Origin of the sequence: Modestobacter sp. I12A-02662, assembly GCF_041028325.1 — a bacterium.
Classification (GTDB): domain Bacteria; phylum Actinomycetota; class Actinomycetes; order Mycobacteriales; family Geodermatophilaceae; genus Modestobacter.
Genome location: NZ_JABGDE010000005.1, coordinates 224,951 through 340,293 on the forward strand (window position 1 = coordinate 224,951; position 115,343 = coordinate 340,293).

General features: G+C 74.4%; 108 protein-coding genes and 5 tRNA genes (2 of these 113 running past the window's edge). 90 read left to right on the forward strand and 23 right to left on the reverse strand.

The genetic code is table 11. The annotated features are described in order from the left end of the window. From trpC to HL189_RS08645, 8 genes are all read left to right on the forward strand, one after another. Positions 1-522, forward strand: partial view of an indole-3-glycerol phosphate synthase TrpC gene (gene trpC, locus HL189_RS08610; RefSeq protein ID WP_369133281.1) — the 3' portion only. The gene continues 288 nt to the left of window position 1, outside the view; the window shows 522 of its 810 coding nt (coding positions 289-810); the start codon falls outside the window, past its left edge; it ends in the stop codon at positions 520-522. Positions 523-670: 148 nt separating this feature from the next. Further along, positions 671-2,038: a tryptophan synthase subunit beta gene (gene trpB, locus HL189_RS08615; protein ID WP_369133447.1), complete on the forward strand. Its 1,368-nt coding sequence runs from the start codon at positions 671-673 to the stop codon at positions 2,036-2,038. Next, positions 2,035-2,838 carry a tryptophan synthase subunit alpha gene (gene trpA / locus HL189_RS08620; RefSeq protein WP_369133282.1) on the forward strand — a complete coding sequence of 268 codons (804 nt, stop codon included), beginning with the start codon at positions 2,035-2,037 and terminating at the stop codon, positions 2,836-2,838. Before trpB ends, trpA begins: the two co-directional genes overlap by 4 nt. Then, the gene (lgt, locus tag HL189_RS08625) at positions 2,835-3,806 is read left to right on the forward strand and encodes a prolipoprotein diacylglyceryl transferase (protein WP_369133283.1); all 972 of its coding nucleotides are present in this window, start codon (positions 2,835-2,837) and stop codon (positions 3,804-3,806) included. The genes trpA and lgt overlap by 4 nt, the downstream gene beginning before the upstream one ends. A 368-nt stretch (positions 3,807-4,174) precedes the next feature. Continuing rightward, complete coding sequence (gene gltB, locus HL189_RS08630) at positions 4,175-8,845, forward strand: glutamate synthase large subunit (protein WP_369133284.1); 4,671 nt, start codon at positions 4,175-4,177, stop codon at positions 8,843-8,845. Then, entirely contained in the window at positions 8,838-10,325 is a 1,488-nt protein-coding gene (locus tag HL189_RS08635) for a glutamate synthase subunit beta (protein ID WP_369133285.1), read from the forward strand. Before gltB ends, HL189_RS08635 begins: the two co-directional genes overlap by 8 nt. Positions 10,326-10,484: 159 nt before the next feature. Next, a complete protein-coding gene (gene pyk, locus HL189_RS08640; RefSeq protein ID WP_369133286.1) occupies positions 10,485-11,900 on the forward strand; it encodes a pyruvate kinase in 1,416 nt (471 codons plus the stop codon). Beyond that, positions 11,897-12,790 carry an acyl-CoA thioesterase gene (locus tag HL189_RS08645; RefSeq protein ID WP_369133287.1) on the forward strand — a complete coding sequence of 298 codons (894 nt, stop codon included), beginning with the start codon at positions 11,897-11,899 and terminating at the stop codon, positions 12,788-12,790. The genes pyk and HL189_RS08645 overlap by 4 nt, the downstream gene beginning before the upstream one ends. Here HL189_RS08645 and HL189_RS08650 read toward each other — a convergent pair. Both HL189_RS08650 and HL189_RS08655 read right to left on the reverse strand, forming a co-directional pair. Continuing rightward, complete coding sequence (locus HL189_RS08650; RefSeq protein WP_369133288.1) at positions 12,779-14,431, reverse strand: aminotransferase class I/II-fold pyridoxal phosphate-dependent enzyme; 1,653 nt, start codon at positions 14,429-14,431, stop codon at positions 12,779-12,781. The two genes, HL189_RS08645 and HL189_RS08650, sit on opposite strands and share 12 nt — an antisense overlap. A 126-nt stretch (positions 14,432-14,557) precedes the next feature. After that, positions 14,558-14,631, reverse strand: a tRNA-Leu gene (locus HL189_RS08655). 69 nt (positions 14,632-14,700) lie between these two features. On the opposite strand from HL189_RS08655, the gene HL189_RS08660 reads away from it, so the two are divergent. After that, complete coding sequence (locus HL189_RS08660) at positions 14,701-15,318, forward strand: ANTAR domain-containing response regulator (RefSeq protein WP_369133289.1); 618 nt, start codon at positions 14,701-14,703, stop codon at positions 15,316-15,318. Positions 15,319-15,507: 189 nt separating this feature from the next. Beyond that, complete coding sequence (locus HL189_RS08665) at positions 15,508-16,845, forward strand: ABC transporter substrate-binding protein (RefSeq protein ID WP_369133290.1); 1,338 nt, start codon at positions 15,508-15,510, stop codon at positions 16,843-16,845. 189 nt (positions 16,846-17,034) lie between these two features. Here HL189_RS08665 and HL189_RS08670 read toward each other — a convergent pair whose 3' ends face one another. The 5 genes from HL189_RS08670 to HL189_RS08690 form a co-directional block, all read right to left on the reverse strand. Further along, positions 17,035-17,886 carry an ABC transporter ATP-binding protein gene (locus HL189_RS08670; protein WP_369133291.1) on the reverse strand — a complete coding sequence of 284 codons (852 nt, stop codon included), beginning with the start codon at positions 17,884-17,886 and terminating at the stop codon, positions 17,035-17,037. Continuing rightward, positions 17,883-18,917, reverse strand: a complete 1,035-nt coding sequence (locus tag HL189_RS08675) for an ABC transporter ATP-binding protein (protein WP_369133292.1) — start codon at positions 18,915-18,917, stop codon at positions 17,883-17,885. Before HL189_RS08675 ends, HL189_RS08670 begins: the two co-directional genes overlap by 4 nt. Next, a complete protein-coding gene (locus HL189_RS08680) occupies positions 18,907-19,905 on the reverse strand; it encodes a branched-chain amino acid ABC transporter permease (RefSeq protein WP_369133293.1) in 999 nt (332 codons plus the stop codon). Before HL189_RS08680 ends, HL189_RS08675 begins: the two co-directional genes overlap by 11 nt. Positions 19,906-19,910: 5 nt before the next feature. Further along, positions 19,911-21,284: a carboxypeptidase regulatory-like domain-containing protein gene (locus tag HL189_RS08685; protein WP_369133294.1), complete on the reverse strand. Its 1,374-nt coding sequence runs from the start codon at positions 21,282-21,284 to the stop codon at positions 19,911-19,913. Between the two features lie 136 nt (positions 21,285-21,420). Then, positions 21,421-21,834 (reverse strand): PaaI family thioesterase, encoded by a 414-nt coding sequence (locus HL189_RS08690; protein ID WP_369133295.1) that lies wholly within the window; start codon positions 21,832-21,834, stop codon positions 21,421-21,423. Positions 21,835-21,930: 96 nt separating this feature from the next. Here HL189_RS08690 and polA point away from each other — a divergent pair, with 96 nt between their 5' ends. Beyond that, positions 21,931-24,672, forward strand: a complete 2,742-nt coding sequence (polA, locus tag HL189_RS08695) for a DNA polymerase I (RefSeq protein ID WP_369133296.1) — start codon at positions 21,931-21,933, stop codon at positions 24,670-24,672. A gap of 50 nt (positions 24,673-24,722) precedes the next feature. Here the strand turns inward: polA and HL189_RS08700 are convergent, their stop codons facing one another. Both HL189_RS08700 and HL189_RS08705 read right to left on the reverse strand, forming a co-directional pair. After that, entirely contained in the window at positions 24,723-25,283 is a 561-nt protein-coding gene (locus tag HL189_RS08700; protein ID WP_369133297.1) for a 2'-5' RNA ligase family protein, read from the reverse strand. A gap of 11 nt (positions 25,284-25,294) precedes the next feature. Beyond that, positions 25,295-26,152, reverse strand: a complete 858-nt coding sequence (locus HL189_RS08705) for a class I SAM-dependent methyltransferase (RefSeq protein ID WP_369133298.1) — start codon at positions 26,150-26,152, stop codon at positions 25,295-25,297. 220 nt (positions 26,153-26,372) lie between these two features. On the opposite strand from HL189_RS08705, the gene rpsA reads away from it, so the two are divergent. Next, on the forward strand, positions 26,373-27,839 hold the full coding sequence (gene rpsA / locus HL189_RS08710; protein ID WP_369133299.1) for a 30S ribosomal protein S1: 1,467 nt from the start codon (positions 26,373-26,375) through the stop codon (positions 27,837-27,839). A gap of 328 nt (positions 27,840-28,167) precedes the next feature. Here rpsA and HL189_RS08715 read toward each other — a convergent pair whose 3' ends face one another. Further along, positions 28,168-28,425 carry a hypothetical protein gene (locus HL189_RS08715; protein ID WP_369133300.1) on the reverse strand — a complete coding sequence of 86 codons (258 nt, stop codon included), beginning with the start codon at positions 28,423-28,425 and terminating at the stop codon, positions 28,168-28,170. Between the two features lie 150 nt (positions 28,426-28,575). Here HL189_RS08715 and coaE point away from each other — a divergent pair, with 150 nt between their 5' ends. From coaE to HL189_RS08730, 3 genes are all read left to right on the forward strand, one after another. Next, on the forward strand, positions 28,576-29,172 hold the full coding sequence (coaE, locus tag HL189_RS08720) for a dephospho-CoA kinase (RefSeq protein ID WP_369133301.1): 597 nt from the start codon (positions 28,576-28,578) through the stop codon (positions 29,170-29,172). A 65-nt stretch (positions 29,173-29,237) separates the two neighbouring features. After that, positions 29,238-29,729 carry a VOC family protein gene (locus HL189_RS08725; protein ID WP_369133302.1) on the forward strand — a complete coding sequence of 164 codons (492 nt, stop codon included), beginning with the start codon at positions 29,238-29,240 and terminating at the stop codon, positions 29,727-29,729. Positions 29,730-29,843: 114 nt separating this feature from the next. Next, positions 29,844-30,689 carry a CPBP family intramembrane glutamic endopeptidase gene (locus HL189_RS08730; protein ID WP_369133303.1) on the forward strand — a complete coding sequence of 282 codons (846 nt, stop codon included), beginning with the start codon at positions 29,844-29,846 and terminating at the stop codon, positions 30,687-30,689. An 18-nt stretch (positions 30,690-30,707) separates the two neighbouring features. On the opposite strand, the gene HL189_RS08735 is transcribed toward HL189_RS08730, so the two are convergent. The 4 genes from HL189_RS08735 to HL189_RS08750 form a co-directional block, all read right to left on the reverse strand. Then, a tRNA-Val gene (locus HL189_RS08735) sits at positions 30,708-30,779 on the reverse strand. Positions 30,780-30,834: 55 nt separating this feature from the next. Further along, positions 30,835-30,905, reverse strand: a tRNA-Cys gene (locus HL189_RS08740). A 44-nt stretch (positions 30,906-30,949) separates the two neighbouring features. Then, positions 30,950-31,022 (reverse strand) — tRNA-Gly (locus HL189_RS08745). A gap of 146 nt (positions 31,023-31,168) precedes the next feature. Continuing rightward, on the reverse strand, positions 31,169-31,645 hold the full coding sequence (locus HL189_RS08750) for an SsgA family sporulation/cell division regulator (RefSeq protein WP_369133304.1): 477 nt from the start codon (positions 31,643-31,645) through the stop codon (positions 31,169-31,171). Positions 31,646-31,826: 181 nt separating this feature from the next. Between HL189_RS08750 and HL189_RS08755 the strand changes: the two genes are divergently transcribed. From HL189_RS08755 to HL189_RS08870, 24 genes are all read left to right on the forward strand, one after another. Beyond that, positions 31,827-32,450, forward strand: a complete 624-nt coding sequence (locus HL189_RS08755; protein ID WP_369133305.1) for a sigma-70 family RNA polymerase sigma factor — start codon at positions 31,827-31,829, stop codon at positions 32,448-32,450. After that, entirely contained in the window at positions 32,447-33,355 is a 909-nt protein-coding gene (locus HL189_RS08760) for an anti-sigma factor (protein ID WP_369133306.1), read from the forward strand. The genes HL189_RS08755 and HL189_RS08760 overlap by 4 nt, the downstream gene beginning before the upstream one ends. A gap of 14 nt (positions 33,356-33,369) precedes the next feature. Continuing rightward, a complete protein-coding gene (locus HL189_RS08765) occupies positions 33,370-33,861 on the forward strand; it encodes a TIGR02611 family protein (protein ID WP_369133307.1) in 492 nt (163 codons plus the stop codon). A 25-nt stretch (positions 33,862-33,886) separates the two neighbouring features. After that, a tRNA-Val gene (locus HL189_RS08770) sits at positions 33,887-33,958 on the forward strand. Between the two features lie 82 nt (positions 33,959-34,040). Next, positions 34,041-34,451, forward strand: a complete 411-nt coding sequence (locus HL189_RS08775) for an HNH endonuclease (protein WP_369133308.1) — start codon at positions 34,041-34,043, stop codon at positions 34,449-34,451. 10 nt (positions 34,452-34,461) lie between these two features. Then, positions 34,462-35,046: an MOSC N-terminal beta barrel domain-containing protein gene (locus HL189_RS08780; protein ID WP_369133309.1), complete on the forward strand. Its 585-nt coding sequence runs from the start codon at positions 34,462-34,464 to the stop codon at positions 35,044-35,046. A 77-nt stretch (positions 35,047-35,123) separates the two neighbouring features. Beyond that, positions 35,124-37,163, forward strand: a complete 2,040-nt coding sequence (gene thrS, locus HL189_RS08785; protein WP_369133310.1) for a threonine--tRNA ligase — start codon at positions 35,124-35,126, stop codon at positions 37,161-37,163. Continuing rightward, positions 37,160-37,747: an HIT domain-containing protein gene (locus HL189_RS08790; protein WP_369133311.1), complete on the forward strand. Its 588-nt coding sequence runs from the start codon at positions 37,160-37,162 to the stop codon at positions 37,745-37,747. The genes thrS and HL189_RS08790 overlap by 4 nt, the downstream gene beginning before the upstream one ends. Beyond that, the gene (pgsA, locus tag HL189_RS08795) at positions 37,747-38,400 is read left to right on the forward strand and encodes a phosphatidylinositol phosphate synthase (RefSeq protein WP_369133312.1); all 654 of its coding nucleotides are present in this window, start codon (positions 37,747-37,749) and stop codon (positions 38,398-38,400) included. The genes HL189_RS08790 and pgsA overlap by 1 nt, the downstream gene beginning before the upstream one ends. Continuing rightward, positions 38,397-39,347 carry a phosphatidylinositol mannoside acyltransferase gene (locus HL189_RS08800; RefSeq protein WP_369133313.1) on the forward strand — a complete coding sequence of 317 codons (951 nt, stop codon included), beginning with the start codon at positions 38,397-38,399 and terminating at the stop codon, positions 39,345-39,347. The genes pgsA and HL189_RS08800 overlap by 4 nt, the downstream gene beginning before the upstream one ends. Further along, complete coding sequence (locus HL189_RS08805; RefSeq protein WP_369133314.1) at positions 39,348-40,568, forward strand: glycosyltransferase family 4 protein; 1,221 nt, start codon at positions 39,348-39,350, stop codon at positions 40,566-40,568. A 9-nt stretch (positions 40,569-40,577) separates the two neighbouring features. After that, the gene (locus HL189_RS08810; RefSeq protein ID WP_369133315.1) at positions 40,578-41,114 is read left to right on the forward strand and encodes a hypothetical protein; all 537 of its coding nucleotides are present in this window, start codon (positions 40,578-40,580) and stop codon (positions 41,112-41,114) included. A 55-nt stretch (positions 41,115-41,169) separates the two neighbouring features. Beyond that, a complete protein-coding gene (gene pdxS, locus HL189_RS08815) occupies positions 41,170-42,081 on the forward strand; it encodes a pyridoxal 5'-phosphate synthase lyase subunit PdxS (protein ID WP_369133448.1) in 912 nt (303 codons plus the stop codon). After that, the gene (gene pdxT / locus HL189_RS08820; protein WP_369133316.1) at positions 42,078-42,740 is read left to right on the forward strand and encodes a pyridoxal 5'-phosphate synthase glutaminase subunit PdxT; all 663 of its coding nucleotides are present in this window, start codon (positions 42,078-42,080) and stop codon (positions 42,738-42,740) included. The genes pdxS and pdxT overlap by 4 nt, the downstream gene beginning before the upstream one ends. A gap of 227 nt (positions 42,741-42,967) precedes the next feature. Further along, positions 42,968-43,714: a YebC/PmpR family DNA-binding transcriptional regulator gene (locus tag HL189_RS08825; RefSeq protein WP_369133317.1), complete on the forward strand. Its 747-nt coding sequence runs from the start codon at positions 42,968-42,970 to the stop codon at positions 43,712-43,714. Between the two features lie 111 nt (positions 43,715-43,825). Beyond that, complete coding sequence (ruvC, locus tag HL189_RS08830; protein ID WP_369133449.1) at positions 43,826-44,395, forward strand: crossover junction endodeoxyribonuclease RuvC; 570 nt, start codon at positions 43,826-43,828, stop codon at positions 44,393-44,395. After that, on the forward strand, positions 44,392-45,027 hold the full coding sequence (ruvA, locus tag HL189_RS08835; protein WP_369133318.1) for a Holliday junction branch migration protein RuvA: 636 nt from the start codon (positions 44,392-44,394) through the stop codon (positions 45,025-45,027). The genes ruvC and ruvA overlap by 4 nt, the downstream gene beginning before the upstream one ends. Before the next feature lie 34 nt (positions 45,028-45,061). After that, positions 45,062-46,162: a Holliday junction branch migration DNA helicase RuvB gene (gene ruvB, locus HL189_RS08840; RefSeq protein ID WP_369133450.1), complete on the forward strand. Its 1,101-nt coding sequence runs from the start codon at positions 45,062-45,064 to the stop codon at positions 46,160-46,162. 150 nt (positions 46,163-46,312) lie between these two features. Continuing rightward, positions 46,313-46,642 carry a preprotein translocase subunit YajC gene (yajC, locus tag HL189_RS08845; protein WP_369133319.1) on the forward strand — a complete coding sequence of 110 codons (330 nt, stop codon included), beginning with the start codon at positions 46,313-46,315 and terminating at the stop codon, positions 46,640-46,642. Between the two features lie 12 nt (positions 46,643-46,654). After that, positions 46,655-48,331, forward strand: coding sequence for a protein translocase subunit SecD (secD, locus tag HL189_RS08850; protein ID WP_369133320.1), 1,677 nt, complete (start codon positions 46,655-46,657; stop codon positions 48,329-48,331). Beyond that, positions 48,328-49,722, forward strand: coding sequence for a protein translocase subunit SecF (gene secF / locus HL189_RS08855; protein WP_369133321.1), 1,395 nt, complete (start codon positions 48,328-48,330; stop codon positions 49,720-49,722). The genes secD and secF overlap by 4 nt, the downstream gene beginning before the upstream one ends. A 2-nt stretch (positions 49,723-49,724) precedes the next feature. After that, positions 49,725-50,309, forward strand: coding sequence for an adenine phosphoribosyltransferase (locus tag HL189_RS08860; RefSeq protein WP_369133451.1), 585 nt, complete (start codon positions 49,725-49,727; stop codon positions 50,307-50,309). 31 nt (positions 50,310-50,340) lie between these two features. Beyond that, positions 50,341-52,401 carry an NAD(+) synthase gene (locus HL189_RS08865; protein WP_369133322.1) on the forward strand — a complete coding sequence of 687 codons (2,061 nt, stop codon included), beginning with the start codon at positions 50,341-50,343 and terminating at the stop codon, positions 52,399-52,401. Between the two features lie 144 nt (positions 52,402-52,545). Beyond that, a complete protein-coding gene (locus tag HL189_RS08870) occupies positions 52,546-54,948 on the forward strand; it encodes a bifunctional (p)ppGpp synthetase/guanosine-3',5'-bis(diphosphate) 3'-pyrophosphohydrolase (protein ID WP_369133323.1) in 2,403 nt (800 codons plus the stop codon). Between the two features lie 67 nt (positions 54,949-55,015). Here the strand turns inward: HL189_RS08870 and HL189_RS08875 are convergent, their stop codons facing one another. Continuing rightward, positions 55,016-55,876: a peptidylprolyl isomerase gene (locus tag HL189_RS08875; RefSeq protein WP_369133324.1), complete on the reverse strand. Its 861-nt coding sequence runs from the start codon at positions 55,874-55,876 to the stop codon at positions 55,016-55,018. Between the two features lie 149 nt (positions 55,877-56,025). Here HL189_RS08875 and HL189_RS08880 point away from each other — a divergent pair, with 149 nt between their 5' ends. From HL189_RS08880 to aspS, 4 genes are all read left to right on the forward strand, one after another. Next, a complete protein-coding gene (locus HL189_RS08880; RefSeq protein ID WP_369133325.1) occupies positions 56,026-56,724 on the forward strand; it encodes an MBL fold metallo-hydrolase in 699 nt (232 codons plus the stop codon). Positions 56,725-56,794: 70 nt separating this feature from the next. Further along, on the forward strand, positions 56,795-58,057 hold the full coding sequence (gene hisS, locus HL189_RS08885; protein WP_369133326.1) for a histidine--tRNA ligase: 1,263 nt from the start codon (positions 56,795-56,797) through the stop codon (positions 58,055-58,057). Beyond that, complete coding sequence (locus HL189_RS08890; protein WP_369133327.1) at positions 58,054-59,055, forward strand: aldo/keto reductase; 1,002 nt, start codon at positions 58,054-58,056, stop codon at positions 59,053-59,055. The genes hisS and HL189_RS08890 overlap by 4 nt, the downstream gene beginning before the upstream one ends. A 27-nt stretch (positions 59,056-59,082) precedes the next feature. Next, on the forward strand, positions 59,083-60,858 hold the full coding sequence (gene aspS / locus HL189_RS08895; RefSeq protein ID WP_369133328.1) for an aspartate--tRNA ligase: 1,776 nt from the start codon (positions 59,083-59,085) through the stop codon (positions 60,856-60,858). Between the two features lie 71 nt (positions 60,859-60,929). On the opposite strand, the gene HL189_RS08900 is transcribed toward aspS, so the two are convergent. Next, a complete protein-coding gene (locus HL189_RS08900; protein WP_369133329.1) occupies positions 60,930-61,802 on the reverse strand; it encodes a hypothetical protein in 873 nt (290 codons plus the stop codon). 183 nt (positions 61,803-61,985) lie between these two features. Continuing rightward, positions 61,986-62,846: an aldo/keto reductase gene (locus HL189_RS08905; RefSeq protein WP_369133330.1), complete on the reverse strand. Its 861-nt coding sequence runs from the start codon at positions 62,844-62,846 to the stop codon at positions 61,986-61,988. A gap of 35 nt (positions 62,847-62,881) precedes the next feature. Here HL189_RS08905 and HL189_RS08910 point away from each other — a divergent pair, with 35 nt between their 5' ends. The 16 genes from HL189_RS08910 (at position 62,882) to nusB (ending at position 77,296) form a co-directional block, all read left to right on the forward strand. After that, complete coding sequence (locus tag HL189_RS08910; protein ID WP_369133331.1) at positions 62,882-64,216, forward strand: replication-associated recombination protein A; 1,335 nt, start codon at positions 62,882-62,884, stop codon at positions 64,214-64,216. Between the two features lie 116 nt (positions 64,217-64,332). Continuing rightward, positions 64,333-64,758, forward strand: coding sequence for a DUF948 domain-containing protein (locus HL189_RS08915; protein ID WP_369133332.1), 426 nt, complete (start codon positions 64,333-64,335; stop codon positions 64,756-64,758). After that, positions 64,758-65,045, forward strand: a complete 288-nt coding sequence (locus HL189_RS08920; protein WP_369133333.1) for a hypothetical protein — start codon at positions 64,758-64,760, stop codon at positions 65,043-65,045. Before HL189_RS08915 ends, HL189_RS08920 begins: the two co-directional genes overlap by 1 nt. A gap of 64 nt (positions 65,046-65,109) precedes the next feature. Continuing rightward, positions 65,110-67,779 (forward strand): alanine--tRNA ligase, encoded by a 2,670-nt coding sequence (alaS, locus tag HL189_RS08925; protein WP_369133334.1) that lies wholly within the window; start codon positions 65,110-65,112, stop codon positions 67,777-67,779. Beyond that, on the forward strand, positions 67,776-68,102 hold the full coding sequence (locus tag HL189_RS08930; protein ID WP_369133335.1) for a hypothetical protein: 327 nt from the start codon (positions 67,776-67,778) through the stop codon (positions 68,100-68,102). Before alaS ends, HL189_RS08930 begins: the two co-directional genes overlap by 4 nt. Next, positions 68,092-68,574 carry a Holliday junction resolvase RuvX gene (gene ruvX / locus HL189_RS08935; RefSeq protein WP_369133336.1) on the forward strand — a complete coding sequence of 161 codons (483 nt, stop codon included), beginning with the start codon at positions 68,092-68,094 and terminating at the stop codon, positions 68,572-68,574. Before HL189_RS08930 ends, ruvX begins: the two co-directional genes overlap by 11 nt. Continuing rightward, a complete protein-coding gene (mltG, locus tag HL189_RS08940) occupies positions 68,571-70,487 on the forward strand; it encodes an endolytic transglycosylase MltG (protein ID WP_369133337.1) in 1,917 nt (638 codons plus the stop codon). The genes ruvX and mltG overlap by 4 nt, the downstream gene beginning before the upstream one ends. A gap of 31 nt (positions 70,488-70,518) precedes the next feature. Beyond that, positions 70,519-71,310, forward strand: coding sequence for a shikimate dehydrogenase (locus HL189_RS08945; protein ID WP_369133338.1), 792 nt, complete (start codon positions 70,519-70,521; stop codon positions 71,308-71,310). A 7-nt stretch (positions 71,311-71,317) separates the two neighbouring features. Next, positions 71,318-71,965: a prepilin peptidase gene (locus HL189_RS08950; RefSeq protein ID WP_369133339.1), complete on the forward strand. Its 648-nt coding sequence runs from the start codon at positions 71,318-71,320 to the stop codon at positions 71,963-71,965. A 42-nt stretch (positions 71,966-72,007) separates the two neighbouring features. Continuing rightward, positions 72,008-73,201, forward strand: coding sequence for a chorismate synthase (gene aroC, locus HL189_RS08955; protein ID WP_369133340.1), 1,194 nt, complete (start codon positions 72,008-72,010; stop codon positions 73,199-73,201). Then, on the forward strand, positions 73,198-73,734 hold the full coding sequence (locus HL189_RS08960) for a shikimate kinase (RefSeq protein WP_369133341.1): 537 nt from the start codon (positions 73,198-73,200) through the stop codon (positions 73,732-73,734). Before aroC ends, HL189_RS08960 begins: the two co-directional genes overlap by 4 nt. Further along, positions 73,731-74,792 carry a 3-dehydroquinate synthase gene (aroB, locus tag HL189_RS08965; protein WP_369133342.1) on the forward strand — a complete coding sequence of 354 codons (1,062 nt, stop codon included), beginning with the start codon at positions 73,731-73,733 and terminating at the stop codon, positions 74,790-74,792. Before HL189_RS08960 ends, aroB begins: the two co-directional genes overlap by 4 nt. Further along, positions 74,789-75,223 carry a type II 3-dehydroquinate dehydratase gene (aroQ, locus tag HL189_RS08970; protein ID WP_369133343.1) on the forward strand — a complete coding sequence of 145 codons (435 nt, stop codon included), beginning with the start codon at positions 74,789-74,791 and terminating at the stop codon, positions 75,221-75,223. Before aroB ends, aroQ begins: the two co-directional genes overlap by 4 nt. Continuing rightward, positions 75,220-76,323 carry a M24 family metallopeptidase gene (locus tag HL189_RS08975; protein ID WP_369133344.1) on the forward strand — a complete coding sequence of 368 codons (1,104 nt, stop codon included), beginning with the start codon at positions 75,220-75,222 and terminating at the stop codon, positions 76,321-76,323. The genes aroQ and HL189_RS08975 overlap by 4 nt, the downstream gene beginning before the upstream one ends. After that, positions 76,323-76,883 carry an elongation factor P gene (efp, locus tag HL189_RS08980; RefSeq protein ID WP_369133345.1) on the forward strand — a complete coding sequence of 187 codons (561 nt, stop codon included), beginning with the start codon at positions 76,323-76,325 and terminating at the stop codon, positions 76,881-76,883. The genes HL189_RS08975 and efp overlap by 1 nt, the downstream gene beginning before the upstream one ends. Positions 76,884-76,891: 8 nt before the next feature. Further along, positions 76,892-77,296: a transcription antitermination factor NusB gene (nusB, locus tag HL189_RS08985; RefSeq protein WP_369133346.1), complete on the forward strand. Its 405-nt coding sequence runs from the start codon at positions 76,892-76,894 to the stop codon at positions 77,294-77,296. 100 nt (positions 77,297-77,396) lie between these two features. On the opposite strand, the gene HL189_RS08990 is transcribed toward nusB, so the two are convergent. Next, on the reverse strand, positions 77,397-77,939 hold the full coding sequence (locus HL189_RS08990) for a transcriptional regulator (protein ID WP_369133347.1): 543 nt from the start codon (positions 77,937-77,939) through the stop codon (positions 77,397-77,399). Positions 77,940-78,186: 247 nt separating this feature from the next. Here HL189_RS08990 and pyrR point away from each other — a divergent pair, with 247 nt between their 5' ends. The 14 genes from pyrR to HL189_RS09060 all read left to right on the forward strand — a co-directional run bounded on the left by pyrR (position 78,187) and on the right by HL189_RS09060 (position 94,475). Further along, a complete protein-coding gene (pyrR, locus tag HL189_RS08995) occupies positions 78,187-78,786 on the forward strand; it encodes a bifunctional pyr operon transcriptional regulator/uracil phosphoribosyltransferase PyrR (RefSeq protein ID WP_369133348.1) in 600 nt (199 codons plus the stop codon). Further along, complete coding sequence (locus HL189_RS09000; RefSeq protein ID WP_369133349.1) at positions 78,783-79,703, forward strand: aspartate carbamoyltransferase catalytic subunit; 921 nt, start codon at positions 78,783-78,785, stop codon at positions 79,701-79,703. The genes pyrR and HL189_RS09000 overlap by 4 nt, the downstream gene beginning before the upstream one ends. Then, positions 79,700-80,986 (forward strand): dihydroorotase, encoded by a 1,287-nt coding sequence (locus HL189_RS09005; protein WP_369133350.1) that lies wholly within the window; start codon positions 79,700-79,702, stop codon positions 80,984-80,986. The genes HL189_RS09000 and HL189_RS09005 overlap by 4 nt, the downstream gene beginning before the upstream one ends. Beyond that, positions 80,983-82,146, forward strand: a complete 1,164-nt coding sequence (carA, locus tag HL189_RS09010; protein ID WP_369133351.1) for a glutamine-hydrolyzing carbamoyl-phosphate synthase small subunit — start codon at positions 80,983-80,985, stop codon at positions 82,144-82,146. Before HL189_RS09005 ends, carA begins: the two co-directional genes overlap by 4 nt. Then, the gene (carB, locus tag HL189_RS09015) at positions 82,146-85,442 is read left to right on the forward strand and encodes a carbamoyl-phosphate synthase large subunit (protein ID WP_369133352.1); all 3,297 of its coding nucleotides are present in this window, start codon (positions 82,146-82,148) and stop codon (positions 85,440-85,442) included. Before carA ends, carB begins: the two co-directional genes overlap by 1 nt. After that, on the forward strand, positions 85,439-86,344 hold the full coding sequence (locus tag HL189_RS09020; RefSeq protein ID WP_369133353.1) for a dihydroorotate dehydrogenase electron transfer subunit: 906 nt from the start codon (positions 85,439-85,441) through the stop codon (positions 86,342-86,344). Before carB ends, HL189_RS09020 begins: the two co-directional genes overlap by 4 nt. Continuing rightward, positions 86,341-87,303, forward strand: coding sequence for a dihydroorotate dehydrogenase (locus HL189_RS09025; RefSeq protein ID WP_369133354.1), 963 nt, complete (start codon positions 86,341-86,343; stop codon positions 87,301-87,303). The genes HL189_RS09020 and HL189_RS09025 overlap by 4 nt, the downstream gene beginning before the upstream one ends. After that, on the forward strand, positions 87,300-88,178 hold the full coding sequence (gene pyrF, locus HL189_RS09030) for an orotidine-5'-phosphate decarboxylase (RefSeq protein WP_369133355.1): 879 nt from the start codon (positions 87,300-87,302) through the stop codon (positions 88,176-88,178). The genes HL189_RS09025 and pyrF overlap by 4 nt, the downstream gene beginning before the upstream one ends. 287 nt (positions 88,179-88,465) lie before the next feature. Continuing rightward, complete coding sequence (gene mihF, locus HL189_RS09035) at positions 88,466-88,819, forward strand: integration host factor, actinobacterial type (protein ID WP_222263553.1); 354 nt, start codon at positions 88,466-88,468, stop codon at positions 88,817-88,819. A gap of 56 nt (positions 88,820-88,875) precedes the next feature. After that, positions 88,876-89,454: a guanylate kinase gene (gene gmk / locus HL189_RS09040; RefSeq protein WP_369133452.1), complete on the forward strand. Its 579-nt coding sequence runs from the start codon at positions 88,876-88,878 to the stop codon at positions 89,452-89,454. 53 nt (positions 89,455-89,507) lie between these two features. Further along, positions 89,508-89,771: a DNA-directed RNA polymerase subunit omega gene (gene rpoZ, locus HL189_RS09045; protein WP_014741310.1), complete on the forward strand. Its 264-nt coding sequence runs from the start codon at positions 89,508-89,510 to the stop codon at positions 89,769-89,771. 156 nt (positions 89,772-89,927) lie between these two features. After that, positions 89,928-91,139, forward strand: coding sequence for a bifunctional phosphopantothenoylcysteine decarboxylase/phosphopantothenate--cysteine ligase CoaBC (gene coaBC, locus HL189_RS09050; protein WP_369133356.1), 1,212 nt, complete (start codon positions 89,928-89,930; stop codon positions 91,137-91,139). A 125-nt stretch (positions 91,140-91,264) separates the two neighbouring features. Next, the gene (gene metK / locus HL189_RS09055; protein ID WP_369133357.1) at positions 91,265-92,476 is read left to right on the forward strand and encodes a methionine adenosyltransferase; all 1,212 of its coding nucleotides are present in this window, start codon (positions 91,265-91,267) and stop codon (positions 92,474-92,476) included. Between the two features lie 52 nt (positions 92,477-92,528). Next, entirely contained in the window at positions 92,529-94,475 is a 1,947-nt protein-coding gene (locus tag HL189_RS09060; RefSeq protein ID WP_369133453.1) for a primosomal protein N', read from the forward strand. A gap of 8 nt (positions 94,476-94,483) precedes the next feature. On the opposite strand, the gene HL189_RS09065 is transcribed toward HL189_RS09060, so the two are convergent. After that, a complete protein-coding gene (locus HL189_RS09065; RefSeq protein ID WP_369133358.1) occupies positions 94,484-94,978 on the reverse strand; it encodes a hypothetical protein in 495 nt (164 codons plus the stop codon). A gap of 36 nt (positions 94,979-95,014) precedes the next feature. Between HL189_RS09065 and def the strand changes: the two genes are divergently transcribed. Genes def through HL189_RS09080 form a run of 3 tightly spaced genes read left to right on the forward strand, consistent with a single transcriptional unit; the run spans position 95,015 to position 97,883 of the window. Beyond that, positions 95,015-95,572, forward strand: a complete 558-nt coding sequence (gene def, locus HL189_RS09070; protein WP_369133359.1) for a peptide deformylase — start codon at positions 95,015-95,017, stop codon at positions 95,570-95,572. Between the two features lie 5 nt (positions 95,573-95,577). Next, positions 95,578-96,498 (forward strand): methionyl-tRNA formyltransferase, encoded by a 921-nt coding sequence (gene fmt, locus HL189_RS09075; RefSeq protein WP_369133360.1) that lies wholly within the window; start codon positions 95,578-95,580, stop codon positions 96,496-96,498. Further along, positions 96,495-97,883, forward strand: coding sequence for an RsmB/NOP family class I SAM-dependent RNA methyltransferase (locus HL189_RS09080; protein ID WP_369133361.1), 1,389 nt, complete (start codon positions 96,495-96,497; stop codon positions 97,881-97,883). Before fmt ends, HL189_RS09080 begins: the two co-directional genes overlap by 4 nt. A 13-nt stretch (positions 97,884-97,896) precedes the next feature. Here HL189_RS09080 and HL189_RS09085 read toward each other — a convergent pair whose 3' ends face one another. Genes HL189_RS09085 through HL189_RS09095 form a run of 3 tightly spaced genes read right to left on the reverse strand, consistent with a single transcriptional unit; the run spans position 97,897 to position 100,897 of the window. After that, entirely contained in the window at positions 97,897-98,928 is a 1,032-nt protein-coding gene (locus HL189_RS09085) for a hypothetical protein (protein WP_369133362.1), read from the reverse strand. Beyond that, on the reverse strand, positions 98,925-99,563 hold the full coding sequence (locus tag HL189_RS09090; protein WP_369133363.1) for a response regulator: 639 nt from the start codon (positions 99,561-99,563) through the stop codon (positions 98,925-98,927). The genes HL189_RS09085 and HL189_RS09090 overlap by 4 nt, the downstream gene beginning before the upstream one ends. After that, complete coding sequence (locus HL189_RS09095; RefSeq protein ID WP_369133364.1) at positions 99,560-100,897, reverse strand: sensor histidine kinase; 1,338 nt, start codon at positions 100,895-100,897, stop codon at positions 99,560-99,562. Before HL189_RS09095 ends, HL189_RS09090 begins: the two co-directional genes overlap by 4 nt. A 122-nt stretch (positions 100,898-101,019) precedes the next feature. Between HL189_RS09095 and HL189_RS09100 the strand changes: the two genes are divergently transcribed. From HL189_RS09100 to hisG, 11 genes are all read left to right on the forward strand, one after another. Continuing rightward, the gene (locus HL189_RS09100; RefSeq protein ID WP_369133365.1) at positions 101,020-102,876 is read left to right on the forward strand and encodes an ABC transporter ATP-binding protein; all 1,857 of its coding nucleotides are present in this window, start codon (positions 101,020-101,022) and stop codon (positions 102,874-102,876) included. 5 nt (positions 102,877-102,881) lie between these two features. Next, the gene (locus HL189_RS09105; RefSeq protein ID WP_369133366.1) at positions 102,882-103,007 is read left to right on the forward strand and encodes a hypothetical protein; all 126 of its coding nucleotides are present in this window, start codon (positions 102,882-102,884) and stop codon (positions 103,005-103,007) included. An 87-nt stretch (positions 103,008-103,094) separates the two neighbouring features. Beyond that, on the forward strand, positions 103,095-104,018 hold the full coding sequence (locus HL189_RS09110; protein WP_369133367.1) for a hypothetical protein: 924 nt from the start codon (positions 103,095-103,097) through the stop codon (positions 104,016-104,018). A gap of 154 nt (positions 104,019-104,172) precedes the next feature. Continuing rightward, positions 104,173-104,637 (forward strand): hypothetical protein, encoded by a 465-nt coding sequence (locus tag HL189_RS09115; RefSeq protein ID WP_369133368.1) that lies wholly within the window; start codon positions 104,173-104,175, stop codon positions 104,635-104,637. Between the two features lie 58 nt (positions 104,638-104,695). Continuing rightward, positions 104,696-105,367, forward strand: coding sequence for a ribulose-phosphate 3-epimerase (gene rpe / locus HL189_RS09120; RefSeq protein WP_369133369.1), 672 nt, complete (start codon positions 104,696-104,698; stop codon positions 105,365-105,367). Then, positions 105,364-106,422 (forward strand): bifunctional diaminohydroxyphosphoribosylaminopyrimidine deaminase/5-amino-6-(5-phosphoribosylamino)uracil reductase RibD, encoded by a 1,059-nt coding sequence (gene ribD, locus HL189_RS09125; protein WP_369133370.1) that lies wholly within the window; start codon positions 105,364-105,366, stop codon positions 106,420-106,422. The genes rpe and ribD overlap by 4 nt, the downstream gene beginning before the upstream one ends. Before the next feature lies 1 nt (position 106,423). Continuing rightward, complete coding sequence (locus HL189_RS09130; protein ID WP_369133371.1) at positions 106,424-107,041, forward strand: riboflavin synthase; 618 nt, start codon at positions 106,424-106,426, stop codon at positions 107,039-107,041. Beyond that, entirely contained in the window at positions 107,038-108,324 is a 1,287-nt protein-coding gene (locus HL189_RS09135) for a bifunctional 3,4-dihydroxy-2-butanone-4-phosphate synthase/GTP cyclohydrolase II (protein WP_369133372.1), read from the forward strand. The genes HL189_RS09130 and HL189_RS09135 overlap by 4 nt, the downstream gene beginning before the upstream one ends. Before the next feature lie 70 nt (positions 108,325-108,394). Further along, positions 108,395-108,916, forward strand: a complete 522-nt coding sequence (gene ribH / locus HL189_RS09140; RefSeq protein ID WP_369133373.1) for a 6,7-dimethyl-8-ribityllumazine synthase — start codon at positions 108,395-108,397, stop codon at positions 108,914-108,916. Next, a complete protein-coding gene (locus HL189_RS09145; protein WP_369133374.1) occupies positions 108,913-109,176 on the forward strand; it encodes a phosphoribosyl-ATP diphosphatase in 264 nt (87 codons plus the stop codon). The genes ribH and HL189_RS09145 overlap by 4 nt, the downstream gene beginning before the upstream one ends. 90 nt (positions 109,177-109,266) lie before the next feature. Then, positions 109,267-110,133 (forward strand): ATP phosphoribosyltransferase, encoded by an 867-nt coding sequence (gene hisG, locus HL189_RS09150; RefSeq protein ID WP_369133375.1) that lies wholly within the window; start codon positions 109,267-109,269, stop codon positions 110,131-110,133. Positions 110,134-110,263: 130 nt separating this feature from the next. On the opposite strand, the gene HL189_RS09155 is transcribed toward hisG, so the two are convergent. Beyond that, on the reverse strand, positions 110,264-111,061 hold the full coding sequence (locus tag HL189_RS09155) for a DUF2877 domain-containing protein (RefSeq protein ID WP_369133376.1): 798 nt from the start codon (positions 111,059-111,061) through the stop codon (positions 110,264-110,266). Between the two features lie 560 nt (positions 111,062-111,621). On the opposite strand from HL189_RS09155, the gene HL189_RS09160 reads away from it, so the two are divergent. The 3 genes from HL189_RS09160 to HL189_RS09170 all read left to right on the forward strand — a co-directional run. Beyond that, positions 111,622-113,496 carry a PucR family transcriptional regulator gene (locus HL189_RS09160; RefSeq protein WP_369133377.1) on the forward strand — a complete coding sequence of 625 codons (1,875 nt, stop codon included), beginning with the start codon at positions 111,622-111,624 and terminating at the stop codon, positions 113,494-113,496. Between the two features lie 97 nt (positions 113,497-113,593). Next, positions 113,594-115,039: a uracil-xanthine permease family protein gene (locus HL189_RS09165; RefSeq protein ID WP_369133378.1), complete on the forward strand. Its 1,446-nt coding sequence runs from the start codon at positions 113,594-113,596 to the stop codon at positions 115,037-115,039. 80 nt (positions 115,040-115,119) lie between these two features. After that, positions 115,120-115,343: the beginning of an NUDIX domain-containing protein gene (locus HL189_RS09170; protein WP_369133379.1), read on the forward strand. 430 nt of this gene lie beyond the right edge of the window; only the first 224 of its 654 coding nucleotides appear in the window; it begins with the start codon at positions 115,120-115,122; its stop codon lies off the right edge, out of view.

Here is a 115,343-nt window from a genome sequence, read left to right on the forward strand (position 1 = left end):
GGCTCCCACGCCGACCTCGCCGCGGTCCGGGCGGCCGTCGGCGTCCCGGTGCTCAACAAGGACTTCGTGGTCAGCAGCTACCAGGTGCACGAGGCCCGGGCGCACGGCGCGGACCTCGTCCTCCTCATCGTCGCCGCCCTCGACCAGCCGGTGCTCACCGGGCTGCTCGAGCGGGTCGAGTCCCTGGGGATGACCGCCCTGGTCGAGGTGCACAGCGAGGCCGAGGCCGACCGGGCGCTGGCCGCCGGCGCCTCGGTGATCGGGGTCAACGCCCGCGACCTGACCACGCTGACGGTCGACCGGTCCACGTTCGAGCGGATCGCCCCGGGCCTGCCCAGCGAGGTGGTGAAGGTCGCCGAGTCCGGCGTCCGCGGACCGCACGACCTGATCAGCTACGCCGCGGCCGGCGCCGACGCCGTGCTCGTCGGCGAGGGTCTGGTGACCGCCGGCGACCCGCGCCAGGCGGTGGCCGACCTGGTCACGGCCGGGTCCCACCCGGCCACCCCGCGCACCACCCGCTGATCAGGCCGCGTCCCGAGGCTCCCCCCGAGCGTGCGAGGGGTGAGGGGGACGAGGTCCTCCTGCCACCCCCCACCGCGCGCAGGCGCGCCGCGGGCCCCTGCAGGAGGGCCGGGACCCACGAGGTCCCTACGCTGTAGGAGTGACCGCCGTGCACCCCGCTGCCCCCGACGTCAGCGACCTCCCCGCGCCTCCGGAGTGGCCGGACGCGACCGGGCACTTCGGCCCCTACGGCGGCCGGTTCGTCCCGGAGGCGCTGATCGCCGCGCTGGACGACCTCACCGAGGCCTACGCGGCGATGCGCGTCGACCCGGTGTTCCTCGAGGAGTTCGCCGCGCTGCAGCGGGACTACACCGGCCGGCCCAGCCCGATCACCGAGGTGCCCAGGTTCGCCGAGCACTGCGGCGGCGCCCGGGTGTTCCTCAAGCGCGAGGACCTCAACCACACCGGCTCGCACAAGATCAACAACGTGCTCGGCCAGGCGCTGCTCACCCGCCGGATCGGCAAGACCCGGGTGATCGCCGAGACCGGCGCCGGTCAGCACGGTGTGGCGACGGCGACCGCGGCGGCCCTGATGGGCCTGTCCTGCACCGTCTACATGGGTGAGGAGGACACCCGGCGCCAGGCGCTCAACGTCGCGCGCATGCGGCTGCTCGGCGCCGAGGTGATCCCGGTGACCACCGGGTCGCGCACCCTGAAGGACGCGATCAACGAGGCGTTCCGGGACTGGGTCACGAACGTCGAGACGACGAACTACGTCTTCGGCACCGTCGCCGGCCCGCACCCGTTCCCGCAGATGGTCCGCGATTTCCAGCGGGTGATCGGCGACGAGGCCCGGGCCCAGCTGCTGGAGCGCGAGGGCCGGCTGCCCGACGTCGTCCTGGCGTGCGTCGGCGGCGGGTCGAACGCGATCGGGATCTTCACCGCCTTCGTGCCCGACGACGGCGTCCGGCTGATCGGCCTGGAGGCCGGTGGGGACGGCGTCGAGACCGGCCGGCACGCCTCCTCGATCACCGGCGGCGATCCCGGGGTGCTGCACGGCGCGCGGTCCTACCTGCTGCAGGACGCGAACGGCCAGACCATCGAGTCGCACTCGATCTCCGCCGGCCTGGACTACCCGGGCGTCGGCCCCGAGCACGCGTACCTGCACGACATCGGCCGGGCCGAGTACCGGCCGGTCACCGACGCGCAGGCGATGGAGGCCTTCGCGCTGCTGTGCCGCACCGAGGGCATCATCCCGGCGATCGAGTCCGCGCACGCGCTGGCCGGTGCCATGCAGGTCGGGCAGGAGCTGGACTCGCGGGGGGCTGGTGGGCGGGGGGACGAGCCCGCCGTGCTGCTGGTGAACCTCTCCGGTCGCGGCGACAAGGACGTGGAGACCGCGTCCCGGTGGTTCGGGCTCGGCGACCGCGAGGAGGTCGACCCCGGGCCGGGCCTGGACACCGACCAGCAGCCCACCGAGGGGGCCGTGACCTCCGGGGACGCCGTCCCGGGGCAGGAAGCGGGAGAGCAGGCATGAGCAAGCTGGCCACCCGGATCACCGCGGCCCGCGCGGAGGGGCGCTCTGCGCTGATCGCCTACCTGCCGGTCGGCTACCCCGACGTCCCGGGCTCGATCGAGGCCATGGTGGCCGCGGTCGAGGGGGGCGCCGACGTCGTCGAGATCGGGGTGCCGTACTCCGACCCGGGCATGGACGGGCCGGTCATCCAGCAGGCGGTCGACGTCGCCGTGCGGGCCGGGGTCGGCATGGCGGACGTGCTGCAGGCGGTCCGCGCCGTGGCCGAGGCCGGCGCCGTCCCGGTGGTGATGAGCTACTGGAACCCCGTCGAGCGCTACGGGGTCGACCGGTTCGCCGACGACCTGGCCGCCGCCGGGGGAGCCGGGGCGATCACGCCCGACCTCATCCCCGACGAGGCCGCTCCGTGGCTCGCGGCCACCGACCGCACCGGCCTGGACCGGGTGTTCCTGGTCGCGCCGTCGTCCACCGACGCCCGCCTGGCCGTCACCGCCGCCGCCTGCCGCGGGTTCGTCTACGCCGCGTCCACCATGGGCGTCACCGGCACGCGGGCCACGGTCAGCCACACCGCCGAGCGGCTGGTGGCCCGCACCCGCGAGGTCGCCGAGCTGCCGGTCTGCGTGGGGCTGGGCGTCTCCAACGGGGACCAGGCCGCCGAGGTGGCCGCCTTCGCCGACGGCGTCATCGTCGGGTCGGCCTACGTCCGGGAGTTGCTGGAGGGCCGTGGACCCGCCGGTGTGCGGGCGCTGTCGGACGGCCTCGCTCAGGGCGTGCGCCGCCGTCCGGCGGTGTCGACGACATGACGGTGCTGGCCGCGATCCCGAGTCCGACCCAGGGGGTCTGGGAGCTCGGGCCGTTCCCGCTGCGGGCCTACGCGCTGTGCATCATCGCCGGCATCGTGCTGGCCTGCTGGCTGTCCGAGCGCCGCTGGGTGGCCCGGGGTGGCGCGCCGGGCGACGTGCTGGACATCGCCGTGTGGATGGTGCCGTTCGGCATCGTCGGCGGGCGGCTGTACCACGTGATCACCACCCCCGAGCCGTACTTCGGCGAGGGCGGCGACCCGCTGCGGGCCTTCGCCATCTGGGAGGGCGGCCTCGGCATCTGGGGCGCCATCGCGCTCGGCGCGCTCGGCGCGTGGATCGGCTGCCGGCGGCGGGGGATCCCGCTGCCGGCCTTCGGCGACGCGCTGGCTCCGGGGATCGTGCTGGCCCAGGCGGTGGGGCGGTTGGGCAACTGGTTCAACAACGAGCTGTACGGCCGGGCCACCGACCTGCCGTGGGCGCTCACCATCTACCGCTGGGACGCCTCCGCCGGTCGCGCGCTGACCGGCGAGGACGGCGAGCCGCTGGTCCTGGGCACCTTCCACCCCACCTTCCTCTACGAGCTGCTGTGGAACGTCGGCGTCGCCGTCCTGGTGATCTGGGCCGACCGCCGGTTCCAGCTCTCCCACGGTCGCGCGTTCGCGCTGTACGTGGCCGCCTACTGCGCGGGCCGGCTGTGGATCGAGATGCTGCGGATCGACACCGCGGAGCAGTTCTTCGGCGTGCGGCTGAACGTCTTCACCTCGGTCGTCGTCGGCCTGCTCGCCGTCGCCTACCTGGTGTGGCAGCGCGGCCGGCCCCGCGAGGAGATCACCAGGGGCGCCGAGAGCGGCGGTCCCCGCGCGCGGCAGCGGACGGCCGAGCCGGCCAGTGCGCCGACCGCGGAGACACCGGCTCCCGAGTCCGACGAGCGACCCGGCGGAGGGGGCGGTGCACCCCCCGCGCGCTGAGCGGCGGCCCCCGGCCACCGCCGGAAGAGACATGTGCGACACCTCATCGACGTGTCGCGCCGGTGTCGTCGCTGTGTACGCTCATCGCGACCGACCGGTGATCCCGGTCGGTCGGCGACGTCGGAACCGGGCCAGCGCTGCCCCGAGCACGACCGACTCGTGAGGCCGTCCGGCGTCACGGGTATGGAGGCCGGGACGGTCGCACCGAGTCCCCCCGCTCCGCTGCTGCCCCACCGTCGGACCCACCGGTCCTCCTGCACCGACCACCCGCTCTGACCACCCGGCGGGGTCCCTGACCCTCCGCACCAGCGAACGGCCCCGCACCCCGGGCGACCCGGCCGCCGCGGACAGCCGACGACGGGAGAGACATGTCCGACCTCGCCGTGCCCACCCCGGGCCAGCAGGCCGCCCCGGCGGTCCCCGTGCCGTTCTCCGCCCTGCCCGCAGCCCAGGGCCTCTACGACCCGGCCCGAGAGCACGACGCCTGCGGCGTCGCGTTCGTCGCCGACGCCCAGGGCCGCCGTTCGCGGGCCATCGTCGCCGCCGGGCTCACCGCCCTGCACAACCTCGACCACCGCGGTGCCGCGGGCTCCGAGCCGAACTCCGGCGACGGCGCGGGGATCCTCACGCAGGTGCCCGACGCGCTGCTGCGGTCGAGCGTCGGCTTCGACCTGCCGCCGCTGGGCGAGTACGCCGTGGGCATCGCCTTCCTGCCGGCCGACGCGGCCGAGCGGGCCTCCGTCGTCGACCGGGTGGCCCAGCTCGCCGCCGAGGAGGGCCTGACCGTCCTGGGCTGGCGCGAGCTGCCCGTGGACCCCGAGGGCGCCGACCTCGGACCCACCGCACGGGCGGTCATGCCGCACTTCGCCCAGCTGTTCGTCGCGGAGACGATCGGCGGCCGGGCCGACCGGACGGCGTTCGGTGGCGCGGTGGCCCCGAACGGCGTCACCCGCCTGGAGCGCCGCGCGTTCGTGCTGCGCAAGCGGGTCGAGCGGGCCGCCCGGGACGCCGGCTCGAGCTGCTACATCGCCTCGCTGTCGTCCCGCACGATCACCTACAAGGGCATGCTGACCACCGACCAGCTGCCCGCGTTCTTCCCGGACCTGCAGGACGAGCGGTACGAGTCCGCGATCGCCCTGGTGCACAGCCGGTTCTCGACCAACACCTTCCCGAGCTGGCCGCTGGCCCACCCGTTCCGCTTCATCGCGCACAACGGCGAGATCAACACCATCAAGGGCAACCGGAACCGGATGCGGGCCCGCGAGGCGAGGCTCGAGACCGGGCTGTTCGACGGCCCGGCCGGCCCGGCCAGCGAGCTCGGGCTGGAGCGGATCTTCCCGGTCACCGCCGGTGACTTCAGCGACTCGGCGACCTTCGACGAGGTGCTGGAGCTGCTGCACCTGTCGGGCCGGTCGCTGCCGCACTCGGTGCTGATGATGATCCCCGAGGCGTGGGAGAACCACGAGGAGATGGACCCGGCCCGCCGGGCCTTCTACCGGTTCCACGCCTCGATCATGGAGCCGTGGGACGGGCCGGCCTGCGTCGCGTTCACCGACGGCACGCTGATCGGCGCGGTGCTCGACCGCAACGGCCTGCGGCCGGGCCGCTGGTGGCGCACCAAGGACGACCTGGTCGTGCTGGCCAGCGAGGCGGGTGTGCTGGACATCGCGGCCGCCGACGTGGTCGCCAAGGGCCGGCTGCAGCCGGGGCGGATGTTCCTCGTGGACACCGCCGCGGGGCGCATCGTCTCCGACGAGGAGGTCAAGGGGGCGCTGGCGACCGCCGAGCCCTACGGCGACTGGCTGCACGCGGGCCTGGTGCACCTGCCCTCGCTGCCCGAGCGGCGGCGGGCCCGGCCCAGCCACGAGTCCGTCGTCCGCCGGCAGCTGCTGTTCGGCTACACCGAGGAGGAGCTGCGCCTGCTGGTGCAGCCGATGGCGGCCGCCGGTGCCGAGCCGATCGGCTCGATGGGCACCGACACCCCGATCGCGGCGCTGTCGGACCGCTCCCGGCAGCTGTTCGACTACTTCACCCAGCTGTTCGCCCAGGTGACGAACCCGCCGCTGGACGCCATCCGCGAGGAGCTGGTCACCAGCCTGGGGCGCACCTTCGGCCCGGAGCAGAACCTGCTCAGCGCCGTCCCGGCGTCCTGCCGGCAGGTGTTCCTGCCGTTCCCGGTCATCGACAACGACGAGCTGGCCAAGATCCTGCACATCGACGACGACGGTGACCTGCCCGGTTTCGCCGCCGTCCGGATCACCGGCCACTTCGACGTCCACGGCGGCGGCCCGGCGCTGGAGCAGGCGCTCACCGACCTGCGCACCAAGGTCAGCAAGGCGATCAAGGCCGGCGCCCGGGTGATCGTGCTGTCCGACCGGGACTGCGACGAGAAGCGCGCGCCGATCCCGTCGCTGCTGATGACCGCCGCGGTCCACCACCACCTGGTCCGCGAGCGCACCCGGATGGAGGTCGGCCTGGTCGTCGAGTCCGGCGACTGCCGCGAGGTGCACCACGTCGCGCTGCTGCTCGGCTACGGCGCGGCGGCGGTCAACCCGTACCTGGCCTTCGAGAGCGTCGAGGACCTCATCCGCACCGGCACGCTCACCGGCGTGCAGCCCGCCCAGGCCGTCCGCAACGTCGTCAAGGCGCTGGGCAAGGGCGTGCTCAAGGTGATGAGCAAGATGGGCATCAGCACCGTCGGCTCGTACACGATGGCGCAGATCTTCGAGACCGTCGGCCTGTCCAAGGCCCTCGTCGACGAGTACTTCACCGGCACCTCCGCGACCCTCGACGGCGTCGGCCTCGACGTGCTCGCCGAGGAGGTGGTGATGCGGCACCGCCGGGCCTACCCGCAGAACCCCACCGAGCGGGCGCACCGCCGGCTGGAGACCGGCGGGGAGTACCAGTGGCGCCGCGAGGGCGAGGTGCACCTGTTCAACCCGGAGACGGTGTTCCTGCTCCAGCACGCCACCCGCTCCCGGCAGTACGAGGTCTTCCAGCGCTACACCGACACCGTCGACGGCCTGTCCGCCGAGGCGGCGACGCTGCGCGGCATGTTCCGGCTGAAGACCGGCGAGCGTCCCGCCGTCCCGCTCGACGAGGTCGAGCCGATCAGCGAGATCGTCAAGCGGTTCCAGACCGGGGCGATGAGCTACGGGTCGATCTCCGCCGAGGCGCACGAGACGCTGGCGATCGCGATGAACCGGCTCGGTGGCCGGTCCAACACGGGCGAGGGCGGGGAGGACCCCGACCGGTTCAGCCCCGACCCGGGCGGCGACCTGCGGCGGTCCTCGATCAAGCAGGTGGCCAGCGGCCGGTTCGGCGTCACCAGCGAGTACCTGGTCAACGCCGACGACATCCAGATCAAGATGGCGCAGGGCGCCAAGCCCGGCGAGGGCGGCCAGCTGCCCGGCAGCAAGGTGTACCCGTGGGTGGCGCGCACCCGGCACTCGACGCCGGGTGTGGGGCTGATCAGCCCGCCGCCGCACCACGACATCTACTCCATCGAGGACCTCAAGCAGCTCATCCACGACCTGAAGAACGCCAACGACCAGGCGCGGATCCACGTCAAGCTGGTCTCGGAGTCCGGGATCGGCACGGTGGCGGCCGGGGTCAGCAAGGCCAAGGCCGACGTCGTCCTGGTGTCCGGCCACGACGGCGGCACCGGCGCCGCCGCGCTGACCTCGCTGAAGCACGCGGGAACCCCGTGGGAGATCGGGCTGGCCGAGACGCAGCAGACGCTGCTGGCCAACGGGCTGCGCGACCGGATCGTCGTGCAGGTCGACGGGCAGATGAAGACCGGCCGGGACGTGATCGTCGCCGCGCTGCTCGGCGCCGAGGAGTTCGGCTTCGCCACCGCGCCGCTGGTCGTCGAGGGCTGCGTGATGATGCGGGTGTGCCACCTGGACACCTGCCCGGTCGGTGTGGCCACCCAGAACCCGGAGCTGCGCAAGCGGTTCACCGGCAGGCCCGAGTTCGTCGTCACCTTCTTCGAGTTCCTCGCCCAGCAGGTCCGCGAGTTCCTGGCCGAGCTCGGCTTCCGGACCCTCGACGAGGCCGTCGGCCACGCCGAGCTGCTGGACATCGAGCCGGCCGTCGGCCACTGGAAGGCCGCCGGGCTGGACCTGGCGCCGGTCCTGGCCGTGCCGGACCTCCCCGAGGGCGCTTCGCTGCGGCAGGTCAAGGAGCAGGACCACGGCCTGGACGCCGCGTTGGACCAGACGCTGATCCAGCTGTGCGAGGGCGCGCTGCTGGACGCGCGGCCGGTGTCGCTGGAGCTGCCGGTCCGCAACGTCAACCGCACCGTCGGCACGATGCTCGGCTCGATGGTCACCCGGCGCTTCGGCGGCGAGGGGTTGCCCGACGGCACGATCGACCTGACCTTCACCGGGTCGGCCGGCCAGTCCTTCGGCGCCTTCCTGCCCCCGGGCATCACGATGACCCTGCTCGGGGACGCGAACGACTACGTCGGCAAGGGCCTGTCCGGCGGGCGGATCGTCGTCCGGCCCGCGCCGGAGGCCGGCTTCGCGGCCGAGGACAACGTCATCGCCGGCAACGTGATCGCTTACGGCGCCACCCGCGGCGAGGTCTTCCTCCGCGGCCGGGTCGGGGAGCGGTTCTGCGTGCGCAACTCCGGCGCGCTCGCCGTCGTCGAGGGCGTCGGCGACCACGCCCTGGAGTACATGACCGGCGGCCAGGCGGTCATCCTCGGCCCCACCGGCCGCAACATCGCCGCGGGCATGTCCGGTGGCGTGGCGTACGTGCTGGACCTGGCCCGCCACCGGGTCAACGGCGAGCTGGTGGACGTCGAGGCGCTGGACGGCCCGAGCGCCCAGGAGCTGCGCGACGTCCTCGTCCGCTACCGGGAGGCGACCGGTTCCGCCGTGGCGGCCAGCCTGCTCGCCGACTGGGGCCGGTGGTCCGAGCGCTTCAGCGTGATCATGCCGCGTGACTACCGGCGGGCCCTGGAGGCCCGACGGGCCGCCGAGGCCGCCGGCACCGACGTGGACCGAGCAGTGATGGAGGCGGCCCGTGGTTGACCAGACCGGGTTCCTGAAGTTCGACCGCCAGATGCCGCCGCGGCGGCCCGTGGAGCTGCGGCTGCTGGACTGGAAGGAGGTGTACCTCAACCGGGACACCGGTGAGGACGCCGTCTTCCCCGTCTCCGCGCTGCGCGAGCAGGCCGCGCGGTGCATGGACTGCGGCATCCCGTTCTGCCACCACGGCTGCCCGCTGGGCAACCTCATCCCGGAGTGGAACGACCTCGCCCGCCGGGAGGACTGGCAGGAGGCGATCGAGCGGCTGCACGCGACCAACAACTTCCCGGAGTTCACCGGGAAGCTCTGCCCGGCGCCGTGCGAGTCCGCGTGCGTGCTCAACCTGGACGACGCCCCGGTCACGATCAAGCAGATCGAGTGGGAGATCATCGACCAGGCGTTCCTCAACGGCTGGGTGACCCCGCAGCCGCCGGCCGAGCTGACCGGCCGGAAGGTCGCCGTGATCGGCTCCGGGCCGGCCGGGCTGGCCGCCGCGCAGCAGCTCACCCGCGCCGGGCACGAGGTGACCGTCTACGAGCGGGACGACCGGATCGGCGGCCTGCTCCGCTACGGCATCCCCGAGTTCAAGATGGAGAAGCGCCACCTGGACCGGCGGCTGGACCAGATGCGCGCCGAGGGCACCCGGTTCGTGGCCGGGGTGGACGTCGGCGGCAGCGGTCCGGACGACGTCTCGGTGGCGCAGCTGCGCGGCGAGTTCGACGCCGTCGTGCTGGCGATCGGCACACCGGTGGGTCGCGACCTGCCGCTGCCCGGTCGCGACCTCGAGGGCGTGCACTTCGCCATGGAGTACCTGCCCGGGGGCAACCTGCAGGCCCTCGGCGAGATCGACGAGCCGCCGATCGACGCCGCCGGCAAGCACGTGGTGATCATCGGCGGTGGCGACACCGGCGCGGACTGCCTCGGCACCGCCCACCGGCAGGGCGCCGCGTCGGTGGCCCAGCTGGACTACAAGCCGCCGGCGCCCGGCAGCCGCCCTCAGGACAACCCCTGGCCGACGTACGAGATGATCCTGCGGGTCTCCCCGGCCCACGAGGAGGGCGGCGAGCGGCTCTTCGCCGTCAACACCGAGGCGTTCATCGGCGACGAGCACGGCCGGGTGCGGGCCCTCCAGGTGTCCGACGTCCGGATGGTCGACGGCACGCGGGAGCCGGTGCCGGGCACCACCCGGGAGCTGCCCGCCGACCTCGTGCTGCTGGCGCTGGGCTACACCGGGCCGCAGACCGCCGGCCTGGTCGAGGAGCTCGGCTGCGAGCTCACCGACCGGGGCGCGGTCGCCCGGGACGCCGAGTACATGTCCACCGTGCCGGGCGTGTTCGTGGCCGGGGACATGGGCCGCGGCCAGTCGCTCATCGTGTGGGCGATCGCCGAGGGCCGGGCGGCCGCCGGGGCGGTCGACAGCTGGCTCACCGGCAACTCGATGCTGCCGCGGCCGGTGACGCCGACCGCCGTCCCGCTGCGCTGACGAAGGGCCCCTCCGCCTCCACGACGTGCTCCGCACGCCGCGGGCCCTGCGGAGGGGCCGTTCCAGCACCTCAGGACGTCTGGGACGACTGCGCCTCTCCGGGGGACACGACGGACCCCGTCCGACGTGTCCCCCGGGGGGACGACTAGTTTTCAGGGCATGTCTCGCCGTGCCAAGATCGTCTGTACGTTGGGGCCGGCGACCGGCACCCCGGACCAGGTCGCCGCGCTCGTCGCCGCCGGGATGGACGTCGCCCGGCTGAACTTCAGCCACGGGAAGCACGCCGACCACAAGGCGTCGTACCAGATGGTGCGGGACGCCTCGGACAAGATCGGCCGGGCGGTGGCCATCCTGGCCGACCTGCAGGGCCCGAAGATCCGGCTCGGCACGTTCACCGAGGGCCGGGTGGAGTGGCCGACCGGCGCCCGGGTCTGCATCACCGTGGACGACGTCGAGGGCACCGCGGAGCGGGTGTCCACGACCTACAAGAACCTGGCCAACGACGCCCGGGTCGGTGACCGGCTGCTCATCGACGACGGGAAGCTGGCGCTCACCGTCGCCGAGGTGGACGGGCCCGACGTCTGGTGCGTCGTCCTCGAGGGCGGCCCGGTCTCGAACAACAAGGGGCTGTCGCTCCCCGGCGTCGCCGTCAGCGTCCCCGCGCTGTCCGACAAGGACGCCGAGGATCTGCGCTTCGCGCTCTCCCTGGGTGTGGACTTCGTCGCGCTGTCCTTCGTCCGCTCGCCCCGGGACGTCGAGCTGGTGCGCGAGATCATGCGCCAGGAGGACATCGAGGTCCCGGTCATCGCCAAGCTGGAGAAGCCCGAGGCGGTCGAGAACCTCGACGCGATCGTCGAGGCCTTCGACGGGATCATGGTGGCCCGCGGCGACCTCGGGGTGGAGCTGGCGCTCGAGCAGGTGCCGCTGGTGCAGAAGCGCGCGGTGCAGGCCGCCCGCGAGCGCAACAAGCCGGTCATCGTGGCCACCCAGATGCTCGAGTCGATGATCGAGAACTCCCGGCCGACCCGGGCCGAGGCCTCCGACGTCGCCAACGCCGTCCTCGACGGCGCCGACGCGGTGATGCTGTCCGGCGAGACCTCGGTCGGGAAGTACCCGATCGGCGCGGTGCGCACGATGGAGCGGATCATCGCCGCCGTCGAGGACGAGGAGGTCCACGTGCCGCAGCTGGTGCGGCCCTCCCGCCACCGGGGCGGCGCCATCGTGCGGGCCGCCAAGGACATCGGGGAGGCCCTCGACGTCGCGGCGCTCGCGGCGTTCACCCTGACCGGCAAGACCGCGCACCGGCTGGCCGCACTGCACACCCGGCTGCCGATCCTCGCCTTCACCACCGACCCGCGGGTGCGCAGCCGGCTGGCGCTGAGCTGGGGCGTGGAGACCTTCCTGGTCCCGGAGGTCTCCCACACCGACGACATGGTCGGCCAGGTGGACTTCTCGCTGCTGTCGATCGGGCGGCTGCGCGAGGGAGACCAGGTCGTCGTCGTGGCCGGCAGCCCGCCGAACACGGCGGGCTCGACCAACCTGGTCCGGGTGCACGAGGTGGGGACGCCGGCGTGACGTCGGCAGGACCGGCGGCGGGGGCGGAGCCGACCCCCGCCGCGGAGCTGATGCACGTCCTGGACCTGGAGGAGCGGTCGCCGGGGCTGTTCGTCGGCACCACCCCGCGCACGCCGCTGCAGCGGATCTTCGGCGGCCAGGTCGCCGCGCAGGCCCTCGCCGCGGCCAACGCCACCGTGCCGGCCGACCGGCACGTGCACTCGCTGCACTCGTACTTCCTGCGGCCCGGCGACCCCCAGGAGGAGATCCGCTACGTCGTCGAGCGGATCCGGGACGGGCGCTCGTTCACCACCCGGCGCGTGCTCGCGCACCAGACGCGCAACGGCGAGGAGGTCGCGATCTTCGCGCTGACCGCCGACTTCACCGCGGGGGAGCGGGCGGTGGTGGAGCACTCCCTCCCGATGCCCGAGGTCCCCGGCCCGGAGGGCCTGCCGGGCCTGGCCGAGGTGCTCGCCGCGCACCCCGACCGGGACCGGGGCGCCCGCGCGCTCAACCGGGCGGTGGAGTCGCGCTACCTGCGCGACCCCTACGACCCCGAGCCGCGGACGCCGCCGGACACCCACTTCCGGGCGTGGTTCCGGGTCGCCGGCAAGCTCCCCGACGACGACCACGTGCACGCGGCGGCGCTGACCTTCGTCAGCGACCTGACCCTGCTCTCGGCCGGGCTCACCCGGATCGGCGGGGGCTGGGGCGGTTCGGTCGTCGGGGCGAGCCTCGACCACGCCGTCTGGTTCCACCGCCCGGTGCGCGCCGACGAGTGGTTCCTGTACGAGACCGACAGCCCCGCCGCGGCCAGCGGCCGCGCGCTGTGCTTCGGGCAGATCTGGGCCGGCGACGGCACCCACGTGGCGTCGGTCGCCCAGGAGGGGCTCATCCGCTCACTCGGCTGAGGCGGCCTCCCCGGCGGACCCCGCCTGGACGGCGGCCTGCTCCGCGGTCTCGTCCTGGGCGGCGGGCGTGTCGACCACCGGCGCCGCCGGGGCCTCGGCCTGGGCCTGGGCCTGGGCGTGGGCGTGGGCCGCGGCCTCGCGCTGAGCCTGCTCCCGGCGTTCGGCCTCGCGGCGTTCCCTCGCCTGCTCGGCGAAGTCGTCGGCCAGCCAGTCGTGCCCCTCGGCCAGCAGCGCCCAGACGCGCTCCACGTGCGCGCGGGTGGTCAGCGGCGACCCGATGGCCACCCGCAGCACCGCGGCGCCGCCGACGGTCGTGTGGGTCAGGAAGACCTCGCCGCCGTCGTTGAGCCGGTCCAGCAGCGTCATGGTCGCCACGTCGGCGTCCACCTCCTCGGGCCACCGCGGCTTCAGGCAGACCAGCGAGAGCGGGTGGGGGGCGACGACGTCGAACCGCTCGTCGGCCGTGGCCCAGCCGGCGAGCTCCTGGGCGAGGGCCACGTGCCCGCGCACGTGCTCGCGCAGCCCCTCCGCGCCGTACCAGCGCAGCACGAACCACAGCTTCAGCGCGCGGAACCGCCGGCCGAGCTCGATCTGCCAGTCGCGGTAGTCGACGACCGCGCCCGCGTCGGTCTGGGCGTTGCGCAGGTACTCGGGGAGGATCGAGAGCGCCCCGGTGAGCGCGGCGCGGTCGGCGACCCAGAACAGCGTGGCGTCGAAGCCGGTCAGCAGCCACTTGTGCGCGTCGGTGGTGTAGCTGTCGGCCCACTCGACGCCGGCCTGCAGCTCCCGCAGCTCCGGGGCGACCGCGCTGATCCCGGCGTACGCGGCGTCCACGTGCAGCCACACGCCGAAGCGCCGGCAGACCCGGCCGAGCTCGGCCAGCGGGTCGATCGCGGTCGTCGACGTCGTCCCCACGGTCGCGCAGACCAGGACCGGGGTGAAGCCGCGGGCGACGTCCCGTTCCAGCCGGGCGAGCAGCGCGCTGGGGCTCATCGCGAGGTCGTCGTCGACCTCGACGACCCGGATGGCGTCCGTGCCGAGACCGGCGATCCGCGCGGCCTTCTCCATGGAGCTGTGCGTCTGCGCGGAGACGTAGACGGTGTACTCGTCGGGCAGGACGCCGTGCCGCAGCGTCGCGCCCTTGGCGGTCCGGTGCAGGGCGGCCAGCAGCGCCACCAGGTTGGCGCCGGAGCTGGAGTCCTGGACGACGCCGCCGCCGGTGCCGGTCGACCGGAAGGACTCCGGCAGGCCCAGCAGCTCCGCGCACCAGTCCATGACGTGCTGCTCGAGCTCGGTGGCCGCCGGGCTGGTCACCCAGGACATCCCCTGCACCCCGAGCCCGGCGGAGACCAGGTCGCCCAGGACGGAGGGGCCGGAGGTGTTCGCCGGGAAGTAGCCGAAGAAGCCGGGGTGCTGCCAGTGGGTGATGCCGGGCAGGACGACGCGGTCCAGGTCGGCCAGGACGGCGGAGAACGGCTCGCCCTGCTCGGGGGCCCGCGGCGGCAGGGCGGCGCGGACGTCGCCGGGGGAGACCTGCGACCGGACCGGGAAGGACTCGATGCGGGACCAGTAGTCGGCGATCCAGTCGACCACCTCGTGGCCGTGCTGGCGGAACTCGTCGGGCGTCATGTGACCGGTCACGGAGGTCACCGTATTGACCGGCGGTACCCGTCGTGGCGGTGGGTCGTCCGGCCGGGTCGGGGGACGCCGACCCGCGGGTCGGCGTCCCCCTGACACCGAGTGACCTGATCACCGCTGGCGCTCGCGTGCCCCCGGTCCGACTCGAACGGACACTGTGCGGGTTTTGAATCCGCTCCCTCTGCCGATTGGGGTACGGGGGCCCACCGGACGTGGTGCAGTGCACCCTAGCGGGCGGTGGTGGGACGGCCCCGGCCGATAGGATCAGCGCCGTGAGCAGCGACCCGACCCGTGTCCTCATCGCCGAGGACGAGGCGCTCATCCGCCTCGACCTCAAGGAGATGCTGGAGGAGGAGGGGTACCTGGTCGTCGCCGAGGTCGGGGACGGGCAGGCGGCCGTCGACCAGGCGGAGGCGCTGCGTCCGGACCTGGTGATCGTCGACGTGCAGATGCCCGTGCTCGACGGGCTCGCCGCGGCTGAGCAGATCGCCGCGGGCCGGCTCGCCCCGGTCATCGTCCTCACCGCCTTCAGCCAGCGGGAGCTGGTCGAGCGGGCGCGCGACGCCGGCGCGATGGCCTACCTGGTGAAGCCGTTCTCCAAGAACGACCTGGTCCCGGCGATCGAGGTCGCCGTCGGCCGCTTCCAGGAGATGACGGCGCTCGACGCCGAGGTCACCGACCTCAAGGAACGGCTCGAGGCGCGCAAGGTGGTGGAGAAGGCCAAGGGCCGGCTGATGGCCGAGCGTGGCATGACCGAGGCCGAGGCGTTCCGCTTCATCCAGCGCACGGCGATGAACGAGCGCACCTCGATGCGCGCGCTCGCCGAGGCGATCCTGGCCCCCGAGGACGCGGGCGACGCGACCGCGGCGAGCGGCCCGCCGGTCTCCTGACCGGCGCTCCCGACGCCTCGCCCGCCGTGCCGGCGCGAGTGGATCAGGTCACGACCTCGTCACGGTCTGATCCACGCGGGTCCCGGACCAGCGCCGCGCGGTTAGGTTCTCCCAACTGATCGGCCAGCCGACAGGCCATGGAGCCTGTCGGAGGGCCGGGCACCGTCCTCATCGACTGGGAGTTCCTTGATGCGCACTGGCACCACCGCCCGCGCAATCGCGCTCTCCGGCGCCGCCCTGCTCGCGCTGACCGCCTGTGGCGGCGGCGGCGAAGACACCAGCAGCGGCGACACCGGCGGCGACGCGAGCGCCGAGAAGCAGGTCAACATCTACGGCACCGACGGCAACATGGGGAACGCGCTCGGCGCGGACTTCACCGAGCCGGGTGCCATGGCCGGCATGAAGGGCACGCTGCCCCTGACCGAGCTGTCCGGGGACTTCCGGGACAAGCTGCTCGCGGTCAACCCCGACCTGCAGGACTACAACTACTCCGGCGAGTCCTACGACGCCGTCGTCCTCACCGCGCTGGCCGCGACCGCCGCCGGCAGCAACCAGGCGACCGTCTTCGCGCCGTACATCAACGCGCTGACCGTCGGTGGCGAGAAGTGCTCCGACTACGCCTCCTGCCTGGCGATCCTGCAGGCCGGCGGGGACGTCGACTACGACGGTGTCACCGGTCCGCTGAGCTTCACCGACGCCGGCGAGCCCGCCCAGGCGAGCTTCGGTCTGCAGCAGTTCGGCGAGGACAACCAGATCGACGAGTCGCTCACCGAGTTCGTCATCGCCGGTGACGAGGCCAACGCCACCCAGGACCCGGGCCCGGCCCCGGCGCCGGCCGGTGCGGGTGCCGGCCAGACGCTGACCATCGGCACCCTGCTGCCGGAGACCGGCAACCTCGCCTTCCTCGGCCCGCCGGAGGTCGCCGGCGTCCAGCTGGCGATCAACGAGGTCAACGCCGCCGGTGGTGTCTTCGGCACCCCCGTCGCGCTGGTGACCGGTGACTCGGGTGACGCCTCGACCGACACCGCCACCCAGACCGTCGACCGCCTGCTGCAGTCCGGCGTGAACGCGATCATCGGTGCGGCGTCCTCGGGCGTCAGCCTGACCGTCATCGACCGCATCGTCGGTGCCGGTGTCCTGCAGTTCTCCCCGGCGAACACGTCCGACACGTTCACCACGTACGACGACAAGGGTCTGTACTTCCGGACCGCCCCGCCGGACACCCTGCAGGCCCGGGCGCTGGCCGACCTGATCGGCGCGGACGGCAACAACACCGTCGGCATCCTGGCGCTCAACGACCCGTACGGCACCGGTCTCGCGGAGAACACCAAGAACAACCTGATCTCCGACGGTCTGCCGGAGGACTCGATCCGGGACATCATCTACGACCCGCAGGCGGCGAACTTCGACTCCGAGGTCCAGCAGATGGTGGACTTCAACCCCGACGCGATCGTGGTCATCGGGTTCGAGGAGTCCTCGCGGATCATCCAGGGCCTCAACGCCCAGGGCGTGGGCCCGCAGCGCTGACGCGCTGACCCGCACCACCCACACAGCGCCCCTCCTGCGCCGGCAGGAGGGGCGCTGTGCCGTTCCTGGGGGCGCTGTGGCCCGGTGCGCGGGCTGCGGGGTCGCTGGCCGGTGACCGCGTGCTCCTGCCCGGGACGACGAACGGCGCCGGACCCGCAGGGGTCCGGCGCCGTCGGGTGGGGGAGCGGGTCAGTGGGCCTTCGCCAGCGTCCCCAGGTACAGCTCGATGACCTTCGGGTCGTTCATCAGCGACTCACCGGTGTCGGTGTAGGCGTTGCGGCCCTGGTCGAGCACGTAGCCGCGGTCGCAGATCTGCAGGCACCGGCGGGCGTTCTGCTCGACCATGATGATCGAGACGCCGGTGGCGTTGATCCGCCGGCAGCGGATGAACACCTCGTCCTGGTAGGCGGGGGAGAGGCCGGCCGAGGGCTCGTCGAGCAGCAGCACCGACGGGTCCATCATCAGCGCCCGGCCCATCGCCACCATCTGACGCTCGCCACCCGACAGCGCCCCGGCCTTGCCCTTGCGCCGCTCGCCGAGCAGCGGGAACAGGTCGATGACGTAGTCGAACCGCTCCTTGAACGTCTTCGGTCGCAGGTAGACGCCCATCTGCATGTTCTCCTCGATGGTGAGCGAGGGGAACACGTTGTTGTTCTGCGGCACGTAGCCGACGCCGAGCTGCACCAGCCGGTGGGCCGGGGCGGAGGTGATGTCCTCGCCGCGCAGGGTGACGTTGCCCGAGCGCACCGGGATGAGCCCGAACAGGGTCTTCAGCAAGGTGGACTTGCCGGCGCCGTTCGGGCCGATGATGCCGACCAGCTCGCCGTCCTGCAGGTAGAAGTCGCAGCCCCGCAGGATGTTCACCCCGGGCACGTAGCCCGCGACGAGGTCGTCGGCGCGCACCAGCGCGCCCTCGGCCAGGCGCAGGTGCTCCTCCCGGGTGGCCGCCTTCTCCGCGGGGGAGAGCTCCCCTCCGGCGACCACCTGCGCGCGGGTGACACCCTCGCCGCTCTCGTCGACCTCGAACACCGGCTCGCTCATCGGCTCGTCCCCTCGCTGCTGATCACGCCAGAACTCGGTGACGTGCCGCTCTCCTCCAGAGCGATCTCGGCCTGCACCTCGGCCAGCACCCGGTCCTCCTCCTCGACCGTCAGCGGGGCGTCGTGGTGGGCGCCCAGATAGGCGTCGACGACGGCCTGGTTCTGGGAGATCGATTCCGGCGGGCCCTCGGCGATCACCTTTCCCGCGGCCATGACGACGACCCAGTCGCTGATGTCGCGGACGACGTCCATGTCGTGCTCGACGAAGATCACCGTCATGCCCTCCTCGCGGAGGTCCTTGACGTGCCCGAGCAGGCTCTGCGTCAGAGCGGGGTTCACCCCGGCCATCGGCTCGTCGAGCATGACGACCTTGGGGTCGCTCATCAGCGCCCGGGCCATCTCCAGCAGCTTGCGCTGCCCGCCGGACAGGGTGCCGGCGAAGTCGTCCTTCTTGGCGTCGAGCTTGAACCGCTGGAGCAGGTCCATGGCCTTCTCGGTGTTCGCCCGCTCCTGCGAGCGCCAGGTGCCCGGGAGCAGCGCACGCATGAAGCTCTCGCCGCGCTGGCCCTGGGCGCCGAGCAGCATGTTCTGCAGCACGGTGAGCCGGGACAGCGCCTTGGTGAGCTGGAAGGTGCGCACGACGCCGAGCCGGGCCACCTGGTGGGGCGACAGCTTGCCCAGGTCGCGCCCGTCGAAGGACCAGGTGCCGGTGTTGGGCTGGTCGAACCCGGTGAGCAGGTTGAACAGCGTGGTCTTGCCCGCACCGTTCGGCCCGATCAGGCCGGTGATGCCGCCGCGCTGGATCTCCAGGTGGTCGACCGACACGGCGGTGAGGCCGCCGAACGTGCGGGTGATGCCGTCCAGTACGACGGCCGGGTCCGGCTTGGCGACGCCGACCTCCCAGGGGAGGTCCTTGAGGGCGGCCTGGGCGAGCCGCTGCGGGGCGGCCCGGTGCTGGCCGGCCTGCCGGGCAGCGGCGATCTCCTCCGGGCCGGCGGCGTGGGAGCCCTGAGCGCTCGGGTCAGCGGGCATCGAGCATCACCTCTCGTCGGTCACCGAAGATGCCCTGCGGTCGGAACACCAGCAACAGCATGAGCCCGATGCCCACCAGCACGAAGCGGATCTGCGCGACGTCGGTGGAGGAGAGCAGCCCCTCGGGGATCACGCCGTTCTCGATGAGCGCGCGCAGCAGGGTGTCGGCGAACTGCAGGATGAACAGCAGGAGCATCGCCCCGAGGACCGGACCGAGCACCCGGGCGGCGCCACCGAGGATCAGCGCCGCGTACGCCAGGAAGGTGTTGGCGTTCTGGTACTGGTCGGGGATCGCCGACCCGGTACCGATCGCGTAGATCATCCCGCCGAGCGCGCCGAAGACGCCGCCGAGGACCAGGGCCTGCATCTTGTGGGCGTAGACGTTCTTGCCCAGCGCCCGGACGGCGTCCTCGTCCTCCCGGATGGCCTTGACCACGCGGCCCCAGGGGCTGCGCATGAGCTGCCACACCAGCAGGCTGGCCAGGGCCACCAGGGACCACCCGACCAGCGCGACCCACAGCTCGCCGCCGCTCCAGCTGGTGCCGAGGATCCGGTGCCGGGTCTGGGTGTTCCACGGCGCGAGGTCGATGAAATCGCCGTTGAAGGCGGACAGGCCACGGGTGCCCCCGGTGACGGGGGTCGCCGAGACCGACCGGAAGACCAGTCTGAGCCCCTCGGCCGTCGCGATGGTCACGATCGCCAGGTAGTCCGCCCGCAGCCGCAGGGTCGGCAGGCCCAGCAGCAGGGCGAGGACGACGGCGGCGACCAGGCCGATCACAACGCCCAGCCAGAAGTTCAGGCCCCACTGGCTGACCGAGATGGCGATGCCGAAGCCACCGAGCATGGCGAACGCGATCTGCCCGAAGTTGAGCAGCCCGGTGTAGCCGAAGTGGACGTTGATCCCGATCGCGAGCAGGGCGAAGAAGATCGCCTGGAAGCCGAAGAACGCCTTCCCGGCGATCGCGAACGCGTTGATGAGGTCGGCCATGGCGGTCAGCCGATCCGGGCCCGGCTGCCCAGGATGCCCTGGGGACGGATCACGAGGATGACGATCAAGAGGAGCAGGCCTCCGACGTACTTCATGTCGTCCGGGATGACGAGCGTGGACATCTGCACGAACACACCGACGATCACGCTGCCGACCAGGGCGCCGTAGGCGGTGCCCAGGCCACCGAGGGTGACGCCGGCGAACATCAGGAGCAGCAGGCGGAAGCCCATGTCCCACTGGACCTGGTCGGACAGGCCGAGCAGCACGCCGCCGAGGGTGGCCAGCGCGCCACCCATCATCCAGACCACCAGGATCACCCGGTTGACGTCGATGCCGGAGGAGGCAGCGAGGTCCCGGTTGTCGGCGACCGCCCGCATGGCCTTGCCGATCTTGGTCCGCTGGAGCATCAGCGCGACCGCCAGCAGCACCACGATCGAGATGACGATCGAAGCCAGGGCGCGGTTGGTCATGGTGAAGACGCCGTAGTTCACCGCTCGCTGGCTCTGGTAGTCCGCGTAGGGGTTGGAGAAGCCGCCGTAGACGATCTGGATCGCGTAGCGCAGCAGCAGCGACAGGCCGATCGAGACCACCAGCGCGGCGATCAGCCCGGTGCCGCGCTTGCGCAGCGGCCGCCAGATGCCCAGCTCGTTGAGCGCGCCGACCCCCGCGCCGGCGACCATCGCGATGATCGTGGCCAGGATCAGCGGGACGCCGCCCTGGACGTTGATGTACCAGGCGATGATCGCGCCGATCGTGACCAGCTCGCCGTGGGCGAAGTTGGTCAGGCCCGTGGTGCCGAAGATGAGCGACAGGCCGACGGCGCAGACCGCGATCAGCAGCCCGAAGCGCAGCCCGTCGACCAGCAGCTGGACGGCCCGGACGGTGCCACCGCCCGCGCCGCTGCTCCCGTCGACCAGGCCGAAGTTGACCGGCTGCGAGCGCCCGAGGTCGACGGTCACCTCCCGGGTCGCGCCGGCGGTGCCGAGCTCGACGCCGTCGGGCAGCGCCTCCTCGTCCAGGCTGATGCTGTACTGGCCGGGCCCGGGCAGGTCGATGGCGAACCGGCCGTCCTCGTCGGTCTCCACCGACTCGACCGCGTCGCCGTCGGCGGTCTCGACGGTGATCTCGACACCCTCGATCGGGCCGCTGCGGCTCGTCTGGAGCGTGCCCACCAGCCGCTCACCCTCGGCCGAGGCCACCCCGGGGACCAGGGTGGCCAGCGCCATGGCGAAGGCCGCCACCAGCAGGGCGAGGACGAGGGGACGTCGTCCCGTGCGCCAGGCGCGCCAGGTGCGGCGCCCGCGGGTCGGTGCTCCCTGACCCTGCTCGGTGCTGCTGCGTGCCCCGTGCCCGCGGGCACGGTGGGGCGCGTGCGTCACTCGACCTCCAGCCGTAGGTTGAGCGGGGACAGTAGCTCAGCCTGGTTACGTCGGACGACCTGCTGTGACGCGCCGTGACACATCTGCGACACGCCGATGTGCCGCGACCCGACCGGGGGACCCGCCTGCGGGGGCATCAGCGCTTCCGGGCCGGGCGGATCAGACACGTCAGCCGGGCGCTCGCGGTGGGCCGGCCGGCGTCGTCGGAGACCTCGATCAGATAGGTCGCGAGGGTCCGCCCCCGCCGCAGCGGTGTGCAGACCGCGGTGACGTCTCCGGAGGTGGCCGCCCTCAGGTAGCTGGAGTTCAGCTCGATCCCGACCACGGAGCCGCCGGGGCCGGCGTGCAGCATCGCCGCCCAGGACCCGATGCTCTCCGCGAGCGCGCAGGTCGCACCGCCGTGCAGCAGACCGAAGGGCTGCTCGTTGCCGCTCACCGGCATGGTTGCCACCACCCGCTCGGGGTCCCACTCGGTGATCCGGATGCCCAGCTTGTCGTCGAGCGGGCCCTGCGTGTCGGCCGGCAGCCAGTCGGGTCGCGTGTGCGTCACCTGCGGGACGGTAGCCACCACGCGGCCCCGGTGCAGGGTCCCGCCGCGAGCTCGCGAGCGGTGGGGGGCACCGGGGTCCTTCTAGGATCGCGGTCGATGTCCGCTCCCGCCGCCACCTCGCCCGCCGTGACCGCCTCGACCGCCGAGGCCGGCCGGCCGCGCCTGCTCCTCCTCGACGGCCACTCCCTGGCCTACCGGGCGTTCTTCGCCCTGCCGGTGGAGAACTTCTCCACCACGACGGGTCAGCCGACCAACGCGGTCTACGGCTTCACCTCGATGCTGATCAACGTCCTGCGCGACGAGCAGCCCAGCCACCTGGCGGTCGCCTTCGACGTGGGGCGCAAGACCTTCCGCAGCGAGATCTACGCCGAGTACAAGGCCAACCGGGCCGAGAGCCCCACCGACTTCCGCGGTCAGGTGAGCCTCATCCAGGAGGTCCTCGGCGCGCTGCACGTGCCGGTGATCACGGCCGAGGGCTACGAGGCCGACGACGTGATCGCCACGCTGACCGTGCAGGCGGTCGAGCGGGGCATGGACGTGCTGATCTGCACCGGTGACCGGGACGCCCTGCAGCTGGTGAACGAGCACGTCACCGTGCTCTACCCGCGCAAGGGCGTCTCCGACCTGACCCGGTTCACGCCGGAGGAGGTCGAGACCAAGTACGGGCTGACCCCGGTGCAGTACCCCGACTTCGCCGCGCTGCGTGGCGACCCGAGCGACAACCTGCCCAGCATCCCGAGCGTCGGGGAGAAGACCGCGGCCAAGTGGGTGCGGGAGTACGGCTCGCTCGACGCGCTGGTCGACCAGGTGGACACGGTCAAGGGCAAGGTCGGGGAGAAGCTGCGCGAGCACCTGTCCTCGGTGCTGCAGAACCGCCGGCTCACCGAGCTGGACCGGGCGGTGCCGCTGGAGGTCGGCCCGGACGACCTCGCGGTCCAGCCCTGGGACCGCAACGAGGTGCACACGCTCTTCGACAACCTGCAGTTCCGGGTGCTCCGCGACCGGCTGTTCGCCACGCTCACCAGCGCCGAGCCCGAGGTCGAGGGCGGGTTCGACGTCACGGTCGACGAGGTGCCGGCCGGCGGGCTGGGGGGCTGGCTGGACGCCCACGCCGCCACCGGCTCCACCGGGGTGGTCTTCCGGGGCACCTGGGGGCGGGGCACCGGTGAGCTGACCGGCCTCGCGCTGGCCGCGGCCAACGACCACGCCACCTTCGTCGACCTCGGCCCCGACCTGGACACGGCCGACGAGCAGGCGCTCGCGGCGTGGCTGGCCGACCCGGACACCAGGAAGGTCGTGCACGACGTCAAGGGGCCGCTGCTGGCGGTCTGGGCCCGGGGCTGGGACCTGCAGGGCGTGGTCAGCGACACCGCGCTGGCCGCCTACCTGGCGCTGCCGGGCCAGCGGTCCTTCGACCTGGGCGACCTGGCGGTGCGCTACCTGCGCCGGGAGCTCAAGGACGCGGCCGCGCCGGAGGAGCAGCTCACGCTGGACGGGCTGGGCCCCAGCGAGGACGACGTCGCGCGGGAGGCCGCCAAGGCGGACGTCCTCAAGGCCGTCGCGGTCAACGACCTGGCCGACGCCCTGGAGCAGGTGCTCGGCCAGAAGGGCGGCGACCACCTGCTCGGCGGCATCGAGCTGCCGCTGACCCGGGTGCTGGCGGCGATGGAGCACCGCGGGATCGCCGCGGACCTGGAGTTCCTGCACGAGCTGCAGAAGGAGTTCGCCGCGGAGGTCGCCGACGCCGCCCAGGAGGCGTACGCGGTGATCGGCAAGGAGATCAACCTCGGCTCGCCCAAGCAGCTGCAGGTGGTGATCTTCGAGGAGCTGGGCCTGCCGAAGACCAAGAAGATCAAGAGCGGCTACACCACCGACGCCGAGGCGCTCACGTCCCTGCTGGCGCAGACCGGGCACCCCTTCCTGGAGCACCTGCTGCGGCACCGCGACGTCACCCGGCTGCGCACGGTCATCGACGGGCTGATCCCGATGGTCGACGACGCCGGCCGCGTCCACACCACGTACCAGCAGACGATCGCGGCCACCGGCCGGCTGTCGTCCACCGACCCGAACCTGCAGAACATCCCGATCCGCAGCGCCGAAGGCCGGCGCATCCGGCAGGCGTTCGTCGTCGGGCAGGGCTTCGAGTCGCTGATGACCGCCGACTACAGCCAGATCGAGATGCGGATCATGGCCCACCTTTCTGAGGACGCCGGGCTCATCGAGGCCTTCACGTCCGGTGAGGACCTGCACTCGTTCGTCGCCTCCCGCGCGTTCAACATCCCGATCGAGCAGGTCGACCCGGAGATGCGCCGGCGGATCAAGGCGATGAGCTACGGGCTGGCCTACGGGCTGTCGGCCTACGGGCTGTCCCAGCAGCTGCGGATCACCCCGGAGGAGGCGCGCGAGCAGATGCACGCCTACTTCGAGCGGTTCGGCGGCATCCGGGACTACCTGGACGGCGTGGTCGACGACGCCCGGCAGACCGGCTACACCGAGACCACGCTCGGCCGGCGCCGGTACCTGCCGGACCTGACCAGCGACAACCGGCAGCGCCGGGAGATGGCCGAGCGGATGGCGCTCAACGCCCCGATCCAGGGGTCGGCCGCCGACGTCATCAAGGTCGCCATGCTCGGCGTCGAGAAGGCCATCCAGGCGGAGGGGCTGGCCTCCCGGATGCTGCTGCAGGTGCACGACGAACTCGTGCTCGAGGTGGCCCCCGGTGAGCGCGACGTGCTGGAGGCGCTGGTCCGCCGGGAGATGGCCGGGGCGGCGCAGCTGTCGGTGCCGCTGGAGGTGTCGGTCGGCTTCGGGGCCAGCTGGGACGCCGCAGCGCACTGAGCGGGGGGTGGGCGCGGCTGCGGCCGGGGGAGCGGGTGGGGCGAGGGCCCTCAGCCGCCGAGCGGGAAGGTGGTGGCCGGCCGCCAGGAGCCCGGGTCCCGGCGGCCGGCCATCAGCGCGACCCGGTCCACGCGCGTGGTGACCGGCAGGTGGCGGCGCACCTCCTCCTCGGCCGCCCGCAGCCCCGCCAGGTCGCCGAGCCGCCGCGTGCCGATGCTCAGGTGCGGCTGCGGGTCGCCGTGCGCGCCCCGGTACGGCGAGTGGTCGGGGAAGGCGGCGTGCACGGCGTGGGTCAGCCGGCGGAACGGCTCCTCGGGGTCCGGGCGGAGCCACAGCACCTCGTCGCCGCCGAACCAGGCGGTCTCGGCGAACGTGCAGTCGAACGCCGGTTCCCCGGCGAGGACCTCGGCCAGCCGGGCGCACACCAGGTCGTCCACCTGTCCGGGCGGCACGAACGGGTAGAGCACGACCACGTGCGGCGGCAGGCCCCACTGCGCGGAGACGTCGAACTGCCGCCGGTGGTCGCCGATCACCGGCTCCGACTCCGGGACGGGCACGACCAGAGCAGTGTCGGCGGCGCCGGACAGACCGGCCCGGACGGCGTCGTCCACGGTGTCCCCTCTCAGCCCGGTAGGTCGCAGACCAGGACCAGCGTGCCCGGGACCAGCGCGCCGCGCTCGGGGGACCACTGCCCCCAGGTGCGGGTGCGGCCCGGTGTCCACTCCGGCTCGAGCAGGTCGGTGAGCGCGAAGCCGGCGCCGACGACGGCGCGCACCCAGTCGCCGACCGTGCGGTGGTGCTCGACGTACACCGTCCGGCCCGCCTCGTCGGTCTCCACGTAGGGCCGGCGGTCGAAGTAGGACCCGATGACCCGGAGGTCGGCGGGGTCGGGGGAGTCGGGCAGCGCCCAGCGCACCGGGTGGTTCACCGAGGCGACGAACCGGCCGCCCGGCCGCAGCACCCGGGCGACCTCGGTCAGGACCGCGCGGGCGTCGGGGACGAACGGGAGCCCGCCGAAGGCCGAGCAGGCGAGGTCCACGCCGGCGTCGGCGAGCGGGAGGGCCCCGGCGTCGGCCTGCACGAGCGGGACGTCGATGCCGGTCGCCCGGTTCCCCTCCGCCGCGCGGGCCAGCATCCCGCCCGACACGTCCAGCGCGACGGGGTGCGCGCCGGCCCGGCGCAGCCAGCGGGAGCACGGGGCCGATCCGCAGCCGATCTCCAGCACCCGGCGTCCGGTCACGTCGCCGAGCAGGTGCGCGTCGGCCTCCCGCAGCCCCTCCGGGCACCACAGGAAGTCCGCGTCCCCGAGGTCGTCGCCGTGCTCGGCGAGGTAGGCCGGGGCGGCGGCGTCCCACCAGAGGCGGTTGGCCCGGGCCGATTCGGCGGGACCGGCCGGACGGCGCGTGACCCCGCCGGCCGCGGGGTACCCGTCGGCGGCGAGGGGGAGACCCCGGGCGGGGCCGCGGGCGATGGGGTCCATGGCGCGCCGATCGTGACACGCCGCGGTTCACGGCACCGCCCGGACCCGTGGTGGACCGACCCTGCGCACCCCCGTACGATGGGTGATCACGCCAGAGGTCTGTGGTGCCGTCCCCCCGTCCGGGAGGGTGTCCCCGTCGTCCTCTCCCGTGACCTCCCCGCGGTCGCCTCGACCGCGGGTCCCTGTCCCTGCGCATCCCCCGTCCGGAGCACTCGACCACATGACCTCCACCCAGGTCCGTCCCGACAGCACCCCCCAGATCGCGGTGAACGACATCGGCACCGCCGAGGACTTCCTCGCCGCGATCGACCAGACCATCAAGTACTTCAACGACGGCGACATCGTCGAAGGCGTGATCGTCAAGGTCGACCGGGACGAGGTGCTGCTGGACATCGGCTACAAGACCGAGGGCGTCATCCCCTCGCGTGAGCTGTCCATCAAGCACGACGTCGACCCGACCGAGGTCGTCAACGTCGGCGACGAGGTGGAAGCCCTCGTCCTCCAGAAGGAGGACAAGGAAGGCCGGCTGATCCTGTCCAAGAAGCGCGCGCAGTACGAGCGCGCCTGGGGCACGATCGAGGCCAAGAAGGAAGCCGACGAGGTCGTCACCGGCACCGTCATCGAGGTCGTCAAGGGTGGCCTCATCCTCGACATCGGCCTGCGCGGGTTCCTCCCCGCCTCGCTGGTCGAGATGCGGCGCGTCCGCGACCTGCAGCCCTACGTGGGCCGCGAGCTCGAGGCGAAGATCATCGAGCTGGACAAGAACCGCAACAACGTCGTCCTCTCCCGGCGCCAGTGGCTGGAGCAGACCCAGTCCGAGGTCCGCAGCGAGTTCCTCAACAAGCTCGCCAAGGGCCAGGTCCGGACCGGCGTCGTCTCCTCGATCGTCAACTTCGGTGCCTTCGTGGACCTCGGTGGCGTCGACGGCCTGGTGCACGTCTCCGAGCTGTCCTGGAAGCACATCGACCACCCGTCCGAGGTCGTCGAGGTGGGCCAGGAGGTCACCGTCGAGGTCCTCGACGTCGACCTGGACCGCGAGCGGGTCTCCCTGTCGCTGAAGGCGACGCAGGAGGACCCGTGGCGCCAGTTCGCCCGCACCCACCAGATCGGCCAGGTCGTGCCGGGCAAGGTCACCAAGCTGGTGCCCTTCGGTGCGTTCGTCCGCGTCGACGAGGGCATCGAGGGCCTGGTCCACATCTCCGAGCTGGCCGAGCGCCACGTGGAGATCCCGGAGCAGGTCGTGCAGGTCGGCGACGAGATCCTGGTCAAGGTCATCGACATCGACCTGGACCGCCGCCGCATCTCGCTGTCCCTCAAGCAGGCCAACGAGGGCGTCGTCGGCGACGAGGACCAGTTCGACCCGGCCGCCTACGGCATGGCCGCCTCGTACGACGAGCAGGGCAACTACATCTACCCCGAGGGATTCGACCCGGAGACCGGGGAGTGGCTCGAGGGCTACGACGAGGCCCGCGAGACGTGGGAGCGGCAGTACGCCGAGGCCCAGGCCCGCTTCGAGGCGCACCGCAAGCAGATCGCGGCCGCCAAGGAGGCCGACGCGGAGGCCGCGGCCGGTGGCAGCTACTCCAGCGCCGCCGAGACCGAGACCGACACCGCCTCGACCGGTGGCACCCTCGCCTCGGACGAGGCGCTGGCCGCGCTGCGGGCGAAGCTCGCCGGCGGCGAGTGATCCCGCGGCTCGGCTGAGCCGCAGCACCTCACCGTGCGCCGTCCACCCCGCGGGGTGGGCGGCGCACGGTCGTCTGCTCCCGGGGCTCCCGGGCCGGCGGTGCCGTGCCGCGCACGCGCGACGGCCCCGCCGACCGGAGCGGTCGGCGGGGCCGTCGGGCTCGTCCTGCTCAGCCGTGAGTCGTGGACGGTACGTACCGGCTCGTCCGTGAGCCGTCGTGGTGCCTGAGCGGGAGCGTGGCCTGTCCGCCGCAGCCGGGGTCCCTTCCCCGTCGCCCGGTGCGTCGGGCTCGGACCGGCCGGAGCCGGTCGGACCGCTCAGGCAGCGGTCAGAGACTGAGGATGATCGCGAAGGCCGTGCGGGGGCGACCGCCGGCGTTGACCAGGGCCTCCCACGTGTGCCGGCCGGCCGACACGCTGGGCAGCAGGGCGCGCAGGAACGCGGTCGCGGTCCGCCGCTGGGGGAGGCGCTCGCGCACGCCGGGCAGGTCCGAGCACCGGACGCCGCCGGGGGTCTCGATCCGGTGCCGCCCGCGCGCGGGGGAGCCGGGGACCGGGGGGACGCTGTCGAGCACGGTGCGGGACATGGTTCTGCCTCTCTGCTGTGGCGGGGGGAGTCCGCCGGGACAGAACGTAAGTCGTGGGGCGGTTGTGACTGGAGCGACGCGCCGGGCGCCGGGGCGCCGTGACCTTCCCGAGACCCGGCCGGTGCGCCGGTGCGGCCGTAGGGTCGGCCGGTGCTGAGGATCGGGCTGACCGGTGGCATCGGATCGGGCAAGAGCACGGTGGCCGCGCTGCTGGCCGAACGGGGGGCCGTCGTCGTCGATGCCGACCGGATCGCGCGGGAGGTCCTGGAACCGGGCACGCCGGGGCTGGCCGCGGTCGCCGAGGCCTTCGGGCCGGGGGTGCTCACCGCCGACGGCGCACTGGACCGGCCCGCGCTCGCCGCCGTCGTCTTCCCCGACCCGGCCGCCCGCGCCCGGCTCGACGGGATCGTCCACCCCCGGGTGCGCGCCCGGGCCGCTGAGCTGGTCGCTGCGGCCCCGGCGGACGCCGTCGTCGTCCAGGACGTCCCCCTGCTCGTGGAGACCGGCCAGGCGGGCTCCTACGACCTCGTGCTCGTCGTCGAGGCGGATCCTGGGACCCGCGTGCGGCGGCTGGTGGACCGGGGCCTGTCGGCGGAGGACGCCCGGGCCCGCATGTCCAGCCAGGCGACCGACGCGCAGCGGCGGGCGGTGGCCGACGTCGTGCTGGCCAACGACGGCGACCTGGAGCACCTGGCCGCCCAGGTCGAGCGCTTCTGGTCCGACCAGGTGGAACCGGCACTCGGCTGAGCGATGAGTTCGCCAGCGGAAGGGGGTCCTGTCCGTACAGCCCATCCGCAGCGAGAGGACCCGTCGTGGCCGAGCAGAAGATCATCCCCAACCTCTGGTTCGACACGCAGGCCGAGGAGGCGGCGGCCTACTACATCGACGTCCTCGGCTCCGGCCGGGTGACCGCCGTCATGCGCTACCCGGAGGGGTCCGGGCCGCAGACCGGCACGGCCATGGCCGTGGAGTTCGAGGCCGGCGGCATGCGCTTCGTCGGCATCAACGGCGGGCCGCAGTTCCCGTTCACCGAGGCGGTGTCGCTGCAGATCGACTGCGTCGACCAGGCCGAGGTGGACCGGTTCTGGGACCGCTTCATCGGCGACGGCGGCGAGGAGAGCATGTGCGGGTGGCTCAAGGACAAGTACGGGCTGAGCTGGCAGATCGTCCCGCAGGGCATGCTGGAGCTCTTCAACGACCCGGACCCGTCCCGGGCGCAGCGGGCCGTGCAGGCGATGATGCAGATGCGGAAGCTCGACGTCGCAGCGCTGCGCGCCGCGGCCGACGGGGTGCCGGTCGGCTGAGCTGCGCGGAGCCCGGCCCACCCGGGGTGGACCCGCGCGCGGGGTGGTGCCGGGTCCCCCGGACGTGGAGCAGGCTCGGCGGGTCCGCACCCGCAGGCACCCGCCGGAGCCCCCATGAGCCCGCGTCGCGTCCCCCGCCGCCACCCCGTGCACCACGCGGACCCCGGCGTGCCGGGGCGGTCCCGTGGCAGGGCCGCGCTGGACCGCCACCAGGGGACGGCGTTCGTCCTGCTCGCCCTCGCGATCAGCTGGGTCGTCCTCCCCGTCTCCGACGGAGGCCTGCTGCCGCACGGACCGATGCTCGCGGCACTCCTCGTGCTCGCCGGGGTGTCCGGGCGACGGGGGGTCGGCAGGCTCTGGGCGCAGATGACCAGGTGGCGGGTCGGCCGGCGGTGGTACCTCGTCGCCGTCGGCGTCTTCCTCGCGGTGCACGGAGCTGCGCTGGCCGTCGGCGCGGCAGCGGGGGTGCGGATGGCCGACCTCGGCACCGCGTTCTCGGTGGGCACGCTGCTGGGCATCTGGGTGCCGCTCGTGTTCCTGGGCGGCCAGTGGGAGGAGCCCGGGTGGCTCGGCTACCTCCTGGGCCGTCTCCGGGCACTGGGCATCGGCTCGGCGCTGCTGGTGCTGCTCATGGCGGGCGTCGTCCGCATGGTCTGGCACACGCCGCTGCTCCTGCTCGGGACGATCCCCTGGTACGACTACGTGTTCGGCAGCCTCGCGCTCCAGGTGATCCTGACCTGGCTGTACGACCGGACCGGCGGGAGCGTCCCGGTGCCCATGCTCGGCCACCTGTTCTCGAACCTGACGATGGCCACGGTCATCTCGCTGGTCGCGGAGCCCGACCGGGGTCTCTACTGGCTCGTCCTCGTCCTCGTCGAGCTGGCCGTCGCCGTCGGCATCCTGCTCGCTGCGCGGGGCAGGCTGGTCCAGCCGCGCACGACAGAGGCCCCAGGTCACTGACCTGGGGCCTCGCGTCGGTGGGCGATACTGGGTTCGAACCAGTGACCTCTTCCGTGTCAGGGAAGCGCGCTACCACTGCGCCAATCGCCCGTCCCGGCTTGCGCCGGACCGCCTCCCCCGTCGACTCACCTGTGGGGCGGCGCCGAGGTGGAGACGGGATTTGAACCCGTGTACACGGCTTTGCAGGCCGTTGCCTCGCCTCTCGGCCACTCCACCGCACGCCGGGCGCCGGTCTCGCGACCGAGCGCCCGGGAGTTCCGAGCGGACGACGGGATTCGAACCCGCGACCCTCACCTTGGCAAGGTGATGCTCTACCAACTGAGCCACGTCCGCAGTGCTGCCGCCCCGCTGCGCTCGGTCTCCCTCGCGCTCGTCGGCGACGGATCGAACTCTAACCGACCGGTTTCCAGGCACCAAACCCGGGGGGCCTCCCGGGCGTCCTCCGGGCGGTTCCCGCGGTTCGACGGCCCGTCGGTGGCTCAGTAGGCGGACGGGTTGTCGGTGCCGCCGCCGAGCAGCGCGGAGAGCTCCTCGTCGACCCGCAGTGCCCCGCTCTCGGCGCCCTGGGGCACCAGCATCTCGGTCTCGCGCAGGAACTCGCCGACGACCGCCCCGGAGACCTCGAACAGCGCCTCCCCGGAGGGGGCGCGCAGCTGCAGGAACACGACGTCGAGGCCGGCCCGTGCCGGCCACAGGCGCACGTCGCCCTCGCCCGCCGGAGCGGTCAGGCCGGCCCGCAGCAGGTCCCGGCTGAGCAACCACTCGACGCCGCCGTCCTCGCCGCCGTCCGCCGGGTCCTCGTACTCGTCCCGCCCGTCGTCGCCGAAGCGCACCCGGACCGCGAACGGGTCGGCCACGTCGTAGACGAGGGTGGCCGGGACCGGTGTCCACCCGGAGGGGCCGACGAGGTGGAGGGTCGTGCGGACGGTGCAGCCGCTGCGGGGAAGACGTGCCATGCCTCCCTAACGACCCAGAAACCCACAAGGTCACGCATGTTCTCGGCGTGTCGCGCCTCACCTGCACCGTCCGTCACAGGCGTCACACGGAGTGACCGGCAACACAGGTCGTTCGCGGCCCGTCCGGGCGGTGAACCGCGGGGCGGTCGCGGGACGAAGGTCCCGTGTGACCATTGGGGCCGTGAGCCGACCGACCCGCCGTCTCCCCGACGGCGCGGCGGACCTCGACCTGTTGCGCCGGATCTCCGCGGGCGACCGGTCCGCCGTCGCGGACCTGTACGACCGGTTCCGCCGGCCGGCGTTCGCGCTGGCCCGCCGCGTGCTGGCCGACGACGTCCTCGCCGAGGACGTGCTGCAGGACGTGTTCCTGAGCGTCTGGCGCGAGCCGTCGGCCTTCGACGGGAGCCGGGGCAGCGTCGCGTCCTGGCTGCTGGCGATGGTCCACCACAAGGCGGTGGACGCCGTCCGCCGCGAGGAGTCGCACCGCCGCCGCCGGGCGCGGGCGGAGGAGGACCTGGCGCTCTCCGCGCCGAACCGCACCGGGGACGTGGCGGAGGACGCGGTGGACCGGGTCGCCGCCGAGCGGGTGCGGACGGCGTTGCGGGCGCTCCCCGAGGCCCAGCGGGAGGCCCTGACCCTGGCGTACTACGGCGGCTACACCCAACGGGAGGTGGCCGCGCTGACCGGTGCTCCCCTCGGGACGGTCAAGAGCCGCATGCTGACCGGCATGCGGAGGCTGGAGGAGATGCTGGGCACCGGCGGCCTGCCCGGCGACACCTCCCGGGCCGACGGGACCGCGCGGTGACCGCCCCGCAGGCGGGTCCCGGCCGGGGGGCCGACCACCGCGAGTGGGAAGAGCTGGCCGTCGGCTGGGCGCTGCACGCCCTGGAGCCCGACGACGAGGTGCGCTTCGCCGCGCACCTGCCCGGCTGCGACCGGTGCGCCCGCACGGTGGCCGACGCCGCCGGGGTGATGTCGGCGATGGCCGCCGACCTGCCGGCCGCTGAGCCCACCGGACGGCTGCGCGACCGCCTCCTGGCGGCGGTCGAGGAGACCGAGCAGGTACGTCCCGAGCAGGTGCGGCCCGCGCCGACCGCGCGGCGACCCGAGCCGGCCGCCCGACCGCCGCTGCCCGCCGCGCCGGATCCGGCCGGGCCCGGCGCCGGGGACGAGGCGGCAGTCGGGGAGCTCGGGGTGCGCCGGCCGGAGCTGCCGCCCCGGCCACCCTCCTCCTGGCGGCGGGTGCTGCCCCCGGCGCTGGTCGCGGCCTCGATCGCCGCCGTCCTGGTGCTCGGGGCGTGGAACGTCGTGCTGACCGGGCAGCGCCAGGCCGCGGAGGCGGCCGCGGCCGAGCAGGCCGCGATCGTGGAGGCGCTGCTGGCCCCCGGCCGCGCGACGATCGCACCGATGACCGACGGGGGCCGGGAGGTCGCCACCGTGGTGGCCCGGGAGGGCCGGCTGCAGGTCGTGGCGTCCGGCCTGGCGGTCAACGGCGGGGAGTCCACCTACGTCGTGTGGGGGATCGGTGACGGCTCACCCGTGGCCCTCGGCACCTTCGACGTGGTCTCCTCACAGATGGACGTCCGGGACGTAGGCTCCACGGGGGCCGGGTCGGGCGACTACGACGAGTTCGGCATCAGCATCGAGCCCGGCCGGCAGGCTCCGCCGGCTCCGACGGTGATCGTGGCGACCGGGGAGGTGCCCAGCTGAGCGAGCAGGACACGGTGACGGCGTTGGGGGGGCACCCCACGCGCCGCCCGTCGGCGCCCCCGGCAACCACCCATCGGCACCGGCACCTGCACCGGCACCCGCACGAGCACCACAGCCTGCGCGAGCGGGTCGCCGCCTCGCACTGGCGGCGACGCATCGCCGCCCGGCGCAGCATCGAGGCCCCGTACCGCATGTCGGTCGGGGTGGTCGGCGCGGCCGTCGTCTCCGTGGGCATCGTCACGATCCCGCTGCCCGGTCCGGGCTGGCTCACGGTCATCGCCGGCCTGTTCGTGCTCGCCACGGAGTTCGCCTGGGCCGAGCGCCTGCTGGCGTTCACCCGGCGGCACGTCCACCGCTGGACCGAGTGGCTGGGCCGGCAGCGGCTGTGGGTGCGGATCGCGGTGGCCGCGCTGACCGCCGCCTTCGTCTGCGGCGTCATGGTGGTCACCCTGCACATGACGGGCGTGCCCGGATGGGTGCCGGGGTGGGTGCCGCTCTGGCGCTGAGCGTCTGGCAGAATGTCTGGCGCACGGGCGATTGGCTCAGTGGTAGAGCGCTTCGTTCACACCGAAGAGGTCACTGGTTCGAACCCAGTATCGCCCACCGTGCACCGGCCCCCGACCTGATCAGGTCGGGGGCCGGCGTCGTCTGCGCCGTCCCCGCGCCGGGCGCACCATGGAGCGCGATGGCACTGGACCGGGCCGCCCGCCTGCTGGCCGCCGTGGAGCGGGACGGGCCGACGTGCATCTGGTGCGGGCGGGAGCTCACCGGGCACGTCCTCCCCTCGACCGAGCACGTCGTGCCCCGGGTGAAGGGCGGGCCCAGCTGGCTGGAGAACGAGGTGGCCGCGTGCCGCCGGTGCAACGGCCAGCGCGGGCACACCGCGCCGGTGGAGTGGCTCGAGGAGTGCCTGCGGCGCGGCTGGCCGGCCGACGAGGAGCGCCTCGCCCGCGTGCTGGCCGGGTTGGCCGAGGCGATCGCGGCGCGGGGTGGGCAGCGGCGCGCGCGGCCCTACCTGGACGCGCAGCTGCGCCGGCTGGCGCGGCGGCGCCCGCCCGGTAACGACGGTGCTGCCGGGTCCCCGGTGCCCGCGTAGCGTCGCGGGCATGGGCGAGGTCGTGGGCAGCGTGGGCCGGATCGCGGTGTACCCGGTGAAGTCGCTGGGTGGGCGCACCGTCCCGGAGGCGGCGGTCGACGCCGCCGGCCTGCGCGGCGACCGCGCCTACGCCGTCGTCGACGCCGACACCGGCGAGCGGGTCACGGTGAAGAGCACTCCGCAGCTGGCCGGGGTCGTGGCCACCGGCGACACCGAGGCGGACACCATCACGCTCACCGAGGTGCTCGGCCGGCCGGTGCGGCTGGCGCCGTCCTCGGCCGGGCCGCAGGTCGACGCCGCCGCCGTCCACCTGGTCTCGCGCGGCGCGATCGAGCGGGCCTCCGCCGGGGACGTGCCCGAGGGCTGCTCCGCCGACGACCCCCGGGCCAACCTGGAGCTGCACCTGCCGGGCGGGGTGGACGAGCGGGACTGGGTGGGCCGGCGGCTGCGGATCGGCGAGGTCGTGCTGGACGTCGTCCGGACCCCGAAGCACTGCCTGGGCGTCTACGCCGAGGTGCAGCTGCCCGGTCGGGTCGCCGCCGGCGACGCCGTCGAGCTGCTGGACTCAGGCGCCGGGGCGGTTGCGCCCGCCTGACCCGGCCCCGTCCGGCCGCGCACTAGTCTCGGAAGTCCCGGCTGTCCGTCCGGGAGCACCGACCACAGGAGATGCTCGTGTCCGCGCCGCCCTCGCCGTCCACCGCCGCGCCGATCCGGGTGCCGGCCGGGACGACGGCCCAGCAGGCGCTCAAGGACGCCGGCGTCCCGCTGAAGGGCCCCGACGGTGCGGTCGTCGTCCGGGACGTGGCCACCGGCGACCTGCGGGACCTGGCCTGGACCCCCGACACCGAGGTCGAGGTCGAGCCGGTCGTCGCCGCCAGCCCGGAGGGCCGGGCGGTGATCCGGCACTCCACCGCGCACGTGCTCGCCCAGGCGGTGCAGGACCTGTTCCCCGGCACCCGGCTGGGGATCGGCCCGCCGGTCGAGAACGGCTTCTACTACGACTTCGACCCCGAGCGGCCGTTCACCCCGGAGGACCTGAAGGCGCTGGAGAAGCGCATGCAGGAGATCGTCAAGCAGGGGCAGCACTTCGCCCGGCGGGAGATCAGCGACGACGACGCCCGGGCCGAGCTGGCGCACGAGCCGTACAAGCTCGAGCTGATCGGGCTCAAGGGCGGCGCCGACGGGGCCGACGACGGTGCATCGGTGGAGGTCGGCGGCGCGCAGCTGACCATGTACGACAACCGCGACCCGCGCACCGGGGACCTCGTCTGGACCGACCTGTGCCGCGGCCCGCACCTGCCGCGGACCTCGGCCATCCCCGCCTTCAGCCTGACCCGCAGCGCCGCCGCGTACTGGCGGGGGAGCGAGAAGAACCCGCAGCTGCAGCGCGTCTACGGCACCGCCTGGGAGAGCAGGGACGCGCACAAGGCGTACCTGGAGCACCTGGCCGAGGCCGAGCGCCGCGACCACCGCCGGCTGGGCGTGGAGCTGGACCTGTTCAGCTTCCCCGACGAGATCGGCTCCGGGCTGGCCGTGTTCCACCCCAAGGGCGGGGTCGTGAAGCGGGAGATGGAGGACTACGTCCGCCGTCGGCACCTGGAGGAGGGCTTCCAGTACGTCGGGACGCCGCACATCTCCAAGCGCGGCCTGTTCGAGACCTCCGGGCACCTGCCCTACTACGAGGAGACGATGTTCCCGGCCATGGAGCTGGAGAACAGCGAGTACTTCCTCAAGGCCATGAACTGCCCGATGCACAACCTGATCTTCCGGTCGCGCGGGCGGTCCTACCGCGAGCTGCCGCTGCGGTTCTTCGAGTTCGGCTCGGTGTACCGGTACGAGAAGTCCGGTGTCGTCCACGGCCTCACCCGGGTGCGCGGGCTGACCCAGGACGACTCGCACAGCTACGTCACCCCCGAGCAGGCGTCCGGCGAGATCCGGCACCTGCTGTCGTTCGTGCTCGGGCTGCTGCGCGACTTCGGGCTGGACGACTACTACCTGGAGCTGTCCACCCGCGGGGACGACCCGACCAAGCAGGCCAAGTTCATCGGCTCGGACGAGCAGTGGGCGGTCGCCACCGCGGTCCTGGAGGAGGCGGCCCGGGAGACCGGCCTGGAGCTCGTGCCCGACCCGGGCGGCGCCGCCTACTACGGGCCGAAGATCTCCGTCCAGGCCCGGGACGCGATCGGCCGCACCTGGCAGATGTCGACCATCCAGTACGACTTCAACCAGCCGGCCCGGTTCGGCCTGGAGTACAGCGCGCCCGACGGCACCCGGCAGCAGCCGGTGATGATCCACTCGGCCAAGTTCGGCTCGATCGAGCGGTTCTTCGGAGTGCTCACCGAGCACTACGCCGGCGCCTTCCCCGCCTGGCTCGCCCCGGTGCAGGTGGTCGGCATCCCGGTCACCGACGAGCAGGTGCCCTACCTGGCCGACGTCGCGCTGCGGCTGCGGGCCCGGGGCATCCGGGTGGAGATCGACGACTCCGACGACCGCATGCAGAAGAAGATCCGCACCGCCAGCAAGCAGAAGGTGCCCTTCGTGCTCATCGCCGGGGCCACCGACGCCGAAGCCGGCGCGGTGTCCTTCCGCTACCGGGACGGGTCCCAGCACAACGGGGTCCCGGTGGCCGACGCGGTCGAGCAGGTCGTCGCCTGGGTGGCGGCCCGGCACAACGCCGACCCGGCCGCCGACACCCCGCAGGTCGCCGGATGAGCGACGGCCCCGCGCAACTGCGGCTGACCGTCGCCAACGACGACGGGGGGCCGTCCTCGGTCTTCGAGCAGCTCTGGACGCCGTACCGGATGGCCTACATCCGGGGCGAGGGCAAGCCCAGCACCGGCGGCGCCGACGACTGCCCGTTCTGCCTCATCCCGGCGATGAGCGACGAGGACGGCCTGGTCGTCGCCCGCGGGGAGACGGTGTTCGCCGTCCTGAACCTCTACCCGTACAACGCCGGGCACCTGATGGTGGTCCCGTACCGGCACGTGCCCGACTACACCGACCTCACCGTCGCCGAGGTGGCCGAGCTGGGCGCGTTCACCCAGACGGCGATGCGCGTGGTGCGGCAGGTGAGCGGCGCCCACGGCTTCAACATCGGCATGAACCAGGGGTCGGTCGCCGGCGCCGGCATCGCCGACCACCTGCACCAGCACGCGGTGCCGCGCTGGGGCGGGGACACCAACTTCATGCCCGTCCTCGGGCTGACCCGGGTGCTGCCGCAGGTGCTCGCGGAGACCCGGCGGCTCCTCGCGGCGGCCTGGCCGTCGACCCACCCTGCCTCCCCGACGGAGGCCTGATGCTCGGCGTCAACCTCCGTCCGGCTGTCGCCCGGTTCTGGAACCCCGTGGTGCGCGGGCTGGTCCGTGCCGGGGTCACCGCGGACGCGGTGACCCTCACCGGCACGCTCGGCGCGGTTGCCTCCGCGGTCTTCCTCATCGGCAACGGGCAGCTGTTCTGGGGCGCGTTCGCGGTCACCCTCTTCGTCCTGCTGGACATGCTCGACGGGGCGCTCGCCCGGGCCCGCGGCGGCGGGTCGCTGTACGGGGCGGTCCTGGACTCCACCGGCGACCGCGCCGCCGACGCGGCCATCTTCGGCGCGCTGGCCTGGTGGTACTCCGGGGAGGGCGACAACCGGCTGCTGGTCCTGCTCGCGCTGCTGTGCCTGGTCCTGGGGGTCCTCACCTCCTACGTCAAGGCGCGCGCCGAGGGCGTGGGGCTGACCTGCGACGTCGGGGTCGTCGAGCGCACCGAGCGGCTGATCCTGGTCCTCGTGGGCACCGGTTTCACCGGGCTGGGCATCCCGTTCGCCGTGCACGTGGCGCTGTGGGTGCTGCTGGCCGGGAGCGCGGTGACCGTCGTCCAGCGGTTCGTCGTCGTCCGCCAGCAGGCCGCGGGCCGGCCGCTGCCGCCCCGCCCGGCCGACGCGCCGTCCGCCCCACCGGTGCCGTGACCGGCCTCGGCGACCTCGGCGGCCGGCTCACCGACCTCGGCTACGCCGCCGGCTGGCGGGCGATCCGGCTGCTGCCCGAGCCGGTCGCCCGGGCCGGCGCCGCGCGGGCCGGCGGCTGGGCCGCCGGGCGGGGCGGGCGCGGGGTGCGCCAGCTGCGGGCCAACCTGCGGGTGGCCGCCGGGGGCGCGCTGGACGACGACGCGCTCGACGGGCTCACCCGGCGGGCGATGCAGTCCTACGCCCGGTACTGGGAGGAGGCCTTCCGGCTGCCCGTCCTCGGCACCGAGCGGGTGGTCGCGGACTCGGTGATCGAGGGCCGCGAGCACCTGGAGCGGGTCCGCGCGGAAGGCCGCGGGATCGTCGTGGCCCTGCCGCACAGCGGGAACTGGGACGTCGCCGGGGTCTGGTTCCTCGACTGGCTCGGCGCCCCCTTCATGACCGTCGCCGAACGGCTCGAGCCCGAGTCCTTGTACCGCCGGTTCCTGGCGTACCGCGAGTCGCTCGGCATGCGGGTGGTGCCGCTCACCGGTGGGGCCCGCTCCAGCTCCGCGGAGCTGACCGACTGGGTCCGCGCCGGCCGTTCGGTCTGCCTGCTGGTGGACCGGGACCTCACCGGCGGCGGCGTGCCGGTCGGCTTCTTCGGCCGGCCCACCACGATGCCCGGTGGTCCCGCGCTGCTCGCCGCGCAGACCGGCGCCGCGCTGCTGCCCGCGGTCTGCCAGTTCACCGACCGGGGCTGGCGGTTCGTCGTCCACCCGGAGGTGCCGGCGGGCACCGACCCCCGGCTGCGGGACCGGGTCGCCGGGATGATGCAGCAGGTGGCGACCGCCTTCGAGACGACGATCGCCGAGCGCCCCGAGGACTGGCACGTGCTGGGCCGGATCTGGGCCGACGTCGGGCCGGACCCCGACCGCGCTCCCGGACGGGCGACCGCGGAGGTGCGCTGAATGCGCATCGGGCTGGTCTGCCCCTACCAGTGGGACGTCCCCGGGGGCGTCCAGTACCACGTGCGCGACCTCGCCGAGACGCTGCGCGGGATGGGCCACCACGTCGAGGTGTTCACCCCGGCCGAGCACGAGGAGGCGCTGCCCACCGAGCACGTCACCTGGGCCGGCCGCGCCGTGCCCATCCCGTACAACGGCTCGATGGCCAGCGTCCAGTTCGGACTGGTCTCCGCCGCCCGTGCGCGGCGGTGGCTCCGGGAGGGCGCCTTCGACGTCGTCCACGTGCACGAGCCGGCCTCGCCGTCGGTGTCGCTGCTGGTCTGCATGATCGCCAAGGGGCCGATCGTGGCCACCTTCCACGCGGCCACCATCCGCTCGCGGTGGCTCGCCGCGGTCGGGCCGTGGGTACGGCCGTGGCTGGAGCGGATCGGCGGCCGGATCGCGGTGTCGGACTTCGCCCGCCGGGTGCAGGTCGAGCACCTCGGCGGGGACGCCGTGGTCATCCCCAACGGAGTGCACGTGGACGCGTTCGCCGACGGCCCGTCGCTCCCCGGCCACCGCCGCGGGGAGGGACCGCCGATCATCGGTTTCATCGGCCGCTACGACGAGCCGCGCAAGGGCCTGCCGGTGCTGCTCGAGGCGATGCGCGAGGTCGTCCGGGAGCACCCGGACGCGCAGCTGTGGGTGGCCGGCCGGGGTGACCCCGACGAGTTCGCCGAGCTGGTGACCGACGACCTGCGGGACCGCGTGACGCTGCTCGGCGCGCTGAGCGAGGCGGACAAGGCGGCCTTCCTGCGGTCGGTCGACGTGTACTGCGCCCCGAACCTGCTCGGTGAGAGCTTCGGCGTGATCCTGCTCGAGGCGATGGCCGCCGGCGCGCCGGTCGTCGCCAGCGACCTGGACGCCTTCGCCCGCGTGCTGCAGGACGGGGCCGCGGGGACGCTGGTCCGGCGCGGTGACCCGGCGGTGCTGGCCCGGTCGCTGTCCGAGCTGCTCGCGGCGCCCGCCCTCCGCGCGCAGTTCGCGGCCGCGGGACGGCGGGCGGTCGCCGCCTACGACTGGTCGGTCGTGGCCCGGCGGATCCTCACCGTGTACGAGACGGTGGCGCCGGCCGGGAGCGCGGCCGTCACCGCCTCCGCGGAGAACGACGACGTCCTCCTCGGTGGCGCGCCGGGCGGCCTGCCGGAGCCGCGGGGTCCCTTCCGGCGGCGGGTCCGCCGCTAGCCTGGAACCGTGACGACCGGGGAGTGGCTGCTGCTCGCCGGCGGGCTGCTGGTCCTCCTGCTGCTGGTCTGGACCGCGTGGACGCTGACCCGGCTGCGCCGGCTGGAGGGTCGGGTCCGCCGGGCGCGGACGGTGCTCGACGGCGCCCTGCTGCGCCGCGCGGAGCTGACCGCGGCCCTGGCGCGCGAGCTGGCGGCCGAGCTGGGGCCGGACCTGGCCGGCGAGCTCGCCGGCGCGGCCGCCGGCGCCCGCGTTCCCGCCGCCGACGACCGGGAGGCCGCGGAGAACACCCTGGGCCGGCTGCTGCGCCGGGTGCCCGACGACATCCGGTTCCCCGAGCTCGACGACGCCGGGGTGCGGGTGGGGCTGGCCCGGCGGTTCTACAACGACGCCGTCCGGGACACCCGGGCGCTGCGCCGGCGGCGGCTCAGCCGCGCGCTGCGGCTGCACGCCCGACGTCCGCTGCCCCGCTACTTCGACATCGACGACGGGCTGGACGCCGTCCTCACCGGGCCGGCGTCCGCCCGCGGGTATCGATCCGGCTGATCCGCCGTAGGCTGGGACGTCCGCGTCCCCGATCTGCGAGGCAGCACCCGTGGCCCTGAACGACCCCCAGCACGCCCCCGTCCCCGCCCACACCGGCACCGACCTGGTGAAGCGCGGCATGGCCGAGCAGCTCAAGGGCGGCGTGATCATGGACGTCGTCACCCCCGAGCAGGCCAAGATCGCCGAGGACGCCGGGGCGGTGGCGGTGATGGCGCTGGAGCGCGTCCCCGCCGACATCCGTGCCCAGGGCGGCATCGCGCGGATGAGCGACCCCGACATGATCCAGGGCATCATCGAGGCGGTCTCGATCCCGGTGATGGCCAAGGCGCGGATCGGGCACTTCGTCGAGGCGCAGGTGCTGCAGGCGCTCGGCGTCGACTACATCGACGAGTCCGAGGTGCTCACCCCGGCCGACGAGGCGCACCACATCGACAAGTCCGCCTTCACGGTGCCCTTCGTCTGCGGCGCCACCGACCTGGGCGAGGCGTTGCGCAGGATCGCCGAGGGCGCGGCGATGATCCGCTCCAAGGGCGAGGCCGGCACGGGCAACGTGGTGGAGGCGACCCGGCACATGCGCGCGCTGCGCGCCGGGATCAAGCGGCTGGGCACGCTGGACGAGACCGAGCTGTTCGTCGCGGCCAAGGAGCTGCGCGCGCCGCACGACCTGGTCGTCGAGGTGGCCCGCGCCGGCAAGCTGCCGGTCGTGCTCTTCACCGCGGGCGGCATCGCCACCCCCGCGGACGCCGCGATGATGATGCAGCTCGGTGCCGAGGGCGTCTTCGTCGGCTCGGGGATCTTCAAGTCCGGCGACCCGGCGCTGCGGGCGGCCGCGATCGTGCAGGCCACCACCTTCTTCGACGACCCGGCCGTGATCGCCAAGGTCTCCCGCGGGCTCGGCGAGCCGATGGTCGGGATCAACGTGAGCACGCTGCCGGAGAGCGAGCGCTACGCCACCCGCGGCTGGTGAGCGCGCCGAGCATCGGGGTCCTGGCGCTGCAGGGCGACGTCCGGGAGCACACGGCCGCGCTGCACGCGGCCGGCGCCGTGGCGGTCCCGGTGCGCCGGCCGCAGGAGCTGGCCGCGGTCGACGGGCTCGTCCTGCCCGGCGGGGAGTCCACCACGATGGCCAAGCTCGCCGACCGGTTCGGGCTGCTCGGGCCACTGCGCGCCGCGGTGGCCGGAGGGCTGCCGGTCTACGGCTCCTGCGCCGGGATGATCATGCTGGCCGACCGGGTGCTGGACGCCCCCGCCGACCAGCAGACCCTCGGCGGGTTGGACGTCACCGTGCGCCGCAACGCGTTCGGCCGGCAGGTGGACTCGTTCGAGTCGGAGGTGGCGATCGCCGGCGTCGAGGGGGGGCCGGTGCACGCGGTGTTCATCCGGGCGCCATGGGTGGAGGCCGCCGGGGCGGACGTGCAGGTCCTCGGCCGGGTCGAGGGCGGACCGGCCGACGGTAGGATCGTCGCGGTGCGCCAGGGCCGCCTCGTGGCCACCAGCTTCCACCCCGAGCTCACCGGGGACCCCCGGGTGCACGCCCTGTTCGTGGAGCTGGTCCAGGCCGCCCGCGCCGAGGACCTGAGTTCGACCGGTGCCGCCGTCGGCGCCGGCAGTGAGGAGAAATCGTGAGCGAGCTCGCGAGCTCACCATCCAGCACAGCAGCACCGCGAACGCGGTCGACGAGCGCCAGCGAGGAGAGCAAGTGAGCGAGCTCGCGAGCTCACCATCCAGCACAGCAGCACCGCGAACGCGGTCGACGAGCGCCAGCGAGGAGAGCAAGTGAGCGAGCTCGCGAGCTCACCATCCAGCACAGCAGCACCGCGAACGCGGTCGACGAGCGCCAGCGAGGAGAGCAAGTGAGCGGCCATTCCAAGTGGGCGACGACCAAGCACAAGAAGGCCGGCATCGACGCCAAGCGCGGCAAGCTCTTCGCCAAGCTGGTCAAGAACATCGAGGTCGCGGCCCGCACCGGCGGCGGTGACCCGGCGGGCAACCCCACGCTGTACGACGCCATCCAGAAGGCGAAGAAGACCTCGGTCCCCAACGACAACATCGACCGCGCGGTCAAGCGCGGCGCGGGGCTCGAGGCCGGTGGCGTGGACTACCAGTCGATCACCTACGAGGGCTACGCCGCAGGCGGTGTCGCCGTGCTGATCGAGTGCCTCACCGACAACAAGAACCGCTCCGCGATGGAGGTCCGGACGGCGATGTCGCGCAACGGCGGCTCGATGGCCGACCCGGGGTCGGTGTCCTACCTCTTCTCCCGCAAGGGCGTCGTCGTGGTGCCCGCGGCGGGCAACACCGAGGACGACGTGCTGATGGCCGTGCTCGACGCGGGCGCGGAGGAGGTGCGGGACCTCGGGGACAGCTTCGAGGTGGTCTGCGAGCCGACCGACCTGGTCGCCGTGCGCACCGCGCTGCAGGACGCCGGCATCGACTACGACTCGGCCGAGGCGGGGTTCGTGCCCAGCGTGCAGGTGGAGCTCGACGAGGACGGCGCGGCCAAGGTGTTCCGGCTGATCGACGCCCTCGAGGACCTCGACGACGTGCAGAACGTGTACGCGAACTACGACGTGCCCGACGCGGTCATGGAGAAGTTGTAGGACGCCGTCCCCCGCTCAGCCCGGGTGGCGCGTGTCGTGTCCGCGTCGAGCCCCGACTCCCGGTTAGCGTTCCCATCGAACACGTGTTCGTGCGATGGTGGGGGTGTGCTCATGCGGGTGCTCGGCATCGACCCGGGGCTCACCCGGTGCGGCTGGGGCGTGGTCGAGGGGCGCCCCGGCGCGCGACCGACCGCGGTGGGGGTCGGCGTGCTCCGCACGCACCCCGACCTCGACCTGGAGCTCCGGCTGCTGGAGGTGCACACCGCGGTGACCGCGCTGCTGCGTGAGCACCGGCCCGCCGCCGTGGCGATCGAGCGGGTCTTCACCCAGAACAACAAGGGCACGGCCACCGGAACCGCGCAGGCCGCCGGGGTGGCCGCGCTGGCCGCCGCCCAGGCGGACCTGCCGGTCGCCTGGCACACGCCCAGCGAGGTCAAGGCCGCCATCTCCGGCAGCGGCCGCGCGGACAAGGAGCAGGTCACCCTCATGGTCACCCGGGTGCTGGGGCTCGCCAGCCCACCGAAGCCGGCCGACGCCGCCGACGCGCTGGCGCTGGCCATCTGCCACGTCTGGCGGGCCCCGGCCCAGCAGCGGCTGCGCACCGCCGCGCTCGCCGGCGGGATCGGCGCCCCGCTGCCCGGCGCCCGCACCTTGCCCCGCTGGACGGGGGTGGCCCGGTGATCGCCAGCGTGAACGGCCGGGTCGCGGCGGTGTCGCCCGACGGCGCGGTGGTCGAGGTCGGCGGGGTGGGGCTCACCGTCCAGTGCACGCCCGGCACCATCGCCCGGCTGCAGGTGGGGGAGCAGGCCCGGCTGTCCACCAGCCTCATCGTCCGCGAGGACTCGCTGACCCTGTACGGCTTCGCCGACGACGACGAGCGCCAGCTGTTCGAGTTGCTGCAGACCGCGAACGGCGTCGGCCCCCGCCTCGCCCAGGCGGTGCTGGCCATCCACCCGCCCCGCGAGGTCCGCCGTGCCGTGTCGATGGGCGACCTCAAGGCGCTCATGCAGGTCCCCGGCATCGGCAAGAAGGGCGCCGAGCGCCTGGTGCTGGAGCTGCGCGACCGGCTCGGCGTAACGAGCACCGACACCCAGCTCGACGGGCCGGCCGCGGCCGGCCTGCCTGCCGTCACGCCGGTGGCGCCGTGGCGCGACCAGCTGGTGTCCGCGCTGATCGGGCTGGGCTGGAGCGGCCGGGAGGCGGAGACCGCGCTCGCCGCCCTGGAGCCGGTCGCCGAGGAGCAGGCCGCGAACGGCGGCGTCCAGGTCGCGGTGCTGCTGCGGCGGGCCCTGCAGATCCTGGGCCGGTCGTGAGGAGCGGGTCGTGAGCGCGCCGTTCGACCGGTCGCTGGCCGGGGAGGCGGCCGAGGGCGCCACCCGGGACTTCTCCGTCGCCGCGTCGGCCGGGGACGAGGAGCGGGTCGTCGAGTCGGCGCTGCGCCCCCACTCGCTCGCGGACTTCATCGGCCAGCCCAAGGTCGCCCGTCAGCTGGACCTCGTGCTCGAGGGCGCGAAGCGACGAGGCCGGCCGCCGGACCACGTGCTGCTGTCCGGGCCCCCCGGGCTGGGCAAGACCAGCCTGGCGCTGATCATCGGCTCGGAGCTCGGGACGGCGGTGAAGATCACCAGCGGCCCGGCCATCGAGCGCTCCGGCGACCTCGCGGCCATGCTGTCCAACCTCGCGCCCGGCGACGTGCTGTTCATCGACGAGATCCACCGCATCGCCCGGCCCGCCGAGGAACTGCTGTACATGGCGATGGAGGACTTCCGGGTCGACGTCGTCGTCGGCAAGGGCCCCGGCGCCACCGCCATCCCGCTGGAGATCAACCCGTTCACCCTGGTCGGTGCCACCACCCGGGCGGGCCTGCTCACCGGGCCGCTGCGCGACCGGTTCGGCTTCGTCGGCCAGATGGAGTTCTACGAGACCGCCGACCTGCAGCGGGTGCTCGCCCGCAGCGCCGACCTGCTGGGCGTCGAGCTGACCCCCGACGGGTCGGCCGAGATCGCCGGCCGCTCCCGCGGCACGCCCCGGATCGCCAACCGGCTGCTGCGCCGGGTGCGCGACTTCGCCGAGGTCAAGGCCGACGGGCGGGTCACCCTCGAGGTGGCCCGGGCCGCGCTGACCCTCTACGACGTCGACGACCTCGGCCTGGACCGGCTCGACCGCTCGGTGCTCGACGCGCTGGTGACCAAGTTCGGCGGCGGGCCGGTCGGGGTCGCCACGCTCGCGGTCGCCGTGGGGGAGGAGCCGCACACCGTGGAGGAGGTGTGCGAGCCGTTCCTCGTGCGGGCCGGGCTGCTCGCCCGCACCCCCCGCGGGCGGGTCGCCACCGAGGCGGCCTTCCGTCACCTGGGGTACGCGGTGCCCCGTGGTGGTCTTGCGCTCAGTGGGGGAGCAGGGGACGCGACACCGGACGGGCCTTCGTCACAGACGCTGTTCGACGCCTAGACTCACCGGCGTTGGCGCGCAACCCGGGAGTGCCCGGGTGGGCGTGCCGCGTCCGGTGCCACCACGCGCCGGCGCCGACGTACCCGAGCGGCCCACCCCCGGGCCGCACCCACCGCGCGACCCCCGCCGCGGTAGAGAGGCTCACCAGTCGTGGAACAGCTCTTCCCGCTCGTCCTGCTCGCCCTGGCCTTCGTGCTGCTCATCGTGCTGCCGGCCCGCCAGCGCAAGAAGATGCAGGCGAAGGCCCAGGCACTGCAGGAGTCCCTGACGATCGGCACGCCGGTCATGTTGACCAGCGGCATCCACGGCACGGTGGCCGGCCTGGGTGAGGGCACCGTCGACCTGCAGATCGCGGCGGGCGTCGTCATCACCGTGGCCCGCCCGGCGGTCATGGAGGTCCGCACCCCGGTGGGCGGCCCGAACGCGAGCGGCAACTCCACGGGGTTCGTCGACGGCGACCCCACCGACCCCACCCGCTGACGCGGCGCTCGCATGGCCGCCCCACAGCTCCGCGCCAGCCGCTACTTCGCGGCGTTCGTCCTGATCATCGCCACGATGTACGCGCTGATCTTCCTCACCGGTGACCAGCGCACCCCGCAGCTCGGCCTGGACCTGCAGGGCGGCACCACGGTGACGCTCACCGCCCGCACGCCCGACGGCAAGGCGCCCGCTACCGAGGACCTCGAGCTCGCCCGCCAGATCATCGAGCAGCGGGTCAACGGCCTCGGCGTCGCCGAGGCCGAGGTGGTCACCGAGGGCGACAGCAACATCGTCATCTCCGTCCCCGGGGAGGACGGCGACCAGGCCCGGGAGCTGGGGGCCACCGCGCAGCTTCGGTTCCGTCCGGTCCTGGCCGGCCCGGAGGCCGCCACCCCGGCCGAGAGCACCGACGCCGCCGAGCCCACGGACTCAGCCGAGAGCACGGACGCCGCCGAGCCGACCGACGCCGCCGAGCCGACCGACGCCGCCGAGCCGACCGACGCCGCCGAGCCGACCGAGTCCGCGCCGGCCACCACCGACCCGGCGGCCACCGGCAGCGGCGCGGCCATCGACCCGACCATCCCCGACGCCGACGCCCCGGTCGTGACCCAGGAGCAGGCGGCGGCGGCCTACGCGACCCTCACCTGCGACACCACCACCACGACCGTCGACCGGGCCGAGGACCACATCGCGGCCTGCTTCGACGACGGCACCGCGAAGTTCCTGCTCGGCCCGGCGGTCATCGAGGGCACCGACATCACCGACGCGACGGCGGGCACCGAGGCCACCACCGGCGCCTGGGTGGTCAACCTGGACTTCAACTCGGCCGGGTCGGCCGCCTGGGCCGAGTACACCGCGGCCAACGTCGGCAACAACGTGGCGATCACCCTCGACGGCCGGGTGGTCTCCGCGCCGACGATCAACAGCGCGATCGCCGGCGGCACGACGCAGATCACCGGCAACTTCTCCGAGGCCGAGGCGACGGAGCTGGCCAACCAGCTGAAGTACGGCGCCCTGCCGCTGACCTTCACCCAGGCGACGGCGCAGTCGATCTCCACGGAGCTGGGCAGCGAGCAGCTGCGGGCCGGCCTGATCGCCGGGGCCCTCGGCATCGCGCTGGTGTTCGTCTACGCGTTGCTGTACTACCGGATCCTCGGCCTGGTGATGATCGCCAGCCTCGTGCTGTCCGCGGTCGTCGTCTACGCCTGCCTGGTCCTGCTCGGCCGGGAGATCGGCTTCGCGCTCAGCCTGGCCGGCATCGCCGGGTTCATCGTCTCGGTGGGCATCACCGCCGACTCCTTCGTCGTGTACTTCGAACGGCTCAAGGACGAGATCCGCGAGGGCCGCAGCCTGCGCAGCGCCACCCCGCGGGCCTGGGTCCGCGCCCGCCGGACCATCCTGTCGGCCGACGCGGTGAGCTTCCTGGCCGCGGCGATCCTGTACTGGCTGGCGATCGGCGACGTCAAGGGCTTCGCCTTCACCCTCGGCCTGTCGACGGTGCTCGACCTGATCGTCGTCTTCCTCTTCACCCATCCGCTCATGGCCGTGCTCAGCCGGGTCAAGGCCTTCGGCACGACCCGCTTCTCCGGCCTCGGCAACGTCGACCACAGCCGCCGCCCGGCGGCTCCCCGGCCCGGCCGGGAACTCGTCGGCGCCGGGAGCAGCAGCACGAACGGGAGCACCCGATGACCCCCCGCGACCGCAGCGACGCCGCGGAGACCCCGGTGCCCGTGGGCTCCGCGGCCGACGAGCAGGTCGACGACGTCGACGTGCGGGCCGAGGCCGCCGGTGACAGCACCGGTGACCAGGCACTCGCCGACGCCGGACTGCCCGCGGAGGGCGTGGACCGGAACGCCGCGGCGCTCGCGCCGCGGGCCTCGCTGGTCCACCGGCTCTACAACGGCGAGGCCGGCCTGGACGCGGTGGGCAAGCGCCGCTTCTGGTTCAAGGTCACCGCCGTCGTCGTGGCGCTGTGCGCCCTGGCCATGCTGGTGCGCGGGTTCAACTTCAGCATCGAGTTCGCCGGGGGCAACAGCCTGCGCGTGACGGCCGGCAGCGAGCAGCTCGCCGACATCCGGCAGGCCGCGGAGGACGCCGGCGCCGAGGTGTCCAGCTCCCAGGTGGTGGGCGGCAACTCGGTGATGCTGCGGACCAGCGCCCTGGACAACGCCGAGGAGGAGACCGTCGTCGCGGCGGTGGCCGACGCGGCCGGGGTCGCGCCGGCCGACGTCAGCGTGCAGGCGGTCAGCGCCGACTGGGGCGGCGACGTCACCAACCAGGCGCTGCTGGCCCTGGTCGTCTTCCTCGTCGCGGTGGTGCTGTTCCTCGGCATCCGCTTCCAGTTCACGATGGCCATCGGCGCGATCGCCGCGCTGATCCACGACCTCGTGGTCACCGCCGGCGTCTACGCGCTGATCGGGTTCGAGGTCTCGCCCTCGACGGTGGTCGGGCTGCTGACCATCCTCGGGTTCTCGCTGTACGACACCGTGGTGGTGTTCGACAAGGTCGACGAGAACACCAAGGACCTGGAGAAGAGCGCCCGCAGCACCTACACCGAGGCGGCGAACCTGGCCGTCAACCAGACCCTCATGCGGTCGATCAACACCACGCTGATCGCGCTGCTGCCGGTCGCCGGCCTGCTCTTCGTCGGCGCCGGACTGCTGGGCGCGGGCACGCTCAAGGACCTCGCGCTCGTGCTGTTCGTCGGCCTGATCGCCGGCGCCTACAGCTCGATCTTCCTGGCGACGCCGATCGTGGCCGAGCTCGTGGAGCGCCAGCCGGCCATGCAGCAGGTGCGCAAGCGGGTGCTCGCCCGCCGCGCGGCCGAGGCCCGCCAGGGCGGCGCCCCGGCGGCCGGCCCGGTCGCCAGCGCCCGGCGCGCCGGTGGGGCTCCCCGCCGCTCGGCGGTCGCGGTGGCCGAGCGCACCGAGGCGCTGCCCGAGCGTCCGGAGGCCGACGTCCAGGTCGAGTCGCCGGCATCCGTGCAGGGCACCGCGCCGGCCGGCCGGACGGCGGCCCCGCGGCCGGGTCAGCGTCCGCAGCGGACCGGCTCCCGGCCGGCCGGCCGGAAGCGCCGGTGACGATCGGGCCGGCGGCGGAGGAGCAGCTGCCGATCGACGAGCTGATCGCCTCCGTCGCCGTCACCATCCCGGACTTCCCGGAGCCCGGGGTGCTCTTCCGGGACCTGACCCCGGTCTTCGCCGACGCGGCCGCGTACCGGCGGGTCATCGACGCCCTCACCCAGCCGGGAGGCGTCGACCCCCGGGCGGCGGCGCTCGGGGGGGCCGGCGGCCAGGGCTTCGACGTGGTGGCCGGGGTCGAGGCCCGTGGCTTCCTGCTCGCCGCCGCCGTGGCGCTGGACGCCGGCACCGGCGTCGTCCCGGTCCGCAAGGCCGGCAAGCTGCCCCGTGAGGTGGTGCGCGCGGAGTACGCGCTGGAGTACGGCACCGCCACCCTGGAGCTGCACCGGGACTCCATCGAGCCCGGCCAGCGGGTGCTGCTCGTCGACGACGTGCTGGCCACCGGCGGCACGCTCGGCGCGTCGATCGCGCTGATCGAGCAGCTCGGCGGCGTGGTGACCGCGGTGTCGGTGGTCGTGGAGCTCGCCGCCCTCGGTGGTCGGCAGCGCATCGCGCCGCACCCGGTGCACGCACTCTGGACGACCTGAGGCGCTGCCCGGCGGATGACATGATCGGCCCGTGACGAGTTCGGGCAGCGACGGCTTCCGCTCCCTCTACCGGCACGGGTTCGCCCGGGTGGCCGCGGTGACCATCCCCATCTCGATCGCGGACCCGCACACGAACGCCGCGTCGGTCCTCGCGCAGGCCCGCGAGTGCGCGGACGACGGCGTGGCCGTGGCGGTGTTCCCAGAGCTGTGCCTCACCGGCTACTCGATCGAGGACCTGCTGCTGCAGGACACCCTGCTGGACACGGTCGAGACCGCGCTGGCCGACGTCGTCGCGGCGTCCGCGGAGCTCGGGCCGGTGCTGGTTCTGGGGGCGCCGCTGCGGCACCGCAACCGGGTCTACAACACCGCCGTGGTGGTGCACCGGGGCCGGGTGCTCGGCGTCGTCCCGAAGTCCTACCTGCCGACCTACCGCGAGTTCTACGAGGGCCGCCAGCTGGCCACCGGCGTGGACGAAGGAGGCGGCTGCCTCACCCTGGGCGGTGCGACCGTCCCGTTCGGCCCGGACCTGCTCTTCGCCGCCACGGACCTCCCGGGTCTGGTGCTGCACGTGGAGATCTGCGAGGACATGTGGGTCCCCGTCCAGCCCAGCGCCGAGGCCGCGCTGGCCGGGGCCACGGTGCTGGCCAACCTCTCCGGCAGCCCGATCACCGTCGGCCGGGCCGACCAGCGCGCGACCCTGGCGCAGGCGACGTCCATCCGGTGCCTCGCCGCCTACGTCTACTCGGCAGCCGGGCAGGGTGAGTCGACCACCGACCTGTCCTGGGACGGGCAGACGATGGTGTTCGAGAACGGCGTGCTGCTGGCCGAGACCGACCGCTTCCCCGACGGTCCGCGCCGCGCCGTCGCCGACGTGGACCTGGACCTGCTGCGCGCCGAGCGGGCGCGGATGGGGACCTTCGACGACAACCGCCGGGTGCACGCCGCCCGGACCGGGCACCGCCGGATCGGGTTCCGGCTGGACCCGTCCCCGGCCGACCTCGGGCTGCGCCGCCGGGTGGCCCGCTTCCCGTTCGTCCCCGCCGACCCCGAGCGGCTCGCGCTGGACTGCTACGAGGCCTACAACATCCAGGTCGTCGGGCTGGAGCAGCGGCTGCGCGCGATCGGCTGGCCGAAGGTGGTCATCGGCGTCTCCGGCGGACTGGACTCCACCCACGCGCTGATCGTCGCCGCGCAGGCGATGGACCGGGCGGGCCGGCCGCGCAGCGACATCCTGGCCTTCACCCTGCCCGGGTTCGCCACCGGGGAGGAGAGCAAGCGCAACGCGGTGGCGCTCTCGACGGCCCTCGGGGTCACGTTCGAGGAGCTGGACATCCGCCCCGCGGCCACCCAGCTGCTCACCGACCTGCGGCACCCGGCGGCCACCGGCGAGCCGGTGTACGACGTCACCTTCGAGAACGTCCAGGCCGGCCTGCGCACCGACTACCTGTTCCGGCTGGCCAACCAGCGCAACGGGATCGTGCTGGGCACCGGGGACCTGTCCGAGATCGCGCTGGGCTGGTCGACCTACGGGGTCGGCGACCAGATGTCGCACTACAACGTGAACTCCGGCGTGCCCAAGACGCTGATCCAGCACCTGATCCGCTGGGTGATCTCCTCGCGGCAGTTCGACGACGAGGTGCTGCGGACCCTGGCCCGGATCCTCGCCGCGGAGATCAGCCCGGAGCTGGTGCCGGCCACCGAGGGGGAGCCGGTGCAGAGCACCGAGGCGAAGGTCGGCCCCTACGCCCTGCAGGACTTCACCCTGTTCCACGTGCTGCGGTACGGCATGCGCCCGTCGAAGATCGCCTTCCTCGCGCTGCACGCCTGGTCCGACGTGGCGGCGGGGGAGTGGCCGCCGGGCTTCCCGGCGGAGCGGCGCCAGCAGTACGGGCTGCCGGAGATCCGGCACTGGCTGGAGGTCTTCTGCCAGCGGTTCTTCGCCTTCAGCCAGTTCAAGCGGTCGGCCATGCCCAACGGCCCCAAGGTGTCCGCCGGTGGCTCGCTGTCCCCGCGGGGGGACTGGCGCGCGCCGTCGGACGCCTCGGCCCGGGTGTGGCTGGACGAGCTGCGGTGCGGGGTGCCGGACTCCTGACGACAGCCCCGGGAGCACCGCAGCGAGGAACGAGCGGGAGCTGAGCCGGAACACCCCCGTCCGGGTGGCCGGATCGGGCGTCGTCCGGTCGTGCACGACTAGCATGGCGATGGACCTGCCCTCCTCGACCCTGCAGGAGTCGCCGTGGCCTCGGACGTCGTGACCCCCCGGAGCTCCGACGCGCCCGCCACCGAGGAGGCCCCGCACCTCCCCGCGCTGCCCGACCGGCCCGCGGTCCGGCGTCCGGACGACGTCGCCCCCGACCCGGCCGGTGAGAACGAGGTCGTACCCCGCCGCCGGGTCCGGGACCGGCTGGCCCGCCGCATCGTCGCCGGGCAGCGCTCCAGCGGCATCCGGCCGGTGCTCGAGCCGCTGGCCGCCCTGCACCGGCAGAGCCATCCGAAGGCCGACCTCGCACTGCTGCAGCGGGCCTACGACGTCGCCGAGGAGGCGCACTCCGCGCAGAAGCGGAAGAGCGGCGACCCGTACATCACCCATCCGCTCGCCGTCGCGACCGTGCTCGCCGGGCTCGGCATGGACACGACCACGCTGGTCGCCGCGCTGCTGCACGACACGGTGGAGGACACCGGCGTCACCCTCGACTCGATCCGCGCCGACTTCGGTCCGGAGGTCGCGCACCTGGTCGACGGTGTCACCAAGATCGACAAGGTCAAGCTCGGCGACGCGGCCCAGGCCGAGACGATCCGCAAGATGATCGTCGCGATGTCCCGCGACCCGCGGGTGCTCGTCATCAAGCTCGCCGACCGGCTGCACAACATGCGCACGCTGCGGTTCCTCCCGCCGGAGAAGCAGGAGAAGAAGGCCCGCGAGACGCTGGAGATCCTCGCGCCGCTGGCCCACCGGCTGGGCATGAACACCATCAAGTGGGAACTCGAGGACCTCGCGTTCGCCACGCTGTACCCCAAGCGCTACGACGAGATCGTGCGGCTGGTGGCCGAGCGGGCGCCGTCCCGGGACACCTTCATCGCCGAGGTCACCGCCCAGGTGACCGAGCAGCTCAAGGCCGCCAAGATCGAGGCGATCGTCACCGGCCGGCCCAAGCACTACTACTCGATCTACCAGAAGATGATCGTCCGCGGCCGGGACTTCACCGACATCTGGGACCTGGTCGGCATCCGCATCCTCGTCGACTCGGTGCGCGACTGCTACGCGGCGCTGGGCGTCATGCACGCCCACTGGCAGCCGGTGCCCGGCCGGTTCAAGGACTTCGTCGCGATGCCGAAGTTCAACATGTACCAGTCGCTGCACACCACGGTGATCGGCCCGCAGGGCAAGCCCGTCGAGCTGCAGATCCGCACGCACGACATGCACCGCACGGCGGACTACGGGATCGCGGCGCACTGGAAGTACAAGGAGAAGGCCCGCGCCGGCGGCAAGTTCGAGGCCGGCCCGATGCCCGGCACCCCCGGGGACGACATGCTGTGGCTGCGCCAGCTGCTGGACTGGCAGCGCGAGGCGCAGGAGCCCGGCGAGTTCCTCGAGACCCTGCGCTACGACCTGGGCCCCCAGGAGGTCTTCGTCTTCACGCCGAAGGGCGACGTGATCAGCCTGCCCGGCGAGGCGACGCCGGTCGACTTCGCCTACGCGGTGCACACCGAGGTCGGGCACCGGTGCATCGGCGCGCGGGTCAACGGGAACCTGGTCTCGCTGGACAGCAAGCTGAACAACGGCGACGTGGTCGAGGTCTTCACCTCCCGCTCGCCCACGGCCGGGCCGTCGAAGGACTGGCTGACCTTCGTCGGGTCGTCGCGGGCGCGCACCAAGATCCGCCAGTGGTTCACCAAGGAGCGCCGCGAGGACGCGATCGAGGCCGGCAAGGAGGCGCTCACCAAGGCGATGCGCAAGGCCGGGCTGCCGCTGCAGCGGCTGCTGGGCGGGGACGCGCTGGCCACCCTCGCGGCCGACCTGCACTACACCGACGTCAGCGCGCTGTACGCCGCGGTCGGGGAGAACCAGGTCTCGGCGCACTCGCTGGTCGAGAAGCTGCTCACCGCGATGGGCGGGTCCGAGGGTGCCGCGGAGGACATCGCGGAGACCACGATCCCCACCAAGCGCACGGTCGCCCGCTCGGCGAGCGGCGACCCGGGCATCGTCGTCCACGGCATGACCGAGGTGTGGGCCAAGCTCGCCAAGTGCTGCACCCCGGTGCCCGGCGACGACATCCTCGGGTTCGTCACCCGCGGCGGTGGCGTGAGCGTGCACCGCACCGACTGCACCAACGCCGCCGACCTGCAGCGCAAGCCGGAACGGCTGGTGGAGGTCGAGTGGGCGTCCCAGCCCGGCGCGGTGTTCCTCGTCGCCATCCAGGTCGAGGCGCTCGACCGGCACCGGCTGCTGTCGGACGTCACCCGGGCGCTGGCCGACGAGCGGGTCAACATCCTCTCCGCCTCGGTGCAGACCAGCCGCGACCGGGTGGCGATCAGCCGGTTCACGTTCGAGCTCGCCGACCCCGCGCACCTGGGCTCGGTGCTGCAGACGGTGCGCAATGTGGACGGCGTCTTCGACGTCGAGCGCGTCACCGCCTAGCGGAAGGACCCCCTCGCCCCCCACCGCTCGCAAGCTCGCGGCGGGCCCCTGCGAGGGGGCCGAACGGTCAGCTCACCACGGTCATCGAGGTGATCGTCACCGGGGTGTTCGGGGCACCGCCGCCGGGGCTCGGCTCGAAGGACCCGTCGTTGCCCGCCGCGGCGATCGCGTCCAGCACCGCCAGGCCGGCCTCGTCGACGGTGCCGACCGCCGTGTAGTCCGGGGACAGCTGGGTGTCGGTGAAGCACAGGAAGAACTGGCTGCCGGTGGAGTTCGGCTGCCCGCTGTTGGCCATCGCGATGGTGCCGCGCGGGTAGGTCGTCTCCGCGGTGACCTCCTGGCCGAACTTGTAGCTGGGGCCGCCGCTCCCGGTCCCGGTCGGGTCACCGCACTGGAGCACGCCGAAGGTCTCCTGGTTGACCTCACGGTGACAGGTGCTGCCGTCGAAGAAACCCTGCTGGGCCAGGTAGGTGAAGCTCGACGCCGCGCACGGCGCCCCCTCCCGGTCCAGGGTCAGCGTCAGGTCGCCCTGGTCGGTGCTCATCCGGAGGGTGGACGTGCCGGTGGTCGGCGTGTTGGCCGCGTCGGGCGGGGTGCCGACGTCGGTCAGGTTCGTGTTGCCCGAGGTGTCGGGGATGAAGTTGCAGGCCACGGTGCCGTCGGCGTTGGTGGCGGTGGCCGCGGCGGCGGGCGCGGGGGCGCTCTCCGCCGCCGAGTCGCTGCTCGCCGCGCCTGCCGTGTCGGAGGTCTCCGCGGGGTCGTCGAGCCCGGTGATGACGAACAGCGCGGCCACCACGGCCAGGACGGCGAGGGCCGTCACGCCGATCAGCAGGTTGCGCCGGCGCCTCTTGGCCTGCTCCTCCCGCCGCTCGAGCTGGCGCTGCAGCCGTCGCTGCGCGGCCTGACGGCGCTGCTTGTTGGTCGGCACTCTTCTCGGGCTCCTCGGACGTGCGGATCGGGCGCGGGGCGACGCGCGACTGGGCGCCCCGGCGGTCTCGAGGGCGCAGTCTAGGCGGGCTCACTGTGCGGGCCCGGCAGCGGCGCTGGGCCCGTCGGCCGCCCGCGTAACCTGCACGGGTGCTCATCCGCTCGTTCCCCGCCGGCGCGTTCGGCACCAACTGCTACGCCGTCGCACCCCGGGCCGGGTCGTCGGCGCTGCGGCAGGAGTGCGTCGTCGTCGACCCGGGGATGGACGCCGTCGAGCCGCTGGGCCGGATGCTCGCCGAGAGCGGCCTGCACCCGGTGGCCGTCGTCCTCACCCACGGGCACCTGGACCACACCTTCTCGGTGCTGCCGGTCTGCCAGGGGTACGGCATCCCCGCCTACCTGCACCCGGCCGACGACGGGATGCTCGCGGACCCGGCGCGCTGGCACGGCCCCCAGCTGGCTCAGCTGGCCGGTGCGGTACAGCTGCCCGACCCCGAGGACGTCGAGCCGCTGGTGGACGGCGCCCGTCTGTCGCTGGCCGGGGTGGACCTCACCGTGCGGCACGCGCCGGGGCACACCCCGGGCTCCGTCGTCTTCTCCCTCGACCTCGGCGACGCGCCCGGACTCCTGGCCGGTGACGTGCTGTTCGCCGGCTCGGTCGGCCGGGTCGACCTGCCCGGCGGCTCGTGGGCGGACATGCTGCAGTCACTGCAGGACGTCGTCCTGCCCCTGGACGACGACACCGTCGTGCTGCCCGGGCACGGACCGGCGACGACGGTCGGGCGCGAGCGCGCCACCAACCCCTACCTGGCCGAGGCGGCCGGTGCGCCGAAGGGGCGAGGCCTGTGAGCGAGCATCGCGGCGAGCGCCAGCGAGCGAGGCGCGGAGCGGACGGACGAGCGAAGCGAGTGATGACACTGTGAGCGGGCTGACCGCCCCCAAGGGCACCTTCGACACGCTGCCCCCGGAGTCGGCCCGGTTCTTGGCCGTCCGCGACGCGCTGACCGCGCCGCTGCGCCGCGCCGGCTACGGCTACGTCGAGACGCCCACCTTCGAGGAGACCGCGGTGTTCGCCCGCGGGGTGGGGGAGTCCACCGACGTCGTCTCCAAGGAGATGTACACGTTCCTCGACCGCGGCGGCCGGTCGCTCACCCTCCGCCCCGAGCTCACCGCCGGGCTGATGCGCGCGTTCATCGAGCACCGGCTGCACGCCGGCGCGCTGCCGGTGAAGCTGTGGGCGGTGGGCTCGGCGTTCCGGTACGAGCGGCCGCAGGCCGGCCGGTACCGGCACTTCACCCAGGTCGACTGCGAGGCCCTCGGCGTCGACGACCCGGCGCTGGACGCCGAGGTGGTTTCGCTCGCCGTCCAGGGCTTCCGGGACCTGGGTCTGCGCGACTTCGAGCTGCTGCTCACCTCGCTCGGCGACGCGACCTGCCGGCCGCAGTACCGCGAGCTGCTGGTCGAGTACCTGGCGGAGCTGGACCTGGACGAGGACACCCGGCGCCGCGCGGAGATCAACCCGCTGCGGGTGCTGGACGACAAGCGGCCCGAGGTGCAGGCGCAGCTGGACGACGCCCCGCTGATGGTCGACCACCTGTCGGACGCCACGAAGGCGCACTACGACGCCGTCCGCCAGTACCTCACCGACCTCGGCGTGCAGTGGACCGAGGCGCCGCGGCTGGTGCGCGGGCTGGACTACTACACCAAGACGACGTTCGAGTTCGTCCACTCCGGGCTCGGCGCGCAGTCGGCGATCGGCGGCGGTGGCCGCTACGACGGCCTCTCGGCCGCGCTGGGCGGCCCGGACCTGTCCGGGATCGGCTACGCCGTCGGCGTCGACCGCACGCTGATGGCGGTCCAGGCCGAGGGGCTCGACCTGGGCGCGGCGGCCGGGGTGCAGGCCTTCGTCGTCCCGCTGGGGGCCGAGGCCAAGCGACTGGCGGTGAAGCTGGTCGGGCAGCTGCGGGAGGCCGGGGTCTCCGCCGACACCGTCTACGGCGACCGCGGCCTCAAGGGCGCCATGAAGGCCGCCGACCGGTCCGGGGCCTCGCACGCGGTGGTGCTCGGGGACCGCGACCTCGCCGCGGGGGTCGCGCAGCTGAAGGACCTGCGGAGCCAGGACCAGGTCGCCGTCCCCCTGGGCGAGCTGTTCGACCGGGTGCGTGCGACGGTTGGGTCATGAGCTGCAGCACTCCACTCGAGACCCGGCCGCTCGGCCGCACCGGCGCCGCCGTCTCCGTCGTCGGCCTGGGCACCTGGCAGCTGGGCGGGGACTGGGGCGACGTGAGCGAGCACGACGCCGCGGGCGTGCTCGACGCCGCGCTGGACGCCGGGGTCACCCTGCTCGACACCGCCGACGTCTACGGCGACGGCCGGTCCGAGGAGCGGATCCGCAGCGCGCTGGCCGACCGCGGGGAGTGCCCCTTCGTCGCCACCAAGGTGGGCCGGCGCGCCGATCCGTTCGTCGCCGAGCAGTACACGCCGGAGAACCTGCGGGCCTGGGTGGACCGCTCGCGGCGCAACCTGGGCATGGACACCCTGGACCTGGTCCAGCTGCACTGCCCGCCGCCGGCCGTGTACTCCGACCAGCGGGTCTACGACACCCTCGACGCCCTGGTCGAGGAGCAGGCGATCGCCGCCTACGGGGTGTCGGTCGAGACCGTCGCGGAGGGGCTCACCGCGCTGCAGCACCCGGGCGTGCAGACCGTCCAGGTCATCCTCAACGTCTTCCGGCGCAAGCCGCTGGAGGAGCTGCTGCCCGCGGCCCAGCGGGCGGAGGTGGGCATCCTGGCCCGGGTCCCGCTGGCCAGCGGGCTGCTGACCGGCAAGTACGACGAGTCGACGACGTTCGCCGCCGACGACCACCGGACCTTCAACCGCCACGGCGAGGCCTTCGACGTCGGCGAGACCTTCGCCGGGGTGCCCTTCGAGGTGGGTGTCGCCGCGGCCCGGGAGGTCGCCGAGATCGCCGGCCCCGAGGAGTCCACCGCCGCCTTCTCGCTGCGCTGGGTGATCGACCAGCCCGGGGTCACCACCGTCATCCCCGGCGCCCGCAACATCAAGCAGGCGCTGGACAACGTGGCGGCCGCCTCCCTCCCGCCGGTCACCGACGCCCAGCTCGCCGACCTCGAGCGCGTGTACGACGAGCGCATCCGCGCGCACGTGCACGACCGCTGGTGAACCCCTTCCTCTGAGAAAGGTCCTCACGTGCTCCGCACCCACGACGCCGGCAGGCTGCGCGCGTCCGACGCCGGCTCCACGGTCACCCTCGCCGGCTGGGTCGCCCGCCGGCGCGACCACGGCGGGGTCGTCTTCCTCGACCTGCGGGACGCCTCGGGCTACGCCCAGGTCGTCGTCCGCGAGGATGAGGCGCACCACCTGCGCGCCGAGTACTGCGTGCTGGTCACCGGGGAGGTGCAGCGCCGTCCGTCCGGCAACGAGAACCCCGACCTGTCCACCGGCGAGATCGAGGTCGCCGCCTCCTCGCTGCAGGTGCTGTCGTCCTCGGCGCCGCTGCCGTTCCCGATCGAGACCTCGCAGGCGGCGGGGGACGACGTCCGCTACAAGTACCGCTACCTCGACCTGCGCCGGCAGGGGCCGGCCGCGGTGATGCGGCTGCGCAGCGAGGTCAACCGGATCGCCCGCGGCGCCATGGCGACCCTCGGCTTCGTCGAGGTGGAGACCCCGACCCTCACCCGGTCCACGCCCGAGGGGGCCCGGGACTTCGTCGTCCCGGTGCGGCTGCAGCCGGGCAGCTGGTACGCGCTGCCCCAGTCCCCGCAGCTGTTCAAGCAGCTGCTGATGATCAGCGGGCTGGAGCGGTACTACCAGATCGCCCGGTGCTTCCGGGACGAGGACTTCCGCGCCGACCGGCAGCCGGAGTTCACCCAGCTGGACTTCGAGATGAGCTTCGCCGACCGGGACGACGTCCTGACCGTCGCCGAGAGCGTCATCCGGGCGCTGTGGCGGGAGCTCGCCGGGTACGAGGTGCCGCCGATCCAGCGGATGACCTACCGCGAGGCGATGGACCGGTTCGGCTCGGACAAGCCCGACCTGCGGTTCGGCATCGAGCTGACCGAGCTGACCGACTACTTCGCCGAGACGCCGTTCCGGGTGTTCCAGTCGCCCTACGTCGGCGCGATCGTGATGCCTGGCGGAGGTTCCCAGCCGCGCCGCGCCTTCGACGCCTGGCAGGACTGGGCCCGCTCGCGCGGCGCGAAGGGCCTGGCCTACGTCACCGTGGCCGAGGACGGCACGCTGGGCGGACCGGTGGCCAAGAACATCTCCGAGGCCGAGCGGGCCGGGCTGGTCGAGGCCGTGGGCGCGAAGCCGGGCGACTGCGTGTTCTTCGCCGCCGGCGCCCGCCGCTCCTCCCAGGAGCTGCTCGGAGCCGCCCGCAACGAGGTGGCCCGGCGGCTGGAGCTGATCGAGCCGGGGAGCTGGTCGTTCCTGTTCGTCGTCGACTTCCCGATGTTCGAGCAGACCGAGGACGGCGACTGGACCTTCATGCACCACCCGTTCACCTCGCCCACCCCGGAGTGGCGGGAGAGGTTCCCCGAGGACAAGGGCGGGGCGCTGTCGGACGCCTACGACCTGGTCTGCAACGGCAACGAGCTGATGAGCGGGTCGGTCCGCATCCACGACGCCGCGCTGCAGGAGCGGGTGTTCGAGACCCTGGGCATGTCCCGGGAGGAGGCCCGCGAGCGGTTCGGCTTCTTCCTCGAGGCCTTCGAGTACGGCCCGCCCCCGCACGCCGGCGCCGCCATCGGCTGGGACCGCACCTGCGCCCTGCTCGCCGGGGTGGACTCGATCCGCGAGGTCATCGCCTTCCCGAAGACCGGCGCCGGGTACGACCCGCTCACCGGTGCCCCGACGCCGATCACCGAGGCGCAGCGCACCGAGGCCGGCATCGACGCGAAGCCGGAGGTCGAGCCGCTGCCCGGGGAGCCCGGCGCGCCTGGCCCGTCCGACCCCGTCCACTGAGGTCCTGCCCGCAGTTGATCATCGCCGAACGGATGACCTCGCCGGCGTGTCGGGCAGCCGTTCCCCGATGGTCAACGAGGGTTGGGCTGCCATCCACGGCTGACCAGGGCGGCTCGGGTCCGGGCCACCACGGTCCACGGGGTGGCGAGGTGCTGAGCCGCGAACCGGAGCACCAGCCACCCGTGGGCGGCCATCAACGAGTAGCGGTCGACGTCCCGCCGGAACTGCTCCGCCTCGGCGTGCAGGCGCCCCCTGTACTCCAGCAGTACCTTCCAGTCGCTGTAACCGAGGTCGCCGTGCGCGACCACCCGGCCCCTGCGGTCCCGCACCTCCACCTGCGGCTCAGGGGCCGGAAGATCGCTGTTGACCAACCCGTACCGCAGCAGGCTCTCCGGGCGGGACTGCGCGAGTGGGCTGAGCAGCGGCGCGACCTGGCGGGCGCGGACGACCCCCCGGACGCGGCTGGCCCGGGCCAGCCGCTCGCCGAGCCGCTGCGGGTCGAGGTGATGCTCCCGCCAGAGGGCGTCGCCGACGGCGGCCAGCTCCGCGGCGGGCAGGACGGCGGACAGGTCGAGGAACGTCTGGGTACCCGACGTGACACGCAGCCCGCGGTGCACCACGACGTCGGCCGGTCCGAGAAGGCGACCGTGGACGACCAGGCCGGCGTGCTGCGGCAGCACGCGGCGCGGCGTCAAGGCGACGTGCGGACGAGCCGGAGGGTCGACCGGCGCACCCAGCAGTGCGGCTGCGGTCCGGTGGCTGAACGCGGCGTCACGGGGCAGCACGGTGGCCAGGAGATGAAGTCGTTCCTCCTCGTCGAGCGCGTCGTCGAGGCGCACCACCACGCCGTGGGCCAGGCGGACGTACTCGGGTCGTCGGAGCTGACCGCGGGTCAGCCCCTGGGCGCGGGCGGCGGCGACCGTGAACGGCTGGGCTGGGGACATGCGCCCACCGTGGGGCGGGCGGTGCAGCGCCAACATCCCTGGGCGGACATCTGTGGAAGCGCCGGTGCGCTGTGGACGGCCGGGCGGACCCGCCCGGACAGCATGTTGATCATCGGCAGTTGGCTGCTCGACACGCCGATGGCGCGAGCCACTCGCCGATGATCCACGGAAGAGGAGGGAGGGTCAGGCGGCGTCCAGCCGGGCCAGTTGCTCGGGGCTGAGCTGCAGGTCGGCCGCGGCGGCCGAGTCGAGGATCGACTCCCGGCGGGAGGCGCCGGGGATCGGCAGGACGATGTCGGCCTGCGCCAGGTGCCAGGCCAGGGTCACCCGGTACACCGAGACGCCGAGCTCGTCGGCGACCGCGGCGAACTCGTCGGCCGCGGACTCCAGCGACTTCGCCGCGGAGATGCCCCCGAACGGGCTCCACGGGAGGAACGCCAGCCCCAGCGAGGCGCAGTGCGCCAGCTCGCCCCCCGAGGACCGGTAGCCCGGCGAGAACTGGTTCTGCACGCTCACCAGCGCCGGGCCGACGATCTCCCGGGCGGCGTCGATCTGGCCGACGTCGGCGTTGGAGATACCGACCATCCGCACCAGCCCGTCGTCGAGGAGGGAGCGCAGCCCGCCCATCGTCTCCTCCCACGGCGTGGCCGGGTCGGGCCGGTGGAACTGGTAGAGCCCGATGGCGTCCACCCCGAGGCGGCGCAGCGAACCCTCGCAGGCCCGGCGCAGGTACCCAGGGGTGCCGTCCAGCTCCCAGTCGGTGCCGCGCCGGGTGTGCCCGCCCTTGGTGGCGACCAGCACGCCGGAGGTGTCGCCGCCGTACTCGGCCAGCGCCCGGGCGACGAGCTCCTCGTTGTGGCCGAACTCCGACTCGTCCCGGGCGTAGGCGTCCGCGGTGTCGATCAGGGTGACCCCGGCGTCCAGGGCGGCGTGGACGGTCGCGATCGCGTCCTCGGGGGAGGGGCGGTCCTCCTTGGTCGAGAGGGGCATGGCCCCCAGACCGATGGCGCTGACGGTGGCGTTCCCGAGGCGTCGCTGCTGCACGGGATCGTCGTGCCCCGCGGGTAGCGTCGGGAACCGTGACGTCGTTGTTCGACCCCGCGCCCGACGAGGGAGCAGCGCCGGTCGACCCGGGCGCCCCCCTGGCGGTCCGGATGCGCCCGCGGTCGCTGGACGAGGTCGTCGGGCAGCAGCACCTGCTCGGCCCGCGGGCCCCGCTGCGCCGGCTGGTCGAGGCCGACGAGCCGATGTCGCTGGTCCTCTACGGTCCGCCGGGCACCGGCAAGACGACGCTCGCGCACGTCATCTCGCTGGCCACCAAGCGGCAGTTCGTGCAGCTGTCGGCGCTGGACTCCGGGGTCAAGGAGGTGCGCGCGGTCATCACCTCGGCCAAGCGCGAGCTGACCATGGCCGGCCGGCGCACCGTGCTGTTCATCGACGAGGTGCACCGGTTCTCCAAGACCCAGCAGGACTCCCTGCTGTCCGCGGTCGAGGACCGGATCGTCAGCCTGATCGCGGCGACCACCGAGAACCCCTTCTTCTCCGTGGTCAGCCCGCTGCTGTCGCGCAGCTTGGTGCTCGCGTTGCAGTCGCTGGACGACGACGACGTCCGCACGCTGCTGCGCCGGGCGCTCACCAGCGACCGCGGTCTGGACGGCGCGGTGACGCTGGACGCCGAGGCCGAGGAGCACCTGGTCCGGATCGCCGGCGGGGACGGGCGCAAGGCGCTGACCGCGCTGGAGTCCGGCGCCGGCGCCGCGCTGGCCGCCGGGGTGACCGTGGTCGACCTGCCGACCCTGGAGACCGCGGTCGCGCAGGCCGCGGTGCGCTACGACCGCTCGGGGGACCAGCACTACGACATCGCCAGCGCGCTGATCAAGTCGATCCGGGGCAGCGACGTCGACGCGGCGCTGCACTACCTGGCCCGCATGGTCGAGGCGGGGGAGGACCCGCGCTTCATCGCCCGCCGGCTGGTCATCTCCGCCAGCGAGGACATCGGCATGGCCGACCCGACCGCGCTGCTCACGGCGGTCGCCGCCGCCGACGCGGTCGCCCTCATCGGCATGCCCGAGGGGCACTTCCCGCTCGCCCAGGCCGTCGTCCACCTGGCCACCGCGCCGAAGTCCAACGCCGTCACCGTGGCCATGGGCGAGTCCGTCGCCGACGTGCGTGCCGGGCTGGCCGGCCCGGTGCCGTCGGGGTTGCGCGACGCGCACTACGCCGGCGCGAAGAAGCTCGGCCACGGCAAGACCTACGTGTACCCGCACGCCCATCCCGACGGGGTCGTGCCGCAGCAGTACCCGCCGGACGCACTGGTCGGCCGCGACTACTACCGGCCCACCGGCCGGGGCGTGGAGGCGCAGATCGCCGCCCGGCTGGCCAAGTTGCGGGCGATCATCCGGCGCCGGGGCTGAGGCCGTCCCGTCCGCGGAGCACGGCCGTCGGCCCGCGCGGCTAGGGTTGCCCCACCGGGCGACGGGGACGCCGTCCGGACGAGACGACGTGTGTCGGCGACCAGAGGAGTGCACGGGTGTCCGCAGGAGAGTGGGCCGGGCTGATCGCAGCCGTGGCCGTGGTGCTGCTGGTCCTCTTCCTGGCGGTGCCGCTGCTCAAGCTGGGGCGCACCCTGGACGAGGCCACGCTCACCATCCGCCAGGTCCGGGAGCAGAGCCAGCCGATCCTGAGCCAGGCGTCGACGACGGTCACCCACGTCAACGCCAACCTCGAGCGGGTCGACGACATCACCGGCAACGCCGCGAACGTCTCGAGCAACGTGGCCGCGTTGACCAGCGTCTTCGCCGCCACGCTCGGCAGCCCGCTGATCAAGGTCGCCGCCTTCAGCTACGGCGTGCGCAGCGCCGCGAAGAAGAAGCGCGAGGGCCAGGCCCTGGCCGACGCCGAGCGGGCGGCCAAGGACGAGCGGCGGGCGCTGCGCGCCGGCCGGCGGGCCGCCTGATGCGCCGGCTGTTCTGGCTCGCCATGGGCATCACGATCGGCGCCCTGGTCGTGCGCAAGCTGTCGCAGGCCGCGGACAAGCTGACCCCGCAGAGCATGGCCGCCAACCTCGCCGACGGGCTCCGCGAGCTGGCGGCCGCGATCGGCGACTTCGGCGCCGAGGTCCGCGCCGGGATGGCCGAGCGCGAGGAGGAGCTGCGCGCCGGCACCGGCCTGGACGCCCCGCTGCCCGACCGCTCGCAGACCGCGCTGCCCGTCCGCCGCGGCGCGCACGCCGCGGACAGCTGAGCCCCCACCCCCCGCTGCCCCGAGCCGGGCAGCACCCGCTGGCTGGAGAACCGAGACCCACCGCATGCAGACCGCCGAGATCCGCCGCCGCTTCCTCGAGCACTTCGAGCAGCGCGGTCACACCGTCGTCCCCAGCGCCTCGCTGGTCTCGCCGGACCCCTCCCTGCTGTTCACCGTCGCCGGCATGGTGCCGTTCATCCCGTACCTGACCGGCCGGGAGCCCGCCCCGTACCCGCGGGCGACCAGCGTGCAGAAGTGCGTGCGGACCCTCGACATCGAGGAGGTCGGCAAGACCACCCGGCACGGCACGTTCTTCCAGATGAACGGCAACTTCTCCTTCGGCGACTACTTCAAGGCCGAGGCGATCCAGTACGCCTGGGAGCTGGTCACCGGCGCGGTCGCCGGCGGCGGGCTGGGCCTGGACCCGGAGCGGATCTGGCCGACGGTCTACCTGGACGACGACGAGGCGTTCGACGCCTGGAAGGCCTACGTCCCGGCCGAGCGCATCCAGCGGCGTGGCAAGGACGACAACTACTGGTCGACGGGGGCGGCCGGGCCGGCCGGCCCGTGCTCGGAGATCCACTACGACCGCGGCCCGGAGTACGGCCCGGGCGGCGGGCCGGAGGCCGACCCGACCGGCGACCGGTACCTGGAGATCTGGAACCTCGTCTTCATGCAGTACGAGCGGGGGCCGGGGGAGGGCAAGGACTTCCCGATCCTCGGCGAGCTGCCGAAGAAGAACATCGACACCGGCATGGGCCTGGAGCGGGTGGCCTTCCTGCTGCAGGGCGTCGACAACATGTACGAGATCGACGAGGTCGCCCCGGTGCTGCACAGGGCCGCCGAGCTCGCCGGGGTCCGCTACGGCGCCGACCACGAGGCCGACGTGCGGCTCCGGGTGGTCGCCGACCACGTGCGCAGCGGCCTGATGCTGATCAGCGACGGCGTCACCCCCGGCAACGAGGGCGGCGGCTACATCCTGCGCCGGCTGCTGCGCCGCGCGGTCCGGTCGATGAAGCTGCTCGGCGTCGAGGCGGCGTCCCTGCCCGAGCTGCTGCCGGTCTCCCGCGACGCGATGAGCGCCAGCTACCCCGAGGTCGCCGCCGACTTCGCGCGGATCTCCGGCATCGCCTACGCCGAGGAGGAGGCGTTCCGGCGCACCCTCACCGCCGGGACGGCGCTGTTCGACACCGCCGTCGCCCAGGCCAAGGCGGCCGGCGCGCCGGCGCTGTCGGGCACCCAGGCTTTCTCGCTGCACGACACCTACGGCTTCCCGATCGACGTCACCCTGGAGATGGCCGCCGAGCAGGGCGTGGCCGTCGACTTGGAGGGCTTCCGCGCCCTCATGAAGGAGCAGCGGGACCGCGCCCGGGCCGACGCGCGGGCCAAGCGCACCGGCTCGGTCGACGTCCTCGCCTACCGGCGGCTGCTCGCGGAGCACGGCCCCACCGACTGGCGGGCCTACGACACCCTGCGCACCGACTCGCGGGTGCTCGGGGTCGTCGACGAGTCCGACGGGGAGGACGACCAGGTCGTCGGCCCCGGCACGATCAGCCGGGTGGTGCTCGACCGCACCCCCTTCTACGCGGAGTCCGGCGGTCAGGTCGCCGACGCGGGGGAGCTGACCTGGGACGGCGGCCGGGCCGAGGTCATCGACGTCCAGCGCCCGGTGAAGGGGCTGCTCGCCCACCAGGTGCGCGTGCTCGAGGGAGAGCTGCGGCCCGGCGTGGAGCTGACCGCGGAGGTGGACCGGGAGTGGCGGCTCTCGGCATGCCAGGCGCACTCCGGCACGCACGTGCTGCACGCGGCGCTGCGCCAGGTGCTCGGACCGCAGGCCCTGCAGTCGGGCTCCTACAACCGGCCGGGCTACCTGCGGCTGGACTTCGCCTGGCAGGGCGCCCTCACCCCGCGGCAGCGGATCGACGTCGAGGACGTCGCCAACGCCGCGGTGCGCGCCGACCACGGTGTCCGCGCGCTGTACATGACGCTGCCCGAGGCGCGGGAGTTCGGCGCCCTGGCGCTGTTCGGCGAGACCTACGGCGAGCAGGTGCGCGTCGTGGAGATCGGCGGCGAGTGGTCCCGGGAGCTGTGCGGTGGCACCCACGTGCGCGGCAGCGCCCAGATCGGCACCCTCGCGCTCACCGGGGAGAGCTCGGTCGGCTCCGGCGCGCGCCGGGTCGAGGCGGCGGTCGGCCTCGAGGGGTTCCGGTACCTCGCCCGGGAGCGCGACCTGGTCCGTCAGCTCGCCGACCTGCTGAAGACCCCGCAGGACGGGCTGGTCGACCGGGTCAGCGGCATGCTGGCCCGGCTGCGCGACGCGGACAAGGAGCTGGCCGACCTCCGGGCGCAGCAGACCGTGGCCGCCGCCGGCGAGCTGGCCGCCGCGGCGAAGGACGTCGGCGGGGTCGCCGTGGTCACCGGGTCGCCGGCCGGGCTGACCGGCGGGGACCTGCGCAGCCTGGCGCTGGACGTGCGGGGGCGCCTCGGCGAGCGGCCGGCGGCCGTCGTGCTGGCCTCGGCCGCCGACGGCAAGGTCGCGCTCATCGCCGCGATCACCCCGGCGGCGCAGCAGCGCGGCCTGTCGGCCAACGACCTGCTCAAGGCCGCGGCGGGCCCGGTCGGTGGCCGGGGCGGCGGCAAGCCCGACGTGGCGCAGGGCGGGGGCACCGACCCGGCCGGCATCTCCGCGGCGCTGGCCGCCGCGGAGCGGGCGATCGAGGCGGCGGGCTCGTGAGCGCCCCGCCCGACGGCCCCGGCAGCGGACCGGGGGAGGAGCCGGTCGCCCAGTCCGGGCGGCCACCGGTGCCCCCGCCGTCCCTGCCGGATGCGCCGGCCGACGACGCCGACCGCGATCCGGCACCGGTGCACCACACCGATCCGGTCCCGTTCCCGCTCCCACCGGTGGCGCCGGCCGACGAGCCGGCGACGTCCCGGAAGCCGGCACCGGACGAGACGGGGGTGCTGGACCTCCGCGCCTACCCGCCGCGGGTGCCCGGGCGCACCGCCCGCCCGACCGGGGCGGAGGACGGTGAGGACGGGGCCGGGCGTGGCCGCTGAGAACGAGCCGGCTCACTGGAAGCCCGGACGCCGGATGGGTGTTGACGTCGGCAAGGTTCGGGTCGGCGTCGCCCTCTCCGACGCCACCGGCACCCTCGCCAGCCCGCTGGAGACCGTGCGGCGCGCGAAGGACAAGAGCGACCTGGACCGGCTGGCTGGGCTAGTTGTGACACACGATGTGGTCGAGGTGGTTGTGGGTTTGCCCATGCATCTGTCCGGCGCGTCAGGATCCTCGGCAAGAGATGCCAGTGCCTACGCTCGGGCCCTGGCCAGCCGCATCGGTAACGTCCCGGTGCATCTCGTTGACGAAAGGCTCTCCACCGTGACCGCAGCGAGCCACCTCCGCGCCGGGGGCATCGATGCTCGCCGGCAGCGCTCGGTGATCGATCAGGCTGCCGCCGTGGTCATCCTGCAGAGCCACCTCGACGCACGTCCTGCTGCTGGCCCCGACTCCGAGGGGCGCCACTCGTGACGGACCCGTCCTCGCCGCACCTCCGCGGCCGCCACTCCCAGCCCGACGCCGGCAGCGGCGCCGGGCGTCCTGCATCCGAGCTGCTCGCGGCCTGGACCGACGCCGACCCGATGTCGGACAACGCCGTCCGGCGCGGCCGACGTCGCGCGCCGGACACCGATGCCGCCAGGACGCCCGCCCGGTCCACCGGCGGGATCGGCCTGGCCGAGCGTCCGGGCCTGCCGACGCCCCGCCGGGACGACGAGCACGCCGTACCTCCGCGGGTGCTCCGCGGCCCGGCCGCGGCGGCGGCCACCCCGGCCGGTTGGCCGTGGGGCGGGGATGACCGGGGCGCCGCGGGTCCCGCACAGCTGGTCACCGCCCCGCGTACGACGGAGATGTCCGCGGCCCGGCCTCTGCTGCCCGCGCTCGACGGCAGGCCGACGACCCGGCAGAGTGCTCCTGTGCCGCGCCTTCCCGACGACGCCTCCCGGCGTCGCCCTGCCGCCGGACCCGGCGCGCGCCGGAGCGGTGACCCGGAGCGGGCCGAGGGCAGCCTGGCCGGGCTCGCCGGAGCGGGCCCGTGGCGTGCGGAGTCCGACGACGACCTGGCGACCGAGGTGCACCCCGCCGTGGACGGCGGCCACCTGCTCACCGATCCGCGCGCCGCGCTGCCCGGGACACCGGCCCGGCGCGCCGCCGAGCAGCGCCACCACGCCCCCGACCCGGACGGCGAGCGGTACGCCGACGAGGCCTACCCCGAGACCGGGGAGCAACGGGTCTTCGACGAGACCGGTGGGCTCGAGATGCTCGTCGACGACGGCGTCCCCGGTGAGCCCCCGACCGACCAGGGCGGCGGTGGTGGCCGCGGGCGTCGCGGCGGTGGCGGCCGGCGGCGCAAGCGGCGCCCGCTCACCGTGCTGCTGTCCCTGCTGGTGCTCGCGGGGGTCGTGCTGGGGGCGCTCTTCGGCGGCAAGGCGCTGTGGCAGACCATCAACCCGATGGCCGAGGACTACCCCGGCACCGGCACCGGCCAGGTGGAGATCCGGGTCAACGACGGCGACTCGCTGCGCACCGTGGCCGGCACGCTCGTCGAGGCCGACGTGATCGCCTCCGCCGAGCCGTTCCTGGATGCCGCGAAGGCCAACGCCTCGGCGACCGGGTTGCAGCCGGGCGTCTACGACATGCGGCTGCAGATGTCCGGCCAGGCCGCGCTGGACCTGCTGCTGCACCCGGACACGAAGATGGTCACCCGGGTCACCATCCCGGAGGGCCAGACGGTGGCCCAGGCCCTGCAGCGGCTGGCCGACAGCACCGGCGTCCCGCTGGCGGAGTGGCAGGCCGCGGCGGCCGACCCGGCCGCGCTGGGCCTGCCGCCCTACGCCAACGGGCTGCTGGAGGGGTTCCTCTTCCCGGCCACCTACGAGATCGACCCGGACGACACCCCGGTGTCCGTGCTCACGGAGATGGTCTCGGGCACCGTCGCGATGCTCGACGAGCTGCAGGTGCCCGTGGAGCGGCGGCTGTCGGTGATCACCGAGGCCAGCATCGTGCAGGCCGAGGCCAGCTCGGTCGAGGACATGGCGAAGGTGGCCCAGGTCCTCAACAACCGGATCGCCCAGGGCATGCGCCTGCAGATGGACTCGACGGTGAACTACGCGAACGGCAAGGGCGGCATCACCACCACCGCCGAGGACCGCGCCAACCCCTCGCCGTACAACACCTACTTCCACGAGGGCCTGCCGCCGGGCGCCATCAGCAACCCCGGCCGGGACGCCGTCGCCGCGACGATGAACCCCGCACCGGGCGACTGGCTGTTCTTCGTGGTGGTCGACCCCGACACCGGGGAGACGCGGTTCGCCGCCACCGCGGAGGAGCACGGGCGCAACGTCCTGCTGTTCCAGCAGTGGCTGCAGGAGAACCCGGGTAATTGACGCACCGTCCACCGAGCGGGCCGGTCCGGCCGTGAGGGCAGCCGTCCTCGGCCGGCCGATCGCCCACTCGCTGTCGCCGCTGCTGCACCGCGCGGCCTACGCGGCCCTGGGCCTCACCGACTGGACCTACGACGCCCTCGACATCGGCGCCGAGGACCTGCCGGTGCTGCTGGCCGGCCTCGGCCCGGAGTGGCGCGGCTTCTCGGTGACGATGCCCTGCAAGCAGGCCGCGGTCGACGCGGCCGACGAGGTCGACCAGCTGCCCCGCCTGCTGCACGCGGCCAACACGCTGGTGCGCACGCCGGCCGGGTGGCGGGCGGAGAACACCGACGTGACCGGGGTCGGCCTGGCGCTGCGGCTGGCCGGGGTGGACGCCGTCGAGCACGCGGCCGTCCTCGGCGCCGGTGGGACCGCCGCGGCCGCCGCGGTGGCGCTGGCCTCGCTGGGCGCCCGGCAGGTGGACGTCGTCGTTCGCGAGCCGGCCCGGGCCGGGGACCTGTTGCGGGTGCTGGGCACGCTGGGAGTGTCCGCCGACGTGCAGCGACTGGACCGGACGGGCACGCTGACCGCTCCGGTGGTCGTCAGCACGGTGCCGGTCTCGGGTCAGCCGGCCGTCGCCGACCTCGCCTGGTGGCGCGGCCAGACCGTGCTCGACGTGCTGTACGCGGGCTGGCCGACGCCGCTGGCGCAGCGGGTGGAGCAGGCCGGCGGCACGGTGATCAGCGGCCTGGAGGTGCTGTTCTGGCAGGCCACCGCCCAGGTGGAGCTGATGACCGGCTGCCCGGCGCCGATCGAGGCCATGCGCGCCGCGCTCGACGCCTGACCCGACCGTGCTGATCCCGGCCGGCGCCCTGGCGGGCCTGCTGGTGGGCCCGTGGCTGGCGGCCACGACCGTCCGCCTCGCCGAGCGGGACCCCGGGGCCCGGCCCACCCGGCGCCGGGTGCTGGTCACGGCAGCCGTGTCGGCCGGCGCCCTCGCCGCGGCGCCCGCGCTCACCGGCCTGCGCCCGGCGACCGTCGCGCTCGCCTGGTTCGGCGGCGCGGCCGTGGTGCTGGCCGGGGTGGACCTGGCCTGCCACCGGCTGCCCGACCGGGTCACGTTCCCCGCGGCCGCCGTCTGCGCGGCGGCCCTGCTCGCCGATGCCCTGGTCACCGGGGAGTGGACGGCGGCGGGACGGGGCGCCGCCGCCGCGGCCGGTGTGCTGGTGCTCGCCACCGGCGCGCGGCTGGTCTCGCCGGGCGGGCTGGGACGCGGCGACGTGAAGCTGCTCGGGCTGCTCGGCCTGCTGCTGGGCTGGGCGGGCTGGGGCGTGCTCGTCGGCGGGGTGCTGGCCGGGTTCGGAGCCGGCGCGCTGGGGTCCCTGGTCCTCGTGGCCGTCGGCCGGGCCGGCTGGCGCACCGCGGTCGCCTTCGGACCGGCCCTCCTGGTGGGCGCGTACACCGCGCTCGCACTCGCCGGGCCGCTGCCGACCGCGTGACCGCCCGGGGCGCCGGAGGAGGCGACTGGCAGAATCCGTCGCATGTTGCGCTGGCTGACCGCCGGTGAGTCGCACGGCCAGCAGCTCACCGCCATCCTCGAGGGACTGCCCGCCGGCGTGCGGGTGCAGACCTCCGACCTCGACGCCCAGCTCGCCCGCCGTCGCCTCGGCCACGGCCGGAGCGCGCGGATGAGCTTCGAGGAGGACGTCGTCACCCTGACCGGCGGCGTCCGGCACGGGGTCACCCAGGGCGGTCCCATCGCCGTCCAGATCGGCAACACCGAGTGGCCGAAGTGGCAGACCGTCATGGCCGCCGACCCGGTGGACGCCGACGTGCTGGAGGGGCAGGCGCGCAACGCGCCGCTCACCCGTCCCCGCCCCGGCCACGCCGACCTCGCCGGCATGCAGAAGTACGGGTTCGACGACGTCCGGCCGGTGCTGGAACGGGCCAGCGCCCGGGAGACCGCGGCCCGGGTCGCCCTGGGCACCGTGGCGCAGCAGTTCCTGCACCAGGTGCTCGGCGTCCGGGTGGTCAGCCACGTGGTGGGGATCGGCCCGGTCACGGTGCCCGACGGCGTGCTGCCCGGCCCCGAGGACACCCCGCGCATCGACGAGGACCCGGTCCGCTGCGCCGACCCGGACACCAGTGGGCTGATGGTCGCCGAGGTCGACGACGCCCGGAAGTCCGGTGACACGCTCGGTGGCGTCATAGAGGTCGTCGTGCACGGCCTGCCGCCGGGCCTGGGCAGCCACGTGCACTGGGACCGGCGGCTGGACTCCCGGCTGGCCGGCGCGCTCATGGGCGTGCAGTCGGTGAAGGCGGTCGAGGTCGGCGACGGGCTGGAGACCTCGCGGCGCCGGGGGTCGGTCGCCCACGACGAGATCGACGTCGTCGACACCGCGGACGGACGGCGCAGCGTGCACCGGCGCACCGACCGCGCCGGCGGCATCGAGGGCGGCATGACCAACGGCGAGGTGCTGCGGGTGCGGGCGGCGATGAAGCCGATCAGCACCGTGCCGCGCGCGCTCGCCACCGTCGACGTCGCCACCGGGGAGGCCGCCGTCGCGATCAACCAGCGCAGCGACGCCTGCGCGGTGCCGCGCGGCAGCGTCGTGATGGAGGCGATGGTCGCTCTCGTGCTCGCCGACGCCGTCCTGGAGAAGTTCGGCGGTGACTCGGTGCCCGAGACCCGGCGCAACGTGCGGTCCTACCTCGACGCCCTCCCGTACCGGTGACGCCGCGACTGGTGCTCGTCGGTCCGCCGGCGGCGGGGAAGACCTCGGTGGGGACGGCGGTCGCCGCCGCCCTCGGCCTGACCTTCCGCGACACCGACGCCGACGTGGAGGCCACCACCGGGACGACGGTCGCCGACCTGTTCGTGCAGCACGGTGAGCCGCACTTCCGGGCGTTCGAGGAGCGCGCCGTGGCCACCGCGCTGGTCGAGCACGACGGCGTCCTGGCCCTCGGTGGCGGTGCCGTCACCAGCGCGGGGACCCGGGAGCTGCTGGCCGCCGCCGGTCGCGGCGGTGCCACGGTCGTCTGGCTCGACGTCGACCTGCACTCCGCCGCGAAGCGCGTCGGCCTCTCCCGGGACCGGCCGATCCTGGGCGTGAACCCGCGGGCGATGCTGCGCACCATGCTGGAGACCCGCGCCCCGCTCTACGCCGAGGTCGCCACCGTCACCGTGACCACCGGCGGACGATCCGTCGAAGAGGTCGTCGCCGAGGTGCTGGGCGTCCTGCGCACCGCCGGCGAGGTCACCCCGTGACCGCCCGGCGGATCACCGTGGCCGGGGACCGGCCCTACGAGGTGCTCATCGGGCCCGGTGCGCAGGCGCAGCTGGGCGTGGTGCTGGCCGGCACCGCGCGGGCCGCGGTCGTGCACAGCCGCGCCCTGGCCGCGGCGGCCGGAGCCGCGGTGGAGACGCTGCAGCAGGCCGGGGTGGCCGCGGAGGCGGTCGTCGTCCCCGACGGTGAGGCCGCCAAGACCGCTGAGGTCGCCGCGGGCGCCTGGGAGGAGTTCGGCCGGCTCGGGCTCACCCGCTCCGACGCGGTCGTCGGGGTCGGCGGGGGCGCGGTAACCGACCTGGCCGGCTTCCTCGCCGCGACCTGGCTGCGCGGGGTGCGGGTGGTGCAGGTGCCGACCAGCCTGCTGGGCATGGTCGACGCCGCGGTCGGCGGCAAGACCGGCATCAACACCGCGGCCGGCAAGAACCTGGTCGGGGCCTTCCACCCGCCGGTCGCCGTCCTCGCGGACACCGACGCGCTCGCCGGCCTGCCCGGGGCGGAGTTCCGCGCGGGGCTGGCCGAGGTGGTGAAGTGCGGGTTCATCGCCGACGGCCGGATCCTGGAGCTGCTCGACGCCGACCCCACCGGCCGGACCGGCACCGGCGAGCTGATCGCCCGGGCCGTGCAGGTCAAGGCGGACGCGGTGGGGGAGGACCTCTACGACACCGGCCGCCGCGAGTTCCTCAACTACGGGCACACGCTGGCCCACGCGATCGAGCGGGTCGAGGACTTCGGCTGGCGGCACGGCGAGGCGGTCGCCGTCGGGCTGGTGTTCGCCGCGGAGCTCGCCGGGCAGGCCGGGCTCCTCCCGCGTGCCGACGTCGACCGGCACCGGCAGCTGGTCGCGGCCCTGGGGCTGCCCACCACCTACCGCGGCGACTGGTCGCGGCTGCAGGCGGTGATGCGCATGGACAAGAAGGCACGCGGGGCCTCGCTGCGCTTCGTCGTCCTCGACGGGCTGGGCCCGCGCATCCTGACCGACCCCGACCAGGCCTGGCTGGACGCAGCCTGGGCAGCCGTCAACGGAGAGGCCGCATGACGATCCAGGTGCTCAACGGCGCCAACCTCGGCCGGCTGGGCAAGCGCGAGCCGGAGAAGTACGGGACGACGACGTACGCCGAACTCGTCGGGCTGATCGAGACCGCCGCGGCCGGGCTGGGCGTGGAGGTCGTCGTCCGGCAGACCGACTCGGAGGCCGAGCTGCTCGGCTGGGTGTTCGACGCGGCGGACGCCGGGGACCCGGTGGTGATCAACCCGGGCGGCTGGTCGCACACCTCGGTGGTGCTGCACGACGCGCTGGCCGGCCTCCGCGCGCCGCTGGTCGAGGTGCACCTGACCAACGTCCACGCCCGGGAGGAGTTCCGTCACCTCTCCTACGTGTCCCGGGTCGCCGACGGGGTGATCGCCGGGCTGGGCGTGCAGGGCTACGAGCTGGCGCTCCGGTACCTGGCCGCGAGGGGCGCGTCATGACGAGGGAGGCCGGGCGGCGGGACCGGCTGCGGGCGGTCGCCGCGGAGCGCGGGCTGGACGCCGTCCTGGTCACCAACCTGCTCAACGTCCGCTACCTGACCGGGTTCACCGGCTCCAACGCCGCGCTGCTGCTGCGCGCGGACGGCGACGACGTCCTGGGCACCGACGGGCGGTACACGACCCAGGCCGGCACCCAGGTCCCGGACCTGGAGCTGCTGATCGACCGGGCGACGGTGCCGGCGCTGGCCGCCCGGGCGGCGCACCTGGGCACCGGCCGGCTCGGCTTCGAGTCCCACGACGTCACCGTCGACGGGCTGCGCACCCTGGAGCGGGTGCTGGCCGACCAGGCCACCGGCGGCCCGGTCGCCGAGCTGGTCAGCGTCCGGCGCGCGGTGGAGGACCTCCGCGCGGTCAAGGACGACGGCGAGATCGAGTCGCTGCGCCGGGCCTGCACGATCGCCGACCGGGCGCTCGCCGAGCTGGCCGCCGAGGGTGCGCTGCGGCCCGGGCGCAGGGAGCTGCAGGTCGGCCGCGAGCTCGACGCCCGGATGCTCGCGCTGGGCGCGGAGGCGCCGAGCTTCGAGACGATCGTGGCCGCCGGCGCCAACTCCGCGATCCCGCACCACCGGCCCGACGCCACCGAGCTGCGGGACGGCGACCTCCTCAAGCTGGACTTCGGCGCGACCGTCGACGGGTACCACTCGGACATGACCCGCACGCTGGTCCTCGGCGGCGCCGCCGACTGGCAGCGCGAGGTCTACGAGCTCGTCGCCGCCGCGCAGGCGGCCGGCCGGGCCGCCCTGGCCGTCGGCGCCGACGTGACCGCGGTGGACGCCGCGGCCCGTGAGGTGATCGTGGCCGCCGGGCACGGTGAGCACTTCACCCACGGGCTCGGCCACGGGGTGGGGCTGGAGATCCACGAGGCGCCGGGCATCTCCGCCCTGGGCGCAGGTACCCTGGCCGCTGGCATGGCCGTCACCGTGGAGCCGGGGGTCTACCTGCCCGGCCACGGCGGTGTCCGGATCGAGGACACGCTGGTGGTCACGGAGGACGAGCCCGAGTTGTTGACCCTCACGAGCAAGGAACTGCTGGTCATCTGATGGCTACCACCAACGACCTCAAGAACGGCATCGTCCTCAACCTGGACGGCCAGCTCTGGACCGTCACCGACTTCCAGCACGTGAAGCCCGGCAAGGGCGGCGCCTTCGTGCGCACCACGTTGAAGAACGTGCTCTCCGGGAAGGTCGTCGACAAGACCTTCAACGCCGGCACCAAGGTCGAGACGGCCACCGTCGACAAGCGGAGCATGAGCTACCTGTACCTCGACGGCACCGACTTCGTCTTCATGGACCTGGAGACCTACGACCAGATCCACGTCCCGGCCGAGACCGTGGGCGGGGGCGCGGACTACCTGCTGGAGAACACCGAGGTCATCGTCGCCGTGCACGAGGGGACGCCGCTGTACGTGGAGCTCCCGGTGACCATGGAGCTCGTCGTCGAGCACACCGACCCGGGTCTGCAGGGCGACCGGTCCACCGGTGGCACGAAGCCGGCCACCCTGGAGACCGGCGCGCAGATCCAGGTGCCGCTGTTCATCAGCACCGGCGAGAAGCTCAAGGTCGACACCCGCGACGGCCGGTACCTCGGCCGGGTCAGCTGACCTGATCGATGGCCGCCCGATCCAAGGCGCGCAAGCGCGCGGTCGACGTCCTCTACGAGGCCGACCTGCGCCGCAGCGACCCGCTCGCGGTGCTCCGTGACCGGGTCGCCGACGGCAACCCTCCGGTGCCGGAGCACGCCGTCCGGCTGGTGGAGGGCGTGGTCGAGCAGCAGCCGCGGATCGACGAGCTGATCGAGCAGCACACCCGCGGCTGGTCGCTCGATCGGCTGCCCGACGTGGACCGGGCCATCCTGCGGATGGCGGTCTACGAGCTGCTGTGGGTCGACGACGTCCCGGACGCCGTGGCGATCGACGAGGCCGTGGAGCTGGCCAAGGCGCTGTCCACCGACGACTCGCCGGCCTACGTCAACGGCGTCCTCGGCGCGATCGTCGCCTCGGAGATCCCCACCTGAACAGGACCCTCTGCCACCTACGCCCGACGCGGGCCCACGCAGCGGGGCCGCACGCGGAACGGCCCGCCCCCGGGACCGGGGGCGGGCCGCTCGCGTCCGTTCAGCGGGGAGCGCGGCGGCGGTCCCAGCCGTTGTCCTCGGCGGCGTCCTCGGTGGCGTAGCCGATCCCGTCGGCGCCGGGGGAGAGGACACCCCACTCGATCAGCCGGGTGGTGAGCTCGTCGGGGCTCATGTCGTAGATGATCGCCAGCGACTTCAGGTCCTCCGCGCGGATGGAGAGGACCTTGCCGTTGTAGTCGTGCCGCTGCGCCTGGATGGTCGACGCGTAGCGGGCCAGCGGGCCGGCCTCGTCGGCGGGCAGCGAGCCCAGCGACTCGAGGTTCAGCACGATCTTGGTGCTCTTGGTGACCGCCGAACTCGGCCGCGGGTCGGGCAGCAGCTCGGACACCGGCACGCCGTAGAACACGGCGAGCTCGGAGAGCCGCTGGACGGTGACCGCCCGGTCGCCACGCTCGTAGGACCCCACGACCACGGCCTTCCAGCGGCCGTGGGACTTGTCCTCCACGCCCTGCAGCGACAGACCCTGCTGGTTGCGGATCGCCCGGAGGCGGGCGCCCAGCGCCCGGGAGTAGTCGGTGCTCATCGGCTCTGCTCACTGACTGTCGTTGGAAGGGGGCGGCGTTCGTGACGCAGAGTACCGACCAGGCCAGGCATGCGACAGTCCAGCGGCTCTCTTCCGGAACTTCTGCACGGAACGGACGCGGCGAGGGTCACATCCGGTGGTGCAGTACCGTCGTCAACGGTCCCGCCTCCAGGTCGACACGCGTGTCGGTCACGGAGGGCTCCTTTAACGACCCGTCCAGTGAGGCGGGGAAGGAGGCCTGATGACCATGTCATCTGAGCTGTCATCTGATCTGCCCGCACCGCCCCCCTTGCTGACCGGCGACGACGTCGCCCGGGTCGTCGACCGGGTGGCCCACCAGCTGATCGAGCGGGCGGCGAGCTCCGCCCCGGCCGGGGCCGCCGACGGCGGTCTGGCCGACCTGGTCCTGGTCGGCATCCCCACCCGCGGCGCCCCGCTGGCCCGCCGGCTGGCCGCCCGCATCGAGGCGTTCACCGGCACCGCGGTCGACGTCGGCACCGTCGACATCACCCTTCACCGCGACGACCTGCGCACCCGCGGGGTGCGGGCGCTGGAGGAGACCCGGCTGCCCGCGGCGGGGATCGACGGGCGGCTGGTCGTCCTGGTCGACGACGTCCTCTTCTCCGGGCGCTCGGTGCGCGCCGCCCTCGACGCGCTGCGCGACCTCGGCCGCCCGCGCGCGGTGCAGCTGGCCGTGCTGGTCGACCGCGGCCACCGGGAGCTGCCCATCCGCGCCGACTACGTGGGCAAGAACGTGCCCACGTCGCGGGCGCAGCAGGTCCGGGTGAAGCTGGCAGAGGTGGACGGCGTGGACGAGGTCCGGGTCCTGGACGGTGGTGACCGGTGAGGCGACATCTGCTGGAAGCCGCGGACCTGGACCGGGCCGACGCGACGCTGGTCCTCGACACCGCCGCGCAGATCGAGGCCGCGCTGACCGGCCGCGAGGTCAAGAAGCTGCCCACGCTGCGCGGCCGCACGGTGGTGAACCTCTTCTTCGAGGACTCCACCCGGACCCGCATCTCCTTCGAGCTGGCGGCCAAGCGGCTGTCCGCCGACGTCATCAACTTCTCCGCCAAGGGCAGCAGCGTCTCCAAGGGCGAGAGCCTCAAGGACACCGCGCTCACCCTGGAGGCGATGGGCTCGGACGCGATCGTCGTCCGGCACCCCGCCTCCGGCGCCCCGCACCGGCTGGCCCGGTGGGTGCAGGGCAGCGTGGTGAACGCCGGGGACGGCACCCACGAGCACCCGACCCAGGCGCTGCTGGACGCGTACACGATCCGCCAGCGGCTCGGCCGGCTCGACGGCGTCCGGGTGGCGATCGTCGGCGACGTGCTGCACAGCCGGGTCGCCCGGTCCAACGTGCGGCTGCTGTCCGCCCTCGGCGCCGAGGTCGCCGTGGTGGCACCGCCGACGCTGCTGCCGGTGGGCGTGGGCAGCTGGCCGGTGACGGTCAGCTACGACCTGGACGCCGTCCTGCCCAAGGCCGACGTGGTGATGATGCTGCGGGTGCAGGCGGAGCGGATGAACGCCTCGTTCTTCCCGAGCGCCCGCGAGTACAGCCGGCGCTACGGCCTGGACGCCCGCCGGATGGCCGCGCTGCCCGACGAGGCGATCGTCATGCACCCCGGCCCGATGAACCGCGGCATGGAGATCGCCGCCGAGGTCGCCGACTCCGCCCGCTCCACGATCGTCGACCAGGTCAGCAACGGCGTCACCGTGCGCATGGCCGTCCTCTACCTGCTCCTGGGAGGGAGTCCCTCATGAGCGTGATCATCAAGGGCGCCCGCCCGTACGGCGAGGACGCCGTCGACCTGCTGCTCACCGACGGCACGATCACCGCGATCGGCGACCGGCTCTCGTCCCCGGGCGCCGACGTGGTGGACGCGGCCGGGCTGGTCGCCCTGCCCGGCCTGGTCGACCTGCACACCCACCTGCGCGAGCCCGGCCGGGAGGACGCCGAGACCGTCGAGACCGGCAGCCGCGCCGCGGCGCTGGGCGGGTTCACCGCGGTGCACGCGATGGCCAACACCGACCCGGTGGCCGACACCGCCGGCGTGGTCGAGCAGGTGTGGCGGCTCGGCCAGGAGGCCGGCCTGGTCGACGTCGTCCCGGTGGGGGCGGTGACCGTCGGGCTGCGCGGGGAACGGCTGGCCGAGCTCGGCGCGATGGCCGACTCCGCGGCCCGGGTGCGGGTCTTCTCCGACGACGGGCACTGCGTCGCCGACCCGGCGCTGATGCGCCGCGCGCTGGAGTACGTGAAGGCCTTCGACGGCGTCGTCGCCCAGCACGCCGAGGAGCCGCGGCTCACCGTCGGCGCGCAGATGAACGAGGGCGAGCGCTCCGCCCGGCTCGGCCTCGGCGGCTGGCCGGCCGCCGCCGAGGAGGCGGTCATCGCCCGCGACGTGCTGCTCGCCGGGCACGTCGGCGCCCGGCTGCACGTCTGCCACGTCTCGACGGCCGGCTCGGTGGAGATCCTGCGCTGGGCCAAGGGCCGCGGGGTGCAGGTGACCGCCGAGGTCACCCCGCACCACCTGCTGCTCACCGACGAGTGCGCCGAGACCTACGACCCGGTGTTCAAGGTCAACCCGCCGCTGCGCACGGAGGCCGACGTGCAGGCCCTGCGGGAGGGTCTGGCCGACGGGACGATCGACGCGGTCGGCACCGACCACGCCCCGCACGCGGTGGAGGACAAGGAGAGCGAGTGGGCCGCCGCCCGGCCCGGGATGCTCGGCCTGGAGCAGGCGCTGTCCGTCGTCCTGGAGACGATGGTCGCCCCCGAGCTGCTCGACTGGCGCGGCGTGGCCGACCGGATGTCGGTGCGCCCGGCGGCCATCGGCCGCCTCGGCTCGCACGGGCGGCCGCTGGCCGTCGGCGAGCCCGCGAACCTGCTGCTGCTCGACCCCGCGCACCGGGCCGCCGTCGACCCGGCCGCGCTGGCCAGCCGCAGCCGCAACAGCCCCTATGCCGGCCGGGAGCTCCCCGGCCGGGTGGTCGCCACGTTCCTGCGGGGCCAGGCGACCGTTCTGGACGGGAAGGCACTCAAGTGACAGAAGCGCTCCTCGTGCTCGAGGACGGGCGCACGTTCCGCGGCGAGGCCTACGGGAAGCTCGGGACGACGGTGGGTGAGGCGGTCTTCGCGACCGGCATGACCGGGTACCAGGAGACCCTCACCGACCCCAGCTACGCGCAGCAGATCGTCGTGATGACCGCGCCGCACATCGGCAACACCGGGGTCAACGCCGAGGACGACGAGAGCCGCCGCATGTGGGTGGCCGGCTTCGTCGTCCGCGACGCCGCCCGCCGGCCGGCCAACTGGCGGGCCACCGGCAGCCTGGACGACGAGCTCGTGGCGCAGGGCGTCGTCGGGATCAGCGGCCTGGACACCCGCGCGCTGACCCGCCACCTGCGCGACCGCGGCGCGATGCGCGCCGGGATCAGCAGCGAGGGGCTGTCGGCCGAGGAGCTGCTGGCCCGGGTGACCGCCAGCCCGCAGATGACCGGCGCCGACCTCGCCCCCTCGGTGAGCGCCGACCAGCCGTACGTCGTCCCGGCGATCGGGGAGAAGCGGTTCCAGATCGCCGCGCTCGACCTCGGCATCAAGACCGCGACCCCGCGGTCGCTGGCCGAGCTCGGCGTGGAGACCCACGTGCTCCCCGCCACCGCCACCGCCGCCGACCTGCTCGAGCACGGCATCGACGGCGTCTTCGTCTCCAACGGCCCCGGCGACCCGGCGGCCGCCGACTACGCGGTCGAGGCCGTCCGCGGCGTGCTGGAGGCGCGCCGACCGCTGTTCGGCATCTGCTTCGGCAACCAGATCCTCGGCCGCGCGCTGGGGCTGGGCACCTACAAGCTGCGGTTCGGCCACCGCGGGCTCAACCAGCCGGTCCTCGACCGGGTCAGCGGCACGGTGCGGGTCACCAGCCACAACCACGGCTTCGCCGTCGACGCGCCGCTGGACCGGCCGGTCGACACCCCGTTCGGGCCGGTCGAGGTCAGCCACGTGGGCCTCAACGACGACGTCGTGGAGGGGCTGCGGCTGCTGGAGGCCCCAGCCTTCAGCGTGCAGTTCCACCCCGAGGCCGCCGCCGGCCCGCACGACGCCAACCCGCTGTTCGGTCGGTTCGTCGACCTGATGGCCGCATCGAAGGAAGGCAGCGCGGTGACACCACCACCGGTCGTCGAGTCGAGCACGGGGGAGCACGCCTGATGCCCAAGCGCAGCGACATCGGCCACGTGATGGTGATCGGCTCCGGTCCGATCGTCATCGGGCAGGCCAGCGAGTTCGACTACTCCGGCACCCAGGCCTGCCGGGTGCTCAAGGCCGAGGGGCTGCGGGTCAGCCTGGTGAACAGCAACCCGGCGACGATCATGACCGACCCCGAGGTCGCCGACGCCACCTACATCGAGCCGCTCACCCCGGACTTCGTCGAGCGGGTCATCGCCGCCGAGCGCCCGGACGCGCTGCTGGCCACCCTCGGTGGGCAGACCGCGCTCAACATCGCCATCGGGCTGTACGAGAACGGCGTCCTGGACAAGTACGGCGTCGCGCTCATCGGCGCCGACGTGGAGGCGATCAACCGCGGCGAGGACCGGCAGATGTTCAAGGACATCGTCCGCTCCATCGGCGCCGACGCCCCCCGCTCGCGGGTCTGCGCCTCGGTCGAGGAGGCGCTGGAGACCGCGGTCGAGGTCGGCTACCCGGTCGTGATCCGGCCGAGCTTCACGATGGGCGGGCTCGGCTCGGGCATCGCCACCGACGAGCCGATGCTGCGCCGGATGGCCGGGCACGGGCTGGCCGACTCCCCGGTGCACACCGTCCTCATCGAGGAGTCGGTGCTCGGCTGGAAGGAGTACGAGCTCGAGCTGATGCGCGACCGCAGCGACAACGTGGTCGTGATCTGCTCGATCGAGAACATCGACGCGATGGGCGTGCACACCGGCGACTCGGTGACCGTGGCCCCGGCGATGACCCTCACCGACCGCGAGTACCAGCAGATGCGCGACGTCGGCATCGCGGTGCTGCGGGCGGTCGGGGTGGAGACCGGCGGCTGCAACATCCAGTTCGCCGTCCACCCGGAGACCGGCCGGCTGGTCGTCATCGAGATGAACCCGCGGGTCTCCCGCTCCAGCGCGCTGGCGTCGAAGGCCACCGGCTTCCCGATCGCCAAGATCGCCGCGAAGCTGGCGATCGGCTACACCCTCGACGAGATCACCAACGACATCACCGGGGTCACCCCGGCGTCGTTCGAGCCGGCGCTGGACTACGTCGTGGTGAAGATCCCGCGCTTCGCCTTCGAGAAGTTCCCCGGCGCCGACCCTCGGCTGACCACCACGATGAAGAGCGTCGGCGAGATCATGGCGCTCGGCCGCAACTTCACCGAGGCGCTGGGCAAGGCGATGCGGTCCACCGAGACCAAGGCCGCCGGGTTCTGGACCGGTCTGGAAGACGGGTCCAGCGCCGAGGAGCTGCTCGAGGAGCTGCGCACCCCGGTCGACGGGCGGCTGTACCTGGCCCACCGGGCGCTGGCCGCCGGCGCCACGGTCGAGCAGGTCGCGCAGGCCAGCGGCTTCGACGCCTGGTTCGTCGACCAGATCGCCCTGGTGGACGAGGTCGGCGAGCAGGTGCGGGCCGCCCCGGCGCTCACCCCGGAGCTGCTGCGCCGGGCCAAGCGGCACGGCCTGTCCGACCGGCAGGTGGCCGCGCTGCGTCCGGAGCTGTCCGGTGAGGACGGCGTCCGGCTGCTGCGCCACCGGCTGGGGATCCGCCCTGTCTACAAGACCGTGGACACCTGCGCGGCCGAGTTCGCCGCCCGCACGCCCTACCACTACTCGTCCTACGACGAGGAGACCGAGGTCGAGCCGCGGGAGAAGCCGGCGGTGCTCATCCTCGGCTCCGGCCCCAACCGGATCGGCCAGGGCGTCGAGTTCGACTACTCCTGCGTGCACGCCGTGATGGCACTGCAGGACGCCGGCTACGAGGCGGTGATGGTCAACTGCAACCCGGAGACCGTCTCCACCGACTACGACACCGCCGACCGGCTGTACTTCGAGCCGCTGACCTTCGAGGACGTCCTCGAGGTCGTCGACGCCGAGCGGGCGGCCGGGCCGGTCGCCGGGGTCATCTGCACCCTGGGCGGGCAGACCCCGCTGGGCCTGGCGCAGCGGCTCAAGGACGCCGGCGTCCCGGTGCTCGGCACGGCTCCCGAGGCGATCGACGCCGCGGAGGACCGCGGCGAGTTCTCCCGGGTGCTGCACGACACCGGGCTGCCCGCGCCCAAGCACGGCACCGCCACCACGTTCGCCGAGGCGCGGGAGATCGCCGCGGCGGTCGGCTACCCGGTGCTGGTCCGCCCCTCCTACGTGCTGGGCGGCCGGGGCATGGAGATCGTCTACGACGACGCCACGCTCGAGTCCTACATCACCAAGGCCACCGACGTGAGCACCGACCACCCGGTGCTGGTCGACCGCTTCCTCGAGGACGCGATCGAGATCGACGTCGACGCGCTCTACGACGGCACCGACCTGTACCTCGGCGGGGTCATGGAGCACATCGAGGAGGCCGGGGTGCACTCCGGCGACTCGGCCTGCGCCCTGCCGCCGATCACCCTGGGCGGCGCGGACCTGGCGCACATCCGCACCGCGACCGAGGCGCTGGCCGCCCGGATCGGGGTGCGCGGGCTGATGAACGTCCAGTACGCGCTCAAGGACGACGTCCTCTACGTGCTGGAGGCCAACCCGCGCGCCAGCCGGACCGTGCCGTTCGTCTCGAAGGCCACCGCCGTGCAGCTGGCCAAGGCCGCGGCGCGGATCGCGGTCGGGCAGACCATCGCCGAGCTGCGGACCGCCGGGGTGCTCCCGGCGACCGGCGACGGCGGCGAGATGCCGGCCGACGCGCCGATCGCGGTCAAGGAGGCCGTGCTGCCCTTCCACCGGTTCCGCACCGTCGAGGGCCACGGCGTGGACACCGTCCTCGGCCCGGAGATGAAGTCCACCGGTGAGGTGATGGGCATCGACGCCGAGTTCGGCACCGCGTTCGCCAAGTCGCAAGCCGCCGTCTACGGGGACCTGCCCACCACCGGCACGGTGTTCGTCTCGCTGGCCAACCGGGACAAGCGCTCGGCGATCTTCCCGGTGAAGCGGCTGGCCGACCTCGGGTTCACCGTGCTCGCCACCGTCGGCACCGCGCAGGTGCTGCGCCGCAACGGGGTGGCCTGCGAGGTCGTCGGCAAGTTCTCCGAGGGGCCGGGCAACGTGGTCGAGCGGATCCTCAGCGGCGACGTCGACATCGTGGTGAACACCCCGTTCGGCACGCCCGGCAACAGCGGGCCCCGCCTGGACGGCTACGAGATCCGCGCCGCCGCGGTGACCGCCGGGATCCCCTCCATCACCACCGTGCAGGGCCTGGCGGCGGCGGTGCAGGGCATCGAGGCGCTGCGCCGCGGGCACCTCGGCGTCCGCAGCCTCCAGGACCTGCACCGCGCGCTCGCCGAGGCCGGCTCGTGACCAGCGGCCATGTTGGCCAACATGGCCGCGCGCTCCTGACCGAGCCGGCGCCGGTGGCGGAACGGCCGCCGGTGCAGCGGGTGGTCGAGGTGGCCGGACGGCGGCCGGTCGGGGCGTACGTCGAGCTGACCCTGGCCGCGCCGGAGGTCGCCGAGCGGGCGGCGCCGGGGCAGTTCGTGGCCTTCGCCGTCGGCGGGCCCGCGTCGGCCATGCTGCTGCGCCGGTCGATCGCGATCGCCGGCGCCGCCGACGGTCAGGTCACCGTGGTCGTCTCCCCGCACGGCGCCGGGTCCACCTGGCTCGCCGGGCTGCGGCCCGGGGACGCCGTGGACGTCGTCGGCCCGCTCGGCCGGCCGTACCCGATGCCCTCCCCGGGCACCCCGGCGCTGCTGGTCGGCGGTGGCTACGGTGCCGCGGCGCTGGTCGGGCTGGCCGGGGAGCTGCGGGCCGCCGGGTCCCGGGTCGCGGTGGTCTCCGGCGCGGCGAGCGCGGACCGGCTGTGCTCCGGCGAGGAGCTCACCGCGCTGGCCGATCCGTTCGTGGTGACCACCGACGACGGCAGCGCCGGTCGCCGCGGCTGGGTCACCGACGCCGCCGCCGAGCTGGTCGGCGGGGTCGGGGTGGTCTACGCCTGCGGGCCGATGGCGATGCTGCGGGCGGTGGCCGAGCAGGCGACCGCGGCCGGGGTGCCCTCCTACGTCGCGGTGGAGGAGTCGATGGCCTGCGGGATCGGGGTGTGCATGACCTGCGTGCTGCCGGTGGTCGGCGCCGACGGGCAGACCCGGTTCAGCCGGTCCTGCACCGAGGGGCCGGTGTTCGGCGGGGACCGGGTGCGGTTCGCCGACGTCGGGACGCTGACCGCCGACGTGGTCGGCGCCGACGCCATGGGGGTCGTGGCGTGACCGCCGTCCAGACCGGCCATGTTGGCCAACACGGCCGGCTCGTCGACATGTCCACGGCCCTCGGCTCGGCCGCGATCCCGAGCCCGGTGCTCACCGCCTCGGGGTGCTCGTCGTTCGGCCGGGAGCTCGAGCCGTTCGTCGACCTCGCCGCGATCGGCGCCGTGGTCACCAAGTCGGTGCAGCTGCGCCCCCGGTCGGGCCGGCCGACCCCGCGGATGGCCGAGACGCCCAGCGGGATGCTGAACTCCATCGGCCTGCAGGGGCCGGGCATCGACGGACTGCTGGCCGAGGAGCTGCCCTGGCTGGCGCAGCGCGGCGCCCGCGCGCTGGTGTCGATCGCCGGCACCCGGGTCGAGCACTTCGCCGAGCTCGCCACCCGGCTGCGGGGCGTGCCCGGGGTGCTCGGCATCGAGGTCAACATCTCCTGCCCCAACGTCGAGAGCCGGGGCGAGGTGTTCGCCTGCGACCCGGTCGCGGCCCGGGACGTGGTCCGCGCGGTGCGCGAGGCGGCTGACCCGGCCCAGCCGGTCTACGCCAAGCTCAGCCCGGACGTCACCGACATCGTCCCGGTCGCGGCCTCGTGCGCCGACGCCGGCGCGGACGGGCTCTCGATGATCAACACCCTGCTCGGGCTGGTCATCGACCCGGACACCATGCGGCCGGTGCTCGGCGGGGTCACCGGCGGCCTGTCCGGCCCGGCCGTCCGCCCGGTCGCGCTGCGCTGCGTGTGGCAGGTGCACCAGGCGCTGCCCGGGGTGCCGATCCTCGGCATGGGCGGCATCCGCACCGGGCTGGACGCGCTGCAGTTCGTGCTCGCCGGCGCCAGCGCCGTCTCGGTGGGGACGGCGGTCTTCAACGACCCGTCGGCGCTGACCCGCATCTCCACCGAGCTGGCCGCGGCGCTGGCCGAGCGGGGCTTCGCCCGGCTCACCGACGCCGTCGGGTACGCGCACCGGTGAGCGGGTCGTTCGGCGCCCGGCTGGCCGACGCGGTCGCCGCCCGGGGCCCGCTGTGCGTCGGGATCGACCCGCACGCGTCGCTGCTGGGCAGCTGGGGGCTGACCGACGACCCGGACGGGCTGGCCCGCTTCACCGACGCGGTGGTGGACGCGCTGGCCGGGCACGTCGCCGTCCTCAAGCCGCAGCTGGCGTTCTACGAGCGGCACGGGTCCCGGGGGATCGCCGTCCTGGAGGACGCCGTCGCCCGGGCCCGTGCGGCCGGCGCCCTGGTGCTGCTGGACGCCAAGCGGGGCGACATCGGCTCGACGATGGACGCCTACGCCGACTACCTCCGCCCGGACCACCCGCTGGCCGTCGACGCGCTCACCGTGAGCCCCTACCTGGGGCCGGGGTCGCTGCAGCCGGCGGTCGACACCGCCCGGCAGCACGGCGGGGGGCTGTTCGTCCTGGCCCGCACCTCGAACCCCGATGCCGGCACCCTCCAGCACGCGCTGGTGGGGGAGCGCAGCGTCGCCCAGGTCGTGGTGGACACCGTGCGCGGCTGGAACACCCCGGACTGGGTGGTCGGGGACCCGCTGCCCGACGTCGCCGCCGTCCGGGACGCCGCCGGCCGCTGGGGGCCGGGCACGGGGGCCTTCGGCGTCGTGGTGGGGGCGACGCTGCGCGACCTGGACGTCGACCTCGACGGGCTGGGCGGCCCGGTGCTCGCTCCCGGGCTCGGCGCCCAGGGCGGCTCGGTGGCCGACCTCCGCCGGTTGTTCGGCACCGGCACGGCCGTCGTCCCGACCGTCTCCCGTGACGTGCTGTCCGCCGGCCCGGAGGCGGCCGCCCTGCGCGCGGCGGCCGACCGGTGGACGGCCGAGCTCGGCGGATGAGGCGGGCCGGGCCGCGGGAGCCCGGCCGGCGCACGCAGCGGTCCTGATCGAGGGGTGCCCGATCGGGCGCTGACCCGACGTCACCGTCCGTGTGCGACGTGTGTATGGCAGCACCGTGGCGGCTACAGCACACCTGTCCACGACAGTTGGCGGAGGGGCTGGCGACACCGGGCGTTCTCGCTTGGCTAGGTTGTCGCCGAGGCTCACACCGCGGGCCGCACGCGTACGACGTCCACCCCGAGAAACCGCCGGTCCAGTGGCCGGCACGATCACGATTGGGTTGCTCCGTGCCCCTTCCCGAGTTGTCCCCCGAACAGCGTGCCGCAGCCCTGGAGAAGGCGGCTGCGGCCCGCAAGGCCCGTGCCGAGCTGCGCGAGCGGCTCAAGAGCAAGGGCGCCACGGTCGGTGACGTCCTCAAGCAGGGTGAGACCGACGAGGTGATCGGCAAGATGCGCGTCTCGGCGGTGCTCGAGTCGCTGCCCGGCGTAGGCAAGGCCCGGGCCGCCAAGATCATGGAGCGGCTCGAGATCTCCCCGACGCGGCGGGTGCGGGGGCTCGGCGCCAACCAGCGCAAGGCGCTGGAGGCCGAGTTCGGCGGCGAGAAGGTCGAGGCCGACCAGGTCCCCGAGGGCGCCGTCTGAACGGTCGCCGCGGTGGTCCCCGACCACTCCGGTGCGATGATCGACCAGTGCGAGAACTGACCCGCGCGCGGCTGACCGTGCTCTCCGGTCCCTCCGGCGTCGGGAAGGGGACCGTCGTGGCCGAGGTCCGGCGCCGGCACCCGGAGGTCTGGGTGTCGGTGTCGGTCACCACCCGCGAGCCCCGCCCGGGCGAGGTGGACGGCGAGCACTACTGGTTCGTCGACGACGCCTTCTTCGACTCGTTGATCGCCGACGACGGGCTCCTGGAGTGGGCGTCCTACGCGGGCAACCGGTACGGGACCCCGAAGGCGCCGGTCGACGAGCAGCTGGCCGCGGGCTCGCCGGCGCTGCTGGAGATCGAGCTGCAGGGTGCCCGGCAGGTCCGGGAGCGCGCACCGGAGGCCCAGCTGGTGTTCCTCGCCCCGCCGTCGTGGGCCGAGCTGGTCAGCCGGCTGGCCGGCCGGGGCACCGAGGCGCCCGAGGTGCAGTCCCGGCGGCTGGCGCTCGCGCAGGCCGAGCTGGACGCCGCGGGGGAGTTCGACGTGGTGGTCGTCAACGACGACGTGGCCAGGGCCGCGGACGAGTTGGTAGGCTTGCTGACTGCGCCGCCGCCCGAAGAGCGTCGGACCGGCTGACGGCCGGCCGACACGCGCGCGGTCACCACTGAACTGAAGGAGCACGCTCGCCCGTGTCCGGAGTCGCACCCGCCCCTGAGGGCATCACCAACCCGCCGATCGACGAGCTGCTCGAGCGCACCAGCAGCAAGTACGGCCTGGTGATCTACGCCGCCAAGCGCGCGCGCCAGATCAACGCCTACTACAGCCAGCTCTCCGAGGGCCTGCTGGAGTACGTCGGCCCGCTCGTCGACACCGCGCCGCAGGAGAAGCCGCTGTCGATCGCGCTGCGCGAGATCAACGAGGGCCTGCTGACCCACACCGCCGGCGAGAACTGATCAAGGACCCAGGTCCTCCTCGCCCCTCGCAAGCTCGGGGCGAGCCTCTGGACCGGGGCCACGGCTGGTGGCGTCGCTGTCGGCCGTTCCGCCCGTTGTGATGACGGAGCCCCCGGCCCGCGCCGGGGGCTCCGTCGTGTGTGGAGGATGGACGGCATGAGCCGGATCGTGCTGGGCGTGGGCGGCGGCGTGGCCGCCTACAAGTCGGCGCTGCTGCTGCGCGCGCTGACCGAGGCGGGACACGACGTGCGCGTCGTCCCCACCGCCTCGGCGCTCCGCTTCGTGGGCGCCGCGACGTTCGAGGCGTTGTCCGGTCACCCGGTGAGCACCGAGGTCTGGGACGACGTCCCCGAGGTGGCGCACGTGCGGATCGGGCAGCAGGCCGACCTGGTCCTGATCAGCCCGGCCACCGCCGACCTGCTCGCCCGCGCCGCCGCCGGCCGGGCCGACGACCTGCTCACCACCACCCTGCTGACCGCGCACTGCCCGGTCGTGTTCGTGCCGGCGATGCACACCGAGATGTGGCTGCACCCGGCCACGCAGGAGAACGTGGCCACGCTGCGCCGCCGCGGCTCCGTGGTCCTGCCGCCCGCGGTCGGCCGGCTCACCGGCCCGGACTCCGGCCCCGGCCGGCTGCCGGAGCCCGCCGACGTCGCCGCCCTGGCCGAGGTCGTGCTGGCTGCTGGACCCGCCGCGCTGACCCCGGACCTGACCGGACGGCGGGTCGTCATCAGCGCCGGCGGCACCCGGGAGCCCCTGGACCCGGTCCGCTTCCTGGGCAACCGATCCTCGGGCAGGCAGGGCTGGGCGCTGGCCCGGGTGGCCGCCGCCCGGGGGGCCGAGGTGGTGCTCGTGGCCGCCAACGTGGAGCAGCCGGCGCCCTTCGGGGTCCGGGTCGTGCCGGCCGGCACCGCCGAGGAGCTGCGGACGGCGATGCTGGCCGAGTCGCCCGGCGCGGACGTCGTCGTCATGGCGGCCGCGGTCGCGGACTTCCGACCCTCCTCCGTGGCCGGCGCCAAGCTGAAGAAGGGCAGTGCCGCCGAGCCCACCGCCGTCGAGCTGACCCGCAACCCCGACGTCCTGGTCGAGCTGGTCGCCGCGCGCACGGCCGGCCAGCTCGTCGTCGGCTTCGCCGCCGAGACCGGGGACGCGGAGGGCGACGTGCTGGCCCACGCGCGGGCCAAGCTCGCCCGCAAGGGGGCCGACCTGCTGGTGGTCAACGACGTCTCGGCCGGGCGCGTGTTCGGCCGGTCCGACACCGAGGTCACCGTCCTCGCCGCCGACGGCACCGCGACCCCCGTGCCGCCCGGGCCCAAGGACGGCGTGTCGGCCGGCATCTGGGACGTCGTCAGCACCCGGCTGGCCTGACCGGGACCGCCGCCCGGGGCGGTCGCGGGGGACGTCCGTCGGCTGCCCCCGGTAGCCTCGGGCGACGGGGTCACCCACCACCGGCCGCGGGTGCCGCGCCGGCCACCGAACGCAGGGAGTACCGAGTGCCACGCCGCCTCTTCACGTCCGAGTCGGTGACCGAGGGCCACCCCGACAAGATCGCGGACCAGATCAGCGACTCGATCCTCGACGCCATGCTCGAGCAGGACCCGCGCAGCCGGGTCGCCGTCGAGACGATGATCACCACCGGTCAGGTCCACATCGCCGGTGAGGTGACCACGGCCGGCTACGTGGAGATCGCCGAGATCGTCCGGAGGACCATCCTCGGCATCGGCTACGACTCGTCCCGCAAGGGCTTCGACGGCGCCTCCTGCGGCGTCAGCGTGTCGATCGGCGCCCAGTCACCCGACATCGCCCAGGGCGTGGACACCGCCTACGAGGCGCGCACCGGCGTGGAGGACCGTGCCGCGGCGGCCGAGGACCTCATCGAGCGGCAGGGCGCCGGCGACCAGGGGCTGATGTTCGGCTACGCGGTCGACGAGACCCCCGAGCTCATGCCGCTGCCCATCGCGCTGGCCCACCGGCTGGCCCGCCGGCTGGCCACGGTGCGCAAGGACGGCTCGGTGCCCTACCTCCGCCCCGACGGCAAGGTCCAGGCCACCGTGGTCTACGAGGACGACCGGCCGGTCGCCGTCGACACCGTCGTCGTCTCCTCCCAGCACGCCGAGGACATCTCGATCGAGACGCTGCTCGCCCCCGACGTGCAGGAGCTCGTCGTGGAGCCGGAGCTCGCCGCGCTCGGCCTGCCCACCACCGGCTACCGGCTGCTGGTCAACCCGACCGGCAAGTTCGTCATCGGCGGCCCGATGGGCGACGCCGGCCTGACCGGCCGCAAGATCATCGTCGACACCTACGGCGGCATGGCCCGGCACGGCGGCGGGGCGTTCTCCGGCAAGGACCCGTCGAAGGTGGACCGGTCCGGCGCCTACGCGATGCGCTGGGTCGCCAAGAACGTGGTCGCGGCGGGCCTGGCCCGCCGCTGCGAGGTGCAGGTCGCCTACGCGATCGGCGCGGCCCACCCGGTCGGGCTGTTCGTCGAGACCTTCGGCACCAGCACCGTGCCCGAGGACGTGCTGGAGAAGGCGATCACCTCGGTGTTCGACCTGCGGCCGGGCGCGATCGTGCGCGACCTGGACCTGCTCCGCCCGATCTACGCGCCGACCGCCGCCTACGGGCACTTCGGCCGCACCGACGTCGACCTGCCCTGGGAGCGGCTGGACCGCGTCGACGCGCTGCGCTCGGCCGTCGGCGCTTGATCCACTGACCACGGCTCTGCCGCTCGACGCCCCGGGGACCCGCGTACAGCGGATCGCCCGGGTCGTCGTCGACGTGCCGCTGGCCCACCTGGACCGGCCGTTCGACTACGCCGTCCCCGACGAGCTCGCCGAGCAGGTGGTGGCCGGCTGCCGGGTGCGGGTGCGCTTCGCCGGGAAGCTGCTGGACGGCGTCGTCCTGGAGCTCGGCGACAGCACCGACCACACCGGCAAGCTGGCGCCGCTGGCCAAGGTGGTCTCCAGCGAGCCGGTGCTCACCCCCGAGGTCGCTGCGCTGGCCCGGTCGGTCGCCGACCGCTACGCCGGGTCGATGACCGACGTGCTGCGGCTGGCGCTGCCGCCGCGGCGGGCCGCGCCCGAGAAGCGCCCGGCAGCCGATCCGCCGCCGGCCCCGCCGCTGCCGGACCCGGCCGGGTTCGCCCGGTACCCGACCGGGCCGCAGCTGCTCGCCGCCGTCGCCGGGGGCAACCCGGCCCGGGCGGTCTGGACGGCGCTGCCGGGCGAGGACTGGCCGGCCAGGCTGGCCGAGCTGTGCCAGGCCGCCCTGTCCGGGGGGCGCGGGGCGCTGGTCGTCGTCCCGGACGGCAAGGACCTCGACCGGCTCGCCGCCGCGACGGAGGCGCGGCTGCCGGCCGGCTCGGTCGCCGTGCTGCGCGCCGACGCCGCACCCGACACCCGGTACGCCCGGTTCCTGACCGCGGCCCGGGGCAGCGCGCAGGTCGTGCTGGGCACCCGCGGCGCCGTGTTCGCGCCGGTGCGGGACCTCGGCCTGGTGGTGGTCTGGGACGACGGCGACGACCTGCACGCCGAGCCCCGCGCGCCCTATCCGCACGCCCGCGACGTGCTCGTGCACCGGGCGCACCTGGCCTCCTGCGCCGCGGTCGTGGCCGGCACCGCGCGGACCGCGGAGGCGGCCCTGCTGGTGGAGTCCGGCTGGGCGCACGAGCTGGTCGCCGACCGGGCCACCCTGCGCGCGGCCGCGCCGCGGGTGCAGGCGCTGGGCAGCGACTTCGAGCTGGCCCGCGACCCGGCGGCCCGCTCGGCCCGGCTGCCCACCCTGGCCTTCGACGCGGCCCGGAAGGCGTTGCAGGCCGGCGCGCCCGTGCTGGTCCAGGTGCCCCGGGCCGGCTACGTGCCCTCGCTGGTCTGCGACCGGTGCCGGGCCCCCGCGCGGTGCCCGCACTGCGCCGGCCCGCTGGGTGTCTCCCCGGCACCGGGACCCGGCGGGACGCGCATCGCCGCCTGCCGCTGGTGCGCACGCCCGGCCGCCACGTTCGAGTGCCCGCACTGCTCCGGCACGAAGCTGCGGGCCGCCGTCGTGGGTGAGGCGCGCACCGCCGAAGAGCTCGGCCGGGCGTTCCCGGGGGCGGCGGTCCGGGTGTCCGGGAGCCGGTCCGGAGTGCTCGCCACGGTGCCCGGCGGGCCGGCCCTCGTCGTGGCGACACCGGGCGCGGAGCCGATCGCCGACGGCGGGTACGGCGCGGCGCTGCTGCTGGACTCCTGGGCGCTGCTCGGCCGGGCCGACCTGCGCGCGGGGGAGGAGACGCTGCGCCGGTGGGCCAACGCCGCCACGCTGGTCCGGGCCGGCGGGCAGGTGGTCGTCGCCGCCGACGCCGGGCACCCCGTGGTGCAGGCGCTGGTGCGCTGGGACCCGGCCGGCCTGGCCGCCCGGGAGCTGGCCGACCGGCGCGAGCTCGGCTTCCCGCCGGCCACCCGGATGGCCTCGCTGTCGGCCTCGCCCGCGGCGCTGGCCGACTTCCTGGAGGCACTGCGGCTGCCCGAGGGCGCCGACGTGCTCGGCCCGGTCCCCGAGCCCCCGCGCCCGGGTCAGGAGGGTGAGCGCGAGCGGTACCTCGTCCGGGTGCGGCGCAGCGACGGGCTCGCGCTGGCCAGGGCGCTGCACGACGTCCAGGGCGTGCGCAGTGCCCGCAAGGTCGCCGAGCACGTCCGGGTGCAGCTCGACCCGCTCGAGCTCGCGTAGCTGGGCGGTCAGCGGCCGGCGGCCATCTCCTGCAGCTCGGCCTCGATCGCCGCCTCGCGTTCGGCGTCCGCGCGGGCCCGGTCGGCGGCCAGCCGCCAGTAGACCGGAGCCAGGGCGGCGAGGTGCGCCACCGCGGCGATCGCGCCGAACCACCGGTGCGGGTGCCGCACCCCCCGGCGGGCGAGCCGGTCGCGGACCGGCCGGTCGAGCACCTGCAGCACCAGGCCGACGACCAGGGCGTGCGCGCCGGCGTGCGCCAGCGCGCGCCGTTCGTGCGGCGGGGCGGGGCTGACGGTCCCCGTGGCGCGCTGCTCGCGGAGCATCGCGGGCAGCTCGAGGCTGGCCTGGTCGGCGGTGAGGGCGACGCCGGCGGCGGCCGAGATCAGCACCCGGGGGCGCGACCAGGGCGGCGCCTCCCGGCTGGCCACCAGGCCGCCGACGGCCAGACCCTCGAGCACACTGCTGGCCAGGGCGCGGGCCCGGTGGGCGAGGAGCGAGGTCACGGAGCCACCGTAGGGGCCGCCGCCTACGATCGTCGGGTGAGCGTGACCCCCATCCGGATCATGGGCGACCCGGTGCTGCGCACCCCCGCCGCCCCCGTGGTCGACTTCGACGCCGAGCTGCGGCAGCTGGTCGCCGACCTGACCGACACCATGCACGCCGCCGGCGGGGCGGGCATCGCCGCGCCCCAGATCGGCGTCGGGCTGCGCGTCTTCACCTGGTACGTCGACGGCGAGGTCGGGCACCTGGTCAACCCGGAGGTCACCCCGGTCGGGGAGGAGACCGAGGAGGACGCCGAGGGCTGCCTGTCCATCCCGGGGTTCCGCTTCGACTGCCGCCGGCACCTCTACGTGGCCGCCACCGGCTGGGACATGCACGGGGAGCCGATCCGCGTCGAGGGCTCGCACAAGCTGGCCCGTGCCATCCAGCACGAGACCGACCACCTCGACGGCGTGCTGTTCGTCGACCGGCTCGACGCCGAGGCCCGGGAGGCGGCGCTGGCCGTGCTCCGGGACGCCGCCTGGCAGGGGGAGCAGTCCTACCTCCCCGACGGCCGGCCGGTGTTCCCGCCGGTCGTGAAGGTGAGCCCGCACTGAGGCTGTTGTTCGCCGGCACGCCGGCCCCCGCGGTCGTCGCGCTCGAGGCGCTGCTGGACTCGCGGCACGAGGTGGTCGCCGTCCTCACCCGGCCGGACGCCCCGGCCGGGCGCGGCCGGCGCACCAGCCGGTCGCCGGTCGCCGAGCGCGCCGACGCCGCCGGGATCCCGGTGCTCACGCCCCGCTCCCCGCGGGAGCCGGAGTTCCTCGACCAGCTGCGCGCGCTGGAGGTGGACTGCGCGCCCGTGGTCGCCTACGGCGCGCTGGTGCCCCCGGAGGCGCTGGCCGTGCCGCGGCACGGCTGGGTGAACCTGCACTTCTCCCTGCTGCCCGCCTGGCGCGGCGCGGCGCCCGTGCAGCACGCGATCATGGCCGGCGACGAGGTCACCGGCGCGGCCACCTTCCAGCTGGAGGCCGGGCTGGACACCGGCCCGGTGTTCGGCGTGGTGACCGAGCCGGTCGGGCCCACCGACACCGCCGGCGACCTGCTCGGCCGGCTCGCGGTCAGCGGCGCCCGGCTGCTCGTCGCGACCCTCGACGGCATCGCCGACGGCTCGTTGCGCCCCCAGCCGCAGCCGGCCGAGGGCGTCAGCCTCGCGCCGCGGATCGAGACCGCCGACGCCCGCGTCGACTGGGCGCTCCCGGCGCACGTGGTCGACCGGCGGGTGCGCGGGGTGACCCCCGCGCCGGGGGCGTGGACCACGTGGCGCGGCGCCCGGCTGCGGCTGGGCCCGGTCGAGCCGCTGCCCGACGCGCCGGACCTGGCGCCCGGCGAGGTGTCGGTCGCGCCCACCGGCGTGCTGGTGGGCACCGGCCGCGGTGCCGTCCGGCTGCGCGAGGTGCAGCCGGCGGGGAAGCGGGTGCTGCCCGCCGCCGACTGGGCCCGCGGGGCCCGGCCGGCGCCCGGCGAGAGGCTGGGCGGGTGACCCCGCCGCCCCGCCGGGAGAACCGTCGCCCACCGGCCCGCCGCCACCGGCCGGCGCTCGACGGTGCCCGGCTGACCGCCTACGACGTGCTGAACGGGGTGTCCGGCCGGGCCGCCTACGCCAACCTGCTGCTGCCCCAGCTGCTCCGGGAGCGTGCCGCCGACCTGGCTGAGCGCGACGCGGGCTTCGCCACCCAGCTGGCCTACGGCACGCTGCGGGCCACCGGCACGCTCGACGCGGTGCTGGGCACGCTGGTGTCCCGGCCGCTGTCCGAGCTCGACCCGCGGGTGCTGGACCTGCTGCGGCTGGGCGCCTACCAGCTGCTCGACCTGCGGGTGCCGGCGCACGCCGCGGTCGACACGACCGTCGCGCTGACCCGGGCGATCGTGGGGACCGGTGCGTCCGGCTTGGTGAACGCCGTGCTGCGGAAGGTCGCCGCCGGCGGCGACCGGGCGGCCTGGGTCGCGGCCCTCGACCCCGTGGACGACGACGCCCGGCTCGCGCTGACCACCGACCACCCGCGCTGGATCGTCGAGGCCTGGCGGGACGCCCTGGACGACCCGGCCGAGCTGGAGCCGGCGCTGCTCGCCGACGACGCCGCCCCCGAGGTGCACCTGGTCGCCCGGCGGATCCCGCGGGACGAGCTGGCGGCCCAGGCCGGGGGCGAGCCCGGTCCGTTCTCGCCGTACGCCGTCCGGCTGCCCGGCGGCGACCCGGGACGGCTGCCCGCCGTGCGCTCGGGCCTGGCCGCGGTGCAGGACGAGGGCAGCCAGCTCGCCGCCCTCGCCCTCACCCGCGCTCCGGTCGACGGGCCCGAACGGGCGTGGCTGGACATGTGCGCCGGCCCCGGGGGCAAGGCCGGGCTGCTGGCCGCCGTGCGGCCCGGGGGCGTGCACCTCACCGCCGCCGACCGGGCACCCCACCGTGCCGAGCTGGTGCGCGCCGCCCTGGCCGGCGAGGAGGACGTCGACGTCCGGGTCGCCGACGCCACCGACCCCGACTGGGCGGCGGGCTCGTTCGACCGGGTGCTGCTCGACGCCCCGTGCACCGGCCTGGGCGCCCTGCGGCGGCGGCCGGAGGTCCGCTGGCGGCGGACCCCCGAGGACGTCGCCCCGCTGGTCGAGCTGCAGCACCGGCTGCTGGACAGCGCGCTGGCCGCCGTGCGGCCCGGGGGAGTGGTGGCCTACGTGACCTGCTCGCCGCACACCGCGGAGACCGTCGACGTGGTCGACGCGGCGGCCGCCCGGGACGACGTCGAGGTGCAGCCGGTGGCACCGCTGTTCCCCGACGTACCGGGGGTGGCCCGCGGCGACCACGGGCAGCTGTGGCCGCACCGCCACGGCACCGACGCGATGTTCCTGGCGCTGCTCCGCCGCACCCGCTGAGCCCCGCGGGCCGTCACCCGCACTCGGACGGCTGCCCGGGGTCGGACTCCGCTCCGGTGTCCTCGTCCTGGTCGCCCCCGTCGTCCTGGTCGCCCCCGTCGTCCTGGTCCCCGTCCTCCTGGCGCTGGTCGCCTCCGGTGTCCTCGTCCGGGGCCTGGTCGGCGTCCTCCTCCGCGTCCTCGTCCTGCGCGCGGGCGTCGTCCTGGTCCGCGGATGCGTCCCCGTCCCCGGTGTCCCCGTCGTCCGAGGTCGTCTCGTCCTCGGTCGAGCCGTCGGTGGCGGTGCCGTCGGTGGCGGTGCCGTCGGTGGCGGTGTCGTCCGCCGGGGTCCCGTCGGTGGTGTCGTCCGCCGGCGCCTCCTCGGTCGCCGTCTCCTCGGTCGCCGTCTCCCCGGTCACCGGCTCGGCCGGCGCGGGTTCGGCCGGCGCGGGCTGAACCGGCGCGGGCTGAACCGGCGCGGACTGGACCGGCGCCGGCTGGACCGGCGCGGGGGCGACCGCTTCCGGTCGGCCCGGAGCGGGTGACACCGGCGCCGGCTGGTCCGCGGCGCCGGCACGGGTCGCGGGCACCGGCGGATCGGCCGGGGCCGGCGCCTCGGGGGACCGGGCCGCGGTGTGGACGGGGACGGCCGCGTCGTCCCTCGGGCCGGGGAGCCGCGGGGTGGCGGGCCGCTCGGCGGGGACCGCGGGGGCCACGGCGTGCTCCAGGGGGACCGCGGCCCGCGGGACCGACGTCCGCTCCGTCGGCGGGTCCGGGGTCGGCGGGGGCGGGATGGACAGCGTGCCGGCGGTGGGGCTGCCCGTCCCCGGTGCCACCAACCGGGAGCCGGCCCACGCGCCGATGAGCGTGCCGAGCAGCAGGGAGACGACGAGGACGACGCTGCCGGCCGCGGCGGGCAGCACCGCCCGCACCCCGCGCCGGTGCGGGCGGACGGCGCGGGGTGGGACGTGCAGCACCACGGGCCGGTGCCGCGGATCGGGCGGGCCGGGACCGGGTGCATCGGCGGAGCCCCTGCGGTCGGCGGCGTCCCCGTGCACGGCGCTCACCCCTCGGACACGCCCGCTGGGCGCAGGTGCCGTTCGGCCAGCAGGGCAGCCTGGGTGCGGTCGGACACCCCCAGGCGCAGCAGGATGTTCGTGACGTGGGCCTTGACCGTCCGCTCGGTGATCTGCAGCCGCCGGGCGATGGACTTGTTGGGCAGGCCCTGGCGGACGAGTTCGAGGACCTCACGTTCCCGGTCGGTCAGGCCGTCGAGTCCCGCGTGCCGGCGGACGTCGGTGAGCAGCAGCCGGGCGACCGACGGGTCGATGGGCGACCCCCCCGCGGCCACGGCACGGACCCCGTCGAGGATCCGCTCGCCCCGGGCGTCCTTGAGCAGGTAACCGTCGGCTCCGGCCCTGATCGCCTCCAGCACCCGGTCCGGTTCCTGGAAGGACGTCAGCACGAGCACCCGGACCGGCCGGCCGGTCCCGCGGAGCGCCCGGATGACCGAGACGCCGTCCCGGCCGGGCATGGACAGGTCCAGCATGACCACGTCCGCCGCCGACCGGTCCACCTCGGCCACCACCTGGTCGCCGTCGGGCACCGTGCCGACGCACTCGAGGTCACCGGTGGCGCCCAGCAACGCGGCCAGCCCGCGGCGCACCACCTCGTGATCGTCCACGACGAGGACCCGGATCACCGTTGCACTCCCATGTCGACCCTCACGTCGTCCAGCGGGACCCGCGCGACGATGCGGGTCCCCTGTCCCGGCGAACTCGAGGCCGTCAACGACCCGCCCTGGTCCGCCACCAGGTCGCCCAGGGCCTGGAGTCCCAGGTGCCCGGCCGCTCTCCTCTCGGCGAGCCGAGATCCTTCGAAGCCTCGGCCGTCATCGTCGACCGTCATGGTGGCCTCGGCGGCGTCCACGGCGACGGCGATGTCGACTCGTTCCGCTCCGCTGTGTGCCGCGACGTTGCGCAGGGACTCCTGTGCGCAGCGGTACAGGACCTCCGCGACCGGGCCGGGGAGGCGGTCGAGGTCGTCCGCCTGCACCGACACCTCGACGCCGGTCGCCGCCATCCGGTCGGCCGCCCGGGCCAGTGCCGCCTCCAGCCCCTCCTCCGGCACCCGCTGCTCGCTGAGCTCCAGCAGCAGGGCCCGCAGCCGGCGGATGCCCGAGCGCAGGCCCTCCGCCGTCCGGTCGAGCACCGCGGCGTCCCCGTCCCGGTGGACGCGCGCCAGCCGCTGTGCGTCCAGCTCGTAGACCAGGGCGTGCAGCCCGGGCAGGACGTCGTCGTGCACCTCACCGGCGATCCGGCGACGCTCCAGACCGGTCGCCGCCAGAGCCGCCTCGCGCAGCGCGGACTCCGTCCTGGCGTGCTCCCGCACCCGGCGGGCCAGCCGCCAGAGGAACGGCAGCTGCGCCAGCTGCAGGAGCAGGACGGCACCCAGCGAGACCGGCGCGAAGGCGGTCCACGCCGACCAGGCGACGGGGGCGGCGAGGTCGTCGCGCCGGCCGGTCACCTCCACCAGCAGGGGCGTGCCCCCGGTGGCCTGGACCCCGACGGACGCGCTGAGCTCGTCCCGGGCGGAGCCGTCGGTGGACGCGAGGACGAGGGTGCCCTCCTGGAGGGCCGTGCGCTGGTCGGGCCGCAGCGGAACGGCGGTCGCGCTCGGGTCGTCACTCCAGACGACGTCCCCCTCGCCGTCCCGGACCGCCACCGTCACCACCGGGGCGGTCGTCTCCAGCCGGTCGACCGCCAGGTCCAGCCGGGCCTCGGCCGACGCCGACCCGCCGACCAGCTGCGGCGTCAGCAGGGGGGCGACCACCGACCCGGCCACCACCGCGGCGAGCTGACGGAAGGAGCGCGAGGCCTCCTCCGTGCCGGTGCGCCGGGCGGCCGCGCCGACCGACGGGGCCAAGATGACCGCCGCCACGACGGCGAGGACCACGAACACCGCGACGGTCGCCGTCTCCGACTGCTGCCCGCGGCGGAGAGCCGCCTTCCCCCTGCGCAGTGTGTCGTGCGCCACAGATCGGATCGTAGAACTGGATGGTCTCGGAATGGTCGCTCGGCGTGACCACTCCTGGGTCGGGTGGTACTAGTCCCAACGTCCACTGTCGGCCGGTACGCCGGGCTCGACACCCTCGGCACATGTCGAACCACGGGCCCGCGCCGCGTGCCGGCGCACTCGCCGTGGTCCTTCCCTTCGTCCGGCCGGAGCGGGCGCGGCTGGGGCTCAGCATCGGCCTGGCGACGGCGGAGATCGGCTGCCGGCTCGCCTCGCCCTGGCCGCTCGCCCTGGCGGTCGACCACGCGCTCGTGGGCCGTCCCTTCACCGGCCCGACCCAGGTGCTCGAGGGTCTGGGCACCACCGGGCTGCTCATCGCGTCCGGGGTCGCCACCGTCGCGCTCACCGCGTGCGGCGGCCTCCTCGACGCCGGGTCCCGATGGCAGGCCGAGCGGTCCGCCGTCCGGATCGCGGGTGCGCTCCGGGCCTCCGTCTTCAGCCACGTGCTGTCGCTCTCCCTGCGCTGGCACGACCGCGTGCGCACCGGGGAGGTGCTCTCCCGGCTGACCAGCGACGTGGGGCGGGTGCTCGAAGCCCTCACCGCGCTGTGCACGTCCTTCCTGCCGAGCATGGTGCTGCTGGTCAGCTCGCTGACGATCCTGCTGATGCTGGACCCGTCGCTGGCCTGGCTCGGCCTCACCGTCCTGCCGTTCCTGGTCTTCCTCACCGCCCGCCAGCGCCGCCGGATCCGGGCGGCCGAGCTCGAGGCGCGGGACGCCACCGGACGCCTGTCCGGGACGACGACGGACCTGCTGCGCAACGTCCGCGCGGTGCAGGCCTTCGGCCGGGTGGACCGGGCCCGCAGCATGTTCGCCGAGCCGAACGACCGGGCGGTCGAGGCGAAGGTGAACGCGGCGACGATCGAGGCCCGCTGGGCGCCGGTCCCCAGCATCGTGCTGTCGATCGGCACCGGGATCGTCCTGGTCGTCGGCGGCCTGCAGGTCCGGGCGGGACGGTTGAGCATCGGTGAGCTGCTGGTCGTGCTGAGCTACCTGGGCAACCTGCAGTCGCCGGTGCGCAGCCTGGTCCGGCTGACCGCGGTGTGGGCGAGGTCCAGCGCGAGCGCGCAGCGGCTGACCGAGGTGCTGTCCTGCGAGGAGGCGGTGGAGGAGCCGGCCCGGCCCCGGCCGGTGCCGCCGGTGCGCCAGAGCCTGCAGCTGCAGGACGTGTCGTTCGCCTACAGCCCTGACCGGCCGGTGCTGTCCTCCTTCGACCTGACCATCGGCGCCGGGGAGACCGTCTGCCTGTTCGGTCCCAGCGGCGCGGGCAAGAGCACCGTCCTGCACCTGCTGCTGCGCCTCTACGACGTCGACGAGGGCCGGGTCCTCCTCGACGGGGTCGACGTCCGCGAGCTGTCGCCCGTGGCGCTGCGCCAGCAGATCGCGTTCGTGCCGCAGGACCCGTGGCTGCTCGACGGCACGCTCGCCGAGAACATCGCCTTCGGCTCGGCCGACGCGACCCGGGCGCAGGTGCTCGCCGCCGGGCGGGCGGCCTGGGTCGACGAGTTCGCGCTCTCCCTCCCCGAGGGGTACGACACCCCGCTGGGCGAGAGCGGCGTGCGGCTGTCCGGCGGTCAGCGGCGGCGGGTCGCGCTGGCCCGCGCGGTGGTGTCCCGGGCCCCGGCCGTGCTGCTCGACGAGCCCACCACGTCCCTGGACGCCGAGTCCGCCCGCCAGGTCATCGGCGCCATCCGCACCGCCACCCGGGACCGCACCGTCCTGCTGGTCACCCACGACCCGGTGCTCGCCGCGATCGCCGACCGCACCGTGCACGTCAGGCCCCTGGGGCGGAGCTCCCGGCGCGGTGCCCGGTCCGCGGTGTCCCACCCGGCGGAGCCGCCGGCCGGGTCCGATCGGGTGCCGGCGCTCGAGCCGCCCCGTCCTGCCGCTGCCGACCACACCCGGTCGGCTCCGAAGTTCGACATCCACGGGGGGAGGTGAGAGTCGTGCGCGTCATCGGTGAGGTCTCGTACAAGGGCAGCAAGATCCGCCACTGGAAGAGCTGGAGCAGCAAGAGCTGGCACAGCCACAGCAAGAGCTGGAAGAGCTGGAAGAGCTCGGACTCCTGCTGACCCAGCCGTCGTCCCGTCGGGGCACACCACCCCGGCGGGACGACGCACACCATCCCCCGGGCGATCGGGGCGCGACGAGGAGACGACGTGGAGCTGCGCGCTGCACCGGCGGCCGAGGACGAGCAGACCGCACTGCCGCCGGTCCTGGACGACGCCGGCGACGGCGCGCCCACCTGGGACCCCGACGGCGGGGCGCCGCTGGTCCCGGGACTGCTGACCTGGGACTGCATCGCCAAGGGGCACCACCGCGAGACGTGGCTGTGCTGGTCGCTGGACCTCTGGGCGCCCGCGGTGGTCAAGCTGGTCCGGCCCCGGTGGTCGCCCCAGTGGACCGAGGCCCTCGACCGGGAGGTCCGGGCCCTGAGGGGGCTGGCGCACCCGGCGGTGCCCCGGCTGCTCGTCGACGGCCGCAGGTCCCCGCTCCCGCACATCGCGGTGGAGTGGCTCGACGGCCCGTCGCTGGGGGAGAGCGTCGAGCACGAGGGGCCGTTCCCGGCCGCGGACGTCGCGCGGCTCGGGGTCCTGGTGCTCGGGGCGGTCCGGGCACTGCACGCCACCGGCTACGCCCACCTGGACATCAGCCCGCACAACGTGCTGCTCGTCGACCGCCGTCCCCGGTTGATCGACCTCGGCGCGTCCCGGCCGCTGGGCTTCCTGCTGGCCGAGCGACTGCACTTCGGCACCGAGGGCTTCCAGGCGCCCGAGGTCGTCGGCGGGGTGCCACCGGGCGGCTCCCCGGTGACCCCCGCCCTCGACGTCTACGCCCTCGGCGCGACCCTGCTCAGCGTGCTGGACCCCGAGAGCGACGGCGCCGAGGAGCTGCTGGACCGGATGGCCCCTCTGACCGACGCCGACCCCGCCCGCCGGCCTGCGCCGGACCTCGCGATGGCCGCGCTGATCAAGTGCGTCGGCACCGGGGCCGCCCGGCCGTGGCCCCGGTGGGCCGACGGTCAGCTGCCCCGGGCCCCGCGGCGACGCCGGCTCTCCCGCCTCCGCGCGGTCGCCGGTTGAGCCGGCCCCGGGCGCCGGCTCAGCCCGCCCGGGGCCGCGCCGCCGGCCCAGCCCGCCGGGGCCGCGCCGCCGGCCGTTTGCCGGTCCCTCCGTCGCAGGTCATGCTGGTGCCAGCCTGAGCGGAGGGCGGGTCCGCCTGCCCGGGGGAGCGCACATGGCAGGCGAGGCCATCGAGGTGACCGTCCACGACCGCGGAACGGTCGTCGTGGTGGTCGCGCGCGGGGACGTGCGCGGGGACACCGACGCGCTGCGCGAGCTGGTGGGCCTGGCGCTCGCCGCGATCGGCCGGAAGCCCGCGGTGATCGACGTCTGCGACCTGTACAGCCACCACCAGGACGGGCTCGCGGCGCTGCGCTGGCTGCTGCGCCAGCGGCCGCACGGCGCGCCCACCGTGGTGATCGCCCGGTCCGCCCAGCGCCGGTCGCTGCACGGCGTCTTCGGCGCGCAGGTCGCCTGGTACCCGGCGGAGCTGCACACCCCCTGGATCGGGGTCTCGGCGTCGCTGTCCCACCGGCGCCGTCACCTCCCGCCCGACCAGCGGACCCCCGCCGCCGAGGAGCAGATGCGCGAGCTGCTGTGGGCCGCCGCCGAGGAGCGGGAGGCCGCTGCCCTGCGCTGAGTCCGGAGCCGTTCCCGCCGACCGGGGGACGGGCGGGCGAGCTGCCTACGATCATCCGGTGACCCGGGACCCGATGATCGCGCCCAGCCTGCTGTCCGCCGACTTCGCCCGGCTCGCCGACGAGGTGCAGCGCATCGCCGACGCCGACTGGGTGCACGTCGACGTCATGGACGCCCACTTCGTGCCGAACCTGACCCTCGGCCTGCCGGTGGTGCTGGCCATCCAGGCGGTGAGCCCGCTGCCGCTGGACTGCCACCTGATGATCGAGGACCCCGAGCGCTGGGCCCCGGGCTACGCCGAGGCGGGTGCCCGCAACGTCACGGTGCACGCCGAGGCGTGCGCCGACCCGCGGGCGGTCGCCCGCGACCTCAAGGCGGCCGGCGCCCTGGCCGGCCTGGCGTTGAAGCCCGGCACCCCGCTCGAGGCGTACCTGGACGTGCTGCCGGCGTTCGACACCCTGCTGGTGATGACCGTCGAGCCGGGATTCGGCGGGCAGTCGTTCATGCCGGAGACGCTGCCCAAGGTCCGCGAGGCCCGGCGGCTGGTCGAGACCGGGCACCTGCGGCTGCTGGTCGAGGTCGACGGGGGCATCAACGCCGACACCATCGAGCAGGCCGCCGAGGCCGGCGCCGACGTCTTCGTCGCCGGCTCCGCGGTCTACGGCGCCGACGACCCCGCGAAGGCGATCGCCGCCCTCCGCGCCCAGGCCGCAGCCGCCGGGCGCCGGTGAGCACCGCCGCCGAGCGGGCGGCCATGACCCGCGCCCGGGAGCTCGGGCAGCGGGTCCTCGGCACGACCAGCCCCAACCCGCCGGTGGGTGCCGTCGTCCTGGACGCCTCCGGCGCGGTGGTGGGGGAAGGGGCCACCTCGCCGCCCGGCGGGCCGCACGCGGAGGTGCACGCCCTCGCGCGGGCCGGCGACCGGGCCCGCGGTGGCACCGTCGTGGTGACCCTGGAGCCGTGCGCGCACACCGGCCGCACCGGGCCGTGCGCCGACGCGCTGATCGCCGCCGGGATCCGCCGGGTCGTGGTGGCGGTCCCCGAGCCGACCCGGCTCGCCCAGGGCGGCGCCGAGCGGCTGCGCGCGGCCGGCATCGAGCTGGAGCTCGGCGTCGAGCAGGCCGAGGCCGAGCTGGGCGCGCTCGCCGCCTGGCTCACCGGCGCCCGCGAGCAGCGCCCGCACGTGGTGTGGAAGGTCGCCACCACCCTCGACGGGCGGGTGGCGGCCCGCGACGGGACCAGCAGGTGGATCACCGGGGCCGAGGCGCGGGCGGAGGTGCACCGGCTGCGCGCCGGGTGCGACGCCGTCCTGGTGGGGTCCGGGACGGCGCTCGCCGACGACCCGCAGCTCACCGTCCGCGACGCCGACGGGTGCAACGTGGAGCGGCAGCCGCTGCGCGTCGTCCTCGACCGGCGCGGCCGGCTGCCCGCCACCGCCCGGGTGCTCGACGACGCGGCCCCCACGCTGGTCAGCCGGGCGCCGGACCCGGCCGCGCTGCTCGCCGAGCTGTACGGCCGGGGCGTGCGCCGGGTCCTGCTCGAGGGCGGCCCCACGCTGGCCGCCGCCTTCCTGGCCAGGGGCCTGGTCGACGAGGCGGTCGTGCACCTGGCGCCCACCCTGCTGGGCGCGGGCGCTCCCATGGTGGGGGACCTGGGAATCCCGACGATCAGCGCGGCGCTGCACCTGCAGGTCGTGGCCGTCACCCGGATCGGCGGGGACGTGGAGGTCCGGCTGCGGCCCACCCGGCACACTGGGGGCGGCAACCGGACCGGAGGAGGGAGCTGACGTGTTCACCGGCATCGTGGAGGAGGTCGGCACCCTCGCCGCCCGCGAGGAGGGGCCCGACAGCGCCGTGCTGCACATCCGCGCGCGCCGGGCCCTGGACGGCGTGGCGCTGGGCGACTCGATCGCGGTCAACGGCGTGTGCCTCACGGTCACCGGCGTGACGCCGGACGAGGACGGCACCGGGGTCTGGACCACCGACGTCATGGCCGAGACGTTGCGCCGCAGCAGCCTCGGCGAGGTGGGCGTCGGCGATGGGGTGAACCTGGAGCGGGCCGTGACCGCCGCCACCCGGCTGGGCGGCCACATCGTCCAGGGGCACGTGGACGGCGTCGGCACCGTGGTCTCGCGCACGCCCGGTGACCACTGGGAGGTCGTGCGGATCGCCGTCCCCCGGGAGCTGGCCCGGTACGTCGTGGAGAAGGGGTCGGTCACCGTCGACGGCGTCTCGCTCACCGTGAGCGGGCTGGCGGACGACCCCGATCCGTGGTTCGAGGTCAGCCTGATCCCGACGACCCTCCGCGAGACCACCCTGGGCAGCCGCGCCCCCGGCGACCCGGTCAACCTGGAGGTGGACGTGATCGCCAAGTACGTGGAACGACTCCTGGGAGCGAAGCGGTGAGTTGGCACCTGGATTCCATCGAGGACGCGATCGCCGCCGTCAAGAGCGGCCGTCCGGTGGTCGTCATCGACGACGAGGACCGCGAGAACGAGGGCGACCTGATCTTCGCGTCCGAGCTCGCCACCCCGGAGCTGGTGGCCTTCACCGTCCGCTACACCTCGGGCTACATCTGCGTGGCCGTCACGGAGGAGGACGCCGACCGGCTGGACCTGCCGCCGATGCTGCGGATCAACCAGGACCGCCGGGGCACCGCCTACACGGTGACCGTCGACGCCCGCGAGGGCGTGACCACCGGCATCTCGGCCGCCGACCGGGCGCGCACGATCCGCCTGCTGGCCAGTGCCGACACCACCTCCACCGACCTGGTCCGGCCCGGGCACATCGCGCCGCTGCGCGCCAAGGACGGCGGGGTGCTGCGGCGGCCCGGGCACACCGAGGCCGCCGTCGACCTGGCGGTGCTGGCCGGGCTGCGCCCCTCGGGCGTGCTCTGCGAGGTCGTCAGCGAGCAGGACCCGACCGGCATGGCGAAGGCCGACGAGCTGCGCGCCTTCGCCGACGCGCACGACCTGGTGATGGTCTCGATCGCCGACCTGATCGCCTACCGCAAGCGGTTCGACAAGCTGGTCGAGCGGGTGGCCGAGGCGCGGGTGCCGCTGCGCCCCGGCGAGTTCACCGCCGTCGGCTACCGCAGCTCCTACGACGAGCGCGAGCACGTGGCCTTCGTGTACGGCGAGATCGGCGACGGCGAGGACGTGCTGGTGCGGGTGCACTCCGAGTGCCTGACCGGCGACGTCTTCGGCTCGCTGCGCTGCGACTGCGGCCCCCAGCTGGACGCGGCGCTCGCGGCGGTCGCGCAGGAGGGGCGCGGCGTCGTCCTGTACATCCGCGGGCACGAGGGCCGGGGCATCGGCCTGCTGCACAAGCTGCAGGCCTACCAGCTGCAGGACGCCGGCGTGGACACCGTCGACGCCAACCTCGACCTGGGCCTGCCCGCCGACGCCCGGGACTACGGCACCGGCGCCCAGATCCTGGTCGACCTCGGGATCCACACGATGCGGCTGCTGACCAACAACCCGGCCAAGCGGGCGGGGCTGGAGGGTTACGGCCTGAAGGTCACCGGCCGCGTCGGGCTGCCGACCCACGTCACCGTCGACAACGTGGGCTACCTGCGGACCAAGCGCGACCGGATGGGGCACCTGCTGGAGATCATCGAGCCGGACGCCGGCCGGGCCGGCAGCGGCCCGGCGGACCTGCCCCGGCGCGCCGACGAGCAACCCGGATGACCGGTCGGTGGTGCCCCGCCGGGCACACTGCACCGTCGCACCCGCTGTCCAGCACCGAGGAGGAGAGGCCATGAGCGGCTCCGGAGCCCCGCAGCAGCAGCCCATCGACGCCCAGGGCCTGACCCTCGGGATCGTCGCCGCCACCTGGCACCGCGACATCAGCGACGCCCTGCTGGTCCGCGCCGTCGCCTGCGCGGAGGCCTCGGGTGTCCCGTCGCCGACCGTCGTCCGGGTGCCCGGCGCCATCGAGCTGCCGGTCGTGGCCCAGGCGCTGGCCGAGACGCACGACGCCGTCGTCGCGCTGGGTGTCGTCGTCCGCGGGGGCACGCCGCACTTCGACTACGTGTGCGACTCGTTCACCGCCGGTCTCACCCGGGTCTCCCTGGACGCCCGCACCCCGGTGGGCAACGGCGTGCTGACCGTCGAGGGCGAGAAGCAGGCCCGCGACCGCGCCGGCCTGGAGGACTCGGGCGAGGACAAGGGCTGGGAGGCCACCGCCGCCGCCCTGCAGACCGCTCTCGTGCTGCGCGACCTGCGCGTCCCCAAGCAGGGCACCGGCTTCGGCATCAGCCCGGCGGCGGGCACCGCGTGAAGTCCTTCGACGAGCTGTTCGCCGAGCTGAGCGGGAAGGTCGCCGCCGGGGACCCCGCCTCCGGAACGGTCGCCGCCGTCCGGGACGGCGTGCACGCTGCGGGCAAGAAGGTGGTCGAGGAGGCCGCCGAGTCGTGGATGGCGGCCGAGCACGAGGGCGCCGAGCGGACGGCGGAGGAGATCAGCCAGCTCCTCTACCGGGTGCAGGTGCTCATGCTGGCCCGCGGGCTGTCCCTGCAGGACGTCTACGCTCACCTCTGAAAAAGGACCCCCTCGCCCCCCGACCCTCGCTCCGCTCGGGCCGGGCCCCTGCGAGGGGGCCGTTCCACCACGTCACCTAGGAGCCCGACAGTGCTGCGCGTCGCCGTGCCCAACAAGGGCGTCCTCAGCGAGCCCGCGGCGGCGATGCTCGCCGAGAGCGGGTACCGGCAGCGGCGCAGCGCCAAGGACCTCGCGGTCTACGACCCGGAGAACGACACCGAGTTCTTCTACCTCCGGCCGCGGGACATCGCCGTCTACGTCGCCGCGGGCACGCTGGACGTGGGGATCACCGGTCGGGACATGCTGCTGGAGACCGCGCCCGCCGACGGTGAGGGCCCGGCCGCGGTCGAGGTGATGGAGCTCGGCTTCGGCCGCTCCTCCTTCCGGTTCGCCAGCCCCACCGGGTCCGACGTCGACGACGTCGCGAAGCTGGAGGGACGGCGGATCGCCACCGCCTATCCCGGGCTGCTGCAGCGGTTCCTCGACGAGGCCGGCATCAAGGCCGGGGTGGTCAAGCTCGACGGCGCGGTCGAGACCGCGTGCCGGCTCGGCGTCGCCGACGCGGTGTGCGACGTGGTCGAGACCGGGACGACGCTGCGGGCCGCCGGCCTGCGGATCATCGGCGACCCGGTGCTGGCCAGCGAGGCGGTGCTCGTGCGCCGGGCCGGGGGCGAGGAGATCCCCGCCGTCGCCCAGCTGCGGCGCCGGCTGCGCGGTGTCCTGGTGGCCCGGCAGTACGTGATGCTCGACTACGACTGCCCCAACGACCTGCTGCCCCGGGCGACGGCGCTCACCCCGGGTCTCGAGGGGCCGACGGTCAGCCCGCTGCAGACCCCCGGCTGGTCCGCGGTGCGGGCGATGGTCCGCCAGCAGGAGACCAACCGGGTCATGGACGAGCTCTGGGAGCTCGGCGCCCGCGCCATCCTGGTCACCAGCATCGCCGCGTCGCGCATCTGAAAGAGGACCCCGTCCCCCTCACCCATCGCAGGCTCGGGGCGAGCCTCTGGACGGGGCCGTAGACGCTCGGGGCGGGAGCGTGCAGGGGCGGACGTCGGCTGCCCCGGTCCAGGCCGGGGCAGCCGACGGCTCAGCGCGGGCGGGTGGTGCGGTCGACCAGGTCGATCGCGGTGCACATGCCCAGCGCCAGGGCCCGCCCGCTGGTCGAGCCGGTGCCCAGCAGCGCGTCGACGGCCGGTGCCAGCGAGCCGTCGCCGACCAGCCCGCGCAGCACCGCGGCGAACTCCCCGCTGACCCGGCCGGCCGCGGCGTGCCGCAGCAGCGCCCGGGACAGCTCCGTGGTGCGGCCGTTGGCCAGGGAGGTGACCCCGGCGGCGAACCGCTCCGCCGACGGGTGGCCCAGCAGGACCAGCCCGGCGGTCAGCCCGGCCAGCACGTCGTCGCCGGCCGGGGTGAGGCCCGGCCCGAGACCCACCAGCCGGGTCGCGGTGCGCAGCGCGGCGTCCAGGTCGGCGCGGCGGACGGCACCGCGCAGGGCGGCCAGCGGACCGCTGGGGCCGCTGGGCAGCCCGGGCAGCACGAACGCGCTGTGCGGCACGCCCTCCCCGTAGAGGGCGGTGCGCAGCTGGCGCACGCCCTCGGGCAGCAGCGCCGGTCGCGCGGTGGGCAGCTTGGGCCGCGGGTCCCACCAGGCAGCGGCGCTCACCGTCAGGTCGCCGACGACGAGCTTGCCGCCGCCGACCCGCGCCGGCGCACCGCTGGGGACCGCGACCAGCGGCCGGCCGTTGGACGGGCGGAACAGCACGCAGCCCAGCGGCAGCCGGGCGGCGTCGGAGGTCAGCACCCCGACGACGTCGTTGCCCTGGGCCGTGGGCACCGTCAGGTACACGGCGGCCGGGACCGAGAGCAGCACCCGGGCTACGCGCACGGGACCGCGTAGCAGCTCTGCGACACCGGTGCTCGCCTGGGCGGGGACGGTGGTGTGGGCGGCCCGTGGGTGGGGTACCCCGGGCGCTGACGCTCGTGGCAGCGGGAACGTGGGGACGCCGGCCCGGGCGGCTCGCCCGTCGCGGGCCGCCTCCCGGGTCGTTGCGTCGCCGTGCCCGCTGATGCTCTCGTCGATGGTCCGCATGTGCCCCTCCACCCGTGCGGTCGACGGGGCCCGCGAGTGCGCCGGCCCCGCCCCGGTGTGCTCGACTCGGCCGGCCGCCGAACGCCACTGCCCCCCGCGGGAGAGACGCCCACCGACCGACCCACAACACAGATCCGGTGGCGGGCCCTTGAGTGGCTCATCACTCGGCTCTGTATGGCGATTCTCGCCAAGAGTGGGTTCAGCCGTCCAGGGACGTCTGACAGAATCTTGGAAGATTGCTCGTGCAACGCGCGGTGGGGGTACGTAGAGTGACCGAACGTGAGGCGTCCGTGACGTACATTGCGCACAGTGATCGACTGGGTGCCACCAGTGGCGTCCTGCGGTCCGTGGAGCCGGTGCTCTCGCAGGTGGCCCCAGCCGACCGCACCGCACTCCAGGAGAGCATGGGGCTCACCGTCGACCAGCTCCTGCAGCTGCCCGGCCTCGTCGGGACGACCGTCGTCGGCGGGGCGACCGGCACCCGCCGGATCGTCCGGCACGTGCTCATCGACGAGCCCACGGACCTGGTCGCCGGGGCCGGGCCCGACGTCCTCGTCGTCCTGGCCGAGCCGCCGGGGTCCGCCGACCCGGCGCAGCACCGGGCGCTGATCGAGCGGCTGCACCGCGGCGGCAGCGGTGCGCTGGCCTTCCGGTCCGCCGGGGGCACCGGCACCCCCCATGGTGAGGTCCCGGCCGAGGTGCTCGCCGAGGCCGACCGCCGTGGCTTCCCGGTCCTGATGCTGCCCGCGCCCACCCGGCTGGACGAGGTCGTCGCCGAGGTCCTCGGCGCGATCATCGACAAGCAGACCCAGGCGCTGAGCCTGGCGAACCGCATGCACAACCAGTTCATCGACGTGGCGCTGTCCGGCGGAGGGCTGACCGAGGTCACCGCGCAAGTCTCCACCTTCCTGGCCGGCGCGGCCGTGCTGGGGCTCGGGCCGGACCGCGAGGTCGCCACCAGCGCCGGGCCGCCCGAGGAGGTCGCCGAGATCCGGGACTGGCTGTGGCTGCTCGACGCCGCCGCCGACGACGCCTTCGCCGACCTCGCGCCGTCCCGCCGGGCGTCGGGCAACCGCGCCGACCAGAGCGTCGTCACCCCGGCCAACGTGCTCGCCGACGCCGACCTCTCCCCGGCCGACGGGATCCTCCTCGTCCCCGGGCACCACGAGCTCCCCGGCGGGGTGGGGGAGTACGCCGTCGCGCCGATCATGGCCGGCGAGCAGCGGCACGGCTGGCTGGTCGCGGTCAACCGGCACGGCCCCATGCTGGTCGGCGCCGGGGCGGTGCTGGAGCAGGCGGCGGTCATCGCGGCCCTGTCGGAGATCCGCTCGCAGGCGGTGCACTCGGTCGAGCTGCGCTTCCAGGGCGACCTCGTGCGCCGGCTGGTGAGCGGGCAGTTCGGCCACACCGAGCGGGCGCTGGCCTACACCCGGTCCTTCGGCTGGCGGCTCGACGGCCCCGCCGTCGTCCTGGTCACCGCCACCGAGACGGTCGCCGACGCCGGCGCCGACCCGACCCGGGCACTCGACGTGCTCGACCGGCTGGCCGACGGCTGGCGGTCGGCGGTCGACGCCGAGGTGGCCGGCGCCGCGGTCGCGGGCCTGGCCACCGAGATCGTGACGGTGCTGCCGCTCGACGGTCGCACGCCGGAGGAGATCACCGCCCTGGTCCAGGCGGTCACCGCCCGGGTCAACGCCCGGCTGCGGCGGATCGGCCGGCTGCTGGGCACCGGGATCGGCCGCCCGGCCGAGGCCCTCGCCGCGCTCGGCGAGGCCTACCAGCAGGCGCAGCGAGCCCTCGTCGTGGGTCAGGAGATCCACGGCGGGCACGCGGTCACCCACTTCGACCAGCTGGGCGTGTTCCGGCTGCTGTCGCTCATCCCGGACAGCACCGAGCTGCGCAGCTACGTCGACGAGGTGCTCGGCCCGCTGGCCGACTCCGGCGACGCGGACTCCACCGACCTGCGCGAGACCCTGCGGGTGCTGCTGGAGACCAACCTCAACGTCGCGGAGTCGGCCCGGCGGCTGCACTTCCACTACAACACCATGCGGTACCGCATCGGCAAGCTGGAGCGGCTCCTGGGGCCGTTCACCGCCGATCCCACACTGCGGCTCAACCTGCTGCTCGCGCTGCACGCGGCGCGCATCCGCGGGCTCGACCAGCCGCACCGCCCGCCGGTGGAGAGCATCGCTGCCGCGGTGCTGGACGACGGGCTCGAGTCCCTGGTCTGAACAACGACCTGGGCCCTCTGGTGCACGGGCCAGCGGTCTGCCAGTGTGCGCTCGCTCGGTGCTCAGGCACCGCAGGCAGGACCGTCGAGGAGGACCCATGGCCTTCGGGTGGAAGCTGCACGGGGACGGCAAGGCCCCGCCCCTGGGTGAGGCCGTCGCGCCCGACGAACGGCTCTCGTGGCCGCTGACCGTCGGCATCGGCGCCCAGCACGTCGTCGCCATGTTCGGTGCGACGTTCGTCTTCCCGCTCGTCATGGGCCTGGACGCCAACCTGGCGATCATGATGAGCGGGATCGCCACGATCCTGTTCCTGCTCATCGTGCAGGGGAAGGTGCCCAGCTACCTGGGCACCAGCGCCTCGTTCGTCGGCGGGGTCGCCGCGGTGCGCGCCCAGGGCGGGGACAGCTCCGACGTCGTCGGCGCCATCCTGGTCTCCGGTGTCGTGCTCGCCCTGGTCGGTCTGCTCATCCAGGTGGCCGGCGTGCGGGTGGTCAACCGCGTCCTGCCGCCGGCGGTGACCGGCGCGGTCGTGCTGCTCATCGGCTTCAACCTCGCGCCGGTCGCGGCGGTGGTGTACTGGCCGCAGGACCAGTGGGTCGCGCTGGCCACCATGGCCTTCGTCATCGTGGTCTCGCTGGCGCTGCGCGGGTTCTGGGCCCGCATCTCCATCCTGCTCGGCCTGGTCTTCGGCTACCTGCTCTCGCTCCTGCTGGACGCCACCCTCGGCCAGATCACCTCACCCGACGGCACCGGCACGGTCGTCACCCGCGACCGGGTGAACCTCGACGCGGTGGGCCAGGCCGACTGGTTCGGCCTGCCCGACTTCACCGCGCCGAGCTTCTCGGTCAACTTCTCGCTGCTCGTGCTGCCCGCGGTCATCGCGCTCGTCGCGGAGAACGCCGGGCACGTCAAGGCGGTGGCGGAGATGACCAAGCGCGACCTCGACCCGGTGCTCGGCCGGGCGGTCCTCGCCGACGGCGTCGGCACGGTCGTGGCCTCCTCGGTGGGCGGCTCGCCGACCACCACCTACGCGGAGAACATCGGCGTCATGGCGGCCACCCGGGTCTACTCGACCGCCGCCTACTACGTGGCCGCCGTGGTGGCCGTCCTGCTGGGCCTGGTGCCCAAGTTCGGCGCGATCGTCAACGCCACCCCCGGCGGCGTGCTCGGCGGGATCACCGTCGTCCTCTACGGGATGATCGGCCTCCTCGGCGCGAAGATCTGGAAGGAGAACCGGGTCGACTTCGCCAACCCGATCAACCTGGTGCCGCTCGCGGCCGGGATCATCATCGGGATCGGCAACGTCACGCTCGTGTTCACCGACACGTTCTCGCTGTCGGGCATCGCCCTGGGGACGATCGTGGCGGTCGTCGGCTGGCACCTGGCCCGGGCGCTCGCGCCGGCGGAGATGAAGGACGCCCTGTACCGGGAGGGCGGCTTCGCCTCCGGCACCGGCCCCGCGCTGGGTGCGACCGGCAGGCACGCGATGGACCCGGGCGGGGCGGATCCGTCCGACGTCGACCGGGGCGACCGGGCGCGCTGACCGGCGGCCACGGCAACGGCACGGCCGGCCCGGTCGACCCACGAGGACCGGGCCGGCGATGTCCAGGGGGAGTACGACGGATGGCAGCGGGGATCGACGAGCCGGACCGCCGGGGGCGCACCGGCCTGGACCGCGTGGGGCGTGACCTCACCGGCAACGACGACGTCCGGGTGACCGACGTCGAGGTGCTGTCCAGCGACTGGTACGTGCTGCGCAAGACGACGTTCGAGCAGCGGCACCGGGACGGCCGGTGGACCACCGAGCAGCGCGAGACCCACGACCGCGGCAACGGCGCGACCGTGCT

Bases quoted from the DNA above. Each gene is read 5' to 3' on its own strand.
- trpA (WP_369133282.1), top strand. From the start codon at position 2,035: ATGAGCAAGCTGGCCACCCGGATCACCGCGGCCCGCGCGGAGGGGCGC.
- lgt (WP_369133283.1), top strand. From the start codon at position 2,835: ATGACGGTGCTGGCCGCGATCCCGAGTCCGACCCAGGGGGTCTGGGAG.
- gltB (WP_369133284.1), top strand. From the start codon at position 4,175: ATGTCCGACCTCGCCGTGCCCACCCCGGGCCAGCAGGCCGCCCCGGCG.
- pyk (WP_369133286.1), top strand. From the start codon at position 10,485: ATGTCTCGCCGTGCCAAGATCGTCTGTACGTTGGGGCCGGCGACCGGC.
- HL189_RS08665 (WP_369133290.1), top strand. From the start codon at position 15,508: ATGCGCACTGGCACCACCGCCCGCGCAATCGCGCTCTCCGGCGCCGCC.
- HL189_RS08670 (WP_369133291.1), bottom strand. From the start codon at position 17,886: ATGAGCGAGCCGGTGTTCGAGGTCGACGAGAGCGGCGAGGGTGTCACC.
- HL189_RS08675 (WP_369133292.1), bottom strand. From the start codon at position 18,917: ATGCCCGCTGACCCGAGCGCTCAGGGCTCCCACGCCGCCGGCCCGGAG.
- HL189_RS08680 (WP_369133293.1), bottom strand. From the start codon at position 19,905: ATGGCCGACCTCATCAACGCGTTCGCGATCGCCGGGAAGGCGTTCTTC.
- polA (WP_369133296.1), top strand. From the start codon at position 21,931: ATGTCCGCTCCCGCCGCCACCTCGCCCGCCGTGACCGCCTCGACCGCC.
- HL189_RS08705 (WP_369133298.1), bottom strand. From the start codon at position 26,152: ATGGACCCCATCGCCCGCGGCCCCGCCCGGGGTCTCCCCCTCGCCGCC.
- rpsA (WP_369133299.1), top strand. From the start codon at position 26,373: ATGACCTCCACCCAGGTCCGTCCCGACAGCACCCCCCAGATCGCGGTG.
- HL189_RS08715 (WP_369133300.1), bottom strand. From the start codon at position 28,425: ATGTCCCGCACCGTGCTCGACAGCGTCCCCCCGGTCCCCGGCTCCCCC.
- HL189_RS08730 (WP_369133303.1), top strand. From the start codon at position 29,844: ATGAGCCCGCGTCGCGTCCCCCGCCGCCACCCCGTGCACCACGCGGAC.
- HL189_RS08750 (WP_369133304.1), bottom strand. From the start codon at position 31,645: ATGGCACGTCTTCCCCGCAGCGGCTGCACCGTCCGCACGACCCTCCAC.
- HL189_RS08775 (WP_369133308.1), top strand. From the start codon at position 34,041: ATGGCACTGGACCGGGCCGCCCGCCTGCTGGCCGCCGTGGAGCGGGAC.
- HL189_RS08780 (WP_369133309.1), top strand. From the start codon at position 34,462: ATGGGCGAGGTCGTGGGCAGCGTGGGCCGGATCGCGGTGTACCCGGTG.
- HL189_RS08790 (WP_369133311.1), top strand. From the start codon at position 37,160: ATGAGCGACGGCCCCGCGCAACTGCGGCTGACCGTCGCCAACGACGAC.
- pgsA (WP_369133312.1), top strand. From the start codon at position 37,747: ATGCTCGGCGTCAACCTCCGTCCGGCTGTCGCCCGGTTCTGGAACCCC.
- HL189_RS08805 (WP_369133314.1), top strand. From the start codon at position 39,348: ATGCGCATCGGGCTGGTCTGCCCCTACCAGTGGGACGTCCCCGGGGGC.
- ruvC (WP_369133449.1), top strand. From the start codon at position 43,826: ATGCGGGTGCTCGGCATCGACCCGGGGCTCACCCGGTGCGGCTGGGGC.
- secD (WP_369133320.1), top strand. From the start codon at position 46,655: ATGGCCGCCCCACAGCTCCGCGCCAGCCGCTACTTCGCGGCGTTCGTC.
- secF (WP_369133321.1), top strand. From the start codon at position 48,328: ATGACCCCCCGCGACCGCAGCGACGCCGCGGAGACCCCGGTGCCCGTG.
- HL189_RS08890 (WP_369133327.1), top strand. From the start codon at position 58,054: ATGAGCTGCAGCACTCCACTCGAGACCCGGCCGCTCGGCCGCACCGGC.
- HL189_RS08900 (WP_369133329.1), bottom strand. From the start codon at position 61,802: ATGTCCCCAGCCCAGCCGTTCACGGTCGCCGCCGCCCGCGCCCAGGGG.
- HL189_RS08920 (WP_369133333.1), top strand. From the start codon at position 64,758: ATGCGCCGGCTGTTCTGGCTCGCCATGGGCATCACGATCGGCGCCCTG.
- alaS (WP_369133334.1), top strand. From the start codon at position 65,110: ATGCAGACCGCCGAGATCCGCCGCCGCTTCCTCGAGCACTTCGAGCAG.
- aroC (WP_369133340.1), top strand. From the start codon at position 72,008: ATGTTGCGCTGGCTGACCGCCGGTGAGTCGCACGGCCAGCAGCTCACC.
- aroQ (WP_369133343.1), top strand. From the start codon at position 74,789: ATGACGATCCAGGTGCTCAACGGCGCCAACCTCGGCCGGCTGGGCAAG.
- HL189_RS08975 (WP_369133344.1), top strand. From the start codon at position 75,220: ATGACGAGGGAGGCCGGGCGGCGGGACCGGCTGCGGGCGGTCGCCGCG.
- efp (WP_369133345.1), top strand. From the start codon at position 76,323: ATGGCTACCACCAACGACCTCAAGAACGGCATCGTCCTCAACCTGGAC.
- nusB (WP_369133346.1), top strand. From the start codon at position 76,892: ATGGCCGCCCGATCCAAGGCGCGCAAGCGCGCGGTCGACGTCCTCTAC.
- HL189_RS08990 (WP_369133347.1), bottom strand. From the start codon at position 77,939: ATGAGCACCGACTACTCCCGGGCGCTGGGCGCCCGCCTCCGGGCGATC.
- pyrR (WP_369133348.1), top strand. From the start codon at position 78,187: ATGTCATCTGAGCTGTCATCTGATCTGCCCGCACCGCCCCCCTTGCTG.
- HL189_RS09005 (WP_369133350.1), top strand. From the start codon at position 79,700: ATGAGCGTGATCATCAAGGGCGCCCGCCCGTACGGCGAGGACGCCGTC.
- carB (WP_369133352.1), top strand. From the start codon at position 82,146: ATGCCCAAGCGCAGCGACATCGGCCACGTGATGGTGATCGGCTCCGGT.
- coaBC (WP_369133356.1), top strand. From the start codon at position 89,928: ATGAGCCGGATCGTGCTGGGCGTGGGCGGCGGCGTGGCCGCCTACAAG.
- HL189_RS09100 (WP_369133365.1), top strand. From the start codon at position 101,020: ATGTCGAACCACGGGCCCGCGCCGCGTGCCGGCGCACTCGCCGTGGTC.
- HL189_RS09115 (WP_369133368.1), top strand. From the start codon at position 104,173: ATGGCAGGCGAGGCCATCGAGGTGACCGTCCACGACCGCGGAACGGTC.
- ribH (WP_369133373.1), top strand. From the start codon at position 108,395: ATGAGCGGCTCCGGAGCCCCGCAGCAGCAGCCCATCGACGCCCAGGGC.
- HL189_RS09165 (WP_369133378.1), top strand. From the start codon at position 113,594: ATGGCCTTCGGGTGGAAGCTGCACGGGGACGGCAAGGCCCCGCCCCTG.